This is a genomic window from Photobacterium sp. ABD4_091, assembly GCF_056160145.1.
In genome coordinates this window covers 57,672-173,014 of record NZ_JBSWWQ010000003.1, presented here as the reverse complement: position 1 = coordinate 173,014, position 115,343 = coordinate 57,672, and the positions used below count along the sequence as shown (strand labels likewise).

At 47.9% G+C, this 115,343-nt stretch carries 100 protein-coding genes and 4 pseudogenes (2 of these 104 cut by a window edge); 56 read left to right on the top strand and 48 right to left on the bottom strand.

The features are described from left to right. Window positions 1–653: the beginning of a magnesium transporter gene (locus ACXAGQ_RS22265; protein WP_475256852.1), read on the bottom strand. The gene continues 694 nt to the left of window position 1, outside the view; 653 of the gene's 1,347 nt are visible here — the first part of the coding sequence; the start codon lies at window positions 651–653; its stop codon lies beyond the left edge, outside the window. Window positions 654–842: 189 nt separating this feature from the next. Here ACXAGQ_RS22265 and ACXAGQ_RS22260 point away from each other — a divergent pair, with 189 nt between their 5' ends. Beyond that, window positions 843–1,043: an antitoxin Xre/MbcA/ParS toxin-binding domain-containing protein gene (locus ACXAGQ_RS22260; RefSeq protein WP_475256850.1), complete on the top strand. Its 201-nt coding sequence runs from the start codon at window positions 843–845 to the stop codon at window positions 1,041–1,043. Between the two features lie 85 nt (window positions 1,044–1,128). Here ACXAGQ_RS22260 and ACXAGQ_RS22255 read toward each other — a convergent pair whose 3' ends face one another. From ACXAGQ_RS22255 to ACXAGQ_RS22245, 3 genes are all read right to left on the bottom strand, one after another. After that, window positions 1,129–1,596: a DoxX family protein gene (locus tag ACXAGQ_RS22255; RefSeq protein WP_475257430.1), complete on the bottom strand. Its 468-nt coding sequence runs from the start codon at window positions 1,594–1,596 to the stop codon at window positions 1,129–1,131. Between the two features lie 172 nt (window positions 1,597–1,768). Further along, window positions 1,769–2,320, bottom strand: a complete 552-nt coding sequence (locus tag ACXAGQ_RS22250; protein WP_475256849.1) for a porin family protein — start codon at window positions 2,318–2,320, stop codon at window positions 1,769–1,771. Between the two features lie 436 nt (window positions 2,321–2,756). Then, on the bottom strand, window positions 2,757–3,644 hold the full coding sequence (locus ACXAGQ_RS22245; protein WP_475256847.1) for a LysR family transcriptional regulator: 888 nt from the start codon (window positions 3,642–3,644) through the stop codon (window positions 2,757–2,759). Between the two features lie 201 nt (window positions 3,645–3,845). Here ACXAGQ_RS22245 and ACXAGQ_RS22240 point away from each other — a divergent pair. The 3 genes and pseudogenes from ACXAGQ_RS22240 to pflB all read left to right on the top strand — a co-directional run bounded on the left by ACXAGQ_RS22240 (window position 3,846) and on the right by pflB (window position 8,573). Next, window positions 3,846–4,944: pseudogene (locus tag ACXAGQ_RS22240) on the top strand (alcohol dehydrogenase family protein). Between the two features lie 379 nt (window positions 4,945–5,323). Next, a complete protein-coding gene (locus tag ACXAGQ_RS22235; RefSeq protein WP_475256845.1) occupies window positions 5,324–5,734 on the top strand; it encodes a DUF2799 domain-containing protein in 411 nt (136 codons plus the stop codon). A gap of 541 nt (window positions 5,735–6,275) precedes the next feature. Beyond that, entirely contained in the window at window positions 6,276–8,573 is a 2,298-nt protein-coding gene (pflB, locus tag ACXAGQ_RS22230) for a formate C-acetyltransferase (RefSeq protein ID WP_475256843.1), read from the top strand. A gap of 95 nt (window positions 8,574–8,668) precedes the next feature. Here pflB and ACXAGQ_RS22225 read toward each other — a convergent pair whose 3' ends face one another. From ACXAGQ_RS22225 to ACXAGQ_RS22205, 5 genes are all read right to left on the bottom strand, one after another. Then, on the bottom strand, window positions 8,669–9,001 hold the full coding sequence (locus tag ACXAGQ_RS22225; RefSeq protein ID WP_475244164.1) for a SemiSWEET transporter: 333 nt from the start codon (window positions 8,999–9,001) through the stop codon (window positions 8,669–8,671). A 6-nt stretch (window positions 9,002–9,007) separates the two neighbouring features. Next, a complete protein-coding gene (locus tag ACXAGQ_RS22220; RefSeq protein ID WP_475256841.1) occupies window positions 9,008–10,921 on the bottom strand; it encodes a beta-L-arabinofuranosidase domain-containing protein in 1,914 nt (637 codons plus the stop codon). A gap of 214 nt (window positions 10,922–11,135) precedes the next feature. Further along, window positions 11,136–12,257 carry an ABC transporter ATP-binding protein gene (locus ACXAGQ_RS22215; protein WP_187460990.1) on the bottom strand — a complete coding sequence of 374 codons (1,122 nt, stop codon included), beginning with the start codon at window positions 12,255–12,257 and terminating at the stop codon, window positions 11,136–11,138. Between the two features lie 17 nt (window positions 12,258–12,274). After that, window positions 12,275–13,297, bottom strand: coding sequence for a UDP-3-O-(3-hydroxymyristoyl)glucosamine N-acyltransferase (lpxD, locus tag ACXAGQ_RS22210; protein WP_475256840.1), 1,023 nt, complete (start codon window positions 13,295–13,297; stop codon window positions 12,275–12,277). Window positions 13,298–13,316: 19 nt separating this feature from the next. Further along, the gene (locus tag ACXAGQ_RS22205; protein ID WP_475256838.1) at window positions 13,317–14,342 is read right to left on the bottom strand and encodes a hypothetical protein; all 1,026 of its coding nucleotides are present in this window, start codon (window positions 14,340–14,342) and stop codon (window positions 13,317–13,319) included. Between the two features lie 408 nt (window positions 14,343–14,750). Between ACXAGQ_RS22205 and ACXAGQ_RS22200 the strand changes: the two genes are divergently transcribed. The 9 genes from ACXAGQ_RS22200 to malQ all read left to right on the top strand — a co-directional run bounded on the left by ACXAGQ_RS22200 (window position 14,751) and on the right by malQ (window position 30,315). Beyond that, window positions 14,751–15,977, top strand: a complete 1,227-nt coding sequence (locus ACXAGQ_RS22200) for a sugar ABC transporter substrate-binding protein (RefSeq protein WP_187460987.1) — start codon at window positions 14,751–14,753, stop codon at window positions 15,975–15,977. 19 nt (window positions 15,978–15,996) lie between these two features. After that, a complete protein-coding gene (locus ACXAGQ_RS22195) occupies window positions 15,997–17,280 on the top strand; it encodes a carbohydrate ABC transporter permease (RefSeq protein ID WP_475256837.1) in 1,284 nt (427 codons plus the stop codon). A gap of 2 nt (window positions 17,281–17,282) precedes the next feature. After that, window positions 17,283–18,119 (top strand): sugar ABC transporter permease, encoded by an 837-nt coding sequence (locus ACXAGQ_RS22190; protein WP_475256836.1) that lies wholly within the window; start codon window positions 17,283–17,285, stop codon window positions 18,117–18,119. A 53-nt stretch (window positions 18,120–18,172) separates the two neighbouring features. Further along, complete coding sequence (locus ACXAGQ_RS22185) at window positions 18,173–19,948, top strand: glycoside hydrolase family 13 protein (protein WP_475256834.1); 1,776 nt, start codon at window positions 18,173–18,175, stop codon at window positions 19,946–19,948. Between the two features lie 183 nt (window positions 19,949–20,131). Next, window positions 20,132–20,932 (top strand): TrmB family transcriptional regulator, encoded by an 801-nt coding sequence (locus tag ACXAGQ_RS22180; RefSeq protein ID WP_107298755.1) that lies wholly within the window; start codon window positions 20,132–20,134, stop codon window positions 20,930–20,932. An 8-nt stretch (window positions 20,933–20,940) separates the two neighbouring features. Continuing rightward, complete coding sequence (locus tag ACXAGQ_RS22175; RefSeq protein ID WP_475256833.1) at window positions 20,941–21,762, top strand: alpha/beta hydrolase; 822 nt, start codon at window positions 20,941–20,943, stop codon at window positions 21,760–21,762. Between the two features lie 174 nt (window positions 21,763–21,936). Then, complete coding sequence (locus ACXAGQ_RS22170) at window positions 21,937–25,077, top strand: alpha-mannosidase (protein WP_475256832.1); 3,141 nt, start codon at window positions 21,937–21,939, stop codon at window positions 25,075–25,077. Window positions 25,078–25,630: 553 nt separating this feature from the next. Then, a complete protein-coding gene (locus ACXAGQ_RS22165) occupies window positions 25,631–28,087 on the top strand; it encodes a glycogen/starch/alpha-glucan phosphorylase (RefSeq protein WP_475256831.1) in 2,457 nt (818 codons plus the stop codon). A gap of 41 nt (window positions 28,088–28,128) precedes the next feature. Further along, on the top strand, window positions 28,129–30,315 hold the full coding sequence (malQ, locus tag ACXAGQ_RS22160) for a 4-alpha-glucanotransferase (RefSeq protein ID WP_475256830.1): 2,187 nt from the start codon (window positions 28,129–28,131) through the stop codon (window positions 30,313–30,315). A gap of 61 nt (window positions 30,316–30,376) precedes the next feature. Here the strand turns inward: malQ and ACXAGQ_RS22155 are convergent, their stop codons facing one another. Then, window positions 30,377–30,760: a DUF2799 domain-containing protein gene (locus ACXAGQ_RS22155; RefSeq protein WP_475256829.1), complete on the bottom strand. Its 384-nt coding sequence runs from the start codon at window positions 30,758–30,760 to the stop codon at window positions 30,377–30,379. A gap of 326 nt (window positions 30,761–31,086) precedes the next feature. Here ACXAGQ_RS22155 and ACXAGQ_RS22150 point away from each other — a divergent pair, with 326 nt between their 5' ends. From ACXAGQ_RS22150 to ACXAGQ_RS22135, 4 genes are all read left to right on the top strand, one after another. Beyond that, window positions 31,087–32,472 carry a sulfatase family protein gene (locus ACXAGQ_RS22150; protein ID WP_475256827.1) on the top strand — a complete coding sequence of 462 codons (1,386 nt, stop codon included), beginning with the start codon at window positions 31,087–31,089 and terminating at the stop codon, window positions 32,470–32,472. A 69-nt stretch (window positions 32,473–32,541) separates the two neighbouring features. Then, window positions 32,542–33,717, top strand: a complete 1,176-nt coding sequence (locus ACXAGQ_RS22145) for an anaerobic sulfatase maturase (RefSeq protein WP_475256825.1) — start codon at window positions 32,542–32,544, stop codon at window positions 33,715–33,717. After that, entirely contained in the window at window positions 33,714–34,061 is a 348-nt protein-coding gene (locus ACXAGQ_RS22140; RefSeq protein WP_475256823.1) for a YidH family protein, read from the top strand. The genes ACXAGQ_RS22145 and ACXAGQ_RS22140 overlap by 4 nt, the downstream gene beginning before the upstream one ends. Then, window positions 34,061–34,432, top strand: coding sequence for a DUF202 domain-containing protein (locus ACXAGQ_RS22135; protein ID WP_475256821.1), 372 nt, complete (start codon window positions 34,061–34,063; stop codon window positions 34,430–34,432). The genes ACXAGQ_RS22140 and ACXAGQ_RS22135 overlap by 1 nt, the downstream gene beginning before the upstream one ends. 8 nt (window positions 34,433–34,440) lie before the next feature. Here the strand turns inward: ACXAGQ_RS22135 and ACXAGQ_RS22130 are convergent, their stop codons facing one another. Continuing rightward, the gene (locus ACXAGQ_RS22130; protein WP_475256820.1) at window positions 34,441–34,980 is read right to left on the bottom strand and encodes an NUDIX domain-containing protein; all 540 of its coding nucleotides are present in this window, start codon (window positions 34,978–34,980) and stop codon (window positions 34,441–34,443) included. Window positions 34,981–35,122: 142 nt separating this feature from the next. On the opposite strand from ACXAGQ_RS22130, the gene ACXAGQ_RS22125 reads away from it, so the two are divergent. Next, a complete protein-coding gene (locus ACXAGQ_RS22125) occupies window positions 35,123–36,292 on the top strand; it encodes a MerR family transcriptional regulator (RefSeq protein WP_475256818.1) in 1,170 nt (389 codons plus the stop codon). Between the two features lie 93 nt (window positions 36,293–36,385). Here ACXAGQ_RS22125 and ACXAGQ_RS22120 read toward each other — a convergent pair whose 3' ends face one another. Then, entirely contained in the window at window positions 36,386–37,342 is a 957-nt protein-coding gene (locus tag ACXAGQ_RS22120; protein WP_475256816.1) for a LysR family transcriptional regulator, read from the bottom strand. A gap of 138 nt (window positions 37,343–37,480) precedes the next feature. On the opposite strand from ACXAGQ_RS22120, the gene ACXAGQ_RS22115 reads away from it, so the two are divergent. From ACXAGQ_RS22115 to ACXAGQ_RS22070, 10 genes and pseudogenes are all read left to right on the top strand, one after another. After that, window positions 37,481–38,938 (top strand): aspartate ammonia-lyase, encoded by a 1,458-nt coding sequence (locus ACXAGQ_RS22115; protein ID WP_475256815.1) that lies wholly within the window; start codon window positions 37,481–37,483, stop codon window positions 38,936–38,938. Next, complete coding sequence (locus tag ACXAGQ_RS22110; protein WP_475256814.1) at window positions 38,935–40,299, top strand: MmgE/PrpD family protein; 1,365 nt, start codon at window positions 38,935–38,937, stop codon at window positions 40,297–40,299. Before ACXAGQ_RS22115 ends, ACXAGQ_RS22110 begins: the two co-directional genes overlap by 4 nt. 18 nt (window positions 40,300–40,317) lie before the next feature. Further along, window positions 40,318–41,622 carry an anaerobic C4-dicarboxylate transporter gene (locus tag ACXAGQ_RS22105; protein WP_475256812.1) on the top strand — a complete coding sequence of 435 codons (1,305 nt, stop codon included), beginning with the start codon at window positions 40,318–40,320 and terminating at the stop codon, window positions 41,620–41,622. A 549-nt stretch (window positions 41,623–42,171) separates the two neighbouring features. After that, window positions 42,172–42,549, top strand: a pseudogene (locus tag ACXAGQ_RS22100) (carboxymuconolactone decarboxylase family protein). A 98-nt stretch (window positions 42,550–42,647) separates the two neighbouring features. Next, window positions 42,648–43,022: a helix-turn-helix domain-containing protein gene (locus ACXAGQ_RS22095; RefSeq protein ID WP_475256811.1), complete on the top strand. Its 375-nt coding sequence runs from the start codon at window positions 42,648–42,650 to the stop codon at window positions 43,020–43,022. A 308-nt stretch (window positions 43,023–43,330) separates the two neighbouring features. Beyond that, window positions 43,331–43,645, top strand: a complete 315-nt coding sequence (locus tag ACXAGQ_RS22090; RefSeq protein WP_475256810.1) for a VOC family protein — start codon at window positions 43,331–43,333, stop codon at window positions 43,643–43,645. 27 nt (window positions 43,646–43,672) lie between these two features. Beyond that, window positions 43,673–44,668, top strand: coding sequence for a dihydroxyacetone kinase subunit DhaK (locus ACXAGQ_RS22085; protein ID WP_475256809.1), 996 nt, complete (start codon window positions 43,673–43,675; stop codon window positions 44,666–44,668). A gap of 123 nt (window positions 44,669–44,791) precedes the next feature. Beyond that, the gene (locus ACXAGQ_RS22080) at window positions 44,792–45,448 is read left to right on the top strand and encodes a DAK2 domain-containing protein (protein ID WP_475256808.1); all 657 of its coding nucleotides are present in this window, start codon (window positions 44,792–44,794) and stop codon (window positions 45,446–45,448) included. Beyond that, window positions 45,441–46,325 (top strand): 3-hydroxy-5-phosphonooxypentane-2,4-dione thiolase, encoded by an 885-nt coding sequence (gene lsrF / locus ACXAGQ_RS22075; protein WP_475256807.1) that lies wholly within the window; start codon window positions 45,441–45,443, stop codon window positions 46,323–46,325. The genes ACXAGQ_RS22080 and lsrF overlap by 8 nt, the downstream gene beginning before the upstream one ends. A gap of 12 nt (window positions 46,326–46,337) precedes the next feature. After that, window positions 46,338–46,904, top strand: coding sequence for a DUF1097 domain-containing protein (locus ACXAGQ_RS22070; protein WP_475256805.1), 567 nt, complete (start codon window positions 46,338–46,340; stop codon window positions 46,902–46,904). 148 nt (window positions 46,905–47,052) lie between these two features. Here the strand turns inward: ACXAGQ_RS22070 and ACXAGQ_RS22065 are convergent, their stop codons facing one another. From ACXAGQ_RS22065 to ACXAGQ_RS22055, 3 genes are all read right to left on the bottom strand, one after another. Then, a complete protein-coding gene (locus ACXAGQ_RS22065; protein WP_475256803.1) occupies window positions 47,053–47,508 on the bottom strand; it encodes a hypothetical protein in 456 nt (151 codons plus the stop codon). Window positions 47,509–47,511: 3 nt separating this feature from the next. After that, window positions 47,512–49,497: a hypothetical protein gene (locus ACXAGQ_RS22060; protein WP_475256802.1), complete on the bottom strand. Its 1,986-nt coding sequence runs from the start codon at window positions 49,495–49,497 to the stop codon at window positions 47,512–47,514. Window positions 49,498–49,775: 278 nt separating this feature from the next. Beyond that, on the bottom strand, window positions 49,776–50,849 hold the full coding sequence (locus ACXAGQ_RS22055) for an alcohol dehydrogenase family protein (RefSeq protein WP_475256800.1): 1,074 nt from the start codon (window positions 50,847–50,849) through the stop codon (window positions 49,776–49,778). Window positions 50,850–51,111: 262 nt separating this feature from the next. Between ACXAGQ_RS22055 and ACXAGQ_RS22050 the strand changes: the two genes are divergently transcribed. After that, entirely contained in the window at window positions 51,112–52,281 is a 1,170-nt protein-coding gene (locus ACXAGQ_RS22050; protein WP_475256799.1) for a Na+/H+ antiporter NhaA, read from the top strand. Window positions 52,282–52,404: 123 nt separating this feature from the next. On the opposite strand, the gene ACXAGQ_RS22045 is transcribed toward ACXAGQ_RS22050, so the two are convergent. Beyond that, window positions 52,405–53,847: an amidohydrolase gene (locus tag ACXAGQ_RS22045; RefSeq protein WP_475256797.1), complete on the bottom strand. Its 1,443-nt coding sequence runs from the start codon at window positions 53,845–53,847 to the stop codon at window positions 52,405–52,407. Between the two features lie 175 nt (window positions 53,848–54,022). Here ACXAGQ_RS22045 and ACXAGQ_RS22040 point away from each other — a divergent pair, with 175 nt between their 5' ends. Beyond that, window positions 54,023–54,406 (top strand): thiol-disulfide oxidoreductase DCC family protein, encoded by a 384-nt coding sequence (locus tag ACXAGQ_RS22040; RefSeq protein ID WP_475256796.1) that lies wholly within the window; start codon window positions 54,023–54,025, stop codon window positions 54,404–54,406. A 36-nt stretch (window positions 54,407–54,442) separates the two neighbouring features. Here the strand turns inward: ACXAGQ_RS22040 and ACXAGQ_RS22035 are convergent, their stop codons facing one another. Continuing rightward, window positions 54,443–54,949, bottom strand: coding sequence for a hypothetical protein (locus tag ACXAGQ_RS22035; protein WP_475256795.1), 507 nt, complete (start codon window positions 54,947–54,949; stop codon window positions 54,443–54,445). A 237-nt stretch (window positions 54,950–55,186) separates the two neighbouring features. Then, the gene (locus ACXAGQ_RS22030) at window positions 55,187–56,638 is read right to left on the bottom strand and encodes a sugar porter family MFS transporter (protein ID WP_475256793.1); all 1,452 of its coding nucleotides are present in this window, start codon (window positions 56,636–56,638) and stop codon (window positions 55,187–55,189) included. Between the two features lie 573 nt (window positions 56,639–57,211). Here ACXAGQ_RS22030 and iolE point away from each other — a divergent pair. The 7 genes from iolE (at window position 57,212) to ACXAGQ_RS21995 (ending at window position 65,224) form a co-directional block, all read left to right on the top strand. Beyond that, on the top strand, window positions 57,212–58,105 hold the full coding sequence (iolE, locus tag ACXAGQ_RS22025) for a myo-inosose-2 dehydratase (RefSeq protein ID WP_317522492.1): 894 nt from the start codon (window positions 57,212–57,214) through the stop codon (window positions 58,103–58,105). A 108-nt stretch (window positions 58,106–58,213) separates the two neighbouring features. Beyond that, window positions 58,214–60,085 carry a 3D-(3,5/4)-trihydroxycyclohexane-1,2-dione acylhydrolase (decyclizing) gene (gene iolD, locus ACXAGQ_RS22020; protein WP_475256791.1) on the top strand — a complete coding sequence of 624 codons (1,872 nt, stop codon included), beginning with the start codon at window positions 58,214–58,216 and terminating at the stop codon, window positions 60,083–60,085. A gap of 140 nt (window positions 60,086–60,225) precedes the next feature. Then, a complete protein-coding gene (locus tag ACXAGQ_RS22015; RefSeq protein WP_107298719.1) occupies window positions 60,226–61,401 on the top strand; it encodes a Gfo/Idh/MocA family protein in 1,176 nt (391 codons plus the stop codon). Window positions 61,402–61,413: 12 nt separating this feature from the next. Beyond that, window positions 61,414–62,409, top strand: coding sequence for a 5-dehydro-2-deoxygluconokinase (gene iolC, locus ACXAGQ_RS22010; protein WP_475256789.1), 996 nt, complete (start codon window positions 61,414–61,416; stop codon window positions 62,407–62,409). 203 nt (window positions 62,410–62,612) lie between these two features. After that, window positions 62,613–63,482 carry a 5-deoxy-glucuronate isomerase gene (locus ACXAGQ_RS22005; protein WP_475256788.1) on the top strand — a complete coding sequence of 290 codons (870 nt, stop codon included), beginning with the start codon at window positions 62,613–62,615 and terminating at the stop codon, window positions 63,480–63,482. Between the two features lie 17 nt (window positions 63,483–63,499). Beyond that, complete coding sequence (locus tag ACXAGQ_RS22000; protein WP_475256787.1) at window positions 63,500–64,327, top strand: class II fructose-bisphosphate aldolase; 828 nt, start codon at window positions 63,500–63,502, stop codon at window positions 64,325–64,327. Between the two features lie 63 nt (window positions 64,328–64,390). Further along, complete coding sequence (locus tag ACXAGQ_RS21995; protein WP_475256786.1) at window positions 64,391–65,224, top strand: MurR/RpiR family transcriptional regulator; 834 nt, start codon at window positions 64,391–64,393, stop codon at window positions 65,222–65,224. A gap of 48 nt (window positions 65,225–65,272) precedes the next feature. On the opposite strand, the pseudogene ACXAGQ_RS21990 reads toward ACXAGQ_RS21995, so the two are convergent. Then, window positions 65,273–66,067: pseudogene (locus tag ACXAGQ_RS21990) on the bottom strand (aminoglycoside 6-adenylyltransferase). A 303-nt stretch (window positions 66,068–66,370) separates the two neighbouring features. On the opposite strand from ACXAGQ_RS21990, the gene ACXAGQ_RS21985 reads away from it, so the two are divergent. Next, a complete protein-coding gene (locus ACXAGQ_RS21985; protein WP_475256784.1) occupies window positions 66,371–67,030 on the top strand; it encodes a CatB-related O-acetyltransferase in 660 nt (219 codons plus the stop codon). Window positions 67,031–67,040: 10 nt separating this feature from the next. On the opposite strand, the gene ACXAGQ_RS21980 is transcribed toward ACXAGQ_RS21985, so the two are convergent. Continuing rightward, on the bottom strand, window positions 67,041–67,943 hold the full coding sequence (locus ACXAGQ_RS21980; RefSeq protein WP_475256783.1) for a LysR family transcriptional regulator: 903 nt from the start codon (window positions 67,941–67,943) through the stop codon (window positions 67,041–67,043). Window positions 67,944–68,089: 146 nt separating this feature from the next. Between ACXAGQ_RS21980 and ACXAGQ_RS21975 the strand changes: the two genes are divergently transcribed. Continuing rightward, entirely contained in the window at window positions 68,090–69,034 is a 945-nt protein-coding gene (locus ACXAGQ_RS21975) for an ankyrin repeat domain-containing protein (protein WP_475256782.1), read from the top strand. After that, a complete protein-coding gene (locus ACXAGQ_RS21970; protein WP_475256781.1) occupies window positions 69,031–69,699 on the top strand; it encodes an NAD(P)H-dependent oxidoreductase in 669 nt (222 codons plus the stop codon). Before ACXAGQ_RS21975 ends, ACXAGQ_RS21970 begins: the two co-directional genes overlap by 4 nt. A 93-nt stretch (window positions 69,700–69,792) precedes the next feature. Here ACXAGQ_RS21970 and tkt read toward each other — a convergent pair whose 3' ends face one another. The 9 genes from tkt to ACXAGQ_RS21925 form a co-directional block, all read right to left on the bottom strand. Further along, a complete protein-coding gene (gene tkt / locus ACXAGQ_RS21965) occupies window positions 69,793–71,790 on the bottom strand; it encodes a transketolase (RefSeq protein ID WP_475256779.1) in 1,998 nt (665 codons plus the stop codon). 27 nt (window positions 71,791–71,817) lie between these two features. Beyond that, complete coding sequence (locus ACXAGQ_RS21960; protein ID WP_475256778.1) at window positions 71,818–72,564, bottom strand: PHP domain-containing protein; 747 nt, start codon at window positions 72,562–72,564, stop codon at window positions 71,818–71,820. Window positions 72,565–72,602: 38 nt separating this feature from the next. Next, on the bottom strand, window positions 72,603–73,337 hold the full coding sequence (locus ACXAGQ_RS21955; RefSeq protein WP_475256777.1) for a nucleoside/nucleotide kinase family protein: 735 nt from the start codon (window positions 73,335–73,337) through the stop codon (window positions 72,603–72,605). A 9-nt stretch (window positions 73,338–73,346) separates the two neighbouring features. Then, entirely contained in the window at window positions 73,347–73,865 is a 519-nt protein-coding gene (locus ACXAGQ_RS21950) for an MltR family transcriptional regulator (protein WP_475256776.1), read from the bottom strand. A gap of 58 nt (window positions 73,866–73,923) precedes the next feature. Continuing rightward, window positions 73,924–75,195, bottom strand: coding sequence for a zinc-binding dehydrogenase (locus tag ACXAGQ_RS21945; RefSeq protein WP_475256775.1), 1,272 nt, complete (start codon window positions 75,193–75,195; stop codon window positions 73,924–73,926). Between the two features lie 46 nt (window positions 75,196–75,241). Continuing rightward, window positions 75,242–76,666, bottom strand: coding sequence for a PTS mannitol transporter subunit IIBC (locus ACXAGQ_RS21940; RefSeq protein ID WP_475256774.1), 1,425 nt, complete (start codon window positions 76,664–76,666; stop codon window positions 75,242–75,244). A 13-nt stretch (window positions 76,667–76,679) separates the two neighbouring features. After that, window positions 76,680–77,123 carry a PTS sugar transporter subunit IIA gene (locus ACXAGQ_RS21935; RefSeq protein WP_475256773.1) on the bottom strand — a complete coding sequence of 148 codons (444 nt, stop codon included), beginning with the start codon at window positions 77,121–77,123 and terminating at the stop codon, window positions 76,680–76,682. Between the two features lie 524 nt (window positions 77,124–77,647). Then, entirely contained in the window at window positions 77,648–78,958 is a 1,311-nt protein-coding gene (locus ACXAGQ_RS21930) for an anaerobic C4-dicarboxylate transporter family protein (RefSeq protein ID WP_475256772.1), read from the bottom strand. Beyond that, window positions 78,955–79,842, bottom strand: coding sequence for an alpha/beta fold hydrolase (locus ACXAGQ_RS21925; RefSeq protein WP_475256771.1), 888 nt, complete (start codon window positions 79,840–79,842; stop codon window positions 78,955–78,957). Before ACXAGQ_RS21925 ends, ACXAGQ_RS21930 begins: the two co-directional genes overlap by 4 nt. A 136-nt stretch (window positions 79,843–79,978) precedes the next feature. Here ACXAGQ_RS21925 and ACXAGQ_RS21920 point away from each other — a divergent pair, with 136 nt between their 5' ends. The 3 genes from ACXAGQ_RS21920 (at window position 79,979) to leuD (ending at window position 83,013) form a co-directional block, all read left to right on the top strand. After that, on the top strand, window positions 79,979–80,899 hold the full coding sequence (locus tag ACXAGQ_RS21920; protein ID WP_475256770.1) for a LysR substrate-binding domain-containing protein: 921 nt from the start codon (window positions 79,979–79,981) through the stop codon (window positions 80,897–80,899). Window positions 80,900–80,998: 99 nt separating this feature from the next. After that, window positions 80,999–82,402 (top strand): 3-isopropylmalate dehydratase large subunit, encoded by a 1,404-nt coding sequence (gene leuC, locus ACXAGQ_RS21915; protein WP_475256769.1) that lies wholly within the window; start codon window positions 80,999–81,001, stop codon window positions 82,400–82,402. A 2-nt stretch (window positions 82,403–82,404) separates the two neighbouring features. Then, window positions 82,405–83,013: a 3-isopropylmalate dehydratase small subunit gene (gene leuD, locus ACXAGQ_RS21910; RefSeq protein ID WP_475256767.1), complete on the top strand. Its 609-nt coding sequence runs from the start codon at window positions 82,405–82,407 to the stop codon at window positions 83,011–83,013. Between the two features lie 94 nt (window positions 83,014–83,107). Here leuD and ACXAGQ_RS21905 read toward each other — a convergent pair whose 3' ends face one another. The 3 genes from ACXAGQ_RS21905 to ACXAGQ_RS21895 all read right to left on the bottom strand — a co-directional run bounded on the left by ACXAGQ_RS21905 (window position 83,108) and on the right by ACXAGQ_RS21895 (window position 85,715). Beyond that, a complete protein-coding gene (locus ACXAGQ_RS21905) occupies window positions 83,108–83,962 on the bottom strand; it encodes a patatin-like phospholipase family protein (protein WP_475256765.1) in 855 nt (284 codons plus the stop codon). A gap of 76 nt (window positions 83,963–84,038) precedes the next feature. Continuing rightward, on the bottom strand, window positions 84,039–84,539 hold the full coding sequence (locus ACXAGQ_RS21900) for an N-acetyltransferase family protein (RefSeq protein WP_475244084.1): 501 nt from the start codon (window positions 84,537–84,539) through the stop codon (window positions 84,039–84,041). A gap of 90 nt (window positions 84,540–84,629) precedes the next feature. Further along, complete coding sequence (locus ACXAGQ_RS21895; RefSeq protein ID WP_475256763.1) at window positions 84,630–85,715, bottom strand: aminotransferase class I/II-fold pyridoxal phosphate-dependent enzyme; 1,086 nt, start codon at window positions 85,713–85,715, stop codon at window positions 84,630–84,632. A 392-nt stretch (window positions 85,716–86,107) separates the two neighbouring features. On the opposite strand from ACXAGQ_RS21895, the gene ACXAGQ_RS21890 reads away from it, so the two are divergent. From ACXAGQ_RS21890 to ACXAGQ_RS21875, 4 genes are all read left to right on the top strand, one after another. Then, a complete protein-coding gene (locus ACXAGQ_RS21890; RefSeq protein ID WP_475256761.1) occupies window positions 86,108–86,779 on the top strand; it encodes a hypothetical protein in 672 nt (223 codons plus the stop codon). Between the two features lie 60 nt (window positions 86,780–86,839). After that, window positions 86,840–88,213, top strand: a complete 1,374-nt coding sequence (locus tag ACXAGQ_RS21885; RefSeq protein ID WP_475256759.1) for a serine hydrolase domain-containing protein — start codon at window positions 86,840–86,842, stop codon at window positions 88,211–88,213. Between the two features lie 681 nt (window positions 88,214–88,894). Continuing rightward, entirely contained in the window at window positions 88,895–89,527 is a 633-nt protein-coding gene (locus ACXAGQ_RS21880; protein ID WP_475256758.1) for a LysE family translocator, read from the top strand. 342 nt (window positions 89,528–89,869) lie between these two features. Continuing rightward, window positions 89,870–90,373: a hypothetical protein gene (locus ACXAGQ_RS21875; RefSeq protein ID WP_475256756.1), complete on the top strand. Its 504-nt coding sequence runs from the start codon at window positions 89,870–89,872 to the stop codon at window positions 90,371–90,373. Window positions 90,374–90,469: 96 nt separating this feature from the next. Here ACXAGQ_RS21875 and ACXAGQ_RS21870 read toward each other — a convergent pair whose 3' ends face one another. Next, window positions 90,470–90,985, bottom strand: a complete 516-nt coding sequence (locus ACXAGQ_RS21870) for a hypothetical protein (protein WP_475256755.1) — start codon at window positions 90,983–90,985, stop codon at window positions 90,470–90,472. A 489-nt stretch (window positions 90,986–91,474) separates the two neighbouring features. Between ACXAGQ_RS21870 and ACXAGQ_RS21865 the strand changes: the two genes are divergently transcribed. After that, window positions 91,475–93,091: a hypothetical protein gene (locus tag ACXAGQ_RS21865; RefSeq protein ID WP_475256753.1), complete on the top strand. Its 1,617-nt coding sequence runs from the start codon at window positions 91,475–91,477 to the stop codon at window positions 93,089–93,091. 529 nt (window positions 93,092–93,620) lie between these two features. Then, a pseudogene (locus ACXAGQ_RS21860) lies at window positions 93,621–94,163 on the top strand (class I SAM-dependent methyltransferase); the annotation flags it as partial. 77 nt (window positions 94,164–94,240) lie between these two features. On the opposite strand, the gene ACXAGQ_RS21855 reads toward ACXAGQ_RS21860, so the two are convergent. The 9 genes from ACXAGQ_RS21855 to ACXAGQ_RS21815 form a co-directional block, all read right to left on the bottom strand. Then, window positions 94,241–95,413, bottom strand: a complete 1,173-nt coding sequence (locus ACXAGQ_RS21855) for a lactonase family protein (protein WP_475256751.1) — start codon at window positions 95,411–95,413, stop codon at window positions 94,241–94,243. A gap of 63 nt (window positions 95,414–95,476) precedes the next feature. Further along, window positions 95,477–96,907 (bottom strand): sugar porter family MFS transporter, encoded by a 1,431-nt coding sequence (locus tag ACXAGQ_RS21850; RefSeq protein WP_475256750.1) that lies wholly within the window; start codon window positions 96,905–96,907, stop codon window positions 95,477–95,479. A gap of 94 nt (window positions 96,908–97,001) precedes the next feature. Next, on the bottom strand, window positions 97,002–97,820 hold the full coding sequence (locus ACXAGQ_RS21845) for an NAD-dependent epimerase/dehydratase family protein (protein WP_475256748.1): 819 nt from the start codon (window positions 97,818–97,820) through the stop codon (window positions 97,002–97,004). A gap of 326 nt (window positions 97,821–98,146) precedes the next feature. After that, window positions 98,147–99,013, bottom strand: coding sequence for a DMT family transporter (locus ACXAGQ_RS21840; protein ID WP_475256746.1), 867 nt, complete (start codon window positions 99,011–99,013; stop codon window positions 98,147–98,149). 11 nt (window positions 99,014–99,024) lie between these two features. Further along, entirely contained in the window at window positions 99,025–100,017 is a 993-nt protein-coding gene (locus ACXAGQ_RS21835; RefSeq protein ID WP_475256745.1) for a zinc-binding dehydrogenase, read from the bottom strand. 76 nt (window positions 100,018–100,093) lie between these two features. Then, window positions 100,094–101,074, bottom strand: coding sequence for a 2-dehydro-3-deoxygalactonokinase (locus tag ACXAGQ_RS21830; protein ID WP_475256744.1), 981 nt, complete (start codon window positions 101,072–101,074; stop codon window positions 100,094–100,096). A gap of 50 nt (window positions 101,075–101,124) precedes the next feature. After that, window positions 101,125–101,811, bottom strand: coding sequence for an RraA family protein (locus ACXAGQ_RS21825; RefSeq protein ID WP_475256743.1), 687 nt, complete (start codon window positions 101,809–101,811; stop codon window positions 101,125–101,127). Window positions 101,812–101,813: 2 nt separating this feature from the next. Next, window positions 101,814–102,467: a bifunctional 4-hydroxy-2-oxoglutarate aldolase/2-dehydro-3-deoxy-phosphogluconate aldolase gene (locus ACXAGQ_RS21820; RefSeq protein WP_475256742.1), complete on the bottom strand. Its 654-nt coding sequence runs from the start codon at window positions 102,465–102,467 to the stop codon at window positions 101,814–101,816. A 2-nt stretch (window positions 102,468–102,469) separates the two neighbouring features. Next, a complete protein-coding gene (locus tag ACXAGQ_RS21815) occupies window positions 102,470–103,483 on the bottom strand; it encodes a C-terminal binding protein (protein WP_475256741.1) in 1,014 nt (337 codons plus the stop codon). A gap of 214 nt (window positions 103,484–103,697) precedes the next feature. On the opposite strand from ACXAGQ_RS21815, the gene ACXAGQ_RS21810 reads away from it, so the two are divergent. The 4 genes from ACXAGQ_RS21810 to ACXAGQ_RS21795 all read left to right on the top strand — a co-directional run bounded on the left by ACXAGQ_RS21810 (window position 103,698) and on the right by ACXAGQ_RS21795 (window position 108,057). Further along, complete coding sequence (locus ACXAGQ_RS21810) at window positions 103,698–104,177, top strand: TRAP transporter small permease (protein WP_475256740.1); 480 nt, start codon at window positions 103,698–103,700, stop codon at window positions 104,175–104,177. A gap of 1 nt (window position 104,178) precedes the next feature. Further along, complete coding sequence (locus ACXAGQ_RS21805; protein ID WP_475256739.1) at window positions 104,179–105,465, top strand: TRAP transporter large permease; 1,287 nt, start codon at window positions 104,179–104,181, stop codon at window positions 105,463–105,465. Between the two features lie 225 nt (window positions 105,466–105,690). Beyond that, window positions 105,691–106,686 (top strand): TRAP transporter substrate-binding protein, encoded by a 996-nt coding sequence (locus tag ACXAGQ_RS21800; protein WP_475256738.1) that lies wholly within the window; start codon window positions 105,691–105,693, stop codon window positions 106,684–106,686. Window positions 106,687–106,764: 78 nt separating this feature from the next. Continuing rightward, window positions 106,765–108,057 carry a nickel pincer cofactor-dependent isomerase, group 22 gene (locus ACXAGQ_RS21795; RefSeq protein ID WP_475256737.1) on the top strand — a complete coding sequence of 431 codons (1,293 nt, stop codon included), beginning with the start codon at window positions 106,765–106,767 and terminating at the stop codon, window positions 108,055–108,057. 68 nt (window positions 108,058–108,125) lie between these two features. Here the strand turns inward: ACXAGQ_RS21795 and larB are convergent, their stop codons facing one another. From larB to larC, 3 genes are read right to left on the bottom strand one after another with little or no spacing between them, the layout of a single operon-like run. Continuing rightward, window positions 108,126–108,782 carry a nickel pincer cofactor biosynthesis protein LarB gene (gene larB / locus ACXAGQ_RS21790; RefSeq protein ID WP_475256736.1) on the bottom strand — a complete coding sequence of 219 codons (657 nt, stop codon included), beginning with the start codon at window positions 108,780–108,782 and terminating at the stop codon, window positions 108,126–108,128. Beyond that, complete coding sequence (gene larE, locus ACXAGQ_RS21785; protein WP_475256734.1) at window positions 108,764–109,591, bottom strand: ATP-dependent sacrificial sulfur transferase LarE; 828 nt, start codon at window positions 109,589–109,591, stop codon at window positions 108,764–108,766. Before larE ends, larB begins: the two co-directional genes overlap by 19 nt. After that, window positions 109,572–110,798 (bottom strand): nickel pincer cofactor biosynthesis protein LarC, encoded by a 1,227-nt coding sequence (larC, locus tag ACXAGQ_RS21780; protein ID WP_475256733.1) that lies wholly within the window; start codon window positions 110,796–110,798, stop codon window positions 109,572–109,574. The genes larE and larC overlap by 20 nt, the downstream gene beginning before the upstream one ends. 258 nt (window positions 110,799–111,056) lie before the next feature. Between larC and ACXAGQ_RS21775 the strand changes: the two genes are divergently transcribed. The 3 genes from ACXAGQ_RS21775 to ACXAGQ_RS21765 all read left to right on the top strand — a co-directional run bounded on the left by ACXAGQ_RS21775 (window position 111,057) and on the right by ACXAGQ_RS21765 (window position 113,121). Beyond that, complete coding sequence (locus ACXAGQ_RS21775) at window positions 111,057–111,638, top strand: HupE/UreJ family protein (RefSeq protein WP_475256732.1); 582 nt, start codon at window positions 111,057–111,059, stop codon at window positions 111,636–111,638. 181 nt (window positions 111,639–111,819) lie between these two features. Further along, window positions 111,820–112,479, top strand: coding sequence for a GntR family transcriptional regulator (locus ACXAGQ_RS21770; RefSeq protein WP_475256730.1), 660 nt, complete (start codon window positions 111,820–111,822; stop codon window positions 112,477–112,479). Window positions 112,480–112,803: 324 nt separating this feature from the next. Further along, window positions 112,804–113,121 carry a DUF4144 family protein gene (locus ACXAGQ_RS21765; protein ID WP_475256728.1) on the top strand — a complete coding sequence of 106 codons (318 nt, stop codon included), beginning with the start codon at window positions 112,804–112,806 and terminating at the stop codon, window positions 113,119–113,121. 48 nt (window positions 113,122–113,169) lie between these two features. Here the strand turns inward: ACXAGQ_RS21765 and ACXAGQ_RS21760 are convergent, their stop codons facing one another. From ACXAGQ_RS21760 to ACXAGQ_RS21750, 3 genes are all read right to left on the bottom strand, one after another. Further along, the gene (locus ACXAGQ_RS21760; protein WP_475256727.1) at window positions 113,170–113,613 is read right to left on the bottom strand and encodes a hypothetical protein; all 444 of its coding nucleotides are present in this window, start codon (window positions 113,611–113,613) and stop codon (window positions 113,170–113,172) included. A gap of 182 nt (window positions 113,614–113,795) precedes the next feature. Then, window positions 113,796–114,185 (bottom strand): hypothetical protein, encoded by a 390-nt coding sequence (locus ACXAGQ_RS21755; RefSeq protein WP_475256725.1) that lies wholly within the window; start codon window positions 114,183–114,185, stop codon window positions 113,796–113,798. A 500-nt stretch (window positions 114,186–114,685) separates the two neighbouring features. Beyond that, window positions 114,686–115,343: the 3' portion of a tagatose bisphosphate family class II aldolase gene (locus ACXAGQ_RS21750; protein ID WP_475256724.1), read on the bottom strand. Its footprint extends 197 nt past the window's final position; the window shows 658 of its 855 coding nt (coding positions 198–855); its start codon lies off the right edge, out of view — the gene reads right to left on this strand; it ends in the stop codon at window positions 114,686–114,688.

Sequence of the window (115,343 nt, the reverse complement as noted above, 5' to 3'; positions counted from 1 at the left end):
TCGGCCAGTGAGGCGTCATCTTCCAAGACCAATGTGTCGGTATCGGCCAGGCTGCTCAATTTGGTCAGCGGCTCTGCCTCGACCAGCTGCTGGTAGTTAATTGTACCGACAAACTTGGTATCGCGGGTAACCACGTAAATGGAAGCGGGGTATTGGTAACCGTAACGCTCCAGCAGAACCTTGGCTCGTTTGGCTGAAATCCCCTGCGGCAGTGACAGTACCTTGGGGTTGGCGTAACGGCCGATCTGGTCGTCATCGTATTGGTTGGCGCGGTCGAACAGCTCGATATCTTCTTTGCTGAGCTTTTCAATCGCCCGCTCAATAATGTCTTCGGGCAGCGAGTCGGCCCATTCAATCAATGACAGGTTGTCGAGTTTGCCGAGTACGAGATCAAGTTCGGTATCACTTAATGATTGGATCACCCATTCCCGCGTGTCACCGCGCATCGCGGTAAGTACATCGACGTGATCGTTGAGCGGAAGCTGGCGCCACAGCTCCATACGCTCATCGAGCGGCAGGGCTTCGAACAAGGTGGCGAGGGCACCGGCTTCGAGTTGTTGGATCTCGGGTTCATTGAAAATTTGACGCTGTTCGTCGGTATCTGCGGCAGAGATGCGCTCAATGAGCAGGCTTAAATCAACGGTGTTGCTCATGCAGGTTTCCTTGTTGCAAACGCAAGCAGCCAGCTAGAGGTTGGGCTTGTTGTTTTTGTCGTTATCTTAATTGGCTATAAGAGTATGGTTTTCACTTTTGTCGGTCAATTGTGATATCGCTAACTGATGCTGTTATGAAATCAGGCTAGTTTAATAATGAGAGCTGAGTGACCGGTAAGGAGAAGGTGAATGGACAAACAACAGATCCCCGATGCGCTATACGATGACGCTTTGGCTTATTTTGGCGACCGTGCAACAGCCGATGATTGGCTGCATACCGAGAACATCGCCTTGGGGTTGGTGTCACCTGCGAGCCTTTGCAAATCTGAAGCCGGCAGGGCGGAGGTGAAAGCATTGCTTCGTCGCCTGAAAGCGGGTGAGAGTATTTAATACCACGAATGAGATTTTATATATTTACGCCCCTCATCGTAGAGATGAGGGGCGTTTTTATATGGGTTAACCGTTCGGAAGCGGTTCAAGCGATAGCTTCACGTTTTTGTGGACCGGTACGTGAAAGCAACCAGTTATCAACACCCAAGCGGCCTGCCCCTGAAATCAGCAGCGAGACAGACATTGCCAGTAGTGCGAGGCCAAACTCGTAGCCACCGTTGGACATGAACAAGCCCTTGTCCAAGTGCACGGTAACAATGGCAACCAGCATGGTCACAGCCAGTACCAGCGCCGTTGGGCGGGTAAGCAGCCCCAGTAGGATAAACAAGCCGCCGAAGAATTCTGCGCCGCCAGCCATCAGTGCCATCATATATCCTGGCTCCAAGCCGATGGATGCCATCCACTTACCTGTGCCTTCCAAGCCGTAGCCGCCGAACCAGCCGAATAATTTCTGAGCGCCGTGGGCCATGAAAGTGATCCCTGCCGGTACACGCAATGCTAATGGAGCAAAACTGGTTGATGACGAGAGTGTTTTGTTAAGTAAAGTGTTCATCATGTTGTCCTCGAATTTGTCGGCAAACCCTGGTGCCGGTAACTGTCCTGTGTTGTTGGATACAGAATAGGCAGCAAGGCTCGAGAACAACATCAGGCAATGTTGAGCCTTTTGTTCTAAAAATTCGAATGAACTATAAAGCAAAAGCCTAATTGCGAGCGGTATGTTGTTGTTAAAACTTGAAATTTAGTCCAAGTAAGTAATGGTTGCTACTGAAACTATTGGGCAGTTCGATGCGTTGGTACTCTGCACTGATGCCGAAGTGCTGGCCAAGGGCTAGCTCGGTACCAAGGGCGACATAGGGCGAGACTCCACGCTCGGTGCGGGTGTGCCAATTGCCTTTGCTATGGCGGGTATCAATATCGACCGCTGCGTAGTTAATACCGCCTCGAGCATAGATATTGGTAAAACGGGTGATGGGGTATTCAGCCTTAAGACCCAGTAACCCACCACTGTAACTTGAAACTGATTTGGTGAAACCCAGTGTGCCGAAATAGCTCAGACCACCGCTATTGGCAAAGTAGCCAGTGTCGAGCGAGAAGTAACGGTTGAAGTGGTAGTTGTAGCCAAGCTCGAAAGTGAAGCCGGCATCGCCGTCAGTGTGGCTATTGTTATACATGCCTCCCCCACCTAAACGCACCCCAATTTCGTGGGTAATGGGTTGGCTGCTGGCATAGCTGCTGAGCGGGCAGAGCAGGAGAAGGGCTGGGATCAGTTTTTTCATAAAATACGCTGTTTTATTGATTTGCAGCGGATTCTATCGATTGGGCAGTGTCAGCTCAATAACCCAGTACAAAGCCATACACTGTTGTTAAAGGCATGGGTGTTAGAGGCATATTAGTGATTTTATCTATTTGTTTTTTATAGCTAGCACTGAGCCGAAATGGGTGAGATGAATAGGTTTTCACTTGCAGTGACGTCCGACCAGTCTCAAATATGAGAGATGAACTAAAATTAACGTAGTCGTGCCAGTTTTGGTTAAGGAAACTGTGGCTATGATGAATGCAGATACAATGTTTACCTGTATCTACTTGCTAGAATTTGACTCGCTAATTGTGTCTTGATTTGGACACTCGCAAATTTCGCTCAGCCTCGGCTGGGCATTTTTATTTCTGCCCTTCCCGTTTTCACACCACCTTCCCTACATTTTGGCGAGAACATTAGGTTGATACTGATTGTAGTTGCTGGTGGGCATGGAGGAAGCAGGTAGAAATGGTTTTTATCGTATGCTCGTGTTGCCCTTGGGCATAGATCAGGTTGAAGCTCAGGCGCTCGTTCAGGGTAAATATATCGTGGAACGGCTCTGTCGGTAACACCTGCTGGGTCTGGCCGAATTTTTGCAGAGATTCGGGCAGCAATGAGATGGCAAGGCCGTTATAGACCGCTTCGGCAATATTATCGAGAACCGGACTGGTAAAGACAATGTCATAGCGGATGCCGGCATTTTCGAGTGTTGCAAGTGTCAGATCGCGGATCAGGCAATCGCCGTCAAACAGGGCGATGGGCACGGCTTGATTTGCGCTCAGCGCCAACTTGGGTGATTTCACCCAGTTGATCGATTCGCTCCACAGCGGCATGCCATCCTTGATCCCGGGTTCACCAGCGACAATGGCAATATCAACGGTGCCGGCTTGGCGCTTTTTCCTAAGGTGCCGGCTTCTATCGCATACCACTTTAGCGGCCAAGTTGGGCATTTTCGCTTGTAATAGCGGCATAAAGTGGCGGGTAAAGTCGGCGGCATAATCGGTGGGGATCCCGAAGGTCAGCTGGCCTGAGATATCTTTGCCGCTAAGGCTGGCAAGAGTGCTGTTGTTGAGGGCCAGCATCTGCTGGCTGCGGTTGAGCAAGACTTTCCCGACATCGGTCAGGGCAACCCCCCGGTGGCTGCGGATCAGCAACTCGCACCCCGTTAGCTCCTGCAGGCGCTTCATCTGCATGCTGACAGCACCGCTGGAGCGGTACACCCGCTCGGCGGCAAGCTTGATTTCGCCAGTTTCAGCGACGGCAACAAAGGTTCTCAACAACTCTAGATCTAGCAGCGTGTCCATTTCAACGTCTTCTTTGTGGAGAGTAAAGGCAGGCCATCTCTCAGCAGGGAAACGGCATGAGAAACATTATAGATTTAGAAATACTAAATCTATAGGTTAATTTTATTCGTTTGGTTAAATCGACTAGCCCTATTATTGTTTGGATCAAATATTCTTTGGATCAAAGCCAAAGGCGTTCTGAACGATGTGGGAGAGACTGTAATGACAACTTCATTGCCAAAGACGATGAAAGGTGTGGTACTAACCGGGCATGGTGGCTTGGATAAACTGGAGCTACGTAACGATTTACCGTTACCTGAGCTGGCCGAGAACGAAGTGCTGATCAAGGTCGGTGCCTGTGCGGTGAACAATACCGACATCAATACCCGTATTGGCTGGTACTCCAAGCAAGTGACGGCTGACACCAATGCCGGTGGTTCAGGCGGTTTTGACACCATTGATGATCAGGATGCTAGCTGGTCGGGGGATCCCGCTCACCTTCCCGCGCATCCAGGGCGCAGATGTTGCCGGTCATATTGTGGCGGTAGGCTCACAAGTTGATTCGTCTCGTATCGGTGAAAGAGTGATGGTTCGTGCCATGCAGCAGCACCCGCACACCGATGAATCTTTCCGTTGTATCACCTTCGGCTCTGAGTGCGATGGTGGCTTTGCTGAGTACACCAAAGCGTTGGCGCAAGAAGCATTTACCGTCAACAGCAATATGACCGATGTCGAGCTGGCTTCATTCCCGTGTGCATTCTCAACCGCAGAAAATATGGTCGACCGTGCCAATGTAAAAGCCGGTGATGTGGTGTTGGTGACAGGTGCTTCTGGTGGGGTAGGGGCGGCAGCTGTGCAGCTTTCCAAGCGCCGTGGTGCCAGTGTTATTGCAGTGTGCGGTGCTGACAAGCATCAGCAAGTGCTTGAGATGGGCGCTGACCGCACCATTGCCCGTGGCGATAGCTTGATAGAATCGCTTGGCACCATGGCTGTTGATGTGGTGCTTGACCTGGTTGCTGGCGAGCAATGGCCGGAACTGCCAGAGGTACTGCGCCGAGGCGGTCGTTACGCGGTAGCCGGCGCAATCGGTGGCCCATTGACCGAGCTAGACGTGCGTACTTTGTACCTCAAAGATCTGAGCTTCTTTGGCTGTACATACCAACAGCGTCATGTGTTTGAAAACCTGGTGAGCTACATTGAAGCCGGTGAAATCAAGCCGGTGGTTTCGAACACCTATCCGCTTGAGCAAATCCACCAGGCACAGGAAGACTTCCTCGCCAAGAAGTTTGTCGGCAAGTTGGTGCTAGAGCCAGAACATTAAGGCAAGGATTTTTTGTAAGTGATATATTGAATATATCTTTATGGTGCACGTTGTTATAACATGCATTTAAAAGTTTTGTTTTTGAGTGACTTGTCACCCGCATCATAAGGAAGTTATAAAATGAGCGAAAAAATGACGTTTGCGATTATCTTTTCTGCAGCTATTTCTCTATCGATGGTAGCGCCACTGCTTATCCTCGCCTAATACAGGCTAATTGCCGCTGCATTTGTTAGCAGCGGCCATTCTATTTACCTCCCAGCTTAAAGCTTTCATTATTATTGATTCATTGCTAAACCTTTCATCGATATCAAAAGCCTACCTCCCTGTGCCATAATTACTCTTTGCGTGTTTTGACGATTTCTAGTTTGGATATTCATAGATGAACAACCACAAACGGATGCGTGCCTTATTGGGCGTTTCAATGGTGCTGGCCTTGAGTGCTTGTAGCTCCAATTATGTTGACTCGTATGTCGCAGCCAATGATTGGCAGTCTTTGGGCGAGCAAGATGCACGCAAAGGCCACCGGGTGAGGGATCTCTCTTCATTGGTGGACGGGGATTTGATAGCTGCGGAGCAAAAATACTCTGTTGGTTATGAATTGGGCCGTGCGGATTATTGTGATCTTGATAAAGCATGGCAGTTGGGTAAATCAGGCCAAAGCTATTTCGGTATTTGTGATGGTATGCCAGACGGTGATGATTTCAGGTTCCAATACAACAGCGGCCGTGATGCCTTTATTTTTGAGATGGAACGTGAAAGTTCAGCTGATGATTTTGGTTTTGGTTATTAGTCCAGTTTAACCTGTATTACTTTTAAAGCCTTTAACAGACATAGCAATATTGTTCGTTAAAGGCTTTGTTGTATTTGGAAACCGATAATACCCGTAAAACAGGTTGGAAAGAAAAAAATCAAGCGTTATATAAGATTTCCTTTTCATTGCAAGGTGTTTAAGTGTTTGATATTATTGGTTTTGTCTTGGTTTTTTGTTATATACATGCATTTTATGCATCTGAAAAATGAAAACCATTCATTTCAATCATACTGTGATTTGTCCTACCATTCAGTCATCAAGATGAAGCGAACAAATTGCATCTGATTTGTGTAAGAAGCTGTTTGGAAAATAATGTTATTAATAATATCTGGCAGGGTATTTAGGCCCGTCTTTATTTATCAATAGCCTTATAGCCTTATAGCCTTATAGCCTTATAGCCTTATAGCCTTATAGCCTTATAGCCTTATAGCCTTATAGCCTTATAGGCTTTGCTTTGTCCCTATTTCAGATTTTAAACAATTAAAGTCTTTCAGAACACGATTATTGTTAGGTATTAACTATGACTATTCCAACTACTGAAATGCTTCAAGCATGGAAAGGTTTTACCGCTGGCGATTGGCAAACCGAGGTCAACACCCGTGATTTCATTCAAACCAACTATACGCCTTATGAAGGCGATGAGTCATTTCTTGCCGACGCTACTGAATCGACCACTGCGCTTTGGAATAGTGTTTTAGAGGGGATCAAAGAAGAAAGCCGCACCCATGCGCCAATTGACTTTGATACCGACCTACCATCAACCATCATTTCCCACGATGCGGGTTATATCAATAAAGATCTGGAAACCATTGTTGGTCTGCAGACTGATAAACCGCTAAAGCGAGCGATCATTGCTAATGGCGGTATCCGCATGGTGAAAACCTCTTGTGAGGTATATGGTCGCCAGCTTGCCCCTATGGTAGAAAAAACCTTTACCGAATATCGCAAGACCCACAATAAAGCGTGTTTTGATCTCTATACCAAGGATATTCTGGCTTGTCGTAAATCCGGTATTATTACTGGTCTGCCTGATGCCTATGGTCGTGGCCGAATCATCGGTGACTATCGCCGTATCGCCCTTTACGGTATTGATTTCCTCAAGGCAGACAAGCAAGAGCAAGTAAAATCTACCCAGGCATTCCTTGAGCAAGGCCAAGATCTTGAGAAAACCCTTCGCCTGCGTGAAGAACTTGCCGATCAAATTCAGGCGCTGGAAGATATCCGTACCATGGGCCTGAAATATGGCATTGATATGTCGACGCCAGCCACGTCAGCCCAAGATGCAATCCAATATACATATTTCGGCTACTTGGCCGCGGTGAAATCACAAAACGGCGCGGCGATGTCGCTAGGCCGTACCTCGACTTTCCTCGATGTCTACATCGAAAGGGATTTGGCCAATGGGGTGATTAATGAGTCACAGGCTCAGGAGCTGGTGGACCATTTCATTATGAAGCTGCGCATGGTGCGATTCCTTCGTACACCAGATTACGACTCACTGTTCTCTGGCGACCCTATCTGGGCTACTGAGGCCATGGCTGGTATGGGTGTCGACGGTCGTACCCTGGTCAGCAAAACCACCTTCCGTTACCTGCATACGCTATACAACATGGGCCCGGCACCCGAGCCAAATATGACGGTGCTATGGTCAGAGCAATTGCCTGAGGCTTTCAAGAAATATGCGGCGAAAGTGTCTATCGATACCTCATCGCTGCAGTATGAAAATGATGACTTGATGCGCCCTGACTTCAACAACGATGACTATGCCATTGCCTGTTGTGTCAGCCCGCAGATTGTCGGTAAGGACATGCAGTTCTTTGGCGCACGTGCAAACTTGGCAAAAGCGCTGCTGTATACCATCAATGGTGGTATTGATGAGAAGTCGAAAGCTCAGGTAGGGCCGAAACAGTCCCCGATTGCCGATGATGTGCTGGACTTCGACACCCTAATGCCACGTTTTGATGTCATGCTTGACTGGTTAGCGACTCAGTATGTTACTGCATTGAACATCATTCACTACTCGCACGATCGCTATAGCTACGAAGCGTCTTTGATGGCTCTTATGGACCGAGATGTTAAACGCACTATGGCTTGCGGTATTGCCGGTTTGTCGGTGGTTGCCGACTCGCTGGCTGCGATTAAGTTTGCCAAGGTGAAGCCTATCCGCGACGAAGACGGCTTGGCGGTGGATTTTGAGATCGATGGCGACTACCCGAAATTCGGCAACAATGACGCTCGGGTCGATGATATTGCCTGTGATCTGGTTGAGCGCTTCATGAAGAAGATTCAGAAGATGAGCATGTACCGTGAAGCGACGCCAACCCAGTCTATCCTGACTATCACATCAAATGTGGTATACGGCAAAAAAACCGGTAATACGCCAGATGGCCGCCGTGCCGGTATGCCGTTTGCTCCTGGTGCCAACCCGATGCATGGCCGAGATCAGAAAGGGGCCGTGGCCTCGTTGACGTCTGTTTCTAAACTGCCATTTGCCTTTGCCAAAGACGGTATCTCATACACCTTCTCGATTGTGCCAAATGCACTGGGTAAAGATGGCGAAACCCAGAAACAAAACTTGGCAGCGCTGATGGATGGCTATTTCCATCATGAAGCGGGAGAGCATGGGGTAGGCGTTGAAGGTGGGCAGCACCTGAACGTTAATGTGATGAACCGTGACATGTTGCTAGATGCTGTTGAGCACCCTGAGAAATACCCGCAGTTGACGATCCGGGTATCTGGCTATGCGGTACGTTTCAACTCGCTGACCAAAGAGCAGCAGCAGGATGTGATCACCCGTACCTTTACTGAAAAGATGTAAGTGCTCGAAGAGCATTGCCGAAATATAACAAGCTGTGACTACCTAGCTACTTGTTAGCAAATCTTGGCCTGCCCTCGTGCAGGCCTTTTTTATTTTTACTGTGGGCGTTCGTTAAGTTTCATAACCAGAATCACCATTGATAGCAGCAAGGTAATTGCATTGGCTAGCATCACAGGGGTGTCATTGACCTTCATGCCATAGATAAACCAGCAAAAGACCCCGAAAACCATCAGCGCATACATGTGCAATGAGATACTTTGAGTATCTTTGGAGCGGATAATCTTGATGACCTGAGGTAGGTAGGCAAGGGTTGTACAGCATGCCGCCAAACTGCCCAATGCCGCCAGGCTATAATCCGCTACCCATAGAGAAAGTGTTGCCAATACCGAACCGCAAATTATGCTGACTGTGAGCGTTTTCGTATCCATGTCGCGTTACCATGCCTTTGGTTTGAAAGTGACCTGACGCAAGATATGCGCGGCCATAGGTTGCAGGACAAAGTGCTGTCCTTGGTATCCGAGGTTAGTACGGAGCGGAATGCAGTGCCCCCAAGGGAGGGCAGCTGTTACCTCGTGACTGGCCAGTTCTGTGTGAGGGTTGTGGTTGAGTTCAATCGGCAGCCAACCATTTTCCGTCTGGTAGCAGCGCTCTTGGAATGGCGCAAGAGGCAGCTGTTTGTCGATGGTTTCGAGAGCTTTGATCGGCAAGCCGTAAACCAACGGACCGTAGCGGAAGTAATGGTCGCCCAAGTTGTCAGTACATAGCTGCGGCTGGGTATTGAACTGGATTTCAATCCTTTGTCCCTGCCACTTTTCACTTATCTCGAACCAGCCTTCACCCAGTTCGACATTAGCCCCTTTGACACTGACCCCTTTAGCCCAACCCGGCAGGCGGCAGCGCAGTGTTGCTTGGACCGGTGTGTCGGCAGAAAACAGCAACACGATACTATGGTCGGCAGGGTAGTTGGTTTGCTCGGAAATCGTCAGGCGCTTGCCGTTGATTTCGGTTGTAAACTCATTTGGTCCGTATAGTGGCTTGATGATGGTGCCTTCTTGTTGCATCCACATAGCTTTGAGGTAGTACGGATAGATTCGCCCGGCATTAGGGACGCAGCAGACTGCAGCTTCCTGGTGGGTTGGGGAATATTTATAGCGGGTTTGGACCTCATGGGCTGTACAGCCATCGCTGTGGACACCGGCTTCGCCGAGCATTGAGTAAGAGTTGTCGGTTTTCAGGTAGGCAATCCCCATTCCGTCCGGGTGGCGGGCACCCTGCGCGGCATTGAACAGCATATTTTCAATATGATCGGCCCAGCTGAACTCGCCGGTTTTTTGTAGCATGTGGGTAAACCCATCGAGTAACTCATGGATAGAGCAATACTCATAGCCGACTTGGGTGGCATTGGCCTGTTTGCCCAAGATAAATTCGTCACCAATAGGAGCGCCCGATGGGGTGAGGTAATCCGGCAATCGGCCGACAAAGGCTTCAAGGCCTGCCTTGAGATCTTTACTACCGGTGGCGAAGTAAGCAGTTAACAGCGGTCGGAGGTGCTCCCAGGTGTGGACGGCATGCCCTTGGTAGCGGTAATCCGGGTCAAGCAATGCATCGAGCTGGATGTCGATATCGCACAGTGGGTAACGGCAGTAATCTCGGTAGAGGAAATGGGCGTAGTCGAGGTACTGCTGCTTGCCGGTAAGCTGGTAGAGCCTGTCTAGCACATCCGTAAATACCAAACCATGGCCAATACCCGCATAGGATTCGGTGACATCGAAAGGTTTGCTTTCATTGATTGGCCATGCCGACATGGTTCGCTCGACTGCTTTGATCACCCTATCGAGCACATCTTGGTTCTGGGTCATTTCGTAGTAGGCGATGAGCACCCTGAATAGAGCGGCTTGTGCCCACAATTCGCCGTTCTCGCCTTTCGCCTGATAGCGCAAGTCAGGGGCATAGATTCCGATATAGCCATCGTCATCTTGGGTTGAAAGGATATGGTCGATATAGCGGTGGACTTTGATTTGCTGCTCTTCGGTGCCGACCAACATGGCATGGCGGACAAACCCATCCCACCAGTTGGACTGGGTCTCGGCGTTCCACCACAGGTATTGCACCTCCCAGTCGGTATCTTGGGCAATAGACCCGACGTCCTTGGCTTTGTCTGCGAGGGTTCTGCGGTGCTCGCCATAAATATCATCTTCGGTGATAAGCTCTGGCACCAGTTGGTCAAGGTGACCGACAAAGCCTTGGTTGAGGTCAAATTGCATTTGCTCGGCTAGCCAACCGCTTGGGCGAATGTGTTTACAGGTTAGCCATTGAAAAGCCTGGGGTAGGGGACGGGCATTTGCCATGTTGGATCCTTTTCTCATTGGGGGTGAATGATAAAGCCGCTTAAAATTGATAATGCGTAGCCCATGCCAATAAGTGAACCTTCGCGGCTATTTATAAGTTATAAGCTGCGAATAAAAAATATGGGAGTTAGGCTAATTGATTAAATACTTTAATTTTATTGCTGAGAGGCAAAAGAAAGAGAGTGTCTAACTCCCTTTCTTTTAAATTATTTATTTATAGCGATATATTCTCATCTGTTTCGCCATCAAATACATGGCAGAAACTGGTATCTAAGTTGAAATAAAAACTCTTACCGATATCTGAGGTGGAAATATCTACACAGGACACACGGGCAATAATGACATTCGCACCAACCCGGAAGTGTAGGTATTTTTCATTACCCATATTTTCGACCACCGCCAACTTACCCTCAATCACATTGAGATCCGTTTTGTTTTTGGCAATGCTGATATGTTCAGGGCGGATCCCGAAGCATACTTTGCTATCGGTATGTTGCTTGAGAGCGTGGGTTTTGTTCGATGGAATCACCACTTGCTGCCCCGGGGCCATTTCAATGTAATAGTTGCCGTCCTGTTCGCGCAACGCAGTATCCACCAAGTTCATGGCTGGCGAACCGATAAAGCCGGCCACGAACTTATTGGCCGGGAAGTTATAGAGGTTTGCCGGTGTGTCGACCTGCATGATTTGGCCTTGGTTCAATACGCAAATACGGTCTCCCAGCGTCAACGCCTCGGTTTGGTCATGGGTGACGTAAATCATGGTTGCCGGGTTGCCTTCTTCTTTGAGGGATTGGTGAAGCTGGGCAATTTTGACTCGCATCGAAACCCTCAGCTTGGCATCGAGGTTGGAAAGCGGTTCATCGAACAGGAACACATCCGGTTTGCGGACAATGGCACGCCCTACCGCAACACGCTGGCGCTGACCACCAGACATTTCTTTCGGTTTGCGGTCTAGCAAATCAGTGATTTCGAGCTTTTCGGCGGCCTCTGTAACCCGTTGCTTGATTTCTTCTTTCGACTTGCCTTGCATCTTCAAGCCAAAAGCCATGTTGTCAAATACCGTCTTGTGGGGGTATAGGGCGTAGTTCTGGAATACCATGGCAATCCCACGGTCTTTCGGGGCAAGGTCATTGACAACTTTCTGCCCGATGCGAATTTCCCCGCCGGTGATATCCTCAAGCCCGGCGACCATGCGCAGGGTGGTTGATTTTGCGCAACCTGAAGGACCGACAAAAACCATGAATTCACCGTCTTGGATATCAAGGTCAATACCATGCACTGCCTTGAAGCCGTTTTCGTATTCTTTTTCTACTTTACGTAGGCTTACCGTCGCCATGAATTACTCCGAAAATCTTATTTAAAATTAAAAATCTTGCTGAACCAGCCTGTTTGCGGGGCGGGTTCGCTGGAATGTAGGGCTCGCTGCTCGGGGTGTTCGCTTTTCTTTATCAAGGAGTTCAGTGCGGCGAGGGTCTTTAGGTATTGTTTGGTGTCACGCGCAGGGTAACCTGACAGATGGCTGTTGGCCGGGCAAGAACGGGTCACCCCAGCTTGTGCTTTGATCCGGGTATTGTGGCCAATTTTGATCCCGCCGGTAATGCCGACCTGGCCATGGATAATGACGTTATCACCAACTTCTGTCCAACCGGCAATACCGACTTGTGATATCAGTAGGCAGTGGCGGCCAATTTTGACATCGTGGCCTATTTGGATCAGGTTATCGAGTTTGCTGCCGGCACCGATTACGGTGTTGCCGATAGTGCCGCGGTCAATGGTGTTGTTGCAGCCAATGTCCACATTGTCCTCGATGACCACGCGGCCGATACTCTCGAGCCGGATGTATTCGCCCCGTTCGTCGGTCAGGTACTCGAAACTATAGTTGCCGATAGAGCAATTGGAATCGATAGTGACGTTATCGCCAATGATGGTGCCTTCTTTGATCACCGTATTGGCGTGAATAGCGACATTGTTGCCAATCTTTACGCCATTCATGATTTTGACCCCAGGTTTAAAGTGGCAGCCTTCACCAATAGAAGTGTATTTACCGATGTAGACACCTTCGATGTCCGAGGTGTTGCCCTGATCGTCGAGGTGGTATTGCGACACCTTGAACCAAGTCAGAAAGTGATTGATGAGCTTGGCGTCAAGTTGGTTGATAGCGATGACCGTGGCCTGGGTTTCCTGGCGGATTGACTCCGGTCCGATGATGACATCAGCTAAACAGGAAGCGACTTTTTTGAGGTCACCGGGCTGGCGGATAATAGCCAATCCTCCTTGGGTAGGAGAGTCGAGTTCGACAATGCTGTCGACATTGATATCCGTATTGCCTATTACAGTGCCTTGTAGGATCTCGGCAATGTCGGTGACCTTTATCATAATGTTGTTTCCTGTAGGGTTAGAAGCGGTACTGGGCCATCAGCTTGAGCTTGTTGTATTCTTCATGGCCGTTGCCGATTTTCTCATTGCCAGTCCATTCCGCTTTTGCATCTTTGTCTTCATTGAAGATTTCCACTTCGCCGCTGACAGACCAGTTTTTGAAGTTATGCTGATAACCGACCGTGGTTTTGTTCACTGTACCAAAGTAACTGTCGCCATTGGTCTGGGTCGTTGTTTTCTCACTGTAGCGCTGTTTCACGAATAGGCGACCACCAAAATCGAAGCTATAGGCTAGCTCTGGCTCAATGTACCACTCTTCAAAGTTCTCTAGGTAGGAACCGTCCCGGCCATCGGTATCTTTGTCTTCGTAGTAGAATTCAACACCTGCGAAGAACTTACCGAAGCTCTTGTAGGGCTTGACTAGGACTTTGTAGTAGGTAGTGTCTTTGTCGCCCCACACTCCGGTGTCCAGCGAGTTGGTCTCATTGGTCCGTCCGTAGCTCAATTCAGAGTAGAATCCCCCTTTCCAGTCATTGTTCCAATAACCGAGGAAGGTGTAGAGCTCATGCTGGTCCTGTGTCAGGTCCCCTTTGGTGTTGCCCTGATTGCGGTCACTGCGTTCAAATTCCGTCGCCCAGCCCAAGCCAGTACTGAAACCACGGCCAAGGCCCCGGTTGTAGCGTAGGTTGGTTGATACTTGGAAACCGTCATCGATTTGGGAGAAGGATCCGTCTGCGGTGCGCCATTTATTCTGGATTTGCTTCAACGAGTAGTTCAGCGATACCGGTAGTTCTTTGTTGTAGAGGAAACCGGTAATAATGCTGTTCTCTGTATATTCATTTTTCCCGATCAGGCTACCGTCTTCGTTGTAGGCTTTTTTGTCTTCTTTCTCGAAGAAAGCCCCAATGCTACCCCCTGTACCGTCAACGATGGTTGCAAAAAAGTCTTGCTCTGCAGAGTCTGGACTGGTTGAAAAAGTATCAGCCACTGCATTTGAAGCAAACATCGCATTTGCAACGAGTACGGACAAGATTGTCTTGTTCATTCTGTTTAGTTCCTTGCTAGACAAATGTAATTCTTAACTTGGTGGTACAGGGTGTACTACTATGTTTATTGATGTTGGTTTTTTAGTCACTTCAATGTTGTGAATTCTGTGATCTATATCTTTTCTGTCGGCTACGAAGTTTGAGCAAGATCTCAATAATTATTCGCAGTGGTATTTTCAAGAGTTATCGAATAAGTGGAATTAAAATTGTCGGGGCGTACTGAAAATATCGACGTAATTAGGTAGCTCTTCTTTTATCTGTCTATATAGAAAAACACCTAATTAATGACTGCAGTCACAAAAAGAGAAAATCACTATCAGAGAGTGGTTGACCTTTATTTCACCTATACGCTCTAATTGGAAGTACAGGGTGTACTACTAATCGTGAAATGCAGAAAGGAACTAAAAATGAATAAAGCCATCTTACCCGCATTAATTGCCTCAGTATGTATAAGCGGATCGGTACTGGCCCAGGAGATTGTCCCTGAAGCTGATGCAAAACTGATGATTTGGGCGGACCATGGTGCCAGCTCTCAGTTCATGCAGTACGCCGCTGAACAGTTCAACCAGCAAAATGATTATGATGTGGAGTTCACCTTCCGCTCGCTATCACCTGTTGACACGACTACACGTCTTATTCAAGACGGTGGTACGACAGCCGTCGGCGATGTGGTTGAAGTCGAGCACGATACACTGGGACGCCTGGTTGTTGCCGGTGGCGTAATGGAAAACCTAGTTAGCGCAGAGCGTATCGAAAGCGACTTTATCTCCAGTGCCGCTGCAGCCGCCAAAATCAATGGTGAGAGTTATGGCTTCCCTGTCTCCTTTGCAACAGTCACTATGTTTTATAACAAGGACTTGTTAGCAGAAACCCCAACATCTTTCGAACAACTAATTGAGTTTGCGAAAGAATTCAATAAGCCTGGCCGACAGCAATATAGCTTGTTGTGGGATGTTCAGAACTATTACGAGTCACGAATGTTTTTTGCCATGAAGGGGGGCTATGAGTTCGGTGACAATGGTGCCAATGCCAAAGACTTGGGAATTGCCAACGAAGGGGCGGTTGCCGGTTTAACCTCAATGCTCAAGCTAAAAGCGGCCAATGGCGCAAACCCTGCTGATATCCGTGACCCGCAGGTGCGTCGTGGTTTGTTCCAGGAAGGTAAAGTGGCGGCCATTATCGATGGTCCGTGGGCCGCGCCTGGTTATGAAAAGTCCGGTATCAACCTGGGTGTTGCCCCTATCCCAACACTTGATGGCCACCACCCGCGCACCTTCTCTACTGTCCGCCTAGCGGTTGTTTCTGCTTTCACCGAGTACCCTCGAGCGGCCCAGTTATTTGCTGACTTCGTCTCTTCCGAGGAGATGGCCAAGAAACGTTTTGAGATGACTGGGGCTATTCCGCCGGTTGAAACTGTGATGAATGATGTTGCAGACGAAGCCGATGAGCTTACCCAGGCGATGATCCAGCAGGGTTTCTATTCAGATGCCATGCCATCTATTCCTGAAATGGGCTACATCTGGCAGCCAATGGCTGCGGCAGTCACTGATATTTGGAATAACGGCGGCAATGTTGAAGGTGCTTTGAACCGTGCTGAAAGAATTATCGAACAGCAGATTTCAATGCAGCAATAACTAACCTTAGGTAGCCGGTATGCAATTAACTGCGAGAGTTGAGGCGCTCAATGCGCCTATCTCCCTCCTTGTGATGGGAGGGAGCCAAATAAAAAATGGTGCCTATTTACGGGGGTTCACATTCCTACTTATCCAATTGGCCTTTCTGTATTTTGCCGTGGATTTATTGGCGGCAGCAAAAGGGCTGATCACTCTGGGCGAAGTGGCCCAGCAGCGTAAAGGGTTCGATATTATCCAAGGTGACAATTCCATCTTTATGTTGGTCGAAGGGGTTGTGTCACTGCTCTTAATTGGGCTGTTTGCCTTGGTGTACGTTGCCAACGTCAAGGATGCTCGCCATTTGGTGCCAGAGACATTGAGCCTCAAGCAGCAACTGGTAAAGGCCTATGAAAAGCACTTTGCTTTTATGATGCTGTCACCGGCTGCCGCGGCAACTTTGCTGTTCATCATCCTGCCTATTGCCATTACGGTAATGGTGGCGTTTACCAACTACTCTGCGCCTAACCATATCCCACCACGGAACTTGGTGGACTGGGTTGGCTTCAGGAACTTTGTTGCCCTCTTTGAGCTCGATATTTGGTCTGGCACCTTCTTTGGGGTGGCAACATGGACCGTGACTTGGGCTGTATGTGCAACAGTGGCGACATTTGGCTTTGGTTTCCTGCTCGCGCTTGCCGTAGAAAACAAGGACATCAAGTTTAAGAAAGCCTGGCGCCTTATTTTTATCTTGCCTTACGCTATACCGGCATTTGTATCACTATTGGTATTTAGGTTGCTGCTTAACGGGGTGGGGCCAGTCAACAACTTGCTTAACGGCATGGGGTTTGATTCTATCGCTTTCTTATCCGACCCGTTCATTGCCAAAATTACGGTGATTATGGTTAGTGTCTGGGCGAGCGCACCCTATTTCATGCTGATGATTTCCAGCGCCATGACTAATATCCCGGCCGATCTTTACGAAGCCGCCGAAGTAGATGGTGCCAGCAAGTTACAACAATTCTGGGAAATTACCTTACCTATGGTTCTGAATCAGTTGGCGCCATCACTGGTAATGACATTTGCCCATAACTTTAATAATTTCGGTGCTATTTACCTGCTTACCGAGGGTGGGCCGATTAATCCAGATTACAGGTTTGCTGGTCATACCGATATCTTAATCACTTGGATATATAAGCTGACTCTTGACTTCCAGCAGTATCACATTGCAGCGGTCGTTTCGATTGTGATTTTCCTCTTCTTGTCAACGATAGCTATCTGGCAGTTCAGAAGAATGAAATCATTCAAAGAAGATGTAGGTATGTAATTATGGCAAGTAATAAACCCTTAAAAACAAGTACGGTATTTGTCTATATATTCTTGACGTTAAATGCTCTGGCAGTGCTTGCACCTGTTATCTGGACCGTAATGGCATCATTCAAACCAGGTACGAATTTATTTTCGACAAGCTTTTCCGGTTTTGATTTTACTTTGGATCATTACCGGACCCTGCTGAATGATACGCCTTATATCCAGTGGTATAAAAATACCTTCTGGTTGGCCATTGCGAATATGCTTATTTGCTTGGTATTGGTGACCATCACGGCATTTACGTTTTCACGCTATCGTTTCAAGGGCAAGCGTAACGTCATGCTAAGCATCCTTGTGTTGCAGATGTTTCCTGCGTTCCTTTCGATGACGGCAATCTATGTATTGTTATCCAAGTTAAATCTGATTGATAGTTACTGGGGGCTTTTGCTGGTCTATGTAACGGGGAGTCTGCCTTTCCTGTCATGGTTGGTAAAAGGGTATTTCGATGCGATACCAACATCGCTTGACGAAGCGGCAAAAATAGATGGTGCCGGTCACTTTACGATATTTTTCGAGATTATATTACCGCTGGCCAAACCTATTTTAGTCTTCGTCGCATTAATGTCGTTCACAGCGCCTTGGATGGACTTTATTTTGCCGACATTGATCTTGCGTAGCGAAGAGAAAATGACATTGGCAATTGGTATTTTTAGCTGGATAAGAACGGGTACGGCGGAAAACTTTACCTTATTTACCGCAGGTGCCTTATTGGTTGCTGTCCCTATTACTCTATTGTTTGTTGCTACCCAAAAACATATTGCCAAAGGCCTTGTGAGTGGTGCTGTAAAAGAATAATTCAAAGGCATACCTATTAACCAGGTATGCCAGTAAAAAATTAGGAAAAAATGATGATAACGAAAAGCTCTATTGTGCATACGCCAAAGAGTGCGGATGCTTACGCCTTTAATAAAGAGACATTACACCTGAGATTGCGCACGGCAATAAATGAAGTCGAAAAAGTAACTCTGTGGATCGGTGACCCATACCACTGGGCCGAAGGCGGCTTGGACGGCGGTAACCTCGGTGGCAGTGAAGCCCATGGCTGGGTCGGTGGCAATGAAGTGAAGATGTCGCTGGAAGGGCAGACAGAGCACCATGACCATTGGTTTGCTGAGTTTACGCCACCCAAACGCCGCTCGCGCTACGGTTTTATTTTGCATGGCAAGATGGGGGAGAAGCTTGTATATGGTGAAAAGCGTATCGTCGATATCTCTGATCCGGCGGTTGAAGAAGTCGAGATGAGTAATATCAGTAACTTCTTCTGTTTTCCTTATATCAATCCCCGTGATGTGCTGGAAACACCGCAATGGGTTGAAAATACCATCTGGTACCAGATTTTTCCGGAGCGCTTTGCTAACGGTCGCCCTGAGATTTCGCCTGCGGGTGTCCAACCGTGGGGAACCGAGCCGACCGAGCATAACTTCATGGGCGGCGATCTATGGGGTGTTATCGACAAGTTGGATTACCTGCAGGATCTTGGCGTCAATGGCTTGTATTTCTGCCCAATCTTTACGGCTAATTGCAACCACAAGTACGATACCGTCGATTATTACAACGTTGATCCGCACTTCGGCGGCAATGAAGCGTTTAAGGCATTGGTGAAGGAAGCCCATCGCCGTGGTATGAAAATCATGCTGGATGCCGTCTTCAATCATATCGGTGACAAGTCACCACTTTGGCTGGACGTGGTAGAAAATGGTCAGGATTCCAAATATGCCGATTGGTTCTGGATCAATGAATTCCCGGTATATCCAGATACGCCAAAAGATCAGTGGGATTTTTGGAACTTCAATTATGAAACCTTTGCCAATGTACTGGAGATGCCAAAGCTAAATACCGAAAATGAAGAGTGCCGCGCGTACTTGTTGGATGTTGCCCGCCACTGGGTTGAAGAATTTGATATTGATGGCTGGCGTTTGGATGTTGCCAATGAGGTGGATCACGAGTTCTGGCGTGACTTCCGCAAGGTCGTCAAAGGGGTCAAGCCTGATTGTTACATCCTGGGCGAAATCTGGCATGAAGGCATGGCATGGCTGCGGGGTGAGCAATATGATTCATTGATGAATTACCCGATGACCCAAGCTATCACCGACTTCTTTGCCCACAACCTGTCGGACAAGCAAGGCTTTATCAATGATGTCAGCCGCTCTTACATGTCTTACCCACGCAATGTGAACAAGGCTATGTTCAACCTGCTTGATAGCCATGATACTTCACGGATCATTTCTCTTTGCGGCGGTGACAAGGCCAAAGCCAAATTGGCTTACCTGTTCATGTTTACCCAAGTCGGATCGCCTTGTATCTACTACGGTGGCGAAGTGGGCATGGACGGTGACCGCGGTATGAGTTACGACAAAAACCGCCGCTGTATGGTTTGGGATGAAAACAAGCAGGATCTGGAGTTCCGTCAGTTTATCCAGCAGATGATCCAGTTACGTCTGAGCCATCCTGAATTGAATGACCCTTCTATTTCTTGGGTCGATGTGGCTGATGAGCAGTGTGTTGCTTACCAGCGTGGCCGTTTGACGTTTGTGCTGAATAACTCAGACAGCGCAAAGGCAGTCCAAATCGGCCTACAGCAGGTAGAACTTGAACCTTATGGCTATCAAATTCTAGGGCTTTAACCGTGTTGGGGGGGAATATCCCCCCGACTCGATAACAATCGGCATTTTCGCTGGGTGCTTATTGTTATCGAGTTTAATCACTGAATGTGATTGGGTGCGAACAATTAGTGGTACGGCTTGGACGCCTCTGTGACTTAGTGATATTCTAAAGGGCTGATTGTGAATAGCTTTAAAGGACAAATTGTGCCAGATCTCGTGACTAAACTGATGGACTTCGGGTTTACTAAAACGGATGCACTCGTGTACATCAACTTGTTGAAAAATGGCCGGGCAAGTGGTTATAAAATCGCTAAAGAAATTTCACTTTCCCGTTCATCGGTATATTCATCTATCGATAACCTCTACAACAATGGCTACATCTTCATGTCGGAAGGTGATACCAAGGAGTATGAGGCGAAGTCTCCTGACCTTATCTTCAGCCAAATCGAGAAAAAGACGGTTGAAAATATCAGCATCCTGAAAAAAGAACTTTCCAAGATGATGCTGCAGGAAGAGAAGGAGTTTATCTACAACCTGACGGGCTATGACAACCTGGTGCAGAGAGCTAGGGAGATGATCAGTCAGGCAAAAGTGGAGATCTATCTCAACTCAGATTTCAGGTTGGGTATTTTTGGCGATGAGATTTGTCAGGCTATCGAGCGTGGCGTTCGGATCATTTGCTTCTCGTTTAACCGAATTGAAACGCCGCACGAAAAAGTGGAGCTTTATTCCCGCTTTGACAAAGACGAAGATTTATATCCATCTCATCGTTTCATGATGGTTGTCGATATGTCGCAAGCACTTATTTTTTCTCATCGTGAGGAAAGTGAAGGGCTTTATACCAATAACCGCTTGATGGTGAAAATGACAGCAGAGCATTTTCACAATGATATCTATTTGACTGAATTTGAAAAGTCATCGGATATTCAACCTGTTCGAATTAGAACCATTCATGAGCAAACCAATGAGATGGTTCAAGATCAATTAAATTTACCTAAGGATTAAGGTTAATTATGCTTAGCACTGACCGTTATCACATTATAAATAATTTCATCATGCCTCAATTAGGGCGTGAGAGAACCGTCCGGGTGTTGCTACCAAAAGATTATCACCAATCAGGACGTGATTACCCAGTTATTTATATGCATGACGGTCAAAACCTTTTCGATCCTGCAATTAGCTATGGCGGTGAAACCTGGCAAATACCGCAAAATGTCGATCAGTTCTTTGCCGAAGAAGAAGGCGTCATTGTGGTCGGGATTGATAATGGCGCTGAGTATGGTGGCCTTTGTCGCATGTATGAATATTCGCCATGGAAGATGGACCAAAGTTTTGATCTTCCAGATTGGGATACCAGCGTTTACCAGAGCGGAGGCCAGGGAAGTGATTATATAGCATTTATCGCGGACACCCTCAAACCTTACATTGATACTCACTACCGCACGCTTCCCGGCCGCCTCGATACATCGATTGCAGGCAGCTCGATGGGGGGCTTCATTAGTTTGTATGGCGTGATGGAGCGGCCTGATATTTTTGCCAAAGCCGGCGTGTTTTCTCCTGCTTTTTGGTTTAACCAACCAGAAATGCTCAACTACCTCAACCATCGCCAACTTGACCAAGATGTACTCGTCTATATGGATATAGGAACAGAAGAGAGCAGCAGTCGGGGGGTTAACTTTGAGCAAATTTATTTAGAGGGTGCAAATACCGTAAGCGCAGTGTTGAAAACCAAACAACACCTTGCATTGCATTATGTTGTCGATGAAGGCGCAAGGCATAGCGAATCGGCATGGGCAAAACGCTTTCCAGATATGCTTAATTTATTTTTTAAATAATTAACGCTATTTAAATATATATTTACTGGCCGTCTTATAAGGTGGCCAATTATTTAATATATCAAAGTTATCAGTATGACTTATTAATGAATCATCATTTAATTCATATTGATGCTTGCTGATTAAAATATTCTTTACTCCACCTATAAATAATTTCATTGATAGGCTTTTCTTATGAACCCAAATAAAATAGAAAATGCTTCTAACCTGCTAGAAAGAATTGGTAGGAAGGTATATATCCCATTGGCAGAAATGAAAATAGAAGGCTGGTTATCAAAGGAGCCGCTTTCTTTTGCTGATAAGCGAAAGGGTGAGCATTGCCAGCTTAGAATTGGAGATTCGTGGGGAGGGTTATTTGATTGTGCTTGGATGAAATTATCTGGCCAAATACCTGCTATCGATGAAGGGTTAGATTTGGTGTTGATGGTCGATATTGGTGGGGAAGGCTTGGTGCACGATGCAGCAGGCAATCCTATCCGTGGCATTACCAACAAAATGTCTTCTTACGGGATCCCACCGGATAAACCAGGCAAGTGGCTGGTGGAATTAAGTGAAGGGGTACCCGGTGAGACCATCGAGTTTTGGGTGGATGCCGGGTGTAACGACTTATTTGGTTATGTCCAAAATGGCGGGGTAATCACTGATGCACATTTAGGTACTTGCCATTCAGAGCTAAAAGCTCTGTATTACGATGTTGAGGTGCTGGTCGACTGGCTCAAGGGGGATAGCGGGCAAGTTTCCCACCAACCGAAGGGAGTGCTGACCAAAGAAAAGCCTGAGTTGATTTCTAACGAGGCCCGTTTTGCTCGCTTTCATCAAGTTTTAGATCGCGTTGATCAGGCACTGGTGCGCTTTACTGCTCAGGAAATTGTTATTTGCCGGGAGTTGCTTGCCGACGTTTACGACCAGCCATCAACTGGGGGAAGCGTTGATATTACCGCTACCGGCCATGCCCATTTGGATTTGGCTTGGATGTGGCCCCAGCGGGAGGGTAAGCGCAAGGCGATGAGGACATTTACTACAGCAGTTGCCAACTTGGATAAGTACCCAGATTACTTGTTTGGGGCGAGCCAGTACCAGTTGTTTGATTGGATCAAAGATGACTACCCGCAATTATTCGAACGTATCAAGCACCATGTCGTCGAAGGGCGGTTTGAATTGCAAGGCTGCTTCTGGGTAGAGTCAGATCTTAATTTGGTGAGCGGAGAGTCTTTGATCCGCCAAATTATGTTTGGCCGCCAGTTTACCCTCGAACACTTCGGCCAGGAGGTCAATTACCTGTGGGAGCCGGATGTGTTTGGTTTCACAGCTGCATTACCGCAGATTCTGGTGAAGTCGGGCGTCAACTACATTGCATCGCAAAAGCTGTCACAGAACAAGATCAATCCATTCCCGCACCACCTGTTCCGCTGGCAGGGACTGGATGGCTCGGAGGTGATTATGCATAACTTCCCCGAAGATACCTATGATAGCCGTGCACGTGCCACGTCGTCGCTGCGCATCGAAGCGAACTTCAAGGAAAAGCACCTCTGTAATGAAGCCTTGATGGTATATGGAGTGGGTGATGGCGGTGGTGGCCCAGCTGAGGAGCATATCGAGCGTTTCCTACGGATCAAAGACCTGGAGGGGCTGCCAAGGGCTCAAAACGGTCGGGTTGATGAGTTTTTCTCCCGGGTTGAGAGCAAGAGGGAGCAGCTGCCAGCATTGCAAGGTGAGCTGTACTTCGAGGCACACCAAGGCTGCTTTACCACCGAGTCCCGTACCAAGCGGGGCAACCGTGACATGGAACATATCCTTCATGATCTCGAGATGATGATGTCTGTCACCCCGTGTAGTCGCGAGGAGCGTGAAGCTGTCAGCCAATTGTGGCGAGAAACGCTTACCCTGCAGTTTCACGATATTCTACCGGGCTCGTCGATTGTCAGGGTTTACCGAGAAGCAGAAAGCGACTACCGGCGTATGCTCGAGCAAGCCAGGGACCTGTTGGCCGTTTTAGAAGCAAGGGTAGAGACAAATCTCAGCCTGGGTGGCTTCAACAAGCCATTTATTACCTACAACACAGCGCCATTCGCTCGCAATGAGTGGATCAATATTGATGGGCAATGGCAAGAAGTGGCAGTTGGCCCGCTGGGTTATGCGGTGAATGAACAGGTTGAACAACAGTCTGAAGTGTTGATGCAGGCCACGCCGTATTATCTGGAAAGTGATTGCATGAGGGTGGAATTTACCCCTGATGGTGGGATCCGCTCTTTGTTCGACAAGCAATTGGCCAAGGAGTTTATTGCACCGGACAGCAGCACTGGCACTATCGGAAATGAACTGAGGGCTTACCATGAGCGTGCCAGCCAGTATGCGGCGTGGGACTTTGCCGATGGATACCGCGAGGGACAATCATCAGTGCTGTGTTTTGAGCGTGCCGAGGCTGTTGTCGATGGGCCGCGAGCGGTGGTTAAACAATACTATCGCTACAACCAATCTGTCGTGGTGCAGGAAATTGTACTGCTCGCAGGTAGCCACCGCGTTGATTTCCAGACTTATATTGACTGGCATGAGCAGGATGTATCCCTGAAGGCTCGTTTTCCTGTATCGGTGGTAGCCCATGAGGCGCAGTGTAATATCCAGTTTGGGGTTATCAACCGCCCGACCCATAGCGATGACTCGCATGCCGCAGCGAAAGATGAGATCCCTGCCCATAAATGGATTGATATATCAGATGGTGAATGTGGCGTAGCCATTATGTCGGATTCGAAATACGGATATCGGGTTAAAGATCAGTCGCTTGAGGTGACGTTGCTGCGTTCGCAGAAGAAGCCCGGATCGGAGTTTGGCCATGAGGGAGAGGCAGGGTATACCGCAGATAACTTCGGGGATATAGGCGAGCATTTCTTTACCTATTCCATATATACCCACGAGGGTGACTACCAGTCTGGGGGGGTGATCCAGCAAGGTTATGCACTGAACAACCCGTTGCGGGTCAAATCCCTTCAGCCATTGCTTCAGGTTAAGGCACAAGATAAGGAAGCGTCTACGGCAATGTCCTATCCTGATTCGATGGCTCTGGTTAGTTCAAGCGAACCCGGTGTCGTTGTAGAAACGGTAAAACCGGCAGAAGACGGTAGTGGCATTATCGTTCGTTTGTTTGAAACCTTTGGCTGCCGATCAGAGACATCCTTGCGGTGGAATAGTCGCCTGGGCAGTCGGGTGCAGGAAGTCGATTTGATGGAGAGGCCGCTTTCTTATCAGAGTGCGCCGACCCAAAATAAAGTCATAACCCTTTCCCCTTTCGAGATAGTGACCCTAAAACTCAGTCATTAGAACGGATCGGTCTCTGGATGAAACGGCATATTGTCTATTTGGCAATATGCCGTTTTTTTATTTCTTATCTTGGTATTTTCCTGCAAGGAATCAGAGCTGTACGAAATGTGATTTTGTTCAAATTCTGCGCCCACCAATTGTGAATTTCATCACAATTCATTGGTGAGGGTATTTAGTCCGAAGTATGAACTGATTAATTTGGTAGTACGTCATGTACGACTATGGTTTAACGATTGGGCCTAAGCGGGTAAATATCGGATAGATATCTGTTTGAAAAGGCTTTATCGAAGTAAGACATGCTACATAGCCCATTTTCTGCGACTTAATCCCTAGAGGCAAGGCGGTCGGCAGAGGAAAGAGAGGGCAAACCAACCAGGATGAGGTTGGCAATGTTGTGGGTAGCGTTAATGGTCACGGAAAGTGCTTTGATACTGGTAGGAACTTTGCCGAAGAGGCAAATTCCCAGCTTGAATCTTCTTGCTACATGACAGCTTCAAAAGTTCAAGGCGATAGCTTTGCAGAACAACAATTCATTACTTTTATGGCGTTAATTATGTCTATGACAAATCAACAGTTTGATAAAAACACCTTCAAACAACGTGTAGCAATGTCTCTTTCATCTCACTATGCAGCCACTCCTGAGACTGCTTCTGTCCGCCAGTGGTATTTGGCTATGGGTAAAGCACTAGCCGAGATCAGTACCGGTAACTTGCTTGAAACAGAGAAGCACCTTGCCGAACAAAAAGCACGCAGTGTTAACTACCTTTCACTGGAGTTTCTGATTGGCCGCCTAACAGGCAACAACCTAATCAGCATGGGTCTATACGAAAACGTTGCTGACGCAATGGAAGAGATGGGCCAAAACCTTACAGACCTTCTTGAAGAAGAACGTGACCCAGCATTGGGTAACGGTGGTCTAGGTCGCCTAGCGGCTTGTTTCATGGACTCACTGGCTGCGCAAGAGTACCCAGCTGTAGGTTACGGCCTGCATTATGAGTACGGTCTATTCCGCCAGTCATTCGTTGACGGACGTCAGGTTGAAGCACCGGATGCATGGCGTGGTATCGAAGGCTACCCTTGGGAAGTCCTTCGCCCTGAACTTTCACAAGAAGTGAACTTGTACGGTCACGTTGAAGCTTACACAGATGAAAACGGAGTAGAGTGCCGCCGTTGGGTTCCTGCCATGACCGTAGAAGGTGTGGCTTGGGATCTGCCAATCGTAGGTTACGACAACAAGAGCGTTTACCCTCTACGCCTGTGGGAATGTCGCTCGAACGCACCGTTCAGCCTAGCGCGTTTCAACGACGGTGACTATGTTGGTGCACAGTACTCTGCACTAGAAGCCGGTAACGTGACTAAAGTGCTTTACCCGAACGATAACCACGATCAAGGTAAAGCACTGCGCCTGATGCAGCAGTACTTCCACTGTGCCTGTTCGATTGCTGATATCCTGCGCCGCCACGAAGCTGCGGGTAACTCTATTGAATCGCTATCTAAGCTGGAAACTATCCAGCTAAACGATACCCACCCAACTATCGCCATCCCTGAGCTAATGCGCATCCTTTTGGATGAGTACAAGCTGGGCTGGGACAAGGCGTGGGAAATTTCTTCGAAGACTTTTGCTTACACCAACCACACACTTCTTCCTGAAGCTCTGGAGACGTGGAGCGAAGCATTGATCCAGCAGATGCTGCCGCGTCACATGGAGATCATCTTCGAAATCAACCACCGCTTCATGAAGCAGGTTGAGCAAACTTGGCCGGGCAACAACGAAGTGAAGCGCAAGCTTTCTATTATCCAGGAAGGCCCACAGCGTATGGTTCGCATGGCTAACCTATGTGTAGTGAGCACCTACGCGGTGAACGGCGTTGCGGCACTTCACTCTGAGTTGGTGAAGCGTGACCTGTTCCCTGAGTTCAACGAGCTGTTCCCTGGTCGTTTAACCAACGTGACTAACGGTGTTACACCACGTCGTTGGATCAAATACTGTAACCCAGGTCTTTCTGCGCTGATCAGCGAGAAAGTGGGTGACGACTGGCCAGCGAACCTTAAGAAAATCGCAGGTCTAGAGAAGTTCGCTGATGATGAAGCCTTCCAGAAGCGCTACATGGCTGTGAAGAAAGAAAACAAGCAGCGTCTGGCTGACTGGGTAGAAGAAAACATGGGTATCGAGCTTGATACTGATGCTATCTTTGATATCCAAATCAAGCGTCTGCACGAGTACAAGCGTCAGCATCTGAACTTGCTCAACATTCTAGCGCTGTACCACCGCCTACTGAACGACCCAACGTTTGACATGCATCCACGTGTGTTCTTCTTTGGTGCGAAAGCGGCGCCGGGTTACGCACTAGCGAAAGACATCATCTTCGCCATCAACAAAGTGGCAGAGAAAGTAAACAACGACCCACGTCTTGGCGGCAAGCTGAAAGTGGTATTCATCCCTGATTACCGTGTAAGCCTGGCAGAAATCCTGTTCCCTGCGGCTGATGTCTCTGAGCAGATCTCAACGGCAGGTAAAGAAGCGTCAGGTACAGGTAACATGAAGTTCGCGATGAACGGTGCACTGACTATCGGTACGATGGACGGCGCGAACGTTGAAATGCGCGAAGAAGTGGGCGACGAAAATATCTTCATCTTTGGCCTATTGGTCGATGAAGTACAAAAACTGAAGCAAGAGGGTTACGACCCTTACCGCTACTACCATGCTGATAGCCTTCTGCGCGCAGCGTTGGATCTGCTGGATACCGATGAATTCACACCAGGCAACCCCGGTCAGCTAGCGGCAATTCGCCACAACCTACTGGACGGTGGTGACCCTTATCTGGTACTGGCTGACTTTGCCGATTACGTGAAAACGCAAGAGAAAATCGATGCCCAGTACCGTGACCAGAAGACATGGGCCCGCAAGGCGATTCTGAACACGGCACTGATGAGCAAATTCAGCTCAGACCGCAGTATCCGTGATTATGCCAATAACATTTGGGGGCTGACCCCAGCCCACCGTCAATAAGGAAAGAAGTAGCGGCCGAAAGGCCGCTATTGGAGCCAGTGATGATTGAAAAAACAGTACTAAACCAGGTTGCCGCTCAAGCCGGTATCGCTGAGAGCTATACCAATGCCTGGGGTGAGCAAGAGCAAGCGCAAGAGACTATCGTGACCCGTGTGTTGGAAGGTCTGGGGTACCAAATCGACAGTGATGAGATGCTGCTGTCTTCGGCAAAAGAGGTGCACAGTTGCAAAGGTTTGATCGAACCGGTGATCTTTGCCAAAGAAAACCACCCGATCCACGTTGATCTCTATATTGGCCGTAGTATTCGCCCGGCTGACTTTAATTGGGAAATTATCAGCGAATCAGGCCAGACTATCCGTGGTGAGATCAAGCAGCATATTGTCTCCGATCAAAGGGATACTGACGGGCCTCTGACCGTCTCATTGCCATATACCATGGAAATGGGTTATCACCGCTTTTTCCTGCATCGCAAACGCAAGAAAGCACCTTATGAAGCGGATCTGATTGTCACTCCGAAATCCTGTTACAAGCAACCTGCGATGCTAGCAGGACATAAGAGCTGGGGAACCAGTGTCCAGCTGTACTGTTTGAAATCCCATCACAACTGGGGGGTGGGTGATTTTGGTGATTTGAAATTGCTGATCGCCAAAATCGCCGAGCAGGGTGGTGACTTTGTCGGTTTGAACCCGATCCACTCTCTCTATCCGGCTCAGCCGGATGCGGCAAGTCCGTATAGCCCATCATCGCGCCGTTGGCTCAACATTATCTATCTGGATGTCCCTTCCATTCCGGAGTTTGCTTTCTGTGCTGGTGCCCAGGAAAAAGTGGGTTCCCTGGCTTTCCAAAGCCGCCTTAAAGCCATGCGTGATAACGAGTGGATAGATTATGCCGGTGTGACCGAAACCAAGCTTGAAGTCCTGGCGATGTTGTACCAGGAATTTTGTACACGTCATGAAGCGAATCAAACTGACTATGCCAAAGCGTTTGAGGCTTTTGTCGAGGAAGGGGGCGATTCCTTGCTGCAACAGGCTGCCTTTGATGCGCTGCATGCAGAGCTCAAGAAAGAGGATGAAGCCGTTTGGGGATGGCCAGTGTTCCCGGAGCAATATCGCCATTTCTCAACGCGCGCGGTACAGCGTTTTATTGCTGACAACCAAGAATTAGTCCGTTTCTACATGTATTTACAATGGAATGCGGAAATCCAGCTCCGGGAAGCACAGCAACTGGCACAGGAAAAAGGCATGATGATTGGTCTTTACCGTGATTTGGCTGTCGGCGTAAGTGAGGGTGGTGTCGATGCTTGGGCGAGCGAGAGTGAATTGACCCTAGATCTCAGTATTGGCGCGCCACCAGATGTATTGGGTCCGCAGGGACAGAATTGGGGTCTGCTGCCGTTGAACCCTTCAACGCTGAAGCAACAGGCTTATCGTCCGTTTGTCGAATTGCTAAGGGCAAATATGCGCCATTGCGGAGCATTGCGTATTGACCATGTGTTGGGGTTGTTGAGGCTGTGGTTGATCCCTAAAGGTGAAGGGGCAAGTAATGGTGTCTACGTTAATTATCCGGTAGAGCAGCTGCTTGGTTTGCTGTCGCTTGAGAGCCACCGTCACCAATGTGCGGTTATCGGTGAAGATCTCGGTACGGTGCCGGATGAAATTGTGGGATTACTGCAAGAGGCCGGCGTACATTCCTACAAGGTCTTCTTCTTTGAGGCTGCAGAAGATGGTGGCTTCTATTCTCCAACCCATTACCCGGTCCAGTCTATGGCGACACTGTGTACTCATGATATGCCAACCCTGCGTGGTTACTGGCATTGTGAGGACTTAAAAATGGGCAAAGAGCTTGGCCTGTATCCGAATGAGGAGCAACTTCAGACACTCTATGACAGCCGTCTTCACGACAAGCAGCAGATCATCAACAGCATGGACGGGCATGGCATGCTGCCGCCTGGCCTATGCCGTGATGCTCGCTTCCTCGAGATGGATCGCGTCCTTAGCCACAGTATGCAATGCCACTTGGCTGCCGGATCGTCGTCACTGCTGAGTCTGCAGCTTGAAGATTGGCTTGAGATGGATCTGCCTGTGAATATACCTGGTACAGTTGATGAGTACCCTAATTGGCGGCGCAAGTTGAATTGTTGCGTCGAAGATATGATGAAACGCCAAGATGTATTGTCTTTGACTCAATTGATCACCGAAGCCCGACGTTCGGCATCAAAAGTCGCGTAAAATCGTTATGGCAAAGGAGTGGTGCCACTCCTTTGCCTAGTTTGGTTTCAGCGTGATGCGGCTAACGGGTTGAATTCACACTGCGGTTGATATTATCCCTTAAATTAGAGCCGTAATCTCTTATTTGACTTAATCCTAATTGGTAGTCGAAAGCAAAAGAATTATCTAATTTATCGCAAACGCCTTTATATGGCTGGGACGTTAACCCTAACAAATAGGCGTCCTGTTCACAGTACGCTTGTTGACCCCTTTTATATCCATTTAAATATTCTATGTAATTATCTTTGTCTCCATATGAGAATTTTGATTCTTGCTTTACAACCTCTCCAGATAAACCGGTTCGATAGCCGTATTCATCCCAGTTCTCAATGTTTGAATAGGTGTTTTCTGTTGAGGAACAGGCAGATAGTGCAACTATGCTTAATGCGGTGAACAACTTTTTCATTATATTATCCTCTATCATACCGGGTGGTTGATTTAATTATAGTTATTAACCCTTAATGAAAATTGAAATGTTGCTTTATATATTTTTTAACTCTTCATTTTTTTCATGTTAGTCACAATATTGATTTATTCAAATCAAATGAGCGCCAAACTTTACTGATTTTTAATAGTGAAACTTATATTTTCCCTTAGCAACAAATTTACGTGTTTTGTGATCCTGGTCATCTAGCTGCTGATAGACATCTGTGATGAATTCAATACAATACTTATAAATAGTAGTACAACGTGAACGTCTAAGTGTGAATTTCAATATAAGGCATGGATAGTATGAGCACTACTTTGCAGAAAAAGCCCAATGTGATTGTGATCATCGCTGATCAGTGGTCAACCAAGATGGCAGATGGCTCCGGTAAGGAAGGCAAGTTAAACACCCCAGGTATCGACCGCTTGGCAGAAGAAGGTATTCGTTATGAGCAAAGCTACAGCTCATACCCTCTTTGCTGCCCGGCGCGGGCAAGTTTGTTTACCGGTTTAATGCCTCATAACCATGGCCTGATTGATAACGAAGAAATTATTGAGCATGTCACCGGTGAGTTTCCGACCACGGAAAATTTCCTGGCTCAAACTGAAACTATGGGTGAGGCGTTCGAGAAAGCTGGTTACGACACAGGCTTTTTTGGTAAAGAACACGCTGCCGGCTACGGTTGGAAAGGGGTTGAAGATTTCGGCAGTATGACCTGCTCCCGTGGCGGCTATCTGGCAGAGGGCTCGGTTTTTGATCCTATTTTCACCAAAGATGCACTGGACTTCATCAAGCGAGACCGTGACAACCCGTTCTATATGACGCTGTCTTTTATCAACCCTCACGATATCTGTAAAACTCTGGGTGGCCCGGTGGGCGGCAAGAATATCTCCGATGCGATTTTCTTCTGTCGTGACGACGATGAGAAATACCTGCGTGGCCAGGATCGTAAGCCACTGCCAGAGAATTTCGCCGACCAGTTCATCTCGGGCATGATCAAGCATGAAGATTACATGTACAAAGAACTCGAAGGGTTGGATGAAAATTACTGGCAGCAGTTTATTTCGACCTACGGCTTGCTGATCGAAAACACTGACTGGTTTATCGAACTGGTGCTTGAAACGCTTAAGGCACAGGGACTTGAAGAGGACACCATTGTCCTGTTTACCGCTGACCACGGTGAGATGATGGGCAGCCACCGCCTGATCGCCAAGACGGTATTCTACGAAGAATCAGTAAAAACCCCGATGATCATTCGTTACCCGTCAGCGGTGAATCCTGGCAAAGTCGACGACAACAATATTGTTTCCACTGTCGATATCATGCCGACACTGCTTGATATGTGTGGCTTGGATGTTCCTGAGGGGATCGATGGCAGTAGTTTCAAGAACAGCATGACAGACAATGCCATGACTCACGAGGAAACATTCTGTGAAAGTTACTTTGCCAGAATGTTCCGCTTCAAGCAGTACAAATATGTCGAAAGCCATGTTTACGGTGAGAATTACCAAATCCTGATTGATCTTGAAAAGGACCCTAACGAGACCAAGAACGTATTTAACCAGTCAGGATACGAGCAGGTGTCTGATTATGCCTCGACTCGGATGAAGGAGTGGTTGAAGCAAGAGGGTATTGGGCTTGAATTTAATGCCAAGAACCTGAAATCAAAATCGCTGGAAACAGCAGAATAACGAAATATAGCTCCTCCTTGCATCCACCAGCCAGTGCAGGGGGGAGCTTCCATTTTGTGGGAAACGACTATGACGAAACCGGCCCAGCAGCGCTTCCACTTGATGGCAAAGCCAGCCAGCTACAAATGCAACCTCAAATGTGATTACTGCTTCTACCTCGAGAAAGAAACCTATTACGGTGATAGCAAGAGTAAGATGGACGAACAGGCGTTGGAGCAATATGTTGCCAGTTATATTGCCGCTCAGCCCGATGATATTGTCCATTTTGCCTGGCAAGGGGGAGAGCCCATGATGGCCGGGTTGGCATTCTTCCGGCGTGCGGTTGAGCTCCAGCGCCAATATGCCAATGGTAAAACGATCACCAATAGCTTCCAGACCAATGGGGTCGGTATTGATGATGAATGGGCTGGGTTTTTCTCCGAACATCGTTTTCTGATCGGGATCTCCATCGATGGTGATGCGCCACTGCATGATGCCTATCGAATTTCGGTCAATGGCAAACCTACTTTCGAGCGTGTCAGGTCGGCGATTGGGTATTTGAAAAAGCACCGGGTCGAGTTCAATACCATGACAGTGGTAAATGATAAAAATTGGCGGCATGGCAAGGCGACCTACCAGTTACTGAAATCCCTCGGCTCCCGGCATATGCAGTTTATCCCGATTGTTGAAGCCGAGGCTGAACCTGGCCAGCTAGACTCGCTTCAAGGTACACCTGCTATTCAGCCTTTTTCCGTGCCGCGTGAAGGGTACGGTCAGTTTATGGTTGAAGTCTTTGATGAATGGCGCAAGCAAGATGTCGGACAGATCCATATCCAATTGTTGGAAAGTGTGCTGGCAACCTGGCTGGGTTATTCTCCGGGCTTATGTACCTTCAGTGAAAATTGCGGCAATGCCCTGGTTGCTGAGGCTAATGGGGATATCTATTCTTGCGATCATTTTGTCTATCCGGAATACAAGCTAGGTAATCTTAACGAGTTGGGCCTGGCCACTATGGTGGATTCTTCACAGCAGCGTGAGTTCGGCCTGGTGAAATCTGGATGTTTACCGTCTTCATGCTTGGCCTGTGAGTTCAGGCCGCTGTGCCATGGTGGGTGCCCTAAACAGAGAATTGTCGGCGCTGGAGAGGCATACAGACACAACTACTTGTGTCCTTCGTATAAAAAACTATTTGCCCACACCTCTGATTTTATGAAAAATACCGCACAGCAGATCAGGCGGCAAATGCATCAGGGAGAGGATAGATGAAATGGAGCAAAGAAGGGGAAGAGCCGGACTACCGATTTACCCTAGCCAACGAGCGGACTTTCCTTGCTTGGCTCAGAACCGCATTGGCGTTTCTCGCGGCCGCGATTGCGCTTGACCAGCTCACTCCGGGCTTTGCCAACCCACAAATCAGGTTATTCCTATCAGTATCTTTTGCCTTGGTATCGGCATATTTTTCTATTCTTGCCTACCGCCGCTGGCGCCGAAATGAGATGGCAATGCGCCGCAGTAAACCCTTGCCTTACACGCGACATCTCAAGGTGATGAGCGTGATAATGATGGGACTGGTCATGACGGTTGTTGTATTGATCATGAAGTTGGTCTGATGTGTGAAAGGCAAATACAACCTCGCGTTGAGCCACTTCAACCTGACCACCTTGAGCGCAACAGGGATATAGGGCTACAACCGGAACGCACCTTATTGTCGTGGTCGAGGAGGATATTAGTGTTGTTTCTCCATACGGCGGTTTTGGTCAAAGTAGGTTGGAGTAAAGAATCCCCGGTGCTCTTTGTGACAGCGGGTGTGTTGGCAGTGATATCGTTCGCTTTGCTGATTCTGGTTGAACTGCGGCGTGTGGATTATCGCTTCTCTCTTCCACTGCTTAATCGGCGCAGTATCGGTATGAACCTATTTTTCTCTTCTGCCGTAGCCGTTTCGGCAATCAGTTATGTGCTGGTGATGCTGGGTGTGATTTGAGCCTAGCGTCAGATCAGCTGCTTTAGTTTAGCCAACCCATAGGCATTCACGCTGGAGGCATCGGTGATGATACCTTCAATAATCATGGTTTCGAATTCCTTCAAGCTGACTTTCTTGGTAGTCAAACCTTCTTCTTCGTCGTCCAAATCGGTCTCAGTATGTTCCAGCCCGGTGGCTAGGAAAATGTGATAGCCCTGGCTGGAATAGCCTGTCGCTAGGTGCTGGAAGCCAACGTAAGTGAGCTGTTTGGCAACTAACCCCGTTTCTTCTCGCAGCTCACCAGCTGCCAGCTCTTTAGGGTCGGCATTTGGCTCTTCTTCCCATGAGCCTTGCGGTAATTCCAGGCAACGCTTTTCCAGCGGGTAACGGTACTGCTCGACGAGGTAGATATGCTCATCTTCGATAGGCAGGACGATAACAAAATCTGCCTTCTCGACAACACTGTAGATCCCGGTATTGCCGCTTTGGCGCTGTATTTTATCTTCCCGGACAGTCATCCATTTATTCTGGTATACAACTTTACTATCGAGAGTAGTGATTTCTTTCATGGCAGCCAAACTATCCTTTTTTGAAGAATTAATAACTTATACCAAGTTACCTCAAGGTACATAACGGTTTTATAATTTGAACTCTTGACCTGTCTATAGCTTTATAGTTTAAGGTGACGACTTCATTGCATAGGGCTTGGCCATGTATCGGATTTCAGAATTAGCAGAGCAAGTGGGGCTGTCGCGCTCCACCTTGCTGTATTACGAGAAGCTGGGCTTGATTGCCGGTAAGCGGCTCGGCAACGGTTACCGCAGCTATAGCGAGCAAGATCTCCAACGCTTAAAACTGTTGCAACAGCTACAGGCTGGCGGGTTGACGCTTAAAGAGTGCCAGGCTTGCCTTGAGGCCAAGGTTGACCGCGAGCTATTGCTAAACCGCATGCACCAGCTTGACGAAGAGATTGCCCACAAGCAACAGTCTCGGGATCTGCTGGCTGCGATGCTGGGTGAATCGGAACTGACGGCATGGCATCAGTCGTTGGAGCAGGCTGCCCCTGATGCACATTTGGAGTGGTTAATGAAGCAGGGCTTTGATGAGAAGCAAGCCCTGAGACTGAAGTGGTTATCAAAAGACATGAATACACACGAACAATACATGGCAGATTTCAATACGATCTTTGAAAGCTTGGACCGTTGGGGGCCGGGTTTAGAGGCCGAGACCATTAAAGCTTTTAACCTGCTGCCATCTGTACCCCAGGCAATCTTGGAGATCGGTTGTGGCCAGGGCATTGCAACCACGGTGTTGGCAGATCAGTCTGACGCGGTGATCACTGCGGTCGACAACCATGAAGATGCCCTTGGCAGGTTGCAAGTGCGCGCTGCTGAGGCGGGTGTCGAAGATAAAGTCGTTACTCAGTGCGCCAGCATGACCGACCTGCCATTTAGCGATAGTAGCTTTGATGTGATTTGGGCCGAGGGCTGCGCCTATATCATGGGGGTCAATAACGCTCTCAAGCAGTGGCGACGTTTGTTGAAAGACAAAGGAGTGTTGGTATTGAGCGATCTGGTTTGGCATACCGACAACCCAAGCGAGGAAAGGCAGGCTTTCTGGAATAAGGAATACCCGGACATGACTACGGTTGATGAGCGAATCAAACAGGCGGAGGCTGCAGGCTATGCCGTGCTCAAGCATTTTACCCTGAGTGACGAGGCGTGGCAGGCGTATTTCTTGCCGCTCCAAAAGCGAGTCAATGAGCTCAAAGAGAGCATGGCAGGGTCGCAGGCGATTAAAGATATCCAGACCGAATTGGATATCTACCACCAAGGCTTCGAGCAGTTTGGCTATCAGGTGTTTATTCTGCAGAAGAGATAGTTCGGATACATTCTCTTCTGCTGGCGAGAAAGGGAATATCAAAATGGCAGATTCCTGTAGATATGCAGAATGCTGCTTTTTTAGGTTATTGATTCAGTGGGCTGGGTTCGTCTCCAGCCCGACAGACATCCAGTCCCACCGGCGCTGCACTTCAAAGACTTTTTGATTGAGGATAATATCGCGCACATCGCCGACAAATTGCTGCAATAAGGAATAGGATTCGCCTTTACGGGAAATCACCACGAGTTGGCGGGTCATGCTCGGCGGGGGAAGGGGATGACAGTCGAGATGATCAAGTAAGTTGAGCTGGCGGGCAAGGAAAGTGGGGGTTGTTAGTGACCAGCCAAGCCCCTCGGCGACCATCCCCAGTACATTGTCAGCCCGGTCGAGTGAGTATTGGCTAGTGACATTGATATTGCGCCACTTCAACCAGTTGTTGGTTTGGGTACCGGTTGGGGTCCAGTTTTCATAGCCGATATAAGGCTGATTGCCAGCAAGGGTTTTGATGTCCTTTTGCGGCCAGTCTTTGGGGGTGACGATGACATACTGTTCGTTCAATAAAGGCATCATTGCCAAACCCTGTGGGACATCCTGGTTAGACATGGTAATGATGATGTCGCTCTTGCCTGCCTGTAGCGAAGCCAATAGCTCAGGTGCCGTACCTGTCACCTGATGTACATGGGCAACCTTGGGTTGCAGGTACTTAAGGATCTCGATACCGGCCAGCTGGGTGACGGAGTCTACCATCCCTAGCCGTAATCGCGGTAGCTTCCCTTTTTCAATGGAATGCATCCAGTCCTGCAATTTGCGTGATTCAAGCAGAAGCTTGCTGCCTTGCTCATAGAGTTCACGGCCGGAAATCGTCAGCTGGATTGGCCGTTTGCTGCGGTCGAGCAACTTGCTATCCAGCGCGAGCTCAAGGCTTTGGATCAGCTGGGATACCGCTGACTGGGTCTGGTTGAGTTGCTTGGCCGCTTGGCTGAATGAGCCGGATTCAACCACGGAAATGAAAGTGCGTAACTGGCGGAGATCAAAAGCAATATTATCCATAACCTGTGCATATTATAAGTTTGACTAATAGTATTCATTATATTGCCCACTGCTAGCTAAGTACCGATCGACTTCAAATTTTCCTTATCTCATCTGCAATACAATTGCCTCAGTTAACCAAATCAGTGGAATTGAGCAATGAGAAAAGAAGTCGATGTATTAGGTGAAATGATGCTGCCGGATGAAGCGTATTTCGGTATTCAAACCCAAAGAGCGGTTGAGAACTTTGCAGTTTCTGGCCGTACGGCAGCAGAAGTTCCTCACTATATTTGGTCGGTAGCAGCGCTTAAGCAGGCTGCGGCAAAGGCAAACTGCCATATCGGTGCATTAGACAAAACGATTGCTGATGCTATCGTCCAGGCTTCCCAAGAAGTGATGGATCAGAAGTTCGATGACCAGTTCCCGATCGATGTATTCCAGGGGGGCGGCGGCACCTCAACCAACATGAATGCCAATGAAGTTATCGCCAACCGCGCCAATGAAATCCTAACCGGCAGCAAGGGCTCTGATTCTGTTCACCCGAACACTCACGTCAATATGGGTCAGTCGACCAACGATGTTATTCCAGCGGCAATGAAGATGACCTGCCGAAAGAACCTGCATGCATTAATTGCCGAAGTGGCAGCGCTTGAAATCATGCTGGAAGAGAAAACCCAAGCGTTTGACCATGTGGTTAAACTGGCTCGTACCTGCCTGCAGGATGCAGTGCCAATTACCCTAGGTCAGCAGTTCAGTGGCTACCTCCACCAGGTGCGCCGTTTGCATCAGTCTTTGAAAGCCGCCAACCAGCAGACACTGGATTTGCCACTCGGTGCCACCGCTGTGGGTACTGGTTTGTCGACCCACGAAGGCTATCTCGAGCAAGTCTATATCGAGTTGCAGGCCATCACTGATGAGCCTTTTGTCGCTGAGGAAAACTTCTTTGACGGCCTGCAAAATGGCGATGCTTACCTTGAGGTTGCTGCGCAATTGAAGAAGTTGGCCGCGTTTTTATCAAAGATGGCGACAGATTTTCGTATCCAAGGCAGTGGCCCACGTGCCGGGTTCAATGAATTGCTGATCCCTGCGGTACAACCTGGCTCAAGCATTATGCCGGGTAAGATCAACCCTGTTATGCCGGAGCTTATCAACCAGATCGCCTACCAGGTTATCGGTAATGATGTTGCGATTACGATGGCTGTCGAAGGCGGCGAGCTTGATCTCAATGTTTGGGAGCCGGTGATTATCAAGTCCTTGTTCGAGTCCTGCACCTTGCTGACCAATGCTATCCCGTTGTTTGTCGAGAAATGCCTCAAAGACTTGTTACCGAATGAAGCGGTATGTCGTGAGTATGCCGAGAAGAGTACGGCCCTGGCGACGGTCATTGCCACCTTGTTCGGCTATAAGGTGGGCAGCAAAGTGGCTGTCAGGGCATTTGAGGAAAACCGTACTGTTCGCGATGTGGTGTTGGACGAGAAGCTGCTTACGCCGGAACAGGCTGATTTTCTGCTGGACCCAATGGTGATGACCGATCCGAAAGCCAGCGCTGCAGCGGTGAAGCGTTACCAGTCTGAGGTGATAGCGGAACCCAGTGCCACGTTAGAGGAAATGGCATGATGAATACGCCCTTATTGGCTCAGATCGCCCGTTGGTGCGTCAACCTCAAATGGCAGGATATTCCTAAACCGGTGGTGGAAGTTGCTCGCACTGCCTTGACGGATTATGTCGCCGTCACGATTGCCGGCAACGAGATGCCTGTTGCACAAAATATCCAGAAATTGGCAGCCTCAAGAGCACCAATGGGTCTGTGCAATCTATTTGGGACTAGCCAGACAAGTTCGGCTGCGTATGCCAGCTATGCCAACGGCGCAGCCTCCCATGCTTTGGATTTTGACGATGTTAGCTGGGCGACAATTGGTCACCCGACCGTGACGGTCGCGCCTGCTGCATTTGCTATGGCTCAGGAGCGTCAGCTAGGTGGTGAAGCGATATTGCTGGCTTATATTGCTGGTGTTGAAGCCCAGCACCAGATCGCCCGTTGGCTGATGCCAGCCTTGTCAGAGCAGGGATGGCACACCACGCCAACCATAGGCGTGTTCGGTGCGGCGGTAGCGGCAGGTATTTTGATGGGTCTTGATGAAGAGACCTTGACCCATGCCTTGGCTATTGCGGCTTCGTCGGCATCCGGCGTTCGGGGTAACTTCGGCAGCCAAACCAAAGCCATGCATGCTGGCCTTGCTGCTTTTAATGGCGTCAATGCCGCTGAATTGGCACAAATCGGTGTAACCGGGCAACCCAATGTCATCGAGGCGGCAGACGGCTTTGGCCAGTGCTTTGCGCAGCGAACAGACTTCACCCAAGCCTCCATTACCTTGGGTGAATACTGGGACTTGCTGGAAAACGGCTTGGTATTCAAGCAATACCCATGCTGCAGTGGCAGTCACCCTGCCATCGACTGTTGGGATGAGCTGCTTAAAGAGCGCCACCTTACTCCAGAAGACATTGAATTTATCCAAGTAGGCGCCAGCTTGCTCGGCCCAAGGGAACTGGTTTGCTCAAACCCGCAAATTGCCATCGAAGCCAAATTCTCTATGCAATACGCATTGGCTGCCCGCTTGATTTACGGCGCGGTAGGCGTGGCAGAGTTTGTTGATGGCAAAGTGCAGGATGAGCGCATCCAGGCATTAATGGCAAGGATCCAGATGCGGGTTGATCCAGAATTGGAAAAACTGGGCTTCATTGGCACCGCGCCAGTGAAGATCCGTATAACCCTGACTTCTGGGGAAACCATTAGCATTGCCAATGACCTTGCCAAAGGCAATCCGGAAAAGCCCCTTTCCACCCAAGATATCGAGAAGAAATTCATGGCCTGTGTAGTGCCCCAAGCCGGCGAGGGAAGAAGCCGTCAGTGGCTGGCATTACTGGCTCAATTTGAATCGGCCAGCAGTGCCGAAATTAATGAACTCCTGAAACAATAACAGGAGCGGAGGTATCCAATGATTATTATCCATGCGTGTTTACTATTAGGTGCGATTGTTCTTGCCGCCCGTCTCGGCGGGATAGGGGTAGGTTTAGCTGGGGGACTTGGGATGGCAATCGCTGTCTTTGGTCTTGGCTTGCCGCCGGGAGATATTCCGGTCTCGGTTATCCTGATCATCATGTCGGTGATCCTTGCCTTGTCTGTCATGCAGCAGGCTGGTGGTATGAGTTACATGGTCAATGTCGCCGAACGTATGCTGCGCAACCACCCGCGTCATATTAATATCCTAGCCCCTGCTACCACTTTCATCCTGACTACCTTGGCCGGTACTGGTTATACCGCTATGTCAGTGCTGAACGTTATCCAGCAAGTTGCCAAGGAAAACGGTGTACGCCCAAGCCAGCCGCTGAGCTCGGCGGTAGTGGCTTCCCAGATAGCGATTACAGCTTCTCCTATCTCGGCAGCCACGGCAGCAATGTACGTTGTGGTTGAGCAAATGGGAGTGGGCTTTGGCACCGCGTTGAGTGTCATCATGCCTGCGGCCTTGTTTGGGGTTATCGTCGCGTCTTTCATTGCCAGTCGCCAAGGCTGTGAGCTCAAGGATGACCCGATCTTCCAAGAGCGCGTTGAAAAAGGATTGGTTAACTTTACCCCTGAGCAGCAGAAGCATCAGGAACCTTCTGAAGAGGCAAAACGCTCGGTGTGGTTGTTCCTTGCTGGCGTAGTGTTCATTGTTGCCCTGCTACTATTCAAGCCATTGCTTGGCCATGATTTAGGCTCGCGCGATATCATTGTTATCGTAATGCTGCTGGTGAGCTTTGTGACGGCCATGGTATGTAAGGTACCGCTAACCTCTATCAAGAAGGCTCCTATCTTTGCCGATGGCGCTGAAAGCCTGGTGGTTATCTTGGGTATTGTATGGCTCAGTGCAACGATTATCGGCGTGCATATCCCATCGATTGAAGCGGTTGCGGGTGGTGTGCTTGAGCAATATCCAGCGCTATTGGCTGTGGTGTTCTTCGGGACTTCAGCACTGCTGTTTAGCCAAGGGGCAACCAGTGCGCTGCTTATCCCAATCGCGGCATCGCTCAATGTGGATCCTGCCACTATTCTGGCAAGCTTTGTCGCAGTGAGTGCGCTGTACATGACTAATATCTACCCAACAACAGCATTTGCGATCGCCACCGATGACACAGGTTCCTTCTTGAGCCGCCGCTGGAATGGTTGCTACATCGTCAACCACCCGTTCTTCCTTCCGGGTATGTTGGGCATTGCCGCAGCGGTACCATTTGGTTTTGTGCTGGCGAATATCTTTGTCTAATGAAGTAGGTTTTGACTACAACCCCTAAGTAAAAAGCCCCAGCAATATTATTGCTGGGGCTTTTTCTGTATTCATTGTCTCGTTCTAAAATAGCTTGATGGATATCGGCCATCAAGATTTAGTCAGGTGCAACCAGATTCGATTAGCTCTCGTTGCCAAAGTTGTAGTGGATGAAGCAAGCGGCTCCAGAGATAAGAGTTGCGAGTGAAAAAATAACAAATCCCATACGTTTCTCCCTTCAGGCTCATAAGTCTAAATAACTTCAAAACATGACTTATCAGTACCACGGGTGATGAAGTGGAAACATCATTTTTAATAGATTCTTCATCAATGATTCGCCCTCGCTCACAGATCACGATATTTTACACTAATCTTAATGGCTAAATCTGGCGTTTAGTGGCGGTTTATTTCAATTAATAGGAAGGCGATGAATAATAATCGTGGTTTTTGCATGCGAAATACTGCAATTGAGTTGCCCGTCTCTCTCAGGTAAGCTCCTTCGCCTTATCAATATTATTAAAAAACAAACAGCTACGTGGTGAAGAGAAAATGAGTGATCGATATGCAAAGGGGAAGGACAAGCTCAATGAGCTTGATCCCAATGCTGTAGAGGCAATGACGGAATAGTTCGCGGATATCTGCCCAGATCTTGCCAGGTACACTATAGAATACCCGTTTGGTGATGTGCTCCAGCGGGAAGAGCTAGATTTCAAAACCCGGGAGTTAGCGACCATTGCTGCGTTAACCGCGATGGGCAATTGCCAGCCCCAGCTTAAAGGGCACATCAAAGGCGCGCTCAATATTGGCTGCACGCAAAAGGAGATCACCGAGATTATCTTGCAGATGTCGGTTTATGCCGGCTTTCCAGCCGCGATCAACGGTATGAACACCGCCAAGGAAGTGTTTGAAGAACAGCTAAATATTTGACTGATGTTTCCTCACACTTTGGTCGCTTCATTAAAGGTTTAGCCCCTAATCAGTGATATAAATTTTTACTGTATTGATTTCAATATTGTGGGGGCTTTATGTATAAGCAGCTTACGGAAGAGAACCGCTTGCAAATTTGGGCGCTGAGGAAAGAAGGAAAAAACCAGTCCCAGATCTCAAAGATACTTAATATCCACCGCTCTACGGTTAGCCGTGAGCTTGCCCGGAATTCTGGCCCCTACGGTTATGAGCCGCAATTGGCGAATAAAATGGCCCGATACCGCAAACAATTCCACCAGCAAGTCGCCGAGAAGCAATACGAGGAACTGCTTGGCAAACTCCACCAGATGGGTTTAAACAGCGAAGAGTGCCAACGATTTATCCTCCACTACCATCCTGAATTGGACATGGAACAACTCAATCAACTACTCGCAGCATACGACAAGAGCCAATTAATGCCGAAAATGGGATAGAACTCTCATGTTGCACTTGCCCTTTTCACTATCCCTATGAGGGGGAAAATGCCGCTGTTGCACTTGCTAGATAATCCGAGTCAAAGCTGGGCATTTTCATTGCTGGTGATGTTGCACTTGCCTGCGCCTTCAATGAGGTTTCAACTGTTGCACTTGCTTATATGAAATCCTTACTGGTGTTTAAGTGGTTGTTTTATCTGGATTTTGTTGGGGGTGTTTATATTGATGGATATCACATTATTTCACCCATGGCCTCCCTATAGTTGATTTGTCCGATGGTTAAACGCCATCAATCAATGGAGGTTAAGATGAAAAAATTCAATCATGTCGGGATCCCATCGCCTGTTGAGCACCCCGGCGAATCTTTTAATCCTGATATTAGCCTGTATACAACCGATTTTGAAAAGAGTGAAAACCGTATCGAATGGTTGCGCTTTTTGGAAGACAGCCCGTTGCCAGACGTGCTGAAAAACACCCCTCATGTGGCTTATGAGGTCGATGATCTTGATAAAGCTATTGAAGGCAAGGAAGTCTTGCTTGAGCCATTTAGCCCGAACGAATCCCTGCGTGTCGCCTTTATTATGGAAGACGAAGCGCCCGTTGAATTAATGCAGTATTGCTGACATCACGCCAAGTAAAGGATATCGACTATGAAGAAGTTTATTAATCACCCTGAAAATATCACTTCTGAGTTGCTACAAGGATTTGCATTAAGTTTCCCTGAGCATGTGCGGGTGGTACAGAACAAGATTGTGACCCGTGCAGTACCTAAAGACCAAGACAAAGTGGCGATAGTTACCCTAGGTGGTGCTGGTCATGAACCTGCGTTGAGTGGTTTTGTCGGCGAAGGGATGTTGGACTTTTCGGTAGTTGGCGACATTTTTGCCGCCCCCGGCGCACCAAAAGTCTTCGAAGCGCTGAAATTAGCGAACCGGCCAGCAGGTGTGCTCTTTGTCGTACTGAACCATGAAGGGGATGTGATGGCTGCCAATATGGCAATGGAGATGGCCAAGCGCGAAAATATCAACGTCAAAATGCTGCTGACCCATGAAGATATCAGTGCTGGGCTTAAGACAGATATCAAAGACAGGCGTGGGCTAGTCGGGTGTGTACCTGTGTACAAGATTGCCGGTGCAGCCGCTGAGGCTGGGCTGCCTTTGGATGAAGTCTATCGCATTGCCAATGAGTTTAACCAGAATATGGCCACCTTGGCTGTTGCAATGAGTAATGCGACCCATCCGCAGTCAGGTATGGCGATTGGTGATCTGCCAGAAGATGAGATGGAAATCGGTATGGGCCAGCATGGTGAAGGTGGCGGTGGACGGATGAAGATCTGCTCGGCAGATGAAACAGCCAGTATCATGCTGGATCAGCTCTGCGCGGCGGTCGCTGCCAAGCCGGGTGATGAGTTGATGCTGCTGATCAACGGTACCGGGGCAACCACCTTGATGGAAATGTTTATCGTCAGCCGTGCGTGCCATATCCACCTGCAAGAAAAGGGAATTGCCGTAAGCCGTAGTAAAGTGGATGAGCTGCTCACTGTGCAGGAAATGGCAGGTTTCCAAATGTGTATCGGCAAATTTAACCAAGAAATCCTCTCCTATTGGGACAAGCCATGTAATACCCCCTACTGGTGCCAGTTCTAGGCCAGCATTGGTGTTGTGCCAGGCCTGTTACCTGGCACAACAAGGCCTGGCACTTCCTATAACGATAACCAGACATGTACCGCAAGGTGCAGGGGATCTTTTGGCCTGAAAAAGGTGATAAAGATGAAAACATTAAACCAGAAAGTATTTATTAGCATGTTGCTGGCGGCAGCAAAGGAAATACGTGCATCGGTACCGTTGCTAAATGATTTGGATGGCCAGACGGGGGATGGTGATCATGGCACGACCATGATGCGGGTCTCCCAGTGCATTGATAACAAGCTAAAAAATAGCAGCGGGCAAGACTGGCAAAAAGCCATCGATGAAATGGGCTGGGCGATCATGAGCCAGGATGGTGGGTCAGCAGGCATGTTGATCGGCAACCTGTTCTGCGGGCTTGCAACAGGTCTTGTGGAGCCAGAGCTGACACCTAAGCAGACTGCGGCGGCATTCAGGCATGGCTTGGATAAGCTTGCTTATTTTAGCGGCGCAAAAGCGGGCGATAAAACCATGCTTGATGCGCTTATCCCTGCGGTTGAAGCGATGGAGCAACTGGCTGTCGATTCAGAGGATATTGATGCCCTGTTCCTGAGCGCAGCAAAGGCATCGCAAAGCGGGGCTGAGAATACCAAGGCGATGAAACCGGCCAGGGGGCGGGCGAAGAATATGGGAGAGAAAGCCATTGGGTTTGTTGATCCGGGGGCAACCAGTATGTCGATCCTGTTCAATTCTTTTTCTAATCACATAAATGCCACCAATAAGGAAGAGTGTTATGGCTGACAAAGATGGAATGGTATTGGCGAAAGACTATGGCTTAGGCCGCCCTGCCGTGGCAGAGGCATTCCATGTCAAAGGCATGGACCATGTCGACTGGGGGATGAAAGACAGGTTGAGCCGTATATTTCACCCTGAGACGGGCAAAACAGTGATGCTGGCCTTTGACCATGGTTACATCATGGGGGCTACTGCAGGGTTGGAGCGCTTGGATCTTTCTATCAACCCACTGGCACCGTATGCCGATGCGTTGATGGCGACACGGGGGGCAATGAGGAGCTGTATTGCTCCCAATCACAATAAACCTGTGATCCTAAGGGCGACGGCTGGGAGCACAGTGCTCAAAGACGATCTGAGTTGGGAAGTCTCTGGCGTCGATATTGACGATGCGATACGGATCAACGCCTCATGCCTTGCAGTACAGGCATTTGTCGGGGCTGATGGAGAGTGCCGCAGCCTGGAAAATATTGTCCGTACTGTCGATAAAGGCGCGCGCTACGGGATCCCGACTCTGGGGGTGACGGCCGTAGGCAAGGAGATGGAACGTACAACGCGTTACTTCATGCTGGCGACTCGGGTATTGGCTGAGCTCGGTACCCATATCGTCAAAACCTACTACTGTGATGAGTTTGACAAAGTAACGGCGGCTTGCCCGGTTCCCATCGTCGTCGCGGGAGGCAAGAAAACGTCTGAAATAGATGCCCTGACCTTAACCTACAAAGCGATACAGGATGGTGCTGCCGGGGTGGATATGGGACGCAATGTGTTCCAGTCCGATTGCCCGGTTGGCATGCTAAGGGCGATCAGCGCCATTGTCCATGATGGGCTGACACCGCCGCAGGGGTTTGATTTATACCAATCAATGAAAAGCCAGTTGGCATAAGGAGTATGCATCATGAGCTGGAGTAAATTTATTGTTATTCCTATTTTGGTAGCAGCGTTGGCATTTACCATTCAGGCGCTCGACCAGGTGATGGCAGGGCTAATGCCCGTGGCCGACAATGCAGGTTTTGGCTGGATAGCCTTTATATCTTGGGCGATGTATTTCATGGCCGGTTGTAATGTTGAAGGCGGAAAGAAAGTCTTCTGTAATTATGTGGCAGGTATCGTGGCCTCGGTGGCGATTATGCTGTTGGGCGGAGCGCTGGGCGGGCTGGGGTTCTTTGCTTTCCCTATCGCGGTCTTTGTCGTGGTCATCCCGTGTATTTGCCTCGAACGTATCCCGCCGTTTGATTTTGTGCCTGCGTTGTTTGTCGGCGCCGGAGTTTTCTTTGGCTTTATGTCTTATGTGCCGGGCGCAACCTTTGCTACGGCGACAGTCACAGAGCTGGTATATTGCGTGGTCGGCCTTGGCTATGGCTGGATGACGGTGACACTGCGCGGGAAATACGAGGCTTCATTGCCAGATCCTAAAAATCATGCGCCTAAAGAGGACGCCTCTGTAGAGCATCCATCGACGTGAATGGGCACAATTGATTGAATGAATAAGGCCACCTCTTGCTGTTTGCCAGCATGAGGTGGCCATGCTGTCATTAGTGTAGGAAGCGATTGTGGGTAAGTTAAGAATGGTCAGATTACTGCTTTTCAGGATACTGCTATTCAGAATATCGCTATATAGTGTGCTGGTGACTCTTAACAATACGAATTTGGTTTTGCTGAACGAAAGTAATTCGTTTAGAGGAAATGACATTGGTACTTGGGTCAAAAGTTACTTCTTCGGCGGAAAAGTTTTGCCCGTCCAAATTTCCGAATACTTTTTCCAGGTAAAGAGTGCCGCTTTGATAGTAGGCAAACTGGAAATTAAACATATGTTCTCCCACTTTCAATGCGCCATGTTGATATGAGAGTAATGCCCGAGATGTTTCTTTAATGGAGTTGCCTTTGAGGACGTCAGAGCCCATTTCTTTTATCTCTTTCTGGGCAGTTATTTGGTAGTGCAGAATAGAAATTGACTCTGAGATGGGCTTGTAGACATTCAGGGTTAGCCCACGCACAGTGAAGCTACCATCGATAGCAAAAGCTACCGATGGTAGGAGACAGATAAAGAAGATTATCTGTTTCAACACAGCTTAGTCATCCTGCTCGTCAAAGCATGAAAGCTTGGTTTTGCCATCACTGGCCGTGCCGCACCAAATAACGTCTTCAGCACCTTGTGTCGGTTGAAGGATGATATCGTAATCAGCGTCAACAACGGTGGCGAAGATGGTTGTATGGGTGTATCTCATTCCGTCATTATCACCTGGTTCAACTGATTGATAAGATGCGATGTAGTGAACTCTGTTGTAATCCACCCACTCATTCCCATATTCATCGGATACGAGGTAATCTTCGCTATGGAAACATTTTGGCTCGTCGAAAATATTTGACCACGCTTGGTCATATTTAGCAGAAGGCAGAAGCGAATTATCACAAGCGTAATCGTTAAATGAGATATTAAAGTCGTTGCGGTCTAGCCCGATATTTACATCATAGAAAGCATGTAAGTTGATATAAAAATTGTCTTCCCCGTCCGTGTAATGGTACGAGCCAGCCGTTGCTGAGTCAGTGCTTAGGTGTTTTTCAATCTTATCAAGCTCAGCTTTAACTTCTTTCACTTCGTCGTCATCGAAGCCAAAGTCCTCGAAGTTAATCAGTGAGGCAATATCAATGGCATGGGTCAGTGCCGATTTTGCTGTTGCCAAAAATTTAGCATCGTTCCTCAATGAAAAAACGCTTGAGTTCACCAGATGATCAATAGGGTCTGATTCTGAGAGTGAGAACTCCGCGTCGATGGTGTAATCGAGCTCCTCATAAGTTCTAGACTCTTCATAATAGTTGTCGTCATAGGTTACTACTTCCTTAACCACTGGCACTAAATAGCTTTTCTCCTGCGGAATAAGGTATTCGTCGCTACCTAGGTCATAAGCGGCTAGGGTACTGATGATATTGGCAGCCGACAGCGCACTCAGGCGCATTGCCAACGCATCTTGATACGATAGGTTTTCAACATCATCGCCATCGGTATTGCGATAGGTAAACGTAAAGTCTGGTCCCGGGAAGGCAGAGCCCATAGCCTCGCTTGCAGCCATTAAACGTTGTGCGGCGCTGAACAAAACCGCTGAAACATCATCGGTTGTACCAAGAACCTGATTAGAGAAAATTAACTCAGCTTCGTGGTTGATCGTCGCATCAATCGCTTTGGGTAACATGCTGGAATAGTTGAAAATCGTACCAGTGATTTCAACACGCTCTGAGACTTCGGGCATGTTGAGCACTTCAGCAATTTCAATGATTGCCAGTAGTGCCTGCTGGTGGTAGCCATTACTGCCGTCACTTTGTTCTAGAAGCTGGCGGTAATCGGCGAGTTTGTTTTCAAAATTTACCTTGGTCAGGTCGCTCGACAGCAAACGCTCGATGTCAGTGATCACATCGGCAACGGCTGGGCTGTGGTAATACTGCAATAAGTCTTTTTCTGCTTCAGCAGGTGACTTGATAGGTGCAGCGTTTGGTGTATTGGCAATATCTTCTTCAACGGTAGAGCCGTCATTGTACTCAATCTTTGCAACCGCTGAGGTGAAGGCAGTGTCTTCTAGAGACAAGATATTCGTAGGGATGGTTGAGCCATTGACCTTGGAGGAGTCCAAACCATTGCTAGGATCATGGTCACTGTCCACAGACTGCAGCAAAGCAGAAACTTTTGCCGCGTGGGAAGTCGCCTGTGTCTGGCTGACGGTTTTAGCCGAAGGTGAATTATCAACTAACTGGAAACTGCTGATGAGCTTATTTTGCTCGGACACAGGCAGGTTGGTTGAACCAAGTGGGAAGCCATCGATGGAAAATGCGCAATTTGCAGAGCCTTTAAACAAGAACTCACCGTCTTCGTTCGTCGCGCCTTTTTGGTTATTTTCGCACTGGTAATCCAGCCCTTCTACTGCGCTTACATCAACGAATTTCGCGATAAAAGTATTGGGATCAGTAGGTTGTGGTGTGTTTTTTTCTGAGTTGTCACTGTCGCTGCCACAACCCACCAATGAAAGGTTGGCAGTGACCAATAGAGCTAATAATTTTTTGTTCATGTTATAAATCTTTATATAGTATGGTCGCCTATAAAATAACAAAAAACATAGCGTACTGTAAAATGGTTTGTTTGATGTTTGAGCAGCTATTTAAGTGCTTTTAATGTAAGCGACAGAAAGATAAAGGTTATTTTTTATTGGTATTGGTATTGGTATTGGTGTTGTTTGGCATGGCAAGGAGGCGATGGGCAGCAGCAATCAGATGAAGGCCAGCAGAGAGATGCTGGCCTTTGTGTTTGGGGGGTAACCCTGAGTTTGAGCTTAATTCTTTTTTTGGGTTAATCCTGCGCAGGTAACAACACAAAATTACCGACATGTTTCTTCTCGAGAAACTCCTGCTGGGCGGTGGCAATCTCTTCGAGTGGGAAGGTTTTGGCCAGAAGCGATTGAATTTCGCCTCTTTCTATGTAACCGACTAGGTTCGGGAATACTGGGGCATCCCAAGCGGTAGTGCCGATAAGGGTGATGTCCTTGAGGTACATGTCCCGCATGTCTAAGTCGACCACAGGGCCAGCAATGGCTCCGGATGATACCAATCGACCGCCGCGTTTTAGCACTTTTAGCATGGTCGGAAATTGCTTGCCGGCAACATTGTCGACCACTAAATCGACACTGTTTTCGCCAACTAGGCTTATCAAGTCATCATTGCGGTCCAGCAGTTGGTCGACGCCTAGTCCTTCAAGCTGCGGGTGCTTATCACTGCTGGCAATAGCGATGACTTTCGCACCGCGTCGTTTGGCTAGTTGGATAGCGGCAGAGCCTACCCCTCCAGATGCACCGGCGATCAGCACGGTTTCTCCTGCCGTTAAGTTAGCGCGGTGGAGCATGTTCTCTGCCGTGCCATAGGCGCAAGGGATTGTCGCCAGCTCAGCATCGCTCCAATCACTATTAATGGCAAAGGCATGTTCAGCTTTGACCTTGATATATTGGGCAAAGGCGCCGTCGAAGTCCGATCCCAGCCAGACATTGTCAAAACCCTCTCCCCTTTGGCATGGACGAAGGATCACGCGCTTACCGACTAGGTGCTGGCTGCCATTATCGGCTGATACGACGGTGCCGCAGCAGTCAGTACCTTGGATCAGTGGGAAAGGGGTTGATTCATTCCATCCGCCATCACTCTTCTGCTCCTGATCAGCAGAGGCCTCACCTGACGTGTCGTTGGTTGAGTCGGTGACGGAAGATGAATACCAGCCGAGGCGGGTGTTGATTTCGGTATTGTTCATGCCGGCGGCATGGATTTTTACCAGTACCTCGCCATTGCCTGGGGTGGGTAGCGGCACATCTTTATAAACCAGCTGCTCATAGCCGCCTTGTCCAACAGTAACAACGGCTTTCATCCATTTAGGTTCCATGTGCTTTTGCTCCTAGCAATAACTCTCAATGTTCTGGCGGATAATCTATCTGAGTTGAATACTTTGTACATATATATTTTATTTATATGCGAACAGGGAGTAAGGTCGGTTTTTTGCTCTATCATCATAATAAATAGATGTTTTTACAGCGTGATTGGTAAAAGCTGATCTACGGCGCTGTTTCACCGCGCGGGTTGGGCTAAGTTGGATAAGTAAGATCTGTTTCTTCGCCTTGTGGGTTTAGCCTTAAGGAGGACGGGCTATGGTTCAATCTTTGGGCGTAAAATTACCTTTTGCCATTTCCAAGGAGCGGTTTGGCGGCCTGCTCTTGATCGCATCCTGCCTATTGGCCTTTGCTTGGGCAACACTTCACTTACCGTCATATACTGCATTTAAACAATTTCCTCTCACAGAAAGTGTTTCCTGGCAGCTTTTTGTCAATGACTTTCTGATGGTGTTCTTCTTCTTGATGGTCGGACTCGAATTAAGTAATGAGGCAAAGAGTGGGGCATTTAGTACGCTTCGAGCGATTTTGTTGCCATTTGCCTCGGCATGCATGGGATTTCTTTGCCCTGCGGTGATTTACTTGTTCTTAGTCGGTGGTGTTTCCTCACCACTAGCGAATGGTTGGGCTATTGTTACCGCAACAGATATTGCACTGGCACTTGGGTTACTTTCATTGTGCAGCCGAGTACCTGTAAGCCTTAAAATGTTCTTGCTTGCCGTGGCTATCTTTGACGATGTGCTGGCGATTATCACCATTGCTTTGTTTTATACCGCTACCGTCGAGATGGTTTTTGTAGGGGTGTCTTTATTGATAACTACGGTGATATTCACGCTGGCCTACCGCCAGGTCAAAAGTGCGCTCTTGTATGTGGTGTTGGGTGCTGCCTTGTGGTTTGCACTACTGCAAGCCGGTATCCACCCGGTGCTTGCGGGCGTGGTTATTGGGATAGCCCTCAGCCAGAGCGGGTGTGCGATTGACCATAAAACAGAGTCTATTTTGCAATGGGCAGTCACCTTGCTGGTGTTGCCTTTATTTGCACTGTCAAATGCAGGGGTATCGCTCGCTGATGCGTTCAGTTCTGCCGGGTTTATCGAGCCCATTGCGGCCTATGTGGCCATTGCGATGCTGGTCGGTAAGCCTCTCGGTGTATTTGGCACTGTGTGGTTAGGTGTTAGATTCAAGCTGTTTGAAATGCCGGAAGCAACCAATATGCTGATGGTCTTTGCTATGTCGGTTTTTTGCAGTATTGGCTTAACGCTGTCTTTGTTTATTGGTGAGCTGTCTGGTTTGGAGAGCGGCCATTATAAACTGGGTATCGTGCTGGCGGCCTTAATAGCGAGTCTCTTAGGCCTGGTGATAATGGCTTTTGCAACCAGGCAGGGCAAGGAGGTTATTAATACAGGGGGTATTAATAAGAGAGGTTGAGAATTGAACTTTCCTAGTGAGGTTGAATGTTTATGAGCAGGGGAGGTGTGCCTCACCCTGCTTTTGTTGTTTTTGTATGAAGTTGTTTTTTATGAATTAGTGCAGGAACTCGTACCGTAATGTTTACTGCATCAAGCTCTTGGACTTAATCGCCTTTTTCGACAGCTCTTTGGCGAACTCGGCAATATCGGTTTCAATAGTCCGCACTGCCTGCTGCATCTCATCCATATCGATATTTTTGATTTCCCGCTGCTCCATCACGATATCACCGTTGACGATAGTTGTGCTGACGTTGCTTGGGTTAGCCTGGTACACCAAGGTCGCGTACGGGTTGTAATTTGGCATCATGTTCGGCGATTGGGTTTCGACAATGATGATATCGGCCTTCTTGCCAACTTCCAACGAGCCGATTTGCTCTTCCATGTGTAGTGCCCTTGCCCCACCGATGGTGGACAGCTCAATCACTTGTTCAGGGATCATGATGGTGCGGTCGTTATGCTTGAGGCGCTGCATATTGGCGGTGTAGCTTAAGGTACGCCATAGATCGACTTGGTTTGAGCTCATTGGCCCGTCGGTGCCTAGCCCCAAACGCAGCCCTTGGCGGTACATTTCCCAGGCAGGGGCAATACCGGTTGCTCCTTTGGCGTTGGCCATTGGGTTGTGCGCCACGCTGGCATCTGCTTCTTTGATAAGATCAATGTCGTTCTGGTCAAGGTGGATACCGTGGGCCAGTACCATGCGGTTATCAAGTACGCCAATTTCCTTCAGCCAAGCGACAGGGCTAAGCTTCTGGTCATTACCTTCGATACGCTCGGCTTCATTGCCAAACTCGGCAACGTGGATCAATACCGGCGCATCAAGCTTGGCTGACAGGCGGTTGATTTCCTGCAGCTTCTCTTTCGACACGGTATAGACCGCATGAGGCGCGAAGGCCGGGGTGATCAGCGGATCATTCTGGTATTGCTCGATAAACTGGGTGGCATACTCAATACCGCCGTATGGCTCCGGTGCATCAACCACCGGGAACTTAATCACGGTTTCACCGAGTACCGCACGCAGGCCGACTTCCTTGGTTGCTCGGGCCATATCATCAACGTGGTAATACATGTCAGCATAGGTGGTGACACCGCTTTGGGCTAAATCAACAGCACCCAGCTTGGTTGCCTGGTAAATCAAATCGCGGCTGAGCTTTTCTTTTTCCAGCGGGAAGAAGTAGGCAAACAGGCGGTTCTCGATTCCCTCTTCGCCCAAGCCGCGGAACGCGATCATCGGCAGGTGGTTATGAGTATTGATCATGCCCGGCATCACAATGCCATCCTCGGCATCAATGACTTTGGGAGCCTGATAGCGGCTAAGTAGGCTTTCGTCACCTACTGCCACAATGGTGTCATTTTCAATGACGATCACGCCATTATCAATCACGTCTTTATCATTGTTGATAGTTAGCACTTGGCCATTGGTGATGATCAGGCTGGCATTGTACTGAGGTTCGACTTGAGGCTGGAAAGCGGTAGAACACCCAGCAAGTAGAAAGGTGGTTGTGATGATGGATATTTTAGTTTTCATTATGCTCTGCGGACTATTGAGAGAAAGGCGTATGCATTCTAGGTATCATTATTCCGCTTGGCAATCGTTTGCTTGGTGGTGTTCGTATCAACTTCACGGAAAAGGTGCTAGGGGACACTCTGGCTAATCCAATTCGCTCTGTACTGCGTATACTCTGTATCGAATTGGAGAACAGATGATGCTGACTATTTTTTACGATGGTGCCTGCCCGCTGTGCGCGAAAGAAATGGATGCCCTCAAACGCCATGATTCGAACAACGCTATTCAGCTTGAAGATATCCATCAGGACGATTTCGCTGAGCGCTTTCCTGGTGTTGATCCTGACGCGGCGATGAAGATCCTCCATGGGGAGCTGGACGGCAAGCCATTATACGGCCTGGATGTGACGTATTACGCTTGGAGCTTGGTCGGTAAAGCATGGCGAGTTGCGTTTCTGCGCTGGTGGTGGGTCAAACCTTTTGCCGACAGGGCTTACCTGTTCTTTGCCAAACACCGGCAGAAAATTTCTAGGCTGTTTGTCCGTCGCTCCCGTTGTGATAACAACTCTTGTTATAAATGACCGTTTTAAAAAGGAAAACCTCCCTTTGCCTCCTTGCTAGTGCGCGCCGAAGTCGAACTCAGCGCCATCCAAGCTTAGGCATTTTGGGTTGTAGGTCATGGTATCCAGTGCCTGCCTGGGAATGATCGCCATCGTGCCGTCGGTGTAGGTTATCTCTACCGAATCGATGGTGGCGCAGGCGATACTTGTCGAGCTAGAAGCCCCTTGTGTCCAGAGGTGGTTCCACAATGGATGTGTCCCCCCTCCCGGTTTCAACGTTTGGTTGAAGTGAAGGGTTTTTAAACCGCTATTCTTGCCACCTAGAGTACCACCTTGCTCCTCAGTTGGTGCACCATCTTGTTTGCGGCCTTCGACTAACGCCCCTTGCTGGTCATAGGCGCTGACATGGAAAGTCATTGACTGGATTCCTCTCGGTGAGCTGTTGCGCAGGTAAACCCGAAAGCCTGTTTCCCCCAAACTATTAGTAGTTGTGGTGCCGTAATGGGTAATGGCTAGTAGCTTCTGCGGGTCGGCCTCGGCGGCCAACTCAAACTGGTTTCTCATTTCGCAGCCGGAAAGGAGCAATACCGCAAGGCTTATGCCAAAGGGTTTCCCAAGGTTGCACGAGGGGAGTTTCGTTGAAAAGGCAGATGGCATGAGGTTTAGATGTTAAGAAAATCGGACTGGCAATATAGCAATAACCCCACTTGAATCAATCCCAATAAAAAAACAGGCTTACCTCTCGGTAAGCCTGTTTGTCATCCAAATGTGGAGCAATTGGAATCTGTTGGGAATATAGAATTAAGCGCTTGCCTTGGCTTCAGCCGCAGCAGGTACAGGCGCTTTCTTGCCCAGTTTCTTGGCCATCACTTCTTCCATTTTCTCCAGGCTGACACCTTTGGTTTCTGGAACAAACTTGACCACAACAAACATACAAATCAGTGACAGGATAGCGAACAACCAGAAGCTGAAGGCACCGTTGAAATGCTCTCTTAGGAAGGCATTGTCATTCAGCATTGGGAACGATTGAGTCACCAGGAAGCCGGTGAACCACTGCGCACCAACCGCGATAGACATTGCACGAGAGCGGATGCTGTTCGGGAAGATTTCAGAAATCATGGTCCAGCATGCACAGCCCCACGATGTCGCGTAAGAAACAACGTACAGACACAATGCGAACAATGCAGCGTAGCCTTCAGTACCGGTGTACAGCACATAACCGACAACCGTCATACCGACCGCACAGCCAAAGGTACCGTATTTCATCAGTGGCAAACGGCCCACTTTATCGATCAGGTACATACCCAGGGCGTTACCCAGGATGAAGACAATACCGACGAAGGTGGTCTGGAACAGGGCGTTTTCAGTACTACCGGTGATTGGTCTTAGGATTTCCGGTGTGTAGTACATGATGACGTTGATACCGGTTAGCTGCTGGGCGGCAGCCACGAAGGTACCGATGACCAAGATGGCGAACAGAAGTGGTGAGCGCAGGCTAACTTGTTTCTTGCCCGGAGAATTAGAGTCAGCCAGTGATGCTTGGATTTCACCGATAAGCTGGTCTGCATGTTTCGGGTTAGAGATACGAGATAGAGTTTCTTTGGCTTGGTCGATTTTGCCTTTCAATACCAACCAGCGTGGTGATTCAGGAATAAGGAACAACAGACCGGCAAATAGCGCGGCAGGGATAACCTCTGAGCCCAGCATCCAGCGCCAGCCCATATCAACCAACCAGGCTTCACTCATACCTTTGGCAATCAGGTAGTTAACGTAGAATACACCGGTCTGGCCGATAACGGCTGATTGCTGGAACATACTCACGGCACGGCCACGGAAGTCTTTTGGTGCCACTTCAGACATGTACATTGGTGAAACCACACAGGCCAAGCCAACAGCCACACCACCAACGATGCGAAGCATGACATAGAAAGAGAAGGTGCTGGCCAGTGCGGAGCCAATGGCGGAGATCATGAAGAGGATAGCAGCAATGAAGAGGGTGTTGCGGCGGCCATATTTAAGGGCTGACCAACCGGCGCTGACAGCACCGATAATACTACCTAGAACAACACTTGATACTGCCCAACCGGTTTGTGCAGAGGTTAAGCCAAAGTGCTCTCTGATAGGACCAATGGCGCCTGATATAACAGCGGTATCGTAACCTAATAAAATTCCCCCTAGGGCTGCGATACAACAAATTCGAATAATGTAAGCAAAATTATGTTTTCGGGCCTCGGCCGCGGTTGTGGGTGACATGTGTTGCTCCTTGATTTATTCCCCTTCTCTCACTCAACCATCGAATAAGCATGAGCTGGGTAGCGGTCCGATACGCTTATTACTGTAGGGCATAGGTATCGGCTGTTTAATTCACCCTTTTATCTGTAGTAGTTATATGTTGCTTTGAAAATATTTTTTCATAAGGTGATGGTTTTATCATATGGAGTTGTTCTTGATTCGACCATACCCAAAGTGGGTTTTTATTCGTAAATGATATCTTGATCAAATTAAGAAAAATATTTTTCAAATTTTAATCTGATTATAACTTATTGTTTTATATGATTTTTATTTGTTTGTGATCTTGCTCAAAAAACCATCTTAGGCCGCGTCGTTACTGGGTTTTTTCCGATTTTTCCAAAAAAATGAAATCCTTTTCAATGCTCGAAAAATATTTTTCATTTTGATTTTTTTGGTTATAGTAATTTCCAAGTTAAACGAACCGGTGAAGAGAACGAAGTTCTTTGCCTTATGTGAGAAAGACATAACCCGAAGAACAATAAAGTTATCTCATCACGTTAATTTTTTTATTTAAGTTATTGTTGGAGAACAAACATGAGCAATGTGCAATACGGAATCAGCCCACTGACTTGGACTAACGATGATATGCCTGAACTGGGCGGCGAGATCCCATTGGAAACATGTTTGAGTGAAATGGCGGAAGCGGGCTTTACCGGTACTGAGCTAGGTACTAAATACCCACGTGAGCCAGAAGTACTTATTCCTCTTCTAGAAAAACACGGCCTGGTTCTGGCTTCAGGCTGGTACAGCGGTAACTTGATGACGCTAACCGCGGAAGAAGAAATCGCTGCCATGCAAGAGCACATCAAGTTGCTTAAAGCGGCTGGCTGTAAAGCTATGGTATTCGGTGAAGTGAGCAACACCGTTCACGGCGATATCAACACGCCACTTTCTCAGCGCGTCATCCTGACTATGGATGAGTGGAAAACTTACTGTGAGAAGCTAACCACAGTTGCTGAGTACCTACTAAACGAGCACGACATCAAGCTGTCTTTCCACCACCACGTGGGCACCATCTGTGAAACAGAAGACGACATCAACATCATGATGGAGCTGACTGGCGATGCTGTTCACCTAACGCTGGACACTGGTCACATCACATACGGCGGCGGTAACCCTGTCACTATGATCAAGCGCTGGGGCCACCGCATCGGCCACATGCACTTTAAAGACCTACGTCTAGAAGTGATGAACGCCGCTCGCGATGCAGACAAATCATTCCTTAATGCTGTGCTTGATGGTGTATTCACCGTTCCTGGTACTGGCGACGTGGATTACGACGACGTTTTCGCTGCACTGAAAGAGCGCGACTACAAAGGCTGGCTACTGGTTGAAGCTGAGCAAGACCCTGCCAAGGCACACCCACTGACGTTCGCTAAAACCGCTTACGAGAACATCACTGGCTACGCGAACAAGTACGGCCTGTAACAAAGAACCCTTGGGGGTGCTAGCCCCCTAACGTATCCCCGGCTGCGCCATTTGGGAGGTGGGCCGGGGTAGGGATACCCCATCGGGTACTGATTATCGAGGAAGACAATGAATACTGTACGCCTGACTGTTGCTGAAGCGCTTGCCAAGTACCTTGCAGCACAAATGATTGAAATTGATGGAAAGAAAGAACAACTTTTCGGTACGGCCTTTGCGATTTTCGGTCACGGTAACGTGACGTGCTTTGGCCAGCAACTAAAGAATATTGAAGACAAGATCCCAACCTGGCGCGGTCAGAACGAACAGTCGATGGCAACAGCGGCCATTGCATACGCTAAGGCTAACCAACGTCGCCGTATCGGTATTGCAACCAGCTCTATCGGCCCTGGCGCGACCAACATGGTAACTGCTGCTGGTATTGCACACACTAACCGTCTGCCTCTTCTACTTATTGCTGGTGACGCGTATGTTAGCCGTCTACCAGATCCAGTTTTGCAGCAGCCGGAGAACTTCGAAGATCCGTCTGTCACTTCAAATGATGCTTTCAAGCCGCTAACGCGCTACTGGGACCGCGTACTATCGCCATCTCAGCTTATGCACACACTGCCGCAAGCGCTTGATACCATGCTAGACCCAGCGACCTGTGGTCCAGTATTCCTTGGCCTGCCGCAAGATATCCAAGGTGTCGCTTACGATTTCCCTGAAGTGTTCTTCGCTGAGAAAGTTCACCGCATCCGCCGTCCAGAGCCTGAAATGGTTGTTCTGGAAGAAGCGAAAGAAATCCTGATGAAGGCGAAGAAGCCACTGATCATCTCAGGCGGCGGTGTGCACTACTCACTAGCGACTGATGAGCTAGCTGACTTTGCTGGCAAGCACAACATCCCAGTGGTCGAGACCATTGCCGGTCGCGCGACTATGCTACAGGACAACCCGCTGAACGCAGGCCCTATCGGTGTTACCGGTTCTGATTCTGCCAACCACATGGCTAACGAAGCCGACGTGGTATTGGCTATCGGTACCCGCCTGCAAGACTTCACGACAGGCTCTTGGACAGTGTTCAAAAACCCAGAGATGAAGCTGGTCAGCATCAACGTGGCGAAATTCGATGCCATCAAACACATGTCTTACCCAGTATTGGGCGATGCCAAAACATCGATGACCAAGCTGTCTGCGCTACTTGGCGATTGGCGCTCAGGTGACGACTGGTCAGCAAAAGCCAAAGCGGAAGCTGACGAGTGGAAAGAACTGGTTCACCGTCGTACCCATCCACAAGAAGGCGACTTACTACCAGGCATGTCTTCTTACGCGGAAGTGATCGGCAAGCTAAACAAGTCGATGGAAAAAGGCGACACCGTACTGACTGCTGCAGGTGGCCTGCCAGCTGAGCTGTCAATGAACTGGCAGAACTACCAGATCGGTAAGTTCGATATCGACTTCGGTTACTCGTGCATGGGTTATGAGATTGCCGGCGGCTGGGGCGCGAAAATTGCCAACCCAGATAACGACGTTGTAGTGCTAGTTGGTGACGGTTCATACCTTATCCAGAACTCAGACATCTACTCCTCAGTACTGACTGGCCACAAGATGATTGTGGTGGTGTGTGACAACGGCGGTTTCGCGGTTATCAACAAACTACAGAACAATACTGGTAACGAGTCTTTCAACAACCTGCTTGAAGACTGCCGCCGCCCAGATGGCGAGTTGGCCCGCGTAGACTTTGCCAAGCATGCTGAAGCACAAGGTGCGATTTCCGAGAAGCTGACCTCTGTCGACGAGTTCGATGCAGCATTCGCCCGCGCTAAAGAAGCTGACCGTACTTACGTCATCGTGGTTGATATCGACCCAGTATCACCAGCGGCATGGTCTAAGTGTGACTGCTGGTGGGAAGTAGGTCTGCCTGAAGTGACTCGCAACGAGCACACCGCTAAGAAAGTCGCGGATTGGGAAGAAGGCCGAGCAACCCAGCGCCGTGGTGTATAGGGACGCGGTGTTCAAGCCCGGTTCCTAACATAAACGAATTCGAACATTTAAATCTTAATATTTCCAATAATTTACCCGCAGGTATCACAGCTGGCTTTATAAAGCATGAGCTGGTTGTGATGCCTGCCAAGGAGTGAACCATGTTTAATGAAGAACGTCATTTTGACCAACCAATCCGCTGGGCAATGGTAGGCGGCGGTCGTGGTAGCCAGATCGGTTACTCGCACCGTAATGCCGCACAGCGCGATGGCCTGTTCAAGTTGGTAGCCGGTGCATTCGACCTAGACCCAGCACGTTGCCGTGACTTCGGTGAAAACCTAGGCCTTGACGGCGACCGTTGCTACGCCAACTACAAAGAGATGTTCGAGCAAGAAGCACAGCGCGAAGACGGCATCCAGGCGGTATCTATCGCAACGCCAAACTCGACCCACTACGAAATCTGTAAGGCGGCGCTAGAAGCAAACCTTCATGTAGTGTGTGAAAAGCCAATCACTTTCACCACTGAAGAAGCAGAAGAGCTAAAAACAATCGCTGCGCAGAACAACCGTGTTATCGGTGTGATGTATGGCTACAGCGGCTTCCCAATGGTACAGCAGGCGCGTGAAATGGTTCAGCGTGGCGACCTAGGTGAAGTTCGCGTGATCAACATGCAGTTCGCCCACGGCTTCCACAATGAAGAGTACGAGCTAAACGATCCAGGCCTAAAGTGGCGTGTAAGCCCAGAGGTATCTGGCCCAACTTACGTGCTAGGTGATATCGGCACACACGCCTTCTACCTATGTGAAGTGATGACTGGCCTTGAGGTTGATCGTCTATCTTGCATGCGCCAGAGCTTCATCAAGTCGCGTACGCCGCTAGAAGATAACGCACACGTGATGATGGAATTCAAAGGCGGTGCAGTCGGTACACTTTGGGCATCAGCGGTTAACTCAGGCTCTATGCACCAGCAGAAGATCCGTATCGTGGGTTCTAAAGCGTCTATCGAGTGGTGGGACGAGCAGCCAAACCAGCTTCGCTACGAAGTTCAGGGTGAAGCACCACGCATTCTAGAGCGCGGCATGGGTTACCTGCACCAGGACGCACCGGGTGTTGCTGCTAACCGTGTTGGCGGTGGCCACGCCGAAGGTTACTTCGAGTCTTGGGCAAACCTATACCACCGCTTTGCTTTGGCATTCGACGCGGCAGACCGCGACGACCAGGCAGCGCTAGCGGATATCTGGTTCCCAGGTATCGATGCCGGTATCGAAGGTGTACGCCTATGTGAGAAGTGCGTTGAGTCAGCAGACCAAAACGCAGCTTGGGTTGATTACGAGTAATAGGAACGGACCATGACAAAGATTGCACTTCAGCAAGACCGCAAGCTGGATGCCATCGTGTTGGGACGTGCGGGCGTAGACCTTTACGCCCGTGAATCAAACACGGATATGGCTGACATTTCAGGCTTTAAAAAATTCGTCGGTGGCTCGGCTGCCAATATCGCAGTAGCTGTGAGTAAGCTAGGCGGCAAGGTAGGCTTTATCGGCTGCGTTGCTGATGATGCCTTCGGCGGCTATGTGAAGCAGTACATGTCAGGCCAGGGCATCAACCTAGACGGCATGATGACAGACAGCTCGGGCTCGCGCACTTCTGTTGCCTTTACCGAGATGAAGCCAAGCGACTGCACAGTATTGATTTACCGTAACAAAGCGTCTGACTTGACCATCAAGCCAGAGCAGGTAGACCCAGAGTACATCGCGAGCTCGAAAGTGTTGGTAGTCACCGGTACTGCGCTGTCTGAAAGCCCAAGCCGTGAAGCCACATTAATTGCGATGGAGCATGCACGCCGTAGCAATACGCTAGTCGTTCTAGATGTCGATTACCGCCCGTATTCTTGGCGCACCGATGTTGACGCGTCTATCTACTACGGCATCGCAGCAGGCTTGTCGGATATCGTTATCGGCAACCGCGAAGAATTCGACATGATGGAAACCGTGTTGGCTCCGGGCAACAAAGATGACGATGCAACGGCAGAGCGCTTCCTGCGAGCTAATACCCAGGTTGTCGTAATCAAAGCCGGTGAGTTCGGCTCTAAAGTTTACTGCCGTGACGGCCACAAGTTCCAGCAAGGTATCTTCCGCGTTGAGGTTCAGAAGCCATTTGGCTCGGGCGACTCATTCGCTGGCGGCCTGATTTGGACACTGGTAAACGGTGGTGAGTTGGAAGATGGCGTCAAGCATGGTTCAGCGGCAGCAGCGATTAACGTTAGCGGCAACAGCTGTACCGAAGCGATGCCAACCAAAGAGCAGCTATTCGACTTTATTGAGACCAGAGAGCAAAGCCTTTAACTAGCGCGCAGCGTTAAGGAAGGGTCATTTTGGTCAGCCGGGCCAGTATCGCATGGCTTATCAGTCTTCCATCGGTACAACCATCGAGGTCCGGCTTTTTTATTTCCCCAAGCCTATAGCGATAGGCGTTAATTAACAGAATCAGATAATTAAAGGCTGCACTGGCGAATCAAAATAATAAGTCAGGCAGTGAGGAGAGAGCCATGGGTAAGCATATCCCGCCGTTTGATAACAAGAACCAACCTATCATCGACGTTAACGATGAAGTGACACCACTATGTTACTTCAACCAAGTTCGCCTATCGCAGGGCGAGCAACACCAGCATGTTGTCGAGGGCTATGAATCTGTCATCGTCCTGGCTGGCGGCACCTGTTCAATCACAGTGACCAACGGCGAGAAGACCGAAGTATACGACAACATCGGTAAGCGTAAATCGGTATGGGATGGTAATCCTGAAGCGGTATATGTCCCGCTTGGCTACAGCGCAACTGTTGACTGTGTCAGCGATACAGCAGATGTGATGATTGCGGGTGGTAAGTTCGAGCAATCGCTAGAACCTTTCTGCATTCGCGAAGAGAATGTCGATATCGTCCAGTACGGCTCTGACGACACTAAAACCCACCGTAAGATCAAGCACGTACTGGGTCAGTCAAACTCTGACAACCGTGGCCGCCTGCTAGTTAGTGAGCTGTTTACCGTCGGTGCCGGTGGTTGGTCTGGTTTCCCTCCTCACAAGCATGATGAAGACCGCGTTAAGCCTGACGGCAGTAAAGAAACCTTGTACGAAGAAGTATACCAGTTCCGTTTCAACCCAGATTTTGGCTTCGGTGCCCAGTTCCTGTACGAGCACGAAGATGACTTCGGTCCGGTGTACCACGTACGTACCGGCTCAGTGATTGCTATCGACAAAGGCTACCACCCAAGCGTGGCGGCACCTGGCTACGAAATGTATTACTTCACCATCATCGTGGGCAAAACAGAAAAGTCGCTGATCCAGCATTTTGACCCGCACCACGAATACCAAGTAGAGACGATCCCTGGCATCAAGGACATGATCGCCAAGTTCAAATAACACGGAGGCTTACTAATATGCTCGTTAATCTAAAAGACCTTTTGCCTGAGGCTGCAGCCTCCGACTATGCCGTACCTTGCTTCAACGTATTCGGCTACGAAGATGCCCGTGCCGTGGTAGAAGCGGCAGAAGAAGTGAACAAGCCAGTGATCCTCGCTTGCAACAAAGATGTGGCTGATTTCTACGGTGTTGAAACCGCTGCGGCGATGTTCCTGACTTTGGCGAAAAACAGCACGGTACCAGTATGTTTGCACCTAGATCATACCTACGAGGAAGAGATCGTTTACCGTGCCCTGAAAGCGGGTTTCAGCTCAGTGATGTTTGATGGCTCTCAGCTTTCACTGGAAGAAAACATTGCCCGTACCCGCGCGGTGGCAGACGTTGCCCACGCAATGGGCGCTTCAGTTGAAGGCGAAATTGGCTCGGTGCCTTACGATGAAGGCCGTGACCACATCAAATCTATCTATACCGAAGCAGAAGAAGCGGCCCGTTTTGCCAAAGAAAGTGGTGCCGACTGTGTGGCTGTCTCTGTAGGTAACGTACACCGCCTGACTGAGCCAACTTGCACCATCGATTTTGGCCGCTTGGACAAGATTGCCAGCATGGTTGATATCCCGTTGGTTATCCATGGTACCAGCGGTATCCGCAACGAAGATATGGAAGTGCTCAAACGTACCCGCGTATCGAAATTCAACATCGGTACCTGCCTGCGCCAAGCGCTGGGTCATGGCTTGCGTGATTTCATGAATGAAGAGCCTGAGAAGTTTGACCGAATTTATTTCATGAAAAAGGCAATGCCTGCGGTGAAAGAAGAAGCGATTCGTAATTTCAAACTGCTGTCGTAATAAATGTCGTGACCATTTGCCCTGTTAATACAGGGCATTTTTTTCGCAGGAGAGCATCAATATATGGAAGTAACCGAGCTTGTTCCCACCGATTTAGACACCCTCAAAGATCATATTGTCCGTCGCTATGACGATTTAAGCCCGCGCCTGCAACAGGTGGCTGACTTTGCCATGTCCCAGCCAATGCTGGTAGCGGTTGAAACCATGGTGACCATTGCCGAGCAGGCCAATGTGCCGCTGTCTACCCTAAGCCGCTTTTCTAATGCGATGGGTTTCTCTGGGTTCAGTTCGATGCAAGCTGTCTTCCGCGAACACTACTTCAACCGCCCGCGGGATTATAAAGAGCGGGTACGAAAGGCGAGAAACGAGGCAGAATTTGGCCCTGATTCCGCTGCGGCTATTTTCCATGATTTTGGCGCGGCAAATATCGAGGCTTTAGAGCAGCTGCAAATCACCGTATCACCGCAAAAGCTGGATAGGGCTGTGGCTTTGCTTGAAGGGGCAGAGACGATTTATATCCAAGGTATGCGCCGTGCTTATCCCGTTGCTTTCTATCTCTGGTATGCCTTGATGAAATCAAACAACGATGTTGTGCTGGTTGATGACAACGGTGGCATGCTGTCGCCAATGACCCGCCTGATGAGCGAGAAAGATGTCTTGGTGACGTTCACCTTCAGCCCTTACGCACCAGAAACCACCGATGTTATTGAATTGGCGTACAATAAGAATGTGCCGATTATTGCCATTACCGACAACCAGATGATGGAGCAGGGCAACAAGATGGATGTCTGCTTCGAGGTACAAGAAGGGGATAATTTAGGTTTTCGCTCGCTGAGTTGCTCGGTCTATCTTGCCCAGACATTGGCTGTGAGTTTGATGTGTAAAGATACCAATTAGAGCCTCGTATGAGGCTCTAATTTTATTGATTGGAGTTAATAGGAGCGGTTACTCGCCACACTCTTTGTTGAGGTAGGCCATCGCAACGGCTTGGGCTTCAGCATTGGAGTTCACCGTTTCTTTCTCGCGCAGCTCAAGGTAGAGCTCGACACATTTTTTCACCGCTTTGGTCAAAGAAACTGGTTCAGGTTTCGCAACCGTTTCTTCAAGCTGCTTAGCAAACTCTGGCAGGTATTTTTCAACCTTGCGCACACCGAATGGGGTAAAGCCGCCTTGCTTCAGGGCCAATGGCGACAACACAACATGGCGGATAAAGGAAATAAACTCGAGGGTTTCAAAATACTCACCACGGGCAATCTTGGTTGCGGCGTAGTGGGTCCAAATCCAGAAGCGATCCTCGATCTATTGTGGATCTGGCTGCGGGAAATGATGCTGGGAGTGTTGGAAGACATCCGAGAGGTAACTTTCCCGTTCCCACACCACTTTCGTCTCATCAACACGGGTAGCAGCATCCGGCAGGGCAACGAACTTGAAGTCGACATGCACAGTATTTGGCTCGAATAAGGCGATAACAAGACGGGGTTCACCGACGTGTTCACCTGTGAAGGCAGCGAGTTTGCCCCCAACGCGGTCAATGAGCTCGAAACGCTCTGTCATGATGCCGTCGAATTAAGAGGGCTCAACCGCGATAACCAGGTCGAGATCGCTGTATTTATCCATGGAATCAGAAGTAAACGAGCCGCTGGCCCCTATGCCGAGAATGCGAGGATCCTGCGAGAACGTCGCAATGATTTTTTCTAGAAGCTGCTGATGAGTGCTTGGAAGTGTTTGTGGAAACTTCATATTTTACCTATTTAATTTATTGAAACTGCTGGCGCAGCCACTGCGGTAAAATGAGCGCAGCATTACAGAATGCCAAATACATAAAGGTTTTGCCAGTGGCTTGATTGACTGACTTAAAAACGATAAAAAAAGCTCGCAACACCAAAGTGTTACGAGCTAAAAAATAGAACGATAAACGGATCTTAAGTGGTTATGATTTTCCGAATGCGGGAATAATCATGCCTACTTTATGTTGCAAACCCGCGAAGGCAAGGTGACGTTTTTAGGTTATGATCGGGCGACTTATGTTGATTGCGAGCAAATATGAATCCAGAAAAGCTGTACCCCATTGAAGGTTTTACCAACACACTGCTACTCAAGCCGCTACTGGCCCAGAGTGAGATAGACAACATCACGATTGGCGATTACACCTATTACAGTGATTTTGACGACCCAAGCAAGTTCTTTGCTGATAACGTTCTGTATAACTTTGGCTTTTCTGGTACCTCTCTGCATATTGGCAAGTTTTGCGCCATTGCCCACGGCACCAAGTTCATCATGGCAGATGCCAACCATGCAACGTCTGGGGTGAGCACCTTCCCGTTTGCCGTTTTCGGCGGGAAGTGGGCAGAAGCAATGCCACTGGGTGATTACCCGTTCAAGCAGTATAAAGATATCCGGGTTGGCAATGATGTCTGGTTCGGTAACGAGGTAACCGTGATGCCCGGCGTGACCATTGGCAACGGCGCGATCATTGGCTCGAAAGCCGTCGTCACCAAAGACGTACCTGCTTATGCCATTGTGGGGGGCAACCCTGCCAAAGTGATCCGCCAGCGCTACTCTGCCGAGGAGGCTGCCAAACTAGAAAAACTTGCCTGGTGGGATTGGCCTATCGAACACATTGAGCAGGCGATCCCCCTATTGGTAAAAGGGGGTGTCGCTGAACTGTCAGACTATGCCGACCAGCATAATCTGGCGCCTTAGCAGTCATTAGCTACAGCACTTTATCAATATTGCTGACCAGATAGTCGATCAATGTCCTGACCCTGGTTGGCAGATATTCCCTCGACGAGTAATAGACCCAAACCTGGATCGGATCACCCCAGTAGCTCTCTAGCAGCGGCACCACTTGGTTTTTCTCCAGCTCTTGTTTGAACATCCAAGTGCCCAAGCAGCTGATGCCGGCACTGGCCAAGGTGGCTTGCTTGGCTGCCCGGAAATGGTTGACGATAAGCTTGCCCTTGGGCTCATAGAGCTTGTTGCCTTCACCATCATTTAACCGCCAGCCGTGAAACCGTCCTGATGTAATAGAGCGCACTGGAATACATTTGTGCGCATCTAGCGCCTTGATGGTGGTGGGCTTGCCATGGCGCGCCAAATAGTCGGGCGTCGCAAAGACCCCGATACCAACCTCAAACAGCCGCCGCGCGATAAGACGCGAGTCTTGGTTAATCGCAGTACCGATACCCAGATCAAAACCGTGCTCAACCAGATCCACCACGCGATCATCAAAATGAAGATCACAGGTGATTTCCGGGTAGGCTTCCATGAAGTCCAAGATCAACGGCAGGATATGCTCTTGGCCGATGGAGCTCGCTGGCAGGTTGATCTTGAGCTTGCCGCTGACGCTTTGCGAGTCATCGGTGATCCGCTCGATGGTGTGTTGGATAGACTCGACTGAAGGCGTGAGGCTCTCAAACAGCTGTTCGCCCATTTGGGTTAGGCTGAGTGAGTGGGAAGAGCGGTGAAACAGCTTGACCTGCCACTCTTCTTCCAGTTTCCCAATGGCCTTGCTCACCGCCGGGGCGGAGATCCCCAATGCTCTTGCAGCCTTGGCAAAGCTGCCGGTTTTGGCAACCTGAATAAAGATGGGTAGTTGGGTCGGCAATGCTTTCATTAACTAATGGTTACCTTGTTAATAACTCAAAACACACTACAGGTTAATAAAGTTTTGCTCAATACTATATCCAACGCAGCACAAGACAACACAACGACATCCTAATCCACCGGAACAAGCAGAGATGAGCGAGACAGATAATGACAATGCCTAATCTACACCAGCTAATTATAAACAGTGATGTTAACGGTTTTCGTCAAGCTATCGAGATGGCAGCAGATGTGAACCAGCTTGACCCGGTGATGGGTAACTCGCCGATGCACATTGCCGCGCAGCAAGACTCTGCAAGTTGGGTTGAGGCGTTGCTGGCAGCTGGGGCATTTATCAACCTGCAAACCCCTAAGCATGGTGTGACACCCTTGATGGTCGCAGTGTGGCATCGTAAACCAGCTGTTGTTGAGGCTTTGCTCAAGCAAGCTGACGTCAATATCGAGATTGTCTCTACTTTTGGCCTCAAAGCGGAACAGCTGGTGGATTTTGGTGCCTCGGAGCAAGACGTTTATGGTCAGCAACAGGCTACGCAACTTCGACAGTTATTTGAAGCTTACCGCGACCAGCTTAGCCAGTCACAAGCCCGGCTGAGTGCTTATCAGGTAGTCACGGATAGTCGATGGGACGATACGGAAAAAGCGCGCCAGTTGGTCCAAGTCATGGATAGTGCTTCGCTTAACACCCCATCGGCAATCACTAGTTCAGGCAATGATGAACATACCGCGGTGATGGTAGCTGCCCGAGACGGTTTGGTCGAAAGCCTCAAGGTGTTGATGGAGCAAGGTGGCGATCAGACGGTGCCGGATCATTACATGAAGGCCATTCCGCTGCACAAAGCCGCCTATAACGGCAGGGCTGATGTGATTGAACTGTTGTCGAACTATCCGGGCTTCAAAGACACTCTGGACGCACAAGGGCCGAACAACGGTTATACCCCGTTGCATGATGCAATTTGGCACGGCCATACTGACGCGGCAGCGAAGCTCATTGCATTTGGCGCAAGAACAGATTTAACCGGCTTTGACGGAAAAACACCGCTCGAGTTGGCAAGAGAATATCAATATTCATCCATTGTTGAGATGTTGGAGAAAAAAGCATGAAAGTACTCGTCGTTTATTGGCACCCTGAACCAAAGAGCTTCAATGGCGCGATGTTTAACCAAGCAGTCTCCGCGCTGGAGGCGGCCGGCCATGAGGTGAAAACCTCCGATCTCCATGCGATGAATTTCAACCCGGTTTCTGGTCGACATAATTTCCAAACCGTCAATAACCCGGATTTCTTCAAGCAGCAACTCGAAGAAATGCACGCCAACGAGCAGGGTAGTTTTGCCCCTGAGATTGAAAATGAAATCCAAAAGGTTGAGTGGTGTGATTTGCTGATTTTCCAATTCCCATTGTGGTGGTTCAGCATGCCAGCAGTCATGAAGGGGTGGGTCGACCGTGTCTTTGCCATGGGGCGCACTTACGGTGGCGGCCGGTTTTATGAGTCGGGCGTTTTCAAAGGCAAAAAAGCCATGCTGAGCCTGACCATGGGCGGTGGTGAAGACATTTACGTCAAAGGCGGCTGGAATGGTGATCTGGAAGGGATCTTACGTCCCATCCATCGCGGTATTCTTGAGTTCAATGGCTTTGAGGTGCTGGGACCTTTCTCAGTATTCGGTCCTGCCAGAATGAGCCAAGAAGAACGTATCGCTGAACTGGATAGGTACAGCACCAGATTGGAAAGTATTTTTACTGAATCAGCAATGGTGGTGGGTGAATACTAGAGCCGATGTTGCGACCTGATTTGTTGTTTCAAAGAAAATGCCGACATGATGTCGGCATTTTTAGTCTGTAGGCTTGAGCTTATTGGTTAAGGATTAAGCCAGCAATTCTTTTGCTGTATTCACTACGTTCTCGGTAGTGAAGCCGAACATCTTGAATAGCTCGCCTGCAGGGGCTGATTCACCGAAGGTTGTCATACCGATGATCTTGCCGCCAAAGCCGACATACTTGTACCAGAAGTCTGCAATACCCGCTTCGATAGCAACACGAGCTGTGACGTCTGATGGCAGAACCGCTTCACGGTAAGCTGCATCTTGCTTGTCGAATGCATCAGTAGATGGCATTGAAACAACGCGTACTTGCAAACCTTCTGCTGTTAGCTGCGCAGCGGCTTCCACCGCCAGCTCCACTTCAGAGCCGGTAGCGATAAGAATGAGCTCTGGCTTGCCTTCACAGTCTTTCAGGATGTAACCACCCTTGGCGATATTCGCAAGCTGCTCAGTGTCACGCACTTGCTGTGCAAGGTTCTGGCGCGAGAAGATCAGAGACGTTGGGCCGTCTTTGCGCTCGATAGCCAGTTTCCATGCTACGGCAGACTCAACCTGGTCACATGGACGCCATGTGCTCATGTTCGGTGTCAGACGCAGAGATGCCATCTGCTCAACCGGCTGGTGAGTCGGGCCATCTTCACCCAGACCGATAGAGTCGTGGGTGTAAACCTGGATGTTCTGCACTTTCATCAGTGCCGCCATACGCATTGCGTTACGCGCGTATTCCATGAACATGAGGAAGGTTGCACCGTATGGTACGAAACCACCGTGTAGCGCGATACCGTTCATGATTGCAGTCATGCCGAACTCACGCACACCGTAGTGGATGTAGTTACCCGAGAAGTCGTTGGCTTCTAGCGACTTAGAGCCAGACCACATAGTCAGGTTAGAAGGTGCCAGGTCAGCAGAGCCACCCATGAACTCAGGAAGCATCTGACCGAACGCTTCCAGTGCGTTTTGAGAAGCCTTACGTGAAGCGATGTTGGCAGGATTTGCCTGTAGATCAGCGATGATTGCGTTCGCTTTCTCTTCCCACTGCGCTGGTAGTTCACCGTTTACACGGCGTTTGAACTCAGCCGCTAGCTCTGGGTAAGTTGCTTCATAAGCTGCTAGCTTTGCATTCCACTCTGTTTCTTTGGCGGTACCTGCTTCTTTGGCATCCCACTGGGCATACACATCAGATGGGATCTCAAACGGGCCGTGGCTCCAGCCGAGGAACTCACGTGCTGCTGCGATTTCATCGTGGCCAAGAGGTGCGCCGTGACAGTCGTGCGAGCCTGCTTTGTTTGGCGAGCCAAAGCCGATGATGGTCTTGGTACAGATCAGTGTTGGGCGAGGATCCGCTTTGGCTGCGATGATAGCGGCATTGATAGCCTCAGCGTCGTGGCCGTCTACTGCTGGGATCACATGCCAGCCGTATGCTTCGAAGCGCTTTGGCGTATCGTCAGAGAACCAACCTTCAACTTCACCGTCGATAGAGATACCGTTGTCATCCCAGAACGCGATAAGTTTGCCAAGACCTAGGGTACCGGCAAGCGAACACGCTTCATGAGAGATACCTTCCATCAAGCAGCCGTCACCCATAAACACGTAAGTGTGGTGGTCTACGATGTCGTGGCCTTCTCGGTTGAACTGGGCTGCCATGGCTTTTTCAGCCATTGCCATACCTACCGCATTGGTGATGCCCTGGCCGAGTGGGCCGGTCGTCGTTTCGATACCTGGTGCGTAGCCATACTCAGGGTGACCTGGTGTTTTCGAGTGTAGCTGGCGGAAGTTTTTCAGATCGTCGATAGACAGATCGTAGCCAGTAAGGTGAAGTAGAGAGTAAATCAGCATTGAACCATGGCCGTTCGACAAGATGAAGCGGTCGCGGTCAGCCCATTCGGGGTTTTGCGGGTTGTGGTTCATGTGACCACGCCACAGTACTTCGGCAATATCAGCCATACCCATAGGCGCACCCGGGTGGCCGGAGTTAGCTTGTTGAACCCCATCCATGCTCAGGGCACGGACTGCATTAGCCAGACGTTTGTTTGTGTTATTCATTTCTAGGTCTCAATCGATCAATCTAAATTAGTATAAAGCTGCGAATTCTGTGATTTCTGGTTTGCCGCGAAGCAGTAGGAAGTTGAGGAAGCGGCTAGTCGATGTCGTCAGGATTTGCTCTTCACTGACATCGTGCTTTCCCAGCAAAGCAATGGCGAGATCGAGTCGGGCAATTTCTTCGCTGAAGTGGGCATCAGATCCAGTGGTGAAATACACGCCAATCTTTTTGCCGATCTCGACAATATTGCTGCAACGAACGTCGCTTCCTTTGCGGCTTTTGCCAGTTAGCGAGGTGTTGTTGACCTCAACGGCTACGTTGTGCTCCTTGGCACAACTTAGTACCTGCTCAATGTCGAATGGGTAGTTGGGGTTGCCCAAGTGCCCCAGTACATCTACCCGGCCACTTTTGATGACATTGACAAGGGCTGCCGTATGCTCGGCTTCTGTCGCGGGTTTGAATACGGGTTCATGAAAGCTAGCAATAGCCCAGTCAAGGTGTTGGTCTGTCGAAGGTGGCAGGTCGATTTCACCTTTCACGTTGAGGATATTGGCTTCAACACCGTGCAAGATGCCGACATCATGCAGGAAGCGGGGCAAAATCCGCTGGTTATTGAAATGCCAATAGTGGGGAGCACCTGGCATCTCTGGGGCATGGTCGGTGGTGCAAAGTAATTTCAACTCTTTGCTTTTTGCGGCCTGGGCATTTTCAATAATGGTGCTGTAAGCATGTCCACTGGCGATGGTGTGGGTGTGGGTATCTATCACGATATCCATAGTGATCTCCTGTTTCAGTTCCTGCTGAGGTGGACAGCTTATTGGATTTCAAATGATCCGTCGCGGTTCATAAACAAATTCAAATCCGCTTTGATGGAATGGTTGAGGACTTTCTCGACGTTGACCGCATCAGATTGGTGGTAAAACGCCAATGCGTCTTCTGGTGAACTGCCGCCTCGGATCTTCCTATTGACCAAGCGCTCTTGGAGGAACTCAGCCTCGGTATCGAGGAAAACAGAGAAGTCGGCGAGCTTGTGCAGCCCTTGCCATACCGGCTCATCGAGCAGCAGCCAGTTACCTTCTACCACTACGATATTACGTTTGACGTCAATGGCATCATCAACCGGATCATGCAGGTTCCTGTCGTAGTAGGGCCATTTGGGATCCTTGATTTTTAGCTGTTTCAGCTTGCCGATAAGCTCGGTCAAATTGAAGGTTTCGTATGAGCCTTTAATACTGCGTAGGGAAATGGTTTCGCCATTTCGTTCAGTGGTGTTGCTGTCGAGGATGTCGTTGGGGTAATGAAAGCCATCAAAAGGCAAAACTTGCAAGGGCTCTAGTTGTTCATCCTGCTCGGATAAATGCTCCCAAAAGGCGGCAAGTGTTGATTTCCCACTGCCTGGAGGCGCACTGAGAAAAATCACCACCCGTTGCTGGGTTTCTTTATAAAGGCGGGTGAATTTTTCAACCAGTGGCTGGTGGATGGTTTCGATATCTTTATCGGGAAATACGGCTTCGGTGTCGAATCCACTGATGTTTAAATTTACTTTCATGGTGAAGCCTCACTGTTTTATCTCTCTTTCGATATTTTCAATTAACAGCTCACAAGAAAGGTTCAGCACTGTTTTGATCAGAGATTCATATCTCATCTGTGAAAAGGCTTCGAAAGAAGAAAACTTTAATTTGTTTATGGACTCAAGGTAAAAGCCGTCTTGCTGTGTTGATATCACCGATTGGCTTTTTATGAAGTCGTAAATAACATCATCACCGTAAGAGATCTTGTCTGAAACAGACGCGGAATACTCTAAGGTTTGGTTGTACAAACCAATATCGGCATAGGTTTCCATCGAGATTTTACCCATAGCGAACATTAGTTTAGAGACGACATCAGTGGTGACCAACGGGCCGTCTTCCCGTAGTAATGGCTCCACAGCATACTCCATCACTAACTTGTCCTGGACAAAGACGTTAGGAAGTAATGCTTTTAACTTGAGGTTTATTATTTTGTTCGAAATCTGAAGAAACGAAGTGGCGTTATCGCACTCTTCCAGTTTCTTCAGTAATTCATGTTCACGTGACAACGTTTGCGACCTCTTCATCATGTGGCAGCGCAAAGGCTACCACACAATTTCGTTGTAACTAAACCGCTAAGCTCACGTCATAAAACTCTAGTAACGCTTTTTCTGCGTCTACGTTCCACACGTAGTTGTTGGCTTTAAGAATCGCGTCCAACTCAGCGAAGAACGGGTCTTGATCGGCAAGTGACATAAAGTCATCAATAGCAGTCAGGGGAAGATCAATGTGCGGGTAAATAAGCTTCTTGCCGCCAGGGATCTCCAGTTGGTTCAAAATCGTATGCGGTGCTGCCTGCAGCCCACCCACATGGGTGATCATATAAGATGGGTTGATAAGATGATCGGAAGACAAGTCGAGTGATTCGATCATATCGCCGGTCGAGCCACCTGAGGTACCCACAATATGGGTCGCTTCGTAGTGCACGTTATAGAAGTTGAACGGCACTTTGAATTTCTTGTCAGTAGGGCCGGCAAAGAAGTTCAGGCAGCCATCGTTGCCTAGCAGCTCATCGGCTTGTTCCAGTACCTGCGAAACGGCGGCATAGACCATCACATCATCGTAGCCCTGGCCTTCGTTGAGCGATTTTAGGTATTCAACAGGATCGTCCACTTTCGCGGTGTTCACATAGTGCAGCGCGATGCCTTGTTCGTGTGCTGTGCTTACCGGGATCAGGCTCTCTGCGCGATCAAGACGGGCTTGGTCAATGTCGGTCACGACAATGATGCGTGGTTTAACCGGGCCATTGATAGCGTAATCAATCGCACCGATACCCATAGGGCCAGCACAGGCTAGCAGGGCCAGAGAGCCACCCTCTTTGATACCCATCTCGTGCTCGTAAACATACGGCGTGGTGTGGTAGCTGGCATGGTAAGCACCGATGATGCAAGACATAGGTTCAGCCAATGAGGCATCGGCAAAGTACTCGCCTTTGTATGGCAGCACACAGCCTAGGTCGATAGCGATTTTCGGAATGATAGAGTAGGTGGCATTGCCGCCGAAGGTTTCGTAGCTGTAGCCGGCAGAGTAGCCAGATGGCAGGCCCATCGCTGGTTGTAGAACAAAGGAATCACCAGCAGTGAACTTGTCTTTCAGGTTCTCACCGACTTCAACAATGATGCCCGCGTATTCGTGGCCTGTCATCACTGGTACTTCAGCGATATTTTCTGGTACTCGCTTGTGCTTTGTACCGAGTAGAGCCGCTTTGTAAGTCGATAGACAGATGCTGTTTGAGATGTTCTTTACCAGTAGCTCGTCTGGTGAAATGGTTGGCAGTTCGAACGTTCTTAGTTGAACATCTTTTTCGCCACAGATAACCGCTGCCGTTGTTTGTACCATGATTTCTCTCCAAAGTAGGGCGGCGGACCGCCCTATAATGCAATTGTTAAGCTTGTTGTTCGATAGTTACCATCAGCTCATCAAGAGCAGGGTCGTGCAGGAAGTTTTTGATAGTGATGACCGGTAGCCCTGTTGCGTTTACCGCTCGGCTTTCTAGGCTCTCGTGGGTCACCACGATGTCAGCATCGCTTGGGATTTTTTCGATAGCGAAGTTCTTCACTTCAATATCAATCCCGGCCTTGGTGAGCTTGCGCTTGAAAGTTGAGGCACCCATTGCGCTAGAACCCATTCCCGCATCACAAGCGAAGGCGACAAATTGAATAGCTTTTGTTTCTGCTTTAGCGTCTGCTCCTGCCTCAGCAGTTGCCGCTGTTGTTGCTGGTTTTACCGCGCCTTCTGCTTTCATGTCTTTCATGTCAGAGACAGATTGCTCGAATTCGGTTTCTTTATCCTCTGACTTGCTCATCTTCAGAATCGCACTGGCGACTAGGAAGGATACGACTGTTGCTGATACCACACCGGCGATGGTTGCGATGAAGCTGCCTTTTGGTGTTAGTGCCAAGTAAGAGAAGATAGAGCCTGGGCTAGGACCCGCTACCAGACCTGCATCTAGTAGGTTGAAGGTTGCGATACCTGTTGCCGCACCTGCAATCATTGCCACAATCATGATTGGCTTCATCAGCACGTACGGGAAGTAAAGCTCGTGGATACCGCCGAAGAAGTGGATGATGATGGCACTTGGTGCAGAGCGCTTGCTAAGACCTTGGCCAAATTTAGCGTAAGCCAGCAGCATACCTAGACCCGGACCAGGGTTAGATGCCACCATGAAGAAGATAGATTTGCCGGTTTCTGCTGCTGCCTGTAGACCCAGTGGGTAGTAGATCCCTTGGTCGATAGCGTTGTTCAGGAACAGTACCTTGGCAGGTTCGTTGATAATGGCCAGTAGCGGTAGGAAGCCGGTAGCCACTAGCGCTTCGATGCCTGATTTAACAAACAGGTTAGCGGCGGTGACTGCAGGGCCAACAATCTCGTAGGCGAACAAGCACAGGATCATGCCGACAATACCGAGCGAGAAGTTGTTTACCACCATCTCGAAGCCCGAAGGAATGCGGTGCTGGATACGCTTATCCATCTGCACCACCACCCATGCGCTCAGTGGACCCATGATCATCGCACCGACAAACATTGGGATATCCGCGCCGACGATAACACCCATGGTACCGATAGCACCGGCTACCGCGCCTCGCTTGTCACCGATAATCTGACCACCGGTGTAACCAATCAGTAGGGGTAGCAAGTAGGTGATCATTGGGCCAACAAGTTCACCAAAGGCTTCGTTAGGCATCCAACCTGTAGGGATAAAGAGGGCGGTAATAAAGCCCCAGGCAATAAAGGCCCCGATGTTCGGCAGTACCATGGCGGTCAAGTGACCCCCAAAGGCTTGCACATTTGCTCGCATGTTTGCTTTCACGTTATATTCCTTCTTAGTATGCTTTTATTATCTCTAGCACTTGTTCCTTAGAAGATGCTTGGGCTAGTTTTTCAATGTTCTCTTCATCCACAAACATCTCGCTCAAGGCTTGAATCACTTCAATGTGGGTATCAGAGTCTTTTGCTGCTAAAGTGATTAGGACATTGGCAGGACCGAGGTCAGAGCCAAAATCAACAGGGGATGGGAAAACATGAATACCTAGGCCGGTTTTCAATACCCCTGTTTCAGGTCGTGCATGAGGCATTGCTAGGCCAGGGCATAATACGTAGTAAGGACCATTTTCTTCGGTTGATTGGATAATGGCATCGGCATACTGATTTGATACGTAGCCACGTTGTTCAAGATAGTCAGTTGTTTTTCTTACAGCTTCTTGCCATTGGTATGTTCCGTCATTGATGACATCCACTAATTCGTGATCAATTAACTCGTATAGCATGTCTTTAACCCTGTTGTTCGTTGTTGGGGTTATTATCAATTCAAGCGGATTTAAGAAGCAAACGGCTGATTTTTGTGAGCCAGATCTGGTTAATTTGGGTGTCAAACGGTCTTTTGTTTGTTGGATCTCAAATTAACCAAGTAATTTAATTTCATTGTTTTTCTGAATTACAAATCAATAGGTGAAATTAGAAGTTGATCAAATTAATGAGAATTTAATTTATTTCTCTCAATGTGACTGATGTCTTATTTTGCTAATTGCGCGGGTTAAAAGTTTGAGGTAGATCGGTTTGGTTTGGGGTGAATTTTAGAAGCTTTCAACGGCTTTCATATCCCGTTTAGCTTGGGTTCAGCGAATAATTTATCACCTGTAATTTAAGAACGAGATGGGTGAAATTTAATTCGTAACAGGCAGGTAAATGGGGGTGGCGTTAAGGGAAAGTAAAAGACAAAGTTCAGCCCCAGTTTACAGCGTTAACTGGGGCTGATTTCGTTAGTGTCGCCGCTTTGGCAAGGTATTATTGTTTAGGCTGCAATGAATATATTCGCTAGTAAGAAGCCAAATGGCACCGCAACTATCACACCGGATAAGCCCGGAAGAAGGAATGGGTGGTTGAAAAATTTTGATCCATTCCATCTTTTACTTTCATACGAGCCGGTATCATCTGTCGATATCGCGAAAGCCGATGTTGGGTAGATATTGGTTACGTACATCGCACTCATGGCGACAAAGCTACCGACAATAAATTCCGGCGAAATCCCCATGCTACCGGCAATGGGCACCAGCAGGGCGCTGGTTGCGCCATGGCTGAACAGAGCTGCACTGGTTAACCAGAAAATAAAGGCCAACAACATTGGGTAGGCTTCCAGCCAGATCCCGGCCTGAGCTTTGATTTCCGGAATATGGGCGCCGATAATTGTGCCGCTTAACCAAGCGATACCGAGAATAACGATAAGTGACTCGGCGCCATCGGCAAGAACACTGGCTTTCTTGATACTTTTGAGATCAACTTTACAAGCGAAGGCTGTGATAAGTGCAGAGACAAACATGGTGATAACGATCAGATCCCGCGAACCCAAACCATGGCCAATTACCTTTTTGAACATCAGCATCGCAACGATAAAGATAACAGAGGCGAGGAAAATCATGACTGAACGTTTGGCTTCAGGTGCATCAGGCGTGTTGTTTTCCACCAAGTTAGGCTGTTCAATCAAGCCTTGTTCTAAGCGCTGCTTATAGATCGGATCATTGAGTAGATCCTCCCCTTGTCTGACTGCGACAAAGGTCGCCACGCAGGCTGCTACAAACCCTGCCGGAATGATCACGGCAAGCACAGAGCCAAAGCTGACTCCCATTTGTTCTACCACAACCCACATTGCTGCAGTAGCCGCCGAAATTGGTGATGCAGTGATAGCAACCTGACAAGCGACGACGGAGGCCGTTAAAGGTTGGCTGGGACGTACATTGGTAGATTTCGCGACTTGCTGAATAACATTGAGGATAGACAGGGTCGTGTATTGAGTACCTGAAAGTACTGTTAAAGTAAAAGTAGTGAGTGGGGCAAGGATGTTGATGTATTTGGGATTATTGCGAAGCAAGCGCTCGGCAACCTTGACCATGTAATCTAGGCCGCCAGCGCGCTGCATTACAGCAAGGGCCAAGATAACCGAGAGGATGATAAGCAAAACGGATATTGGCATTTTGCCAGGCTCGAGGCCAAAGCCGAAAACGGCGATAGCCATACCTACACCACCTGCCAGGCCGACGCCGATTCCACCCAAGCGGGCTGCAAGGATAACGGTGCTCACTAAGAGCAAGAGATGAAGATAAATCATGCCGGTGCCCCCACGAAGAAGTGGTTAACTTCGTCCATCAAAAGATGGGGAACATCTTCTGGAATATAGTGACCGGACGGTAAGCTGTGGCCATCCACATCATTTGCAACGAGCTTCCATTCTGCCAATACATCGAATACTTTGCCCACGGTGCCAGTTTCGCCCCAGAACACCTTGAGAGGGCACGTCACTTTATTCCCTCTATCAATATCTTCTTGGTCATGTTCGAGGTCGATAGTCGCTGCCGCTCGGTAGTCTTCACATATCCCCCGCGCTGCGCCTTCAAGTTTGAGGCAGCGGGCATATTCACTGACGGCTTCTTTGGTGAATGGTCCCATCCCTGAACTACGAGCTCCGATAACACTTTTTAGATAAAGATCAGGATCGGATTCAATCAAAGATTCAGGAAGAGGATAAGGGCGGATGAGGAAGAACCAGTGCCAGTATGCTCTGGCAAATTGCTGGTTGGTTTGTTGGTACATAGAAAGGGTTGGCGCGATATCAAGCAACATCATGCGTTCTACGCATTGGGCATGATCCAGAGCGAGTCGGTGGGCGACACGGGCCCCTCTGTCATGGGCAATGATTGAAAATTGATTGAAGCCAAGTTGCTTCATCAGCTCAACCATATCCTTTGCCATCATTCGTTTTGAATAGGTAATGTGCTCGGGATCTGACTCGGGTTTGTCGCTATCTCCATAGCCACGCAGGTCGGCGGCGATGACCGTAAAATTGTCTGCCAGTTGGTCAGCAACCTTATGCCAGATGAAATGGGTTTGAGGGTGTCCATGCAGCAACAGAAGGGCTGGCCCCTGACCACCTATTCGGTACTTAATGTGAACCCCGTTAACAAAAAGAGATGCCTCTTTGTATCTGGAAAACATATCCTTATACTCCTAGAAATTGTTCCACTGAATTTGATTGCTGTCTGTCGGGCTGTTTTTTGTTTTGAGTTATCGCTCGAACTATTGGCTTGATTTCACTATATACACAGTAAAAGTATGGATAAATAAGCAAATTATGGCTTCATCAAACACACTTCGTAAACAATTCCCGCTTCCTGAAGACTTACGTGTATTTTTAACTGTGATCCGAAAAGAAAGCTTTGTGGCAGCCGCCGATGACTTGGGTCAGTCTCCTGCCTATGTCAGCAAACGCATTCAAATTCTGGAAAAAACCTTGGGGACAAAGCTCTTTCATCGCTCCACCCGTAAAATCGGCCTAACCGAAGACGGCATCCATGCCCAGCGATGGGCGACGCAGATTATCGAGGATATGGATAACTTTATCGATGACCTGTCTCAAGTCAGCCAGACTGCCCGGGGAACCCTGAATATTTGCAGTACATTTGGTTTTGGTCGTAATCATGTTTCAAAGGCGATCTCCAAGTTAGCGGCTAATTTTCCGGAGCTCGAAATCAGGCTTGAAGTGACTGATAGGGCAGTAAATTTGATTGATGAAGGGTTTGATTTAGAGATTTTAGTAGGGGATGACCTGCCCCAGCAGCACATCAGCAAGCCCCTGCTGAGTAACCAACGTATTCTTTGTGCCAGCCCGGACTACCTGAAATCCAGAGGCCCATTGGCATCATTGGATGACCTTTCTAACCACGACTGCCTGGTGATCAAAGAGCGCAGTACCCCCTTTGGTATATGGCACCTCAGCGACGGCTCCCAGGAACACTCAGTAAAAATACAAGCCCCACTGTCTTCAAACAGCGGGGAAATTGTATTGCAGTGGGCCTTGGATGGCAGAGGTATCGTCCTCCGCTCGAAATGGGATGTACAAAAATACCTTGAAAGTGGGGAGCTGATACAGGTTCTGCCGAAATATACCCAAAGTGCCAATATATGGGCGGTATACCCAACCCGATTATCCCATTCAGCTAAATTACGTGTGTGTGTTGAAGCTTTGCAGGCCTACCTCCAAGAACAAGCTTAAATTCACGATATGTGTTTTATACAAACACATTACGCTCGTTGATTCACAGCTTAGCTTTAATAAGCTAGTTCTCACCGACCAAGCAAAAGAGAACTGGCTATGGCAGCTCCGAAAAACCTTTATGAGAAGCTGATTGGCTCTCACACCGTCTGCGATCTTGATGATAATGGGCATGTCTTGCTTTACATCGATAAGCAAGTAATCAATGAATACACTAGCCCACAGGCCTTCAGTGGTTTGCGGGAAGCAAACAGACAGGTATACCGCCCTGAAACCCACCTATGTGTGGTTGATCATGTTAACCCGACGGCACCCGAACGCAATGATGCCATGCCGGACGAAGGTGGCCAGGCACAGGTAGATTACTTCCGGCAGAATTGTAAGGATTTTGGTATTGAATTGTTCGATGTCCTGGATGAACGACAGGGTATAGAGCACGTTGTTATGCCTGAACAAGGCTTGGTACTGCCCGGTATGGTGATAGCTGCCGGAGATAGCCATACCACGACTTATGGCGCGCTTGGGGCGTTTGGTTTTGGTATAGGTACCTCTGAAATTGAGCATCTTCTTGCAACCCAGACACTGATCTACAAAAAACTCAAAACAATGCGAGTGAATGTAGTCGGTCAGTTAGCTAAACATGTTACTTCTAAAGATATTGTCATGGAGCTGGTGCGGAAAATCGGTGCCGCCGGTGCAACAGGCTATGCCCTTGAGTTTAGCGGCGAGGCTATTTCGGCCTTGAATGTCGAAGCCCGGATGACTATCTGCAATATGGCTGTTGAAGCGGGTGCCCGTGGGGCTTATATGGCTCCTGATGAGAAAGTGTTTGCGTACCTTAAAGATAAGCCTCGCTCACCGAAAGGCGAGTTGTGGGAGCAAGCCCTTGAGCACTGGCAAACTCTGAAAACCGACGAGGGTGCCAAATTTGATCAGGAAATTGTGATTGATGCCAATCTTCTGGAGCCAATGGTGAGCTGGGGGACGAGCCCAGATCAAGCTATCCCGGTATCCCAGATGATTCCAACATCCGAGCTAGCCAGTGAGGCCGACCAGCGTTCTTTGGATTACATGGGGTTGGACAACAGTCAACCTATTGCCGGTGTTTCTATTAGCCATGCCTTTATTGGTTCCTGTACCAATGCCCGAATTGAAGACTTGCGCAATGTTGCTGAGGTGGTAGGTAAAAAGAAAGTTGCCGAGCATGTAAGGGCCATTGTGGTTCCGGGTTCCACCTTAGTGAGAAAGCAGGCCGAGCAAGAAGGCATTGCCCAAATTCTACAAGATGCTGGATTTGAGTGGCGCCAGTCTGGTTGCTCAATGTGCTTGGCAATGAATGACGATGTGCTAGAGCCTGGCGATCGCTGTGCATCAAGTACCAACCGGAACTTCGAAGGACGCCAAGGAGCGGGGGCCAGAACACACCTAATGAGCCCAACTATGGTTGCTGCGAGTGCCATTGCTGGGAAAATTGTCGATATTCGTGACTATGAGGAGGCTTAATCATGGAGAAGTTTGTATTGGAAACCGGCGTTGCAGCTCCGTACCTATCTCATAATGTTGATACAGATGTCATTATGCCCAAGCAGTTTTTGAAGCGTATAGACCGTGCTGGGCTGGCTGAAGGGGTTTTGTTTGATCAGCGCTTTCTAAACAGCGGCGTGCCAAACCCAGAATTTATTTTGAACCAGCCTAGTTGGAGCCAATCCCGTTTCTTGGTCGTTGGCGATAACTTCGGTTGCGGTTCAAGCCGCGAGTATGCGGTGTGGGGGATTCAACAGTTAGGCATTAAAGCCATTATCGGGACCAGCTTTGCCGGTATCTTTTACGATAACTGCCAGCGAAATGGAGTACTGTTGATTTCTCTAACAGCTGCAGAGCGGGATTTATTGGGTGAAATTGTCTCTTATCCTGAAACTAATGAGCTGGTTATTGACCTTGAGTCGCAAACTATCAAGGCACAGACAGATATCGAAATTGGTTTTGATATTGACCCGCTGAAGAAAGAAGCGTTGATAAAAGGGTTGGATACTATTGGCTCGACACTAGAAAAGCAGCTATTAATCAAAGACTTTGAGCGTCAGCATTTAGCGGCTAATCCCTGGTTGAAATAAGATCTGTAACACCAAAGTTAGCATGAAAAAACAAAGGGCCAGATGATGACATCTGACCCTTTGTTATATTTGGGTGTTGGGCTTCTTCCGGGTATCAACCTGTCAGGTTTTCCAGGAAAGACTTCTTGCTAAGGGATTTCTTGAGCTCTTCTAGCCACTCAGCGCCTTCTCCCGAGAAGTAGTCCCGTGTGGTTTCATAGCCCATGGTATAAAGCTTATTCAGGCTGTCTGTGTTGACGTTGAATGCTCCCCACTGATCAATGCCTTCGGGGGCAAGGTTGATATCGGGCAATTTAATGCTTTTTAGCAGGTGTGCCGAGCTATAGATTTCAAATACTCGATCAAGGACGTCAAAGGCATCGGAAAATTCGTGGTTGTCCTTGTGCTCCAATGGACTCAGGTACATACCAAGATGGGCGCGGCACTGACCGTGGATCAAATCGGTGGGGTAGTTATTGGTAATCCCCCCATCAGCAAATAGCTTGTCGCCGATTTTGACCGGGGTGAACATGCCAGGGTAGGCGGCCGATGCCAGCAGCGGCTGAATGAGCTCACCTTCATGGAACACCACTTGTTGCGCGGTGTTGAGGTCGGTAGCGGCGATATAGAGCGGGATCTCAAGGGTATCGAAGTTGTCACGCTTGATCCAACCATGGAAATGGCGATTGAGCTTTTCAGCGTTGATTAATCCTAGCTTGTTGAAAGAGAAGCTGCTGGCTTTGAAAATCTGGCTTTCAACAAAGAATGAAAGGATATTTTCCGGGCTATGACCAGATGCGTATAGCGCACCGACTAGTGCGCCACCGCTGGCACCAGAAATGATATCCGGCTTTACGCCTTGTTCATCAAGGTATTGCAGCATGCCGATTTGCGCCATGCATTTAGCGCCACCCCCGGAAAGGGTGAGGCCGAATTTATAGGGTTTTGGGTTGAAGAATGATGATGGCAAAGCGTCTATCCTGTAATCGCCCATTTCATGAGGATTAATATATCACTAAGTGAGCTGGATAGATGCTAAATACCCATTACAAAAACTTCTCAATCAGCACTTCGTCAACATACTCGCCACGAACCTTGGCATGTTTTTTCGCCGTGCCAATTACCTCGAAGCCTTGGTTCAAGTAGGTAGCCAGCGCTCTTTCATTATCGCTGCGCACGTAGGCAAATAGCTTCTCGTAACCTTTGGTCTTCGCAATCTCGAAGGTTGTCTCGAACAAACGCTTGGCAACCCCTTGGCGGCGGAAGCTGGCGTCGACAAACGTACCGATAATGCCGACATGGTCAAACACACGCGTATAGTCGGCAAAAGGCTCGACAGCCTGGAAACCAGCAATCTGATGGCTTTCGTCATGTTGGGCGACAGTTAGGATGCCTCGCTCTGGGAAGTTGCGGATAAACTCTTGTTCTTCCTCTGGAGTGAAGGTGGTGTCCAATACGGTGTATAAACCTTCTTCCACAATGGGGTTGAGGACATGGGTCATGCCCTCGGCATCATCAATACTTGCGAGTCGAACGTTGAAGCTCATTGTTATCTGCTCTTTTTTGCTTTTAGAGCAAGATGTTACATCAAGCCGTAATTAGTTGGTATAGCGTAATTTTGATCGTATCGAGAAAAATTACTGGGTGCTCTGAAGCCTAACTCTTAACTGGTGCAGATCCCTGTCATTCCCCACAATACGTAACCGAGCATATTCTTTGTCCATGGTTGGGCTGGTAATGTCAAAGTGCTTGCCACAGCATGACAGAATGCCTATCTGCTTAAGTGCTTCTGCCATTTTAACCCCAGGTTTATGAACCAGCATGATTGGGGTTTGCTCTGATGTCGGCACGATATTGAAGCCATGGGTGTGGAGAATATCCATCACGGCACGCTTGAAAGCGATGGTCTTTGCTTGGTTGTCAGTAACAAAGGCATTGGCTTTTGGCAAAATATGGCAGGCGATCTTAAGCGCGGGCAACGATGGGGTAAAAACCGTGACCGCAGCTTGAAGGTAGGGGGTAAGCGTTGGCGACGAAACAATGTAGCCAAGACGCAACCCTGCCAAGCCAAGTCCTTTGGAGAAGGTTCTGAGTACCACAAGGTGGCTGTAGTGTTCGCACTCATTCACCATTGATTGCTCTTGGGTGAGGAACTCGCCGTAGGCCTCGTCGATGATCAGTAAGCTGCCAGCTTGCTCGCACACCTGGCATAGCGACAGTAAATGCGCTTTGTCGTAAATCCTGCCAGTGGGGTTGTTCGGGTTATCGATGTACACCAAGGTTGGCTGCTCGCGCAGGATCTTATTCTCCAGCGCACCAAACAAGTCATTGTCGCTGTTGAAATCAAACATGTTCAGGGCTTGGTAACTACCGCCTACCAGTTTGAACTCAGAGACCCCTTCGACAAATTGGGGGCCGATACCAATCATAGTTCTATGCTGGTGGTCGATCAGCTTATTGAATATCAGCTCCAGTCCGCCCAATGACCCAGTCGTAAAGGTGAGATCATCACTGCTTACCCCAAGGTAACGCCCGACTAAATGGCTCAGCTGTGCGAGATTGCTGAAGCTGTAGTACTCGTTGATTTCATCGAGGATCTCAAGCATTTGATCTGGCGAAATATGCGGTGCGTCGAAAGGGTTTGAACCCAATGCGCAATCAATGGTGTATATCGGGGTGACATACGACGCCTGATCATTTTCTAACTTGCTGTTTAATTTCACGCTCAACATCCTTGGTTATTGCTAAGCAGCGATATCACGATATCGCTGCCTATGGGCTTTCACAAAATCTAACCTCAGGGTGTCCATTCTTCCGTTTTATCAATAGGTCAATTGGCGACAGATGATCTATTTCCTCGCCACGATGTTATGTCGCGAAATGACCTATTTGCGCCGCTGTGCCGTGGGTACTATCTCCTCAGAAATTCAAATGTGTGTTTTTCCAGCACCTCCAAGGGCTGGATTTTTTGACCATCTTAGCTGCCCTGCGGGGTAGCCTCTTTTTTGTCTTCGTTATTACTTTAGGTATCAGCGTTGGTATTGAGATGAATCTATGAGCTCCGTTATTGGAAGTAAGCATTTGGATATGGGTGTTTTTACCTCTGGAACCTTGAATGAAAAAAATATTGCTAGCTGCGGTCACTATTGCAGCTACTGCCACTGCTCACGCCGATGTGACCAGCGGAGAAGAAAAGAATGCTGAAGACCCAACCAAGATCATCACGCGCGCCGGTGCTGGCTGGACCAATTCCGGCATTCGATTTAACGGTTCGCTCGGCCTTGATGAAGCGAGAATGATCAATGTCTCCATTACCGACGACGGTGATGAGTGGAGTGTTGGCGGTTCGTGGCTGTTCGATATCGGCATTTTGAATGTGGATGTGCGCAAGTCAGATTTTGGCGATGGCAACATCAACACCTCCTACAGCGCAGGCACTTACTTACCTTTAGAGAGCCATCCATGGGGATGGATGCCATTTGTCACCTTCGGCTACAGCTACAACGATGGTGAAACCATGGAAGATGGCGTGAAAGAGAAGGTTCGCAGCCACGCCGGTTATCTCGGCATGTTTGCGATTAAGCCATTTAACGAAAAATGGACCGGTATCGCTGTCCTCGGTACCACCCAGGGCCAAAACAACTACTCGTCCTATTGGGGAGGTGCGGGGCTCAGCCATCAGCTAACCCCATCTCAATCGATCAACGTGGTGGGTATTGCGGTTGATAGCTCGCTTTACGGCAGTGATCAGCGTCTGAATTTGAATTATCGCTACGAGTTCAAGTAGCACGTGATTGTACGTATCCATCCTTATTTCTTGTATCAATAATCCAATACGGAGCCCTTTATGAAGCTGAAAAATATTGCACTGTTGTTAGCGCTAGCGACTTCAACCTATGCTTCTGCCGATATTCCTGCCCCAATGAAAGAGGCACTGAAAGTACCCGGTGCCGATGTGACCTTTGATGTTGAGCGTGCCAAGCAGCCATTCAGCCCGCAATTTGCGACTGAAGCCCAGCAAGCCTTTAATAACTTCCACCTGCAGATGGGAGGTGACCATGCGGTGTACTACAACGGTCACATGACTGAAGTTATGAACTCGGCACTGTCTCGTCCGAGCGAAGATTACAAGCCGCTTGCGCGCAATATCAACAACCGTATTGGCGATTTGAAAGCTCAAACTGGCCAGGGCACATTGTCGCTCGACGAGTACATGGAAAACCCGATGTTCCGTACTCAGGCGATGATCATGGTTCACAAAGGCCAAGTGGTGTATGAAGCCTATCCGGGGATGAACAAAAATGATCGCCATATTTGGTACTCATCAGCCAAAACAACCGTGGGCTTGGTGATGGCTAAGTTGGTTCAGGCGGGCAAGGTCGACGTGAACAAGGTCGTTCCGGAATATATTCCGGAACTAAAAGGGACAACGTGGGACGAGATCACCGTTAAAAGTGTGCTGAACATGGCGACAGGATTGGATAACGAAGAGACCCTCCAGTCAATTCTGAACCCAGACTCTCCGGTAGTGCGCTACTTTGCCGCCATCACGGGTTCACCAAGGGCGTCGACAGGCGAGTTTGAAGATTGGCTAACCGATGTTGCGGTTGATCAGGAAAAACTGGAAGGCGAAAAGCAGGGAGAGGTATTCCGCTATGCTTCCATCAACACCAGTATCCTGACCCAGATTATCGAGAACGTAGAAGGCAAAACGTGGGCGAAGATTTTCGAAGAGAAAGTATGGTCGAAAATGTATGCACGTGAACCTGCGGTATTCGGTCTAGCGCCTAACGGCCATGCTCTCGCATTGGGTTTGATGCAAACCACACCGGAAGACATGGTTCGTTTCGCTACGTTGTTTACCCCTAGCTGGAAAGCGGTTGCTTCTGAGCAAGTTGTAACGCCTGAGCTGATTGATCTGATCCGTGGCGAAGCCGATTCAGAGCGTTATGCGGGCACCGCGAAAGAAGCCTCTTCGGTATCTTCTTTCCAAGATAAAGCACAAGGCAACGGGTACCAGTTTGACTTCATCTACGATGACGGGGCAATTGCCAAAAGCGGTAACATGAACCAGATGATCTACATGGATCCTGAGCGTGACTTTGCCGCGATTGTGGTTTCAACCAGCCCTTACCACTCGGGCTATGGTGAAACTAAAGCCCCAGCTTATATGCGTCTGGCGGCCAAATACCTAAACGGTGAGCTTGCTATTACTCAGTAACGCCTTCTCGCTAATATAAATGAACAATAACCCCGCATTATTTTGTTATTAATTAATGCGGGGTTTTTAATGCCTAAAGCAATACATTGTTATTATGATAAGATTTTGATATTAAATGTGATTTGACAGTTATATAACAGACAGATTTGTTAGCAGTGATATGGTTGGCTTATCAATAAGCTCTATATATAAATCAAAGCAATCAATGAAAAAATATCTATTTGTCGCATCATTTGCGCTATTAACCAGTTTTGCCAGTTATGCAAAACCTACTGTTATTGTTAAGCCTGGCAATGGTCACAAGCACCCTCCCCACCGTGTAGCCAAGCAGTACATGCCACCTAAAGGTAAATGCCGTTTGTGGTATACCAGCAGGCCCGCCCACAAACAGCCGAAAGTGGGTAGCTGTAAAAAGCTCGGAAAGAAAATTCCACGTGGAGCAGTGCTGATCCGCGGGTGATCATGGATCAGACAAGCTAAAAATTAGAGAGCGCTGGTGAGGATAATGTCCTGCCAGCGCTTTTTCTTATATACCAATAATCGGGGGAGGGTATTTGGCGAAAGTCGTGAAGACTTATGATCGGAATACGGCTTTGCAGATCAATATATTGCCTTTATAAACAATATAGTGATACTGGCAGGATAGTCGGCTCTTACTTTGCTTTATAGGGATGGTTGGAAATGGAAGTTCTATGGGTTCTAGCTCATGTAGCCTTGATTTGGACTCTTGCTGTGGCGACACCGGGAGCCAATGTACTTTTAACCATAAATACCGCGCTGCAATACAACCGAACACTTGCCATGTTTTCTGCATTAGGGGTCAGTACTGCCATCTTGCTATGGGCATTTTTCGGAGGCTCTGGTTTGGTTATCTTGCTGACGACTTTCCCTGAGCTGTTTAGCGTGATGAAAGTGGTAGGTGGTAGTTACCTATTGTATTTGGGGCTTCGTCAGATTTACCAAACCCGAAAAACGAAAAGGTTAGGTGAGTTGCCGCAGGGACAATCACTGAATTCTCCATCGAACCGCAAGGTATTCATCACCGCATTCTTTACCAGTATCCTAAACCCTAAAACAGGTTTCTTTGTGGTCAGCCTGTTTAGTGTGTCTATTCCAGGTGCTATGACCATTTCGATGATTTTGGCTACCATGCTAACCATGTCAGCTATTACACTTTGCTGGCACGCTTTTCTCGCCGTGGCCTTCTCACACCAATCAGCGAAAAGTGTTTATGCGCGCATTTCTGGGGTGATGGACTATGTTACTGGCGGGCTATTTACCGTTTTCGGTATTAAAGTGATGTCATCGTCATAATGACGATATTGTAAAAACAAATTTAAAATAAGATGTTTTCACTATATAGACTATTAAGGAAGAGCTCACGTGGTGGCAGAATTTCACTGATGATGACAGGTAATTGCTCTTAATGGTGAATTGTAAGGGAGGAATTATTAGTTTCTTTGGGTCGAAATATATGAAATACAGTTAATATTCAACATATCACGAATAGTTCACATAATTTATTTTTATAATTCATTATCTTAGTCGTCGAATAGGTAAAGTAAAATACCGTATATGGAATGGAATCCTCTATATAAGGCTGTTTGAAATCCTATTACGTAATAAAAGCTTAATAAATATTGTAAAGGACAAGAAATGAAAGCTAAATTATTGTCAACGTTAGTTGTTTTATTATTTTCTGTTAACTCACATGCTGCAGATCAAGTATCGAAGTATGCCAAAAGCTCAGGGGTTAAATCGTGCTTAACAGCAGTATCAGAGATCGAGCGCTTTTTTGCTGACGGGAGAAACTATGGCTCTTGGGCGTTAATTGCACAGGAAAGCCCTAATAATCAGCCAGTTAATGCTTCACTAGAGCTGACATTTAATGATGGTAGTCAACTTATAGATTTTACCGTATCACCACACCAGGATGGCACGTGTAGCTATAGTTACACGAGAACATGGTATAGCTCAACGAATTGTATGGCAGTGAGCCAAGAAGACTTTATGTCTAAAGCTAGATATAAGACGCAGCTAAATCAAAACATCACTGCCTTTGAAGATGGTGATGCGAAATTAATGCTAATGCCTGCAGGTAATGGCTGCGTGGTTCAGAAAAAAGAAGTTGGCTTTAGGTTCAAGAAGTTCGATTCTTAATACATGAATACAAGGCAGTAACCGCTGGTAATCTATTTATAGGGTTACTGCCAAATTCAGCTTTTTATTAACCTCATACTGATATATTAGTACCGATTAAGCTGCCCGCCGTAATCGATTCTTGGCCTTATCGAACATGAATGGGATAAGGAAAATCGCGAAACAGACCAACCAAGGTCGCATATCATCTTTAACGTAGATGCTATATCCTGCTGCTGCCAGCAGGTAGATAAAGGGTATGGTTTTACTGTGCGCCTTGAGGGATCTCAATGCCAGAAAGTACCCAGCAATGGTATTCAAACCTAGCCACAACAAAGACTCTGTTGAACCAATAGACGAACTAAGCGGTGCCGGAAGATATACCTGAGAATAACTGCTCATCGGCGTAATTAGGCTAGCCGCCAAATGAATGCTGATCCCCGCACTCAGACCAGCTGCAATCGGCTTGGCATAGTTTGAGCGTACGATTACTAACACTATCAAGGGCAGTAACACGCTGTGGGTGAGGATAGAGCGGTGGTGCAGCAGGGACATTAGCTGCTTATCCACATCAGGCCAGTACAGACCCAAATACAGAAACAGCGCGAATACCACCAAGAGTAAGTGCTTCATGAAATGTCCCTTTTAAAAAGAAAATAATAACTTAGCTAGCGTTGAGAGGGTAGAGGTGAAAAACAGCGAGTATAGAGTTATTTAGAAACTGAAAAATAAAGTAAAGAATGTATTTTCAAATGCTACTTATATATCCAAATACTGAATCGAGTTGAGTGATATGTCTATTTGTAAATAAAAGTTTCAAGGTTCCAAACTAGGGCTTTTACAACTCTGTCGCAAAAGTTGGGGGTATAATGTGATGCCTAGCTAAATGTACAATAATGAATATAAATAAATGCACCGTCATCAGTGATATTCCTCTCAAAAATAGATGTTACATTTTGAATGCAACTGAGTGCTGGTGCTACCAGTTGCTCTCTTGTTGTGTGAATAATGTGCCGTTCAAACATCGATGTTTAATTCAAAGAAATAATTCAACGTCGGCTAGGAAGAAATAGATCGCTCTATAGGGTGTTTATTTCGTAATAATAAAAAAAAGGAAAACTAATGTCGTACATTTCAACAAAAATGTGGGTTACACCACTACTCGGGATGTCCTTTAGTGTGATAGCAAGCCCTGCAATTACTATTGACAATATCAGTGGTAATACAGTTCATGGCGCTGTTCAATCACTTCATATGAGTGGTATCGCTGCTGATAGTGTAAATCCAGCACTGTCACCGATGGAGAGGCACACCTATACACCAGAAGATGGTTTTTTCTCTTCAGCGGCAATTAATATTAAAGAAGGCGATATTATTCCGCTTGTCGGAGTGTTTGATACAGGCACTCAATCCTATGAAGTTTGCGGCGAAAATGTATTGTTTTCCGATTCAATGCAATTTCAGTATAACGGTGAGCAGTGTATTGCTGTTCAGCCGACTAATATTATTTCCAGTTGTAAGGATCTAGAAAGTATTGGTAAAGGTCCAAACTATCCAGGAGCCTCACATGAAGAAGCGTGGTCGCTTGAAGGGCATTATGAACTAAGAAGCGATATTGATTGTTCTGCGACTAGTGATAGTTCTGACGATTCTTTTGGTGATGACGGTTTCCAAATCATAGGTGATATGGAAGCGTTCTTTACCGGTTCTCTTAATGGTAATAACTACACCATTAAGGAACTTTATCAGCGCTCAGAGTTAACGGGCGGTATCTTTTATCGGCTTGACCCAGGTTCTTTGATTCAGAACCTTTCTATTGAGTCGGCTGATATTCATGCACTTTACCGTTCGGGTATTTTATCGTCGATGTCCTTGGGGGATATTGCCAATCTGAACGTGTCTGGTTCTGTCACTCAACTGTATCCGGCTCTAGCCATAGAGCCAATTGGTGGGGTTTCTGCAACCGGCTCTGGTAATTATCACAATATCCATGCTGATGTTCATATTCAGGGTGGGGCTGATAACGACTCCATCGGTGGCTTGTTTGGTGCGACATATCCTGGGTTGGTGATCACCGACAGTAGCGTGACGGGATCCATTCGTCATGGCAAAAATGTAGGTGGTATGTTGGGGAGTGCAGCACAATCAGGAACGGTGCACAACTCGTTTGTTTACGACATGGTCATCGATACTTTTGCCCACGATACAAGCCGTGTAACGGGTGGGTTAATTGGTATATCTTCTATTCGTGATATCAAAAACGTTTACGTCAGTAATGTCGATATCTCAAGTCATGGCAAGGTGCAAGCGGCTGGCCTATTGGGCATGTTGACGGGGGGCGTGCCAGTCGCAGCAGAAAATGCCTATGCGACAGGCAGTATTGTCAGTCATGCAGATAGCAACAATGAAATTGCCGCAGGCTTTATTGCAAGGAACGTAGCACCGGGCGCCGTTGAGCATGGCTTTACGTCTATGGACTTAAATGCTGGCTTTATCTATCGTCTTTCAAGCGCACATGCGCCATATAGCTATTACAACAAAGACCGTGAGTATATCGGCAGTGTTCAAGATACGGCTTCACAGCCTACGTCGAAAAAAGAGCTGAAGAATCCCGATTGGTATATCACGCATCTCAACTGGACCGAAGACGATTGGGCATTCAAAAAAGGCTATTACCCAATCCTTAAAGGACAAGACGGAAATGTGCTCGACAACCAAGAGTGGGTGCGCGTGAAATAAGCAATATTTAACAGCGATAGCTTGTTAAATTCATTTGTTTCAATCTAAACAAAACCCCTTCTCATCCTAGGGGTTTTGTTGTTTTGTATTCAAAAAACGTATGTATGATGGTTTTTGATAGTTGTAGCTTATTATTCTGTACGGTTGTTTTTGGGAGTAAGATCACTGTAATTCACCTTGTATGCATTTAGCTTTATATGGTTATGTTTTGTAGGCATAGAATGATAGGAGGATTTTTATGCATACTCACTGCCCATGCTGCACTCATTATGTTTTCTTGAACCAGATACATAGAACATGGATTGACAAAATAGCGCATCGAAAAGCGTTAAAGTATCTGTGCCCCAATTGCTCTGCGATCTTGTTTTCCCATCGTCACAAGCACCAAATATGGGTGGCAAAAAAAGGTAATAGTGAGCATGAAGTAATATAATTATCGCTCAGTAATGATGAGGCGAGGGTGTGAAGGATAATTATTCATCTCTTCACCATATTTGTCATTACTATCAACTGGTATGTTTTGCTGTGACAGCAGTTTGCAGATCTAGTCACAGCCAACCATCTTGATGTCGGGGTGGGAACAGGGTATTACCTGAAGCAAAACTTGCCGGCTGGGGGCCAAAGAATCGCTTTGGTTGACCTGAATGAGAACAGCCTAGAGTCAACGGCTAAAGCCATCGAGCATTTAAAGCCTGAGGTCTACCGTCGCAATGTGCTCGAGCCGTTTGGACTGGGGGGGGAGATGTTTGATTCGGTAAGCATTAACTACCTGCTGCACTGTCTGCCGGGAAGCATGGCTGAAAAAAGTATCGTTTTTTCGCATATTAAAGAGGTGATGAATACCGGAGGCATGGTGTTTGGCAGCACGATTCTCGGCCAGGGGACGCCGAAAAATGCCTTCGCCCAGAAACTGATGTCGTTCTATAACAAGAAAGGTATTTTCTGTAATGAGAACGACGAACTTGTCGCTTTAGAAGAGGCTCTGAATAAGCATTTTTCGAATGTAAAAGTAGAAGTGATCGGCTGTGTGGCCCTGTTCTCAGCAACCAAGCTCTCGGCAACCAAAGCATAACCAAACGCTTCCCAAAAAAAACGGCTTTCAGAACAATCTGATAGCCGTTTTATTTTTTATAAATTTCGCCTAATACATCAGTAGCCAGTAAAGGCAAAATCGACAGGAACTGGAGAATCGATGACAGTGGGTTCTGAATTGAGTAAACCTGTTTTGGGGTCTATGGCGAACCTAACAATGTTGTTTGAGTTCTGGTTTCCAACACACAAATGACGATCATCAGGTTCAATGACCATGCCTCGTGGGCAGTCACCTTGGGTTGATGTCCAGTTCAGCGCAGTGAGCTTGTATGTGTCAGGGCAAACCTTGAATTGTGCGACAGAATTCATGCCCCGGTTTGTTGCGTATAGGTATTCACCACGTGAGTCGATACAAACCTCTCCCCCTGTATTTCCGCCAGCAGCCACTTTACCCGGATTCGTTGGGTCAAAGTCAGGGCGAACAAAATCAGTGTCTGTCGGTAGCATTGAGATGGATTGAAGCCAAATCATGCTTCCTCTTTCACTATTAAATCGGAACACATCAATAGAAGAGGACAGTTCATTTAGTACATAGACAGACTGCTCTGAGGGGTGGAATACAAGGTGCCTTGGACCACTACCGGATGCGATGTTAGCGACGGGAACAGGCGCTGAGTTGAGCTCTCCATTGTCGCCTAGCGTCCAGCAGAAGATTTGATCAACCCCTAAATCGACACCCAGCACATACCTGCCTGTTGAGCTACTGGTGATCATATGCGGGTGGGAAGCGGATTGACGATTGGCTTCGGCACCCGAGCCATTGGCTTGGTTGACATGCTGGTGAACACACTCACCCAAGCTGCCATCTTCATTGATAGGGTGAATCACAAAATTGGCGCTACCGTAATTGGCACTCATTAGGTAACAACCAGTGGCGTCTACTTCGCAATGACATGGCCAGTTGCCGTTCGTGAGCTGTGAATTGACAAAAGTCAGCTTGCCGTTTTCTTCATCAATACAAAACGCACTTACCATACCTTCTAACTTACGGTCATCAACACCAAGCTCATTGACACAGTAAAGCATTGTATTGTCATGATTAAGTGTGATGAAGGAAGGGTTTGGTGTTTCAATAACCTGGATGAGCTCTAGCGAACCATTAGGCTCAATAGAATATACAGAAATACCTTTTGAGGTGCTTTGCTCAGAGGCGCCAGGGGCAAAATGGGGGTACGTATAGCTTGCAGTATACATAAAGCGTGAATTGGATACGGAAGCTTGTGGTTTCATGTTCGTTCTATCCCTTGAATATCACATCCAAGCCGGGGCTTGGATGTGATTTTGTCGTTTTATTTATGCTTTAGCTGACTGAAGCTTACCTTCAGCCTCTTCATCTTGTGCTTTCCACTGCTGCTCAATTTCTTCCAGTGACATGCCTTTAGTTTCAGGCATGACTTTCAATGTGAAGATAATCTGAGGGATCAAAATTGCTGCAAAGAACAGGAAGATTGCGCCAACAGGGATAATTTCACGAAGCATTGGGAAGAACTGATTCAAGAATGCCTGACATACCCAAACCATGATGGTTGCTACTGCTACCGCTCGTCCGCGAACCTTTGTCGGGAAGATTTCGTTCATCACGACAAACTTGATCGGTCCCATTGAGAAGGCGAAGAAAGCCACAAAAGCACACATCAGGAATACCAGCAACATACCTGAATCTTGGCCATTTAAGAACAGCAAACCAATCATAGTGTGAGCTGCGATGACACCAAGCGTACCCGTTAGCAGAAGCTTTTTACGACCAGCAATGTCCATTAGCCACAATGCGATCACAGTGAAGATCACATTCACGATACCGATAATCGCAAAGCCACCTAATGAGTCACCTAAAGATAGGCCGGCTTTTTCCAGGATGGTTGGACCGTAGAAAAAGACGACGGTGATACCACTCATTTCAGAGAAAAATGACAGGGCAACAGCGATCTTAAGTGCCTTTTTGTTTCCGCCTTTGAATAAGTCAGTGAACTTGCCCGTTTCTTCGGAGATGACATTCTTCAGGTCTTGAACGAGAGAGTGTGCTTCTGTTTTACCTGCGACTTTTTCAATGATGACACGTGCTTCGTCTTCACGATTGTTTGCGATTAACCAACGAGGGGATTCTGGAATCACAAGGCACATCAGGACAAATACGATTCCCGGAATACCCTCCGCTAGGAACATGCCGCGCCATGCTTCTGAGCCAAACAACCAGCCGATCAAGCCTTCAGTCTGACCACTTGCAATCAATGAGTTCGAGTAGCTCTGGATCCCTGCATTAGAGAATAGAGAGATCATGATGCCCACGGTGATAGCAAACTGGAATAGCGTGATCATTCGGCCACGCACATTGGTCGGTGAGATCTCTGAAATGTAGAGAGGAGAAATGAGAGTTGCGATACCAACACCGAATCCACCAATGAGTCGGAAGAAGATCAGCGAGTTTGCATCCGTTGCAAAAGTACATCCCATTGCCGAAATAAACAGAACCAGAGCGGCTAAGAAAAGGTTCTTTTTACGACCGTACCGGTCACTCAGTTTACCGGCCAATGCGGTACCCGCAATACAGCCGACAACGGCGCTACTGACAAAGAAACCTTCTTGCCATGGCAAGAAACCAAACTGAGCTTTGACCAGTGAGATGGTGCCAGAGATAACAATGAGATCAAATCCGAAGAAGAATCCGCCAAGGGCAGAGACCAAACAGATAAACCATAGATATCCATTACTATGTGCTTTGTTCATATCATTTTCCTAATGATCACGTGTTTTTGTTTTAGATTTCGATTTTAAATATCCCTAACCGTAAGTTGTCTGTGGCAACTTTTTGGATGAGGAATTAGAAACTTGGATTATTTATCCACTTACCTAATGCCGGGATGAAGCGTTGTCCCACCCAGGCAAAAACTTCTTTGATACGCACGCCGAACGGAAGGTCAGCCGGAGAGCCATCTTGAGGGATATAACCAATGACTTTTCTTGAACTATCAAGGCACCACTTCATCCCTTTGTTGTTGGACATAAGGTTCACAACAACATGGCCATTGATATCGGCAAATAGGGATTGCTCCATACCGTGTAGGTAATCGCGGTCGCTTAACCACATAAGTTGGCCCCAGCGGCCCATTTCCATATGCGCGCCGGGTTGATTGTCGTGGGTCCATTGTGTCCAACCGATTCGGGCACTGACGACTTCCATCCCATGGTGGTCTGCAAAGTATTGCCCTGTACGTTCACCGACTAGCTTGGTGACACCGTATGGGTTAACAGGGTTTGGGGTAATATCCGGGGTCAGCTTGGCGTTGATGAAGCGATAGCCACCGACAACCCAGTTAGAGCTGGCGAATACAAAACGCTTAACTTGGTGTTTTGACGCTGCGTGAAACACGTTATACAGAGCATCGATATTATTTGGGATCGCCGATTCCCAGCCACACTGGTTATCGCGGTCTGCTGCGAGATGAATAACACCGTGGCAGTTTTCAAACACGCTCGCCCAACTTTCTTCATACTGAGTAATATCGCCGACAACGATTTTTTCATCATCACTAGGACGGATATCTAACCCCCAGACGTCGAGATCTTCTCTGGCGCTGAGGTAGTCATACACTTTCTTACCTAAGTGTCCGGTTGCTCCAGTAATAACGATTTTTTTCATGTTTCAGTTCCTTACGACAAACACCACAAGCTAATATCTGATATCTAATATATTAGTTTGATTGCTGTTAAAAAGAGATGGAGTTCAAACTGTTACTTTTACCATCATATTGATTTGAAGAATTGTGTTTCATCACTACATAAGTAACTTTTTGGGGGCTTTAGGTGGTTTGTCTCACGCTTTGCTGAAAATAGCTCTTTGTAGTTATCTGATATATCAGTTGTATTTAGGGCTTGAGTGCCTGGCGTGTACCGAGTGATCGTGCTTTTTTCGATGCAGTCGTTGGTGAAGCAGTCGTTGGTGCAGCCAGGCTTGGAGGGAAGTATCTAAAGACGTTTTTTATTGGAAAGGGTGATATATGAATACAGTGAGGCCATTATCATGACAGAGCCAATCGATTTAGACAGGGTGAGCTGTTCTTCAAACAAGGTGAAACTCATGATTAGCGTCCAGATAGGCTCTAAAATCATGATTAACGAAGCGGTTTCAATCGTTGTCGAGCGTTGTCCAATGGTTTGGGTGAGGTATCTCATTGCAGTGGCTATCAGGGTCGCTAAAGCAAAATATCCCCACGTGGTATGAGAAACTGAAATACTTGGCATTCCTTCGAGAATATAGAGGAGTAGGCCACTTAAACCGACCACAAACATTTGAATGCAAATAGAAGGAAGTGGTGATACTTGAGCACTTACCCCTTTGTTGAGAACAAAGTGTATCGATAGTAAACATGATGACAGGAAGAAATACCCCAAGCTTTCATCGATATGCCAGCCATTGGTTAATGTCAGAAGCATCATTCCAGCGATTGCCATGGGAAGCGACAACCAGAAGGCAACATTAGGCCGCACTCTCAATATGACCCATTGGGTTAGCGGGGCAATGATCATGGCCAAGCTCATAATAAATGCCCCTTCCGCCAAGCTGTCAGTAATACTGACGGCGTAAACCCATACATGTATAGAGGTGGCGAGCAAAGCACCTATTAAGATCAGTTTTCTAAAAAGCCGGAAAGCAATTTGTCGGATGTCACGAAAGCAAAACGGCAATAGCAGGGAGCTTGCTATAAGGAAGCGCCCACTGATAAAGACATTGCTTGGCATTTCATACAAAACATACTTTGATGTCACCCAACCAACAGCGGCGAATAATGTCGCCGTAAGAAGTAACCACTCTCCTTTAATTGAATGTTGCATGCGCTTTGCTCCTAGTGGTTGTCTTCAAACATGACAACCACTTTGCCGACGGTGCGTTTATTTCGCAGTTCAATTAGGGCATTTCCTGCTTGGCTCAATGGTATCGTCTTGATTTGAGGGGCTTGGATACTCCCTTGATTGAGCAGTTTGTTGAAGGACTTACCTGCCTGCAGAATGGATTCACGTCCAAGTTCACCGTTATTGTAGCCAGCACCTAAGCTAAGCTGGTGGACACTGACACCTCTTGCTTTGGCCTGCTCGTAGCGAGTGAGATTGGCCGTTTCAACTAACTCCACCATTTCCCCGTCAAATTTCAGAGCGTTGGCACAATAGAGCTCGGAATCGCCGCCGACACAGTCAAGAGCGGCATCGACGCCTTTGCCTGTGGTGACTTCCATGACCTCTTTGACTACATCCTGTGTTTGATAATCAATGACATGTGTCGCCCCTAATTGTTTGACGTATTCAGTATTAGCTTGAGAACAGGTCACAATGATTGTTTTGATACCGAAATGCTTGGCTATTTGAATGGCGTAGCTGCCTACACCGCCTGAGCCGCCTGTAATTAGCAGAGACTCACTGTGCTGAATACGAAGCTTGTCCACCAGTGCTCGCCAGGCTGTCCATCCTGCACAGGGGGTAGAGGCGGCGAAGTCGACAGCAATATTTGGTAATCGAGTCAGAGTTCGACGATCTTGCACACAGTACTCGGCTAGCCCTCCGAATTGACTGAACATATTGCCGTGAAAGAGCACTTTGTCACCGATTTGCCATGACGTTTCATCGTCGGTGACATCGACAATTTCCCCAACGACATCTAACCCGACAACAAAGTTATCATCCATATCGTCTACAAGGGGGTGCCAATGAACGATTTTGGTATCAACCGGATTCAGCCCGCAGGCGATGACTTTGACTACAACCTGGTTGCTGGCCACAAGGGGGACGGGAAGTTCTTGGAGTCGAAATTGGCCTTCGTTCTTGCTGTAAGTAATGGCTTGCATTTTAGTTTCTCCCAAATAAAAAAGAGCTTTCCTCAGTCACGAAAGAAAGCTCAAAGATAGTCATAATCAGGACTGACTAAATAATGTTTGCTTTTTGAGCAACATAAATTGAACCAATAGCAGAGAGATCTTGCGTATCATTGCATTGGTAAACAGGGTTATCGGGAAACTGTTGCTTGAGAAGCTCTGCCGTCGCTTGGCAGAGTAAACCTGAGCCACCGATGTATACTGGCGTTTCTGACGTAAAGCGAAGTTGTGGAGCGGAGCTTAGTGCTTTGATATCAGAATGCAGGATGACACCGATCAGGAAGCTTGCCAGCTTCTCATGGGGCTTACCTTCAAATTGTTCTTGGAGTCTGATCAAGAATAACGCGTGGCCAAGGCCGTATTTCTCAGCGGCTTGATAGCCTTCAAGCAAGGCATCATTGCACAGCGACTCAGAGAAACAGTTCTCCAGTGAGCTTGTGAGGATAGTATGGTTCGTGATGATGGCATTGAGTTCGCCTGCAAGCGTCGTGCAGCAACCTTGAATCGCTTGTTGGGAATCAATAGCAACAAACTTTGAGTGCGAGCCCGGTAAAGCAATGATCGCATCTTGGTTGATATTGAACAGATCTGCGATGGCTAATGCTTCAACTTCCTCACCTCGCATAATATCTAGTCCGGCAACGGATTCTAGGTTATCGGTATCTAGGTTTTTTACGCCCGGGATGAAGTGGATTGGAAGCGCTGAAATAGCCGGGATCACAACCGATTTTATGTTAGTTGCAAAGCTGTCTAGTGAGACAGGGGCAACTAGGTGAGGCACCTCATGCAGTCCAAGGTTGGATGTGATCATACCTGCAGCAAGGATTGCCTGAATATCTGAATCTTGTAGAGAGTGTTTGCTCTTAAGTTCATTGACTGCGTCAGCAATGGTGGTGATTAATTGCTGGTTATTGCCATCGATACTGGTATTACGAACACCGACATTCGCCTTAACCTGATCAACGCGTTGTTTATCATCAAATAGCGCTACGCGGGTATTGGTAGTGCCTGTATCTATTGTAATGATCAATGGAATAGTCCTCAGAAAAGGCCCATCCCAAGATGGGCCCTATAGGTCAATTAGATGCGGCCAAACTTAGAAAGCAGCTGTTCAACAGTGGCGCCGTTTAGGATCTCTTCACGCACTTTCTTTTCGTTCTCAGCAAGTTGTTTCGCTGCTGGGTATACTTCCTCTACGAACTCGTAAGGAACAACAGTTACACCTAGCTCATCAGCAACAACAAGGTCGCCAGGTTTTACAATTTGGCCACCACAAACAACTGGCACGTTGATTTCGATAGGCTCAGTACGACCTGTTTCTGCAGAGTGTGCTGCACGTGGCGAAACTGAACGAGAAGCGATAGGGAAACCAAGCACTTTAGACTCATCAGTGTCACGAACAGAGCCGTCAACAACCGCACCCACAACACCTGCAGCACGTGCTAGGCCAGACATCAAACCACCCCAGATAGATGTGTTTGGCGTACCATTAGCATCGATAACCACTACATCACCCGGCTTGGCAATGTCGAAGATAGGCAGACAGTCAACGATATCGCCTGGCTTAAGTTTTACCGTAAGAGCAGTACCGATAAATGGCTTGTTGCTTGAACGGAATTTGATCTCGTGATCCATAACACCGTCACGCTTGAATGCATCACTGAATACAGCACTAACACTTAGCGTGTCAGTCATCTCTGCACATTTAGCGATCAGCTCTTCGTTAACTTCAGGACGAGGGTTGATGATTTTCTTTGCGTATTCCATTTTTACTTCCTAATTGATTCAATAGCTTGCTTGTACTGACAAGCATTTTGGTAAATTTTGTCGAACTCTTGGTTTTCGACGATTGTGTTGTTTACTAAGTTGGAGCCAATGCCAAATCCAACCGCGCCGGCTTTTGCAAATTCCGGGATGTTGTCTGCGTTTACGCCGCCAACTGCAATAAATTTGAGATCTGAGAGTGGAGCACTGAGAGCACCTAAATAACCTGGACCTAATAGGCCACCCGGGAAGAGCTTGATGAAATCTGCTCCCGCGGCATCTGCTTGAACCGCTTCTGTCGGTGTCATCACACCAGGTAGCGATACCATGTCCAATTCACGTGTTTTCTTGATCACTTCAGGGTTGAAGTCTGGCGATACGATGAATTGGCCACCTAACGCTTTTACTGTTTTAACTTGCTCAACCGTCGTTACTGTTCCCGCGCCAAATATCAGCTGATCAGAAAAGTCAGTTGCCAATATATCGAGTGCGGCCAGCGTATCTGCTTCACCGTTCTTGCGATCAAAGGTGACTTCAACCAAACGAATTCCACCCTTGATCAGAGCGTTCATCGTAGGACGAACATTGTCTGGGGATATGCCTCGGACAATGGCAAATACTTTGTGCTCTTCGATCGCAGCGATGGTTTCATTTCTCATGATTACTGTTCCGAAATAGGTGTTTTGACACGGGCAACAGGATCAAGAGGTTCACCACCTAGCAGTACTGCTTTGGCATTTTCAGCCGCAATACGACGACATTCTTGGAATGCTTCTTGAGAGACATAAGCAACGTGCGGCGTGACGATACAGTTGTCCAAGCCGAAGATCGGGTTGTCATTCGGGTTCCAGTTATCCAACTTCGCTGGTTCTTCTTCTGGATCATCTAGGCCCGCAGCTGCAATCCAGCCCTCTACTAGTGCTTTGTATAGCGCGTTGTTATCGACAACCTTTCCGCGAGCACCGTTGACCAGAACCGCATTTGGCTTCATTTGACGGAGACGATCTTCGTTGATCAGACGATCTGTTTCCGGTGTGTGTGGACACATCACGTTAACAACGTCTGAGGTTGCAATTAAGGTATCTAAATCAACCTTTTCGACCCCAAAAGTGTTCATGTAAGAACCAGAGACATATGGGTCAAATGACACAACCTTGAAACCAAGCGCCGTCATTTTTTTCGCAATGTTCTGTGCAATGCGGCCGAAACCAATCAAGCCCCAGGTAGAAGAGCGGAAGCGCTTAGGAACTAAGCCATCCATATCCCAGTGCCAATTGCCCTCGTGGGTAAATTTGTTATATGCCGGAATGCGTCGAAATAGTGTCAGGCCAAGAGAAATAGAGTGGTCTGCAACCTCATCAATACAGTAGTCAGGTACGTTAGAAACCTTGATGCCGTGGTCATAGCAAGCTTCGACATCAAGAATGTCTACGCCAATACCGTAACGACAAATAATTTTGCAGTTATCTAGTTGCTCGATAGTGGTTCGAGGGATCTTTGCATACTGCTGCAAAATTGCGTCGGCATCTTTAGCTAGCTCACCTAAGCCAATACCTGTTTTGCATTTTAGGCCGATGACTTCAGCGCCAATTGGCTCCAATACACTGCGCTCAATTTCTAGGTCTGGGTAGTCATAGTCGGATACATAGACTTTGAACTTGGTCTCACCTGTCATTTCACATTGCCTCTTTGTTGTGATGCATGATATGTGAGATCTAACATATCAGTCGATTTTTAAGATCGAAATTCCTTTGTTTTCAAACTGTGATCAATCCCAAGAAACCCAATATTTCGTGTTTTTATAAGGGTTCTGGGGTTTTTTTGATCAAATTTGGCCTATATGATATCTGACATATCAGTTTTAATTAGTGATTGGTGAGTGCAGTACGATGAAATGGTTAAATGAAAACTTTGAAGCTGCTCTAGGGGCGTTGCTTCTCGCGGGAATTGTAATACTCATTACGATACAAGTAGTGATGAGATATGTATTTCAAAATGCACTGTCTTGGTCTGAAGAGTTAACGCTATGGACCTTTATTTGGTTTATTTGGATCGGTATTGCCTATGCGTTTAAAGAAAGGAAACATGTAAAGGTAACATTCTTCCAAGACCTATTACCTAATAAGGTTAAAAAGGCTTTAGAAGTTATCATTGATATTACTATTGTTATTTTCTTATTGGTGATGACCTACCAATCCTATAAGCTAATAACACTACCTTATGTACTATCACAAAAGTCAGTTGTCCTTAATCTTCCAATAGCCATTATGTATGCATCAGCACCAGTTGGCTCATTATTGTCTGTATTTAGAATCATCCAGTTTTATGCAGTAAATAAAACAAAAGTAACTTCACCGGTAGAGGTATAAAATGTCTGGAATTTTATTATTTAGTGCGCTGGGTATTTTACTTATTTTTGGGATGCCAATCGCCATGAGCTTAGGTATGAGCTCACTGTTTGTAATGAGTTTTGTTGATGGCACACCGCCGCTAAGTTTAATGGCGCGCTCGATTGTTACGGGTGCTGACTCTTTCCCGCTAATTGCTGTCCCTCTTTTTATCTTAGCGGGTGATCTGATGCAGAAAGGCGGGCTATCGAAGAGAATCATTGGTTTTGCATACTCTTTGGTTGGCCACATCCGCGCATCGCTTTGCTATGTAAACGTTATTGCGTCGATGTTCTTTGCGGCTATCTCTGGTTCTGCACCGGCAACCGTTGCTGCTATTGGTTCGAATATTATTCCTTCGATGACACAGCAAGGGTACAAGAAGGACTTTTCTTCAGCACTAACGGCTTCTGCAGGTATGATTGGCGTTATGATCCCGCCAAGTATTCCGTTCATCATTTACGGTGTATCTGCTGAAGTATCAATTGGTAAACTGTTTTTAGCTGGTATCATTCCTGGTGTATTGTTTGGCCTTACCTTTATGGCAATAAGCCGAATTGTGGTAAGAAACCAGCCTATCATGGATGTCGAGCCAACCCCTTTTTCTTGGGCTGGTGTTGCTGCGCAATTTAAAGAATCTATCTGGGCGCTTATTGTACCAGGCATTATATTAGGTGGCATTTACGGTGGCGTGTTTACACCAACAGAAGCGGGCGCGGTAGCGGTTGTATATGCTATTGTTTGCGGCCTGTTTATTTACAAAGAGATTTCTTTTTCTGATCTGCCGGGAATATTTGCACGCTCAACACTGACTTCAGCAACGATACTGGTTCTTGTTGTTTTTGCAGCAGCATTTGGTCGCTTGGTGACATTTGAACAAATTCCTTCTGTCGTGGCGAGCACTCTGGTTGGATTGTCTGATAATCCGATTGTTCTGTTATTGCTAATAAATGGCATGTTGCTGATTATTGGTATGTTTATGGAAACTATCTCAGCAATTATTATTCTCACGCCGATACTGCTTCCGGTAGTCAAGCAACTTGGAGTTGACCCAATTGTATTTGGTGTGATTCTTACCGTAAACCTTGCTATTGGTTTTTGTACCCCACCACTTGGAGTAAATATATTTGTTGCTAGCCAAGTTTCAAATGTAAGTATAGAGAAAATATCAAAGGCATTGATTCCATTCTTATGTTCTATGCTGGTTCTATTATTGGCTGTGACATTTATACCTAGCTTATCTTTATTCTTAACTGAATTAATTGGGTAAGAGTAAAATAGAACGCTGATTAATATATAAAGCCTTAGTTTTAGCTAAGGCTTTTTTAAATTTTAATTAACCTTATTGATATGTTTCGTGACAATACTCACAACAAGGTTTGGCATGATGATCAATAATCAAAGCATGGAGTGTGATATATCAGATGTCACATTGCAGTATGGCGAAAACTGGCACTAACGACGAACTACCCTACACAACATACAAGAGAGCATTATGAAAAAACTACTTATGGCTACTGCAGTATCTATGCTAGCGCTTTCAACTTCAGTCATGGCTGCGACCACAATCCGAATTGGCCATGGCGCAAACGAGAACTATCACCTTCACCGTGCCCTAGAGAATTTCAAAACGAGTGTTGAAGAAAAGTCTGATGGTAAGTTTGAAGTTCAAATCTTCGCGAACTCGCAAATGGGCCCTGACCGCGAAATGATTGAGGGCGTGCAGTCAGGAATGCTGCAGATGGCGGTATCTCCATCATCTTTCTATTCATCTTGGGATCCATCTTTTGATGTTGTAGAGCTACCGTTCATCTACCCGAGCAAGCAAGCGGCACTGGATACTGTGCACAGCTCAACAGGCGATAAGCTGCTGAAAAAACTTAACAACATGAACCTTCAAGGTATCGGCTGGCTGGAGAATGGTGTTCGTCACGTTACCAACAACAGCCGTCCTGTTGAAACACCTGAAGATCTTAAAGGTCTGAAAATCAGGACAATGAAGGTTCCTGCTCATGTTAAGACCTTCAACTCGCTAAATGCTTCAGCGACACCAATGAACTTTGGTGAAGTCTACTCTGGGCTTCAGCAGGGTGTGATTGATGGTCAAGAGAACCCAATCGCGCATATCTATGCCCAGCGTTTTTACGAAGTACAGAACTACGTAAGTCTGACAAGCCACGTCGTTACCTTCTACATTCCGGTTATGAACCTAGAGTTCTGGCACGGCCTTTCTGCGGATGATCAGAAGCTAATCAAAGAATCAATGCGTGACGCAGAAATCTATCAGCAAGAGCTTGTTTCTGCTGAAGAAGGTCAGCAAATTGAAGAGTTCAAGAAAACAGGTACACAAGTGAATGCCTTGAGCCCTGAACAACTTCAACTGTTCATTGATGCGACTGAACCAGTTCGTAAAGAGTACAAGCAGAAGCTAGGTGCGGACGTTTACGATGAGTGGATGAACGCTATCAAGCAAGTGTCTTCTAACGGATAATCTTTACAAGATATCGACTTTTTTCTAGGGAGGGCTATGCCCTCTCTAGTTGTTTTTGTTCTGCTGGGATAATCGGACATGTTTGATCGAGAAATCAAGTTCACACTGGATGGTGGCTTTGAATGTGAGCTACCGAAAATGGTAAAAGTGAAGCAACACTTTGACAGAGAAAAGCTTGATGACATTCCAAAACGCATTCATCAAGAGCTCTCGAAGTTTCCACATCCGGAGCGTCTAAAAGGGATGTCTTTGGCGATTACTGTCGGCAGCCGGGGGATCTCTGGACTGATTCCTGTTCTGCAAGAAACGATAGCGTTCTTGAAGCAATATGGCGCCCATCCTTTTATTGTTCCTTCTATGGGGAGTCATGGCTCAGCTAACGCAGAAGGCCAGGTTAAAATTCTTGAAACTTATGGGGTGACTGAGCAATCTATGGACGTACCCATTGTCTCATCGATGGAAGTGGTTCAAGTGGCGACGATGTCCGATGGGGTGCCACTCTACTTGGATAGAGTCGCGACAGAAGCCGATGGTATTATTCTGTGCAATAAGATCAAACCTCATGCCGATTTCAAAGGGCGCGTTGAGAGTGGTTTGCTCAAGATGCTATGTATCGGGTTAGGGAATCACGTTGGTGCCTCGTCACTGCATCGATATGGCTTCCATAACTTCCATCGTGTGATCCCTGAAGCGGGTGAGCGCCTGCTCGAAAAGATCAACATACCTTTTGCGATTGGGTTGGTTGAGAATGCCTACGATGAGCTGATGGATATCGAAGTTGTCGAGCAGCAAGATATCCTCGAGCTAGAGCCGAAATATTTGGAAAAGGCGAAACGTAATATTGCCACGATCCAGATCCCTGATATCGATGTGTTGATTATTCAAGAAATTGGTAAAAATATCAGTGGGGAAGGGATGGATCCTAACGTGACTGGCCGACCTGGTTCAGGTGTTAGTGGGTTCCGAGGGCCAAATATCTCCAGCACGGTTGTGCTTTCTTTGACGGAGGCAACACACGGCAATGGTGTGGGTATCGGGATGGCGGATATTACCACCCGGCAGCTCGTTCAAAACCTCGATTTTTCTGCAATGTATACCAATGCAGCGACGGCGGGCACGCTTGCGACCGCGAAGATACCGATGGTGATGGGAAATGATAGAGAAGCCATCGTCTTTGCGCTGAAAACAGCCCCTATACACGATATTCAGAATGCCAGAATTGTCTGGATCAAGAATACATTAGAGTTAGACAATATCTATGTATCAGAGGGTTTGAAGCCTGTGGTCGACACGCTAGAGAAAGCTGAATGTATTGGTTCACCAATAGCGTTTCATTTCGATAGCGATGGGAAGTTGATGCCCTGGAATTAAAGATGGCTGAAGGCTGTTGAGGAAGGTTGCTGAGTAAAAGTTAGCAGCCTTCCCTCTACCGCTAAGAGCTAAGAAAAGCTCTTTAGCAGTTTGATAGCAGCACAGGCCGCACCAAATCCATTATCAATATTCACCGTCGTTAGACCGGCGGCACAACTGCCTAAACATGCGTTAAGCGCGAGTTGGCCACCTTCAGAAACGCCATAGCCGACCGAGGTCGGTACCGCGATAATCGGGCGGTGCGTCATCCCCGAAAGCACCGTAGGCAAGGCCGCTTCCATTCCCGCGACTGCGATAATGATTTTCGCCTTGTTTATTTCTTCAAGCGCATTATTCAAGCGCCACAAGGCAGAGACGCCGACATCCTCATAGAGGCGGGCAGAGTAGCCATGATAGTTCAGCGTGGTGAGTGCCTCATGGCAAACTCCAGTATCCGATGAGCCGCCCGAAACAATTGCCACTTGTGCTTCCTGGCCTTGTAAATCCTCCAGGCCCCCGAGTACTGCCGTGCACGATAACGGGCAGTAGGAGAGGTGCTGGTGGTAGGTTGGCTTCATTTGAGACCACTTATCTTTGCTCAGCCGGGTAAACAAAAACCTGACCTGTTTCGCTAGACCTAACGCGACAATCTCTTCGATTTGCTCAACACTCTTACGCTCACATAGGATCGCTTCTTCTACGCCACAGCGCGCTTTACGGTCGAAATCTATAATGATGTCTGACATTGCTTGTCTCCTACAAACGCACTGCCTCTTTGGTAACGCATAAATTGAATAGGAACGCTGGAGCTGAAGCCGTCGGTGATCGCTGCAATGTCGACCTTGAGCGCTTCGATATCTTGTGGCGATAAGCTTTGGAAGGTTGCGTTATCCACCTCTATCCCGATCTGCTCTTTTTTCACTCGGCACCGAAGAGTCGCGCTTCTTATCTTAGAGCGTAAGTGCTGCTCGACAGCATCAACCAAACCAAGATTATTGCTGTCGATATGTATTCCCGTTTCAATTCGGCTGGCGAGGCACGGAGACGCCGGTAGAGTTGATAGCGTAGGCAAACCCAGCTGTAATGCCAGCTGGCGGATCTCTTGCTTGTTTATATCAGCCTCGACAAATGGGTGAACAACGTTGTGCTCTTTGGCGGCAATAAGGCCGGGGCGATAATCATCCAAATCATCAAGGTTAGTCCCCGACACAACCTGCCCGAACGATAGGCTTTTAAGGGTGCTGTATAAGCAGGTTTTACAGTAATAGCAGCGATTAACAGGATTGTTTTGATAATTCGGTGTCTCGATTTCGCCGCTAGAGACAAACTCCATGTTCCAGTGATACTGGTTCGCGAAATCACGAATACGCTGGGTATCAAGCGGCGGTACGGCAGGAGAAATGGAGTGAACCATTTTTGCCCTTTCGTCCAGTACCTGATACGCAATAAAAGCCAGCGTCATGCTGTCGACGCCACCGCTCACTGCCACCGTCACCTTGTTGAGATCCCTGAGCGTTTGTTTCAGACGCGTCAATTTATGATTGAGTGTGTTCATGGACTGCAGCCGCCTCTATGTGGGATTTAATATTCGTTTGGGATTGGTAATTCATGCTTGGGGCATCCAAGTGATCAGACTCAAGCTTGCTGGTTACTGAGCCATCAGGTCTTTGGACGGTTTTGACATCAAATTGCTGGCCTTGGGCAGAGACACTATGGTGCACACGGGGTAGCACCTTGCGTTTACAGTTCCAATAACGGACGCCGATCGTGGAGGTATGGTTGAAGATGAACTCGATAACGGGATCTTGGTGTGCTGGTGAAGCAAGCACAGTAAAGGTACTGATATGGCGGTTTTTCTTCCCGTGGGAAATTGCTTCGGTTATCTCATGCACCCCATGTTGTTCCCGGATCTTTTCTCTGGCAATTGCAAGAAGCTCACCCGTCATATCATCGATATCGAATTGTATGACGCAGATTTCTTGATCCTCGGCGCTCGTGGCATTCTCGGTTGAGATAAAAGTCGCCCGCAGTAAGTTGGCCCTATCACTGAGTTTACGTTTACCAAACCCATAGCCGATGTTGGCAACACTGCCTTGTGCCATGGTGTGTGAAGGGCGCAGCCATGCAAGGATAGCCGCCCCGGTTGGGGTAACTCTTTCCCCTTTGATCCCATCATCGAAGACAGTAAACCCTTTAAGTAGGGATAACGTTGCTGGCGCCGGTACCGGTATTTCACCATGGGCGCACTGCACCGTCCCTCCACCCCAAGGAATACGTGAGCATGACCAGGAGGTCGCTTGCGAGTGTTCGATAAGCCAACTTGCCGACAAAATATCAATAATGCAGTCCCATGCCCCGACTTCGTGAAAGTGGACATCGTCGACGCTCTTGCCATGGATTTGGGCTTCCGCTCGCGCAAGGAGCTCAAAAATGCCAATTGCATTTCGCCTGACATTCTCTTCAATAGGCAGACCTTGGAGTAAGTGCCGGATTGCCTTCCAGCTCCGATGCTCTCCATGATGGTGATGGTGATGGTGATGGTGATGTTCTGATTCTGTGTGCGAAGCTTCTTCAACGTAAAACCGTTGACCGCTAAGCCCCTTATCCATTGCATCTTCAGTCCAATATTTGACCTGGGTTTTCTCTCGGACGACCTCTAATGCGTCGAATAATGGATCTTTCAGTTCAGGGGCCGCGCTCAGCATGGCGGCAGTGAACATATCCCCAGCAATACCTCCAACAAGATCGAGATGAATATGCATTTTTGTCTCCAACCTTTGGGTTATGAGTTTTACGTCTAAGTAAAAGTGTTAGCTCTGATATGTTAGATACTTTATGTTTTTTGGCTATTTTGTTCTAGAGCTTTAGCTTCTTGCTATTCAATGATTGTTGTTAGTGTGACGAGCTTCTTTAAAAGAGAAGTTAGTGAAGATTAAATAATCTAGTATCTGATATGTTAGTTGCATAATGAACAATAGAGATAACCTCTAAGCGATTAAGTAGATAACAAGGTTTGTTGTATGAAAAAGATAGGAATTTTTGCGCTTCTTATGTGCCCAACGGTAGCGATGGCTCACCCTGGACATGCAGAGGCTGGGTTTATCTCTGGCTTTGTTCATCCGTTTACGGGGATGGATCATTTAGCGGCAATGTTCGGGGTGGGGCTGGTTTGTAGTCTGTTCTTCAGTAAGGAAAGCATGTTCAAGTGGACGGTTTTATCTGTATTGGCAATGAGCCTAGTGGTTGGCGCTTTCTCTGCGGTGGCGGGGCTGCAGGTTCCTATGGTTGAAGCCATGATTTTATTGTCCGTTGTTTTTGCTGGCATTCTTCTGTTCACGGGTGGCTTGGGGCGCTCGATTAACAAGTGGGTTGTTTGCAGTTTAGCGGCACTCTCTGCTTTCCACGGTTATGTTCACATCCTAGAAGGCTCCGCAGTGGCCAACTTCGGTCAGTATACGGCGGGTTTTATTCTCTCTAGCCTTGTTCTGTATTCGACAGGGCTGGTGTTAGGAAGCAAGGTGTCACAGGTATCAATGAAGCCGCAGCTAGGTGTTATTTCCGGCGGCATCTACATGACTTTGGCTATGGTGCTAGCTTTGTGATAAAAGAATAAGTCAATCCATAATTTATTGATTTAATTGGTTATTTATAGCTGTTTATACTGTTATTATTACCGACTATCGAACGTGTTCGTAAGTGTGGTCTCCGCTCATTTGTTACTGAGAGAAGTAAGAGATTCGTGTAGACTAGTATAAGTTGAGTTTAAATGTTGAGGTAACGAGATTGAAAGCTATTACTCGCCCAAAAAGTCTAACAGAAAATGTGGCTGAGAGTTTGCGCTACTCTATAGTGAGCGGCGAATTAAAGTTAGGTCAACCTCTCTCAGAAGCATCTCTATCCGAAACCTTTGGGGTAAGTAAAACGCCAGTGCGTGAGGCGTTATTTATCCTTAAGCAAGAAGGGCTTATTGACATCATTCCTCAGAAGGGCAGCTTTGTTTTTCAACCAGATGAAAAATCGATCATTGAGCTTTGTAACTTCCGTGGTTACCTAGAGCCGATTGCCCTGGAAGAGTCGATGCGCAATGACTCTCAAGCTTTCTTGGAAAACTTAGAGATCTGCATTGTTAAGATGGAACATAAGTTCAAAAACAGAGATTTCAAAGCATTCTTGTTGCTTGATGGCGAGTTTCATGAATCCTTCTTTAAGTATTGTGGCAACTCACTCCTGCAAAAAAGCTACCAGCTTGTTCAGTTCCATGTTGGAGCCATTCGCAGCCACCTTACTACCTCTGATGATGCATACGGTGAGATTTTGGAAGACCACCGCAAGATTTATGATCTCCTAAATAGCGGGCAAATCGCAGAGGCTCAATCAATGCTTCGCAAGCATGTGTTGGATATCAAAGCCATCATCGATGCTTGTGTTCTTGCTGAGGCGTAAAATCCCGTTGAGTGCCTGAAGCCCTGGCTTCACTCCTTGCTTAACCGATATTATCAATTCATGCTTTTCATCGAGTTAAGTAAGTTCAAAGACAATGATTAAGCTGTAATTACACGGTTTAATCATTGCTCCCGTGCTGCGATGTTCCTCCGTTCTTAGGTATAGCTCCATCAAGTTTTCAGTTTTTGTCTGTCAGTGAAGCGATAAGAGCCTTATCTATTGAATCTAACCATTAAAATCCACCCAAAGCCAAAATCATCCAGATGGTTGTGATATGTTGAGTCATTCAACATATGAAGCGGTTATGTGGCAAAGAGGAAACCAATGATCCAATGGCCTTGTATATTCAAACTCGACGGTGACGATGAGCTGCTTTACCTCGCCTCGGAAGCAAGCCTCATCGCTGAGTTTGAATCACTCATCTGGAGTGATGATGACTATCTGATAGACAGTCAGGGGCAAGGCTACAAGGTGCATGAGGCTCAAGCGGGCGTTTTTGCCTATGAGCCTTGCGGTAACCCGTTCTCTGTCTCACAGGTTACCGATCTCATTCAGGCCCACGAGTTTGCAAAAGCGGAAGTCTGCCTAACCAAGATTCAGTTCTTGTCTATCAGTGATGCGATAAGAGCTTTGGCTGTTTAGCTATATGGCTTAGCGATATCAATCAGCGATATGACTCAGCGATATGACTCAGCGTGTCGTCCTGAAGCCATCACTCCAAACTAGCGCCCGAAAACAGGGGCCAACGGTATCGCTGCATTCAGAAGAATGTACCGCAAGTAAGAGTACTGATTGCCCGTCAAAATCGACAACTTTCCATCTATTAGCCAAAAATTCATAGGGTTTACCATCCACGACTACCCATAAGAATGTGCCACCGGAACCACCCCACATGGAAGCCGATGTTGAGCAGGAGAACTGCGATGCATCCACGATTTCTTCAGGTTGGCCATCACCAGTAAAGTCATGGTGTGAGATGGCCTGCTCAGTTGCATGGAATTCGCCATTCTCAAAGCGCGCACATTCTTCCTTAGCATTCTGAACAATCGAGCTTGCGGCTTGGGACTGATCTGCACCAAAAGCAAATGGCGACAAACAAAGCAAAATCAGGCTGATAGATAGAAGGGGCTTCATTCAAACTTTCCTATTTTCACTGCAGGGCACATTAAATGTAGCAATAAAGAATGAAAAAGCTGCTTATTAGATAACTCTATTTATGTAGTGCTCTTGTTGGGATTAATGATGATTGGTGAGGGTAGCAATGTTGCGAGCACAGTAGCGGGGTAAAGCCCTCTAGGCGAGGGCTGTAGACTACTTTAACTTTCAGGCTCAATATAAATAGCTGTTCCACTTACTGTTTGTGCAGAGACAGGAATCAGATATTGATAATCAGTTCCTTGCCCACCTAGCATCACAGAGTTTCTAGTTCCTGTTGAATCGAGAATAATTCCATTTGCCCCAATTCTTGCAGCTTGATTCTTTAGTTCTTCGACCGCGTAGTTAACTGAGCCTTGCTCAGTAAAACCAGCATCACTGGAAGCATTAACAATGGCTATTGGCTCATAGCTTGTCGGTATTTCTAAGTACAAACGCACTTCGCTCGGGTCAATTGGTGGACGAACTTCACCGACAACAATGGAAGAACCAGACGCACAGCCAAATAAAAAAAGGATTGATATCTGGTAAAGAGCTTTTAACGCTTTCATAAGTATTATTCTGCAGTGATATGAGTAAGTGAGTATTTTAATGCCTTACATTAATTTGAACTGCAGACAAAATATTAATAGATCTTTCAATTGGTAATTTTATTTGACTTTAATTTTTAAAAGACACTTTAAAGTAAATACCTCTAAGGTTTAGTCGGCTGTTTTCTCTATAATTTTCATAACTATATCTGAGTGATGAGGTTGAACTCTTTAGTACGCTTTATGGTTGTTATGTTAAACGACTGACTTAACTCGATTTTTCAAGCCACTCATCTGCATAACACATTAATACTCTTATTTTTGCATATGAATGTTGCCAAAACCATACTCTCATGGCTTGAAAGTTAGTTACTTGTTTGGAAGGCGATTTAGGTCAAACAAAGTGAAGTTTGATAGGGCTGGTTTTGCTGCTATGTCTCTCAAAATCAGGTTCTATTGAAGTACCGATACAAAAATGCCAGCACAAGGCTGGCACTTTTAGTAGATGATAGAGGTAAACCTTAAATCCTACCTTCACTGCCGCACATGCGGATCTTGTCGATCACCACTTGCTTCATCGCTTCTTTGCCAGGAACGATGTATTTGCGTGGGTCGTTGGCATCTGGGTATTCGGCGAAGTGCCTCTTCACCGCATCAGCAAAGGCGATTTTCAGTTCAGTCGCGACGTTGACTTTGCATACCCCAAGTTCGATGCAGCGGCGAACCATTTCATCCGGCACGCCAGATGCGCCGTGCAGTACCAATGGGATATCGACCACTTCGCGGATTTGGGCTAAGCGCTCGAAGTCTAGCCGCGGTTCGGATTTGTACATGCCGTGGGCAGTACCAATAGCAACGGCGAGAGAGTCGATACCTGTGCTGCGGACAAATTCAGCAGCAGATGATGGGTCGGTGAGCAGGGCATCGGCGCTGTCGACAATCAAATCATCTTCCTGCCCGCCAAGGCGGCCGAGCTCGGCTTCGACACTGGCATCGAAGCGGTTACAGTGCTGGACGACACTGCGCACGATGTCGATATTCTTGTCGAAAGCATAATGGGAGCCGTCAATCATTACCGAGCGGATACCGTGTTCGACCTTGGTGCGTATATCAGCCAACTCTTCGTGGTGGTCGAGGTGCAGCACCAAGGGAATTTGATGCTTGTGGGCGGCTTCTTTG

What these genes read in the sequence shown, in the direction of transcription:
- ACXAGQ_RS21975 (WP_475256782.1), top strand. Translation starts at nt 68,090, where the DNA reads ATGCCTAATCTACACCAGCTAATTATAAACAGTGATGTTAACGGTTTT.
- ACXAGQ_RS21925 (WP_475256771.1), bottom strand. Translation starts at nt 79,842, where the DNA reads ATGTTTTCCAGATACAAAGAGGCATCTCTTTTTGTTAACGGGGTTCAC.
- ACXAGQ_RS21970 (WP_475256781.1), top strand. Translation starts at nt 69,031, where the DNA reads ATGAAAGTACTCGTCGTTTATTGGCACCCTGAACCAAAGAGCTTCAAT.
- ACXAGQ_RS21815 (WP_475256741.1), bottom strand. Translation starts at nt 103,483, where the DNA reads ATGACAGGTGAGACCAAGTTCAAAGTCTATGTATCCGACTATGACTAC.
- malQ (WP_475256830.1), top strand. Translation starts at nt 28,129, where the DNA reads ATGATTGAAAAAACAGTACTAAACCAGGTTGCCGCTCAAGCCGGTATC.
- ACXAGQ_RS22050 (WP_475256799.1), top strand. Translation starts at nt 51,112, where the DNA reads ATGGTTCAATCTTTGGGCGTAAAATTACCTTTTGCCATTTCCAAGGAG.
- ACXAGQ_RS22155 (WP_475256829.1), bottom strand. Translation starts at nt 30,760, where the DNA reads ATGAAAAAGTTGTTCACCGCATTAAGCATAGTTGCACTATCTGCCTGT.
- ACXAGQ_RS22255 (WP_475257430.1), bottom strand. Translation starts at nt 1,596, where the DNA reads ATGAACACTTTACTTAACAAAACACTCTCGTCATCAACCAGTTTTGCT.
- larC (WP_475256733.1), bottom strand. Translation starts at nt 110,798, where the DNA reads ATGCATATTCATCTCGATCTTGTTGGAGGTATTGCTGGGGATATGTTC.
- ACXAGQ_RS21960 (WP_475256778.1), bottom strand. Translation starts at nt 72,564, where the DNA reads ATGGATATCGTGATAGATACCCACACCCACACCATCGCCAGTGGACAT.
- ACXAGQ_RS22040 (WP_475256796.1), top strand. Translation starts at nt 54,023, where the DNA reads ATGATGCTGACTATTTTTTACGATGGTGCCTGCCCGCTGTGCGCGAAA.
- iolC (WP_475256789.1), top strand. Translation starts at nt 61,414, where the DNA reads ATGACAAAGATTGCACTTCAGCAAGACCGCAAGCTGGATGCCATCGTG.
- ACXAGQ_RS21870 (WP_475256755.1), bottom strand. Translation starts at nt 90,985, where the DNA reads ATGAAGCACTTACTCTTGGTGGTATTCGCGCTGTTTCTGTATTTGGGT.
- iolE (WP_317522492.1), top strand. Translation starts at nt 57,212, where the DNA reads ATGAGCAATGTGCAATACGGAATCAGCCCACTGACTTGGACTAACGAT.
- ACXAGQ_RS22035 (WP_475256795.1), bottom strand. Translation starts at nt 54,949, where the DNA reads ATGAGAAACCAGTTTGAGTTGGCCGCCGAGGCCGACCCGCAGAAGCTA.
- ACXAGQ_RS22190 (WP_475256836.1), top strand. Translation starts at nt 17,283, where the DNA reads ATGGCAAGTAATAAACCCTTAAAAACAAGTACGGTATTTGTCTATATA.
- tkt (WP_475256779.1), bottom strand. Translation starts at nt 71,790, where the DNA reads ATGAATAACACAAACAAACGTCTGGCTAATGCAGTCCGTGCCCTGAGC.
- lpxD (WP_475256840.1), bottom strand. Translation starts at nt 13,297, where the DNA reads ATGATAAAGGTCACCGACATTGCCGAGATCCTACAAGGCACTGTAATA.
- ACXAGQ_RS22170 (WP_475256832.1), top strand. Translation starts at nt 21,937, where the DNA reads ATGAACCCAAATAAAATAGAAAATGCTTCTAACCTGCTAGAAAGAATT.
- ACXAGQ_RS21810 (WP_475256740.1), top strand. Translation starts at nt 103,698, where the DNA reads ATGAAATGGTTAAATGAAAACTTTGAAGCTGCTCTAGGGGCGTTGCTT.
- ACXAGQ_RS21900 (WP_475244084.1), bottom strand. Translation starts at nt 84,539, where the DNA reads ATGAGCTTCAACGTTCGACTCGCAAGTATTGATGATGCCGAGGGCATG.
- ACXAGQ_RS22015 (WP_107298719.1), top strand. Translation starts at nt 60,226, where the DNA reads ATGTTTAATGAAGAACGTCATTTTGACCAACCAATCCGCTGGGCAATG.
- larE (WP_475256734.1), bottom strand. Translation starts at nt 109,591, where the DNA reads ATGAACACACTCAATCATAAATTGACGCGTCTGAAACAAACGCTCAGG.
- ACXAGQ_RS22235 (WP_475256845.1), top strand. Translation starts at nt 5,324, where the DNA reads ATGAACAACCACAAACGGATGCGTGCCTTATTGGGCGTTTCAATGGTG.
- leuC (WP_475256769.1), top strand. Translation starts at nt 80,999, where the DNA reads ATGGCAGCTCCGAAAAACCTTTATGAGAAGCTGATTGGCTCTCACACC.
- ACXAGQ_RS21765 (WP_475256728.1), top strand. Translation starts at nt 112,804, where the DNA reads ATGATCCAATGGCCTTGTATATTCAAACTCGACGGTGACGATGAGCTG.
- ACXAGQ_RS22005 (WP_475256788.1), top strand. Translation starts at nt 62,613, where the DNA reads ATGGGTAAGCATATCCCGCCGTTTGATAACAAGAACCAACCTATCATC.
- ACXAGQ_RS22000 (WP_475256787.1), top strand. Translation starts at nt 63,500, where the DNA reads ATGCTCGTTAATCTAAAAGACCTTTTGCCTGAGGCTGCAGCCTCCGAC.
- ACXAGQ_RS22030 (WP_475256793.1), bottom strand. Translation starts at nt 56,638, where the DNA reads ATGTCACCCACAACCGCGGCCGAGGCCCGAAAACATAATTTTGCTTAC.
- ACXAGQ_RS21855 (WP_475256751.1), bottom strand. Translation starts at nt 95,413, where the DNA reads ATGAAACCACAAGCTTCCGTATCCAATTCACGCTTTATGTATACTGCA.
- ACXAGQ_RS21945 (WP_475256775.1), bottom strand. Translation starts at nt 75,195, where the DNA reads ATGGTACAAACAACGGCAGCGGTTATCTGTGGCGAAAAAGATGTTCAA.
- ACXAGQ_RS22130 (WP_475256820.1), bottom strand. Translation starts at nt 34,980, where the DNA reads ATGAAAGAAATCACTACTCTCGATAGTAAAGTTGTATACCAGAATAAA.
- ACXAGQ_RS21820 (WP_475256742.1), bottom strand. Translation starts at nt 102,467, where the DNA reads ATGAGAAATGAAACCATCGCTGCGATCGAAGAGCACAAAGTATTTGCC.
- ACXAGQ_RS21890 (WP_475256761.1), top strand. Translation starts at nt 86,108, where the DNA reads ATGAAAAAAATATTGCTAGCTGCGGTCACTATTGCAGCTACTGCCACT.
- ACXAGQ_RS22120 (WP_475256816.1), bottom strand. Translation starts at nt 37,342, where the DNA reads ATGGATAATATTGCTTTTGATCTCCGCCAGTTACGCACTTTCATTTCC.
- ACXAGQ_RS21805 (WP_475256739.1), top strand. Translation starts at nt 104,179, where the DNA reads ATGTCTGGAATTTTATTATTTAGTGCGCTGGGTATTTTACTTATTTTT.
- ACXAGQ_RS22250 (WP_475256849.1), bottom strand. Translation starts at nt 2,320, where the DNA reads ATGAAAAAACTGATCCCAGCCCTTCTCCTGCTCTGCCCGCTCAGCAGC.
- ACXAGQ_RS22055 (WP_475256800.1), bottom strand. Translation starts at nt 50,849, where the DNA reads ATGGAACCTAAATGGATGAAAGCCGTTGTTACTGTTGGACAAGGCGGC.
- ACXAGQ_RS22215 (WP_187460990.1), bottom strand. Translation starts at nt 12,257, where the DNA reads ATGGCGACGGTAAGCCTACGTAAAGTAGAAAAAGAATACGAAAACGGC.
- ACXAGQ_RS22105 (WP_475256812.1), top strand. Translation starts at nt 40,318, where the DNA reads ATGATTATTATCCATGCGTGTTTACTATTAGGTGCGATTGTTCTTGCC.
- ACXAGQ_RS21755 (WP_475256725.1), bottom strand. Translation starts at nt 114,185, where the DNA reads ATGAAAGCGTTAAAAGCTCTTTACCAGATATCAATCCTTTTTTTATTT.
- ACXAGQ_RS22245 (WP_475256847.1), bottom strand. Translation starts at nt 3,644, where the DNA reads ATGGACACGCTGCTAGATCTAGAGTTGTTGAGAACCTTTGTTGCCGTC.
- ACXAGQ_RS22115 (WP_475256815.1), top strand. Translation starts at nt 37,481, where the DNA reads ATGAGAAAAGAAGTCGATGTATTAGGTGAAATGATGCTGCCGGATGAA.
- ACXAGQ_RS22200 (WP_187460987.1), top strand. Translation starts at nt 14,751, where the DNA reads ATGAATAAAGCCATCTTACCCGCATTAATTGCCTCAGTATGTATAAGC.
- ACXAGQ_RS21775 (WP_475256732.1), top strand. Translation starts at nt 111,057, where the DNA reads ATGAAAAAGATAGGAATTTTTGCGCTTCTTATGTGCCCAACGGTAGCG.
- ACXAGQ_RS22195 (WP_475256837.1), top strand. Translation starts at nt 15,997, where the DNA reads ATGCAATTAACTGCGAGAGTTGAGGCGCTCAATGCGCCTATCTCCCTC.
- ACXAGQ_RS22175 (WP_475256833.1), top strand. Translation starts at nt 20,941, where the DNA reads ATGCTTAGCACTGACCGTTATCACATTATAAATAATTTCATCATGCCT.
- ACXAGQ_RS21875 (WP_475256756.1), top strand. Translation starts at nt 89,870, where the DNA reads ATGAAAGCTAAATTATTGTCAACGTTAGTTGTTTTATTATTTTCTGTT.
- ACXAGQ_RS22080 (WP_475256808.1), top strand. Translation starts at nt 44,792, where the DNA reads ATGAAAACATTAAACCAGAAAGTATTTATTAGCATGTTGCTGGCGGCA.
- ACXAGQ_RS21845 (WP_475256748.1), bottom strand. Translation starts at nt 97,820, where the DNA reads ATGAAAAAAATCGTTATTACTGGAGCAACCGGACACTTAGGTAAGAAA.
- ACXAGQ_RS22045 (WP_475256797.1), bottom strand. Translation starts at nt 53,847, where the DNA reads ATGAAAACTAAAATATCCATCATCACAACCACCTTTCTACTTGCTGGG.
- ACXAGQ_RS21955 (WP_475256777.1), bottom strand. Translation starts at nt 73,337, where the DNA reads ATGAAAGTAAATTTAAACATCAGTGGATTCGACACCGAAGCCGTATTT.
- ACXAGQ_RS22125 (WP_475256818.1), top strand. Translation starts at nt 35,123, where the DNA reads ATGTATCGGATTTCAGAATTAGCAGAGCAAGTGGGGCTGTCGCGCTCC.
- ACXAGQ_RS22185 (WP_475256834.1), top strand. Translation starts at nt 18,173, where the DNA reads ATGATAACGAAAAGCTCTATTGTGCATACGCCAAAGAGTGCGGATGCT.
- ACXAGQ_RS21800 (WP_475256738.1), top strand. Translation starts at nt 105,691, where the DNA reads ATGAAAAAACTACTTATGGCTACTGCAGTATCTATGCTAGCGCTTTCA.
- ACXAGQ_RS22095 (WP_475256811.1), top strand. Translation starts at nt 42,648, where the DNA reads ATGTATAAGCAGCTTACGGAAGAGAACCGCTTGCAAATTTGGGCGCTG.
- ACXAGQ_RS21880 (WP_475256758.1), top strand. Translation starts at nt 88,895, where the DNA reads ATGGAAGTTCTATGGGTTCTAGCTCATGTAGCCTTGATTTGGACTCTT.
- ACXAGQ_RS22220 (WP_475256841.1), bottom strand. Translation starts at nt 10,921, where the DNA reads ATGGCAAATGCCCGTCCCCTACCCCAGGCTTTTCAATGGCTAACCTGT.
- ACXAGQ_RS22145 (WP_475256825.1), top strand. Translation starts at nt 32,542, where the DNA reads ATGACGAAACCGGCCCAGCAGCGCTTCCACTTGATGGCAAAGCCAGCC.
- ACXAGQ_RS21885 (WP_475256759.1), top strand. Translation starts at nt 86,840, where the DNA reads ATGAAGCTGAAAAATATTGCACTGTTGTTAGCGCTAGCGACTTCAACC.
- ACXAGQ_RS22140 (WP_475256823.1), top strand. Translation starts at nt 33,714, where the DNA reads ATGAAATGGAGCAAAGAAGGGGAAGAGCCGGACTACCGATTTACCCTA.
- ACXAGQ_RS21930 (WP_475256772.1), bottom strand. Translation starts at nt 78,958, where the DNA reads ATGATTTATCTTCATCTCTTGCTCTTAGTGAGCACCGTTATCCTTGCA.
- ACXAGQ_RS21920 (WP_475256770.1), top strand. Translation starts at nt 79,979, where the DNA reads ATGGCTTCATCAAACACACTTCGTAAACAATTCCCGCTTCCTGAAGAC.
- ACXAGQ_RS22085 (WP_475256809.1), top strand. Translation starts at nt 43,673, where the DNA reads ATGAAGAAGTTTATTAATCACCCTGAAAATATCACTTCTGAGTTGCTA.
- ACXAGQ_RS22165 (WP_475256831.1), top strand. Translation starts at nt 25,631, where the DNA reads ATGTCTATGACAAATCAACAGTTTGATAAAAACACCTTCAAACAACGT.
- lsrF (WP_475256807.1), top strand. Translation starts at nt 45,441, where the DNA reads ATGGCTGACAAAGATGGAATGGTATTGGCGAAAGACTATGGCTTAGGC.
- ACXAGQ_RS21980 (WP_475256783.1), bottom strand. Translation starts at nt 67,943, where the DNA reads ATGAAAGCATTGCCGACCCAACTACCCATCTTTATTCAGGTTGCCAAA.
- ACXAGQ_RS21760 (WP_475256727.1), bottom strand. Translation starts at nt 113,613, where the DNA reads ATGAAGCCCCTTCTATCTATCAGCCTGATTTTGCTTTGTTTGTCGCCA.
- ACXAGQ_RS21835 (WP_475256745.1), bottom strand. Translation starts at nt 100,017, where the DNA reads ATGCAAGCCATTACTTACAGCAAGAACGAAGGCCAATTTCGACTCCAA.
- ACXAGQ_RS22070 (WP_475256805.1), top strand. Translation starts at nt 46,338, where the DNA reads ATGAGCTGGAGTAAATTTATTGTTATTCCTATTTTGGTAGCAGCGTTG.
- ACXAGQ_RS21985 (WP_475256784.1), top strand. Translation starts at nt 66,371, where the DNA reads ATGAATCCAGAAAAGCTGTACCCCATTGAAGGTTTTACCAACACACTG.
- larB (WP_475256736.1), bottom strand. Translation starts at nt 108,782, where the DNA reads ATGTCAGACATCATTATAGATTTCGACCGTAAAGCGCGCTGTGGCGTA.
- ACXAGQ_RS22225 (WP_475244164.1), bottom strand. Translation starts at nt 9,001, where the DNA reads ATGGATACGAAAACGCTCACAGTCAGCATAATTTGCGGTTCGGTATTG.
- ACXAGQ_RS21825 (WP_475256743.1), bottom strand. Translation starts at nt 101,811, where the DNA reads ATGGAATACGCAAAGAAAATCATCAACCCTCGTCCTGAAGTTAACGAA.
- ACXAGQ_RS22135 (WP_475256821.1), top strand. Translation starts at nt 34,061, where the DNA reads ATGTGTGAAAGGCAAATACAACCTCGCGTTGAGCCACTTCAACCTGAC.
- ACXAGQ_RS22150 (WP_475256827.1), top strand. Translation starts at nt 31,087, where the DNA reads ATGAGCACTACTTTGCAGAAAAAGCCCAATGTGATTGTGATCATCGCT.
- ACXAGQ_RS21935 (WP_475256773.1), bottom strand. Translation starts at nt 77,123, where the DNA reads ATGCTATACGAGTTAATTGATCACGAATTAGTGGATGTCATCAATGAC.
- ACXAGQ_RS22260 (WP_475256850.1), top strand. Translation starts at nt 843, where the DNA reads ATGGACAAACAACAGATCCCCGATGCGCTATACGATGACGCTTTGGCT.
- ACXAGQ_RS22090 (WP_475256810.1), top strand. Translation starts at nt 43,331, where the DNA reads ATGAAAAAATTCAATCATGTCGGGATCCCATCGCCTGTTGAGCACCCC.
- ACXAGQ_RS21865 (WP_475256753.1), top strand. Translation starts at nt 91,475, where the DNA reads ATGTCGTACATTTCAACAAAAATGTGGGTTACACCACTACTCGGGATG.
- pflB (WP_475256843.1), top strand. Translation starts at nt 6,276, where the DNA reads ATGACTATTCCAACTACTGAAATGCTTCAAGCATGGAAAGGTTTTACC.
- leuD (WP_475256767.1), top strand. Translation starts at nt 82,405, where the DNA reads ATGGAGAAGTTTGTATTGGAAACCGGCGTTGCAGCTCCGTACCTATCT.
- iolD (WP_475256791.1), top strand. Translation starts at nt 58,214, where the DNA reads ATGAATACTGTACGCCTGACTGTTGCTGAAGCGCTTGCCAAGTACCTT.
- ACXAGQ_RS22110 (WP_475256814.1), top strand. Translation starts at nt 38,935, where the DNA reads ATGATGAATACGCCCTTATTGGCTCAGATCGCCCGTTGGTGCGTCAAC.
- ACXAGQ_RS21995 (WP_475256786.1), top strand. Translation starts at nt 64,391, where the DNA reads ATGGAAGTAACCGAGCTTGTTCCCACCGATTTAGACACCCTCAAAGAT.
- ACXAGQ_RS21840 (WP_475256746.1), bottom strand. Translation starts at nt 99,013, where the DNA reads ATGCAACATTCAATTAAAGGAGAGTGGTTACTTCTTACGGCGACATTA.
- ACXAGQ_RS21850 (WP_475256750.1), bottom strand. Translation starts at nt 96,907, where the DNA reads ATGAACAAAGCACATAGTAATGGATATCTATGGTTTATCTGTTTGGTC.
- ACXAGQ_RS21795 (WP_475256737.1), top strand. Translation starts at nt 106,765, where the DNA reads ATGTTTGATCGAGAAATCAAGTTCACACTGGATGGTGGCTTTGAATGT.
- ACXAGQ_RS22205 (WP_475256838.1), bottom strand. Translation starts at nt 14,342, where the DNA reads ATGAACAAGACAATCTTGTCCGTACTCGTTGCAAATGCGATGTTTGCT.
- ACXAGQ_RS22060 (WP_475256802.1), bottom strand. Translation starts at nt 49,497, where the DNA reads ATGAACAAAAAATTATTAGCTCTATTGGTCACTGCCAACCTTTCATTG.